This window comes from Acidobacteriota bacterium (genome assembly GCA_020853395.1).
GTDB lineage: Bacteria > Acidobacteriota > Vicinamibacteria > Vicinamibacterales > SCN-69-37 > JADYYY01.
Window position 1 is genome coordinate 114,931 of record JADYYY010000007.1, and the last position, 114,318, is coordinate 229,248.

Annotated in this window: 108 protein-coding genes and 1 tRNA gene (2 of these 109 cut by a window edge); 41 read left to right on the top strand and 68 right to left on the bottom strand. The window is 70.1% G+C overall.

The genetic code is table 11. The features are described 5' to 3' along the window. Together IT184_06260 and IT184_06265 are read right to left on the bottom strand one after the other, a co-directional pair. On the bottom strand, positions 1–176 hold the 5' end (the start) of the coding sequence (locus IT184_06260; protein ID MCC7008401.1) for a tetratricopeptide repeat protein. Its footprint begins 1,441 nt before the window's first position; the window shows 176 of its 1,617 coding nt (coding positions 1–176); it begins with the start codon at positions 174–176; its stop codon lies off the left edge, out of view. An 18-nt stretch (positions 177–194) separates the two neighbouring features. Beyond that, positions 195–797 (bottom strand): hypothetical protein, encoded by a 603-nt coding sequence (locus tag IT184_06265; protein ID MCC7008402.1) that lies wholly within the window; start codon positions 795–797, stop codon positions 195–197. A gap of 9 nt (positions 798–806) precedes the next feature. Here IT184_06265 and IT184_06270 point away from each other — a divergent pair, with 9 nt between their 5' ends. Genes IT184_06270 through IT184_06280 form a run of 3 tightly spaced genes read left to right on the top strand, consistent with a single transcriptional unit; the run spans position 807 to position 4,167 of the window. Further along, entirely contained in the window at positions 807–1,406 is a 600-nt protein-coding gene (locus tag IT184_06270; protein MCC7008403.1) for a molybdenum cofactor guanylyltransferase, read from the top strand. Continuing rightward, positions 1,403–3,403 carry an arginine--tRNA ligase gene (locus IT184_06275; GenBank protein ID MCC7008404.1) on the top strand — a complete coding sequence of 667 codons (2,001 nt, stop codon included), beginning with the start codon at positions 1,403–1,405 and terminating at the stop codon, positions 3,401–3,403. Before IT184_06270 ends, IT184_06275 begins: the two co-directional genes overlap by 4 nt. Further along, complete coding sequence (locus IT184_06280) at positions 3,400–4,167, top strand: gamma-glutamyl-gamma-aminobutyrate hydrolase family protein (protein ID MCC7008405.1); 768 nt, start codon at positions 3,400–3,402, stop codon at positions 4,165–4,167. The genes IT184_06275 and IT184_06280 overlap by 4 nt, the downstream gene beginning before the upstream one ends. Here IT184_06280 and IT184_06285 read toward each other — a convergent pair. The 3 genes from IT184_06285 to IT184_06295 are packed head-to-tail and all read right to left on the bottom strand — an operon-like array spanning position 4,091 to position 8,323. Then, on the bottom strand, positions 4,091–5,308 hold the full coding sequence (locus IT184_06285; protein ID MCC7008406.1) for a cation:dicarboxylase symporter family transporter: 1,218 nt from the start codon (positions 5,306–5,308) through the stop codon (positions 4,091–4,093). The two genes, IT184_06280 and IT184_06285, sit on opposite strands and share 77 nt — an antisense overlap. Then, positions 5,305–6,945, bottom strand: coding sequence for a gamma-glutamyltransferase (ggt, locus tag IT184_06290; GenBank protein MCC7008407.1), 1,641 nt, complete (start codon positions 6,943–6,945; stop codon positions 5,305–5,307). Before ggt ends, IT184_06285 begins: the two co-directional genes overlap by 4 nt. 49 nt (positions 6,946–6,994) lie before the next feature. Continuing rightward, positions 6,995–8,323: a dipeptidase gene (locus IT184_06295; GenBank protein ID MCC7008408.1), complete on the bottom strand. Its 1,329-nt coding sequence runs from the start codon at positions 8,321–8,323 to the stop codon at positions 6,995–6,997. Positions 8,324–8,615: 292 nt separating this feature from the next. Between IT184_06295 and IT184_06300 the strand changes: the two genes are divergently transcribed. Then, the gene (locus IT184_06300; protein ID MCC7008409.1) at positions 8,616–9,488 is read left to right on the top strand and encodes an SDR family oxidoreductase; all 873 of its coding nucleotides are present in this window, start codon (positions 8,616–8,618) and stop codon (positions 9,486–9,488) included. A 106-nt stretch (positions 9,489–9,594) separates the two neighbouring features. Here the strand turns inward: IT184_06300 and ysxC are convergent, their stop codons facing one another. Both ysxC and IT184_06310 read right to left on the bottom strand, forming a co-directional pair. Next, positions 9,595–10,230, bottom strand: coding sequence for a ribosome biogenesis GTP-binding protein YsxC (gene ysxC, locus IT184_06305; protein MCC7008410.1), 636 nt, complete (start codon positions 10,228–10,230; stop codon positions 9,595–9,597). Positions 10,231–10,253: 23 nt separating this feature from the next. Beyond that, entirely contained in the window at positions 10,254–12,299 is a 2,046-nt protein-coding gene (locus tag IT184_06310) for a M3 family metallopeptidase (protein ID MCC7008411.1), read from the bottom strand. 297 nt (positions 12,300–12,596) lie between these two features. Between IT184_06310 and IT184_06315 the strand changes: the two genes are divergently transcribed. Next, the gene (locus IT184_06315; protein ID MCC7008412.1) at positions 12,597–13,832 is read left to right on the top strand and encodes a class I SAM-dependent methyltransferase; all 1,236 of its coding nucleotides are present in this window, start codon (positions 12,597–12,599) and stop codon (positions 13,830–13,832) included. 24 nt (positions 13,833–13,856) lie between these two features. Here the strand turns inward: IT184_06315 and IT184_06320 are convergent, their stop codons facing one another. The 7 genes from IT184_06320 to IT184_06350 all read right to left on the bottom strand — a co-directional run bounded on the left by IT184_06320 (position 13,857) and on the right by IT184_06350 (position 23,050). Further along, positions 13,857–15,134 (bottom strand): class I SAM-dependent RNA methyltransferase, encoded by a 1,278-nt coding sequence (locus IT184_06320; GenBank protein ID MCC7008413.1) that lies wholly within the window; start codon positions 15,132–15,134, stop codon positions 13,857–13,859. Continuing rightward, the gene (locus tag IT184_06325) at positions 15,131–15,886 is read right to left on the bottom strand and encodes a hypothetical protein (protein ID MCC7008414.1); all 756 of its coding nucleotides are present in this window, start codon (positions 15,884–15,886) and stop codon (positions 15,131–15,133) included. The genes IT184_06320 and IT184_06325 overlap by 4 nt, the downstream gene beginning before the upstream one ends. Next, positions 15,879–16,706 (bottom strand): biotin--[acetyl-CoA-carboxylase] ligase, encoded by an 828-nt coding sequence (locus IT184_06330; GenBank protein ID MCC7008415.1) that lies wholly within the window; start codon positions 16,704–16,706, stop codon positions 15,879–15,881. The genes IT184_06325 and IT184_06330 overlap by 8 nt, the downstream gene beginning before the upstream one ends. A gap of 14 nt (positions 16,707–16,720) precedes the next feature. Beyond that, positions 16,721–19,267: a valine--tRNA ligase gene (gene valS / locus IT184_06335; protein ID MCC7008416.1), complete on the bottom strand. Its 2,547-nt coding sequence runs from the start codon at positions 19,265–19,267 to the stop codon at positions 16,721–16,723. 10 nt (positions 19,268–19,277) lie between these two features. Continuing rightward, entirely contained in the window at positions 19,278–20,168 is an 891-nt protein-coding gene (locus tag IT184_06340; protein MCC7008417.1) for a response regulator, read from the bottom strand. A 7-nt stretch (positions 20,169–20,175) separates the two neighbouring features. Continuing rightward, a complete protein-coding gene (locus tag IT184_06345; protein ID MCC7008418.1) occupies positions 20,176–20,613 on the bottom strand; it encodes a cobalamin B12-binding domain-containing protein in 438 nt (145 codons plus the stop codon). A gap of 397 nt (positions 20,614–21,010) precedes the next feature. Then, positions 21,011–23,050: a VWA domain-containing protein gene (locus IT184_06350; protein ID MCC7008419.1), complete on the bottom strand. Its 2,040-nt coding sequence runs from the start codon at positions 23,048–23,050 to the stop codon at positions 21,011–21,013. A 21-nt stretch (positions 23,051–23,071) separates the two neighbouring features. Between IT184_06350 and IT184_06355 the strand changes: the two genes are divergently transcribed. Continuing rightward, entirely contained in the window at positions 23,072–24,262 is a 1,191-nt protein-coding gene (locus IT184_06355) for an acyl-CoA dehydrogenase family protein (protein ID MCC7008420.1), read from the top strand. Between the two features lie 15 nt (positions 24,263–24,277). On the opposite strand, the gene IT184_06360 is transcribed toward IT184_06355, so the two are convergent. The 4 genes from IT184_06360 to IT184_06375 form a co-directional block, all read right to left on the bottom strand. Then, a complete protein-coding gene (locus tag IT184_06360) occupies positions 24,278–25,423 on the bottom strand; it encodes an acyl-CoA dehydrogenase family protein (GenBank protein MCC7008421.1) in 1,146 nt (381 codons plus the stop codon). Positions 25,424–25,465: 42 nt separating this feature from the next. Next, positions 25,466–25,957 carry an HIT domain-containing protein gene (locus tag IT184_06365; protein ID MCC7008422.1) on the bottom strand — a complete coding sequence of 164 codons (492 nt, stop codon included), beginning with the start codon at positions 25,955–25,957 and terminating at the stop codon, positions 25,466–25,468. 30 nt (positions 25,958–25,987) lie between these two features. Continuing rightward, positions 25,988–26,311 (bottom strand): integration host factor subunit beta, encoded by a 324-nt coding sequence (locus tag IT184_06370; protein MCC7008423.1) that lies wholly within the window; start codon positions 26,309–26,311, stop codon positions 25,988–25,990. 84 nt (positions 26,312–26,395) lie between these two features. Continuing rightward, positions 26,396–28,153 (bottom strand): 30S ribosomal protein S1, encoded by a 1,758-nt coding sequence (locus IT184_06375; protein ID MCC7008424.1) that lies wholly within the window; start codon positions 28,151–28,153, stop codon positions 26,396–26,398. A gap of 580 nt (positions 28,154–28,733) precedes the next feature. On the opposite strand from IT184_06375, the gene IT184_06380 reads away from it, so the two are divergent. Next, a complete protein-coding gene (locus IT184_06380; protein MCC7008425.1) occupies positions 28,734–29,087 on the top strand; it encodes a hypothetical protein in 354 nt (117 codons plus the stop codon). A 70-nt stretch (positions 29,088–29,157) separates the two neighbouring features. Here the strand turns inward: IT184_06380 and IT184_06385 are convergent, their stop codons facing one another. From IT184_06385 to IT184_06395, 3 genes are all read right to left on the bottom strand, one after another. Beyond that, a complete protein-coding gene (locus IT184_06385) occupies positions 29,158–29,481 on the bottom strand; it encodes a YtxH domain-containing protein (protein MCC7008426.1) in 324 nt (107 codons plus the stop codon). A gap of 47 nt (positions 29,482–29,528) precedes the next feature. Further along, complete coding sequence (locus IT184_06390) at positions 29,529–29,957, bottom strand: hypothetical protein (protein MCC7008427.1); 429 nt, start codon at positions 29,955–29,957, stop codon at positions 29,529–29,531. Positions 29,958–30,112: 155 nt separating this feature from the next. Next, on the bottom strand, positions 30,113–30,844 hold the full coding sequence (locus IT184_06395) for a (d)CMP kinase (GenBank protein ID MCC7008428.1): 732 nt from the start codon (positions 30,842–30,844) through the stop codon (positions 30,113–30,115). Between IT184_06395 and IT184_06400 the strand changes: the two genes are divergently transcribed. Beyond that, entirely contained in the window at positions 30,807–31,967 is a 1,161-nt protein-coding gene (locus IT184_06400; protein ID MCC7008429.1) for a hypothetical protein, read from the top strand. The genes IT184_06395 and IT184_06400 overlap by 38 nt on opposite strands. Positions 31,968–32,025: 58 nt before the next feature. Here IT184_06400 and IT184_06405 read toward each other — a convergent pair whose 3' ends face one another. The 8 genes from IT184_06405 to uvrC form a co-directional block, all read right to left on the bottom strand. Continuing rightward, positions 32,026–32,469 (bottom strand): hypothetical protein, encoded by a 444-nt coding sequence (locus IT184_06405; protein MCC7008430.1) that lies wholly within the window; start codon positions 32,467–32,469, stop codon positions 32,026–32,028. Positions 32,470–32,920: 451 nt separating this feature from the next. After that, a complete protein-coding gene (locus tag IT184_06410) occupies positions 32,921–33,646 on the bottom strand; it encodes an rRNA pseudouridine synthase (GenBank protein MCC7008431.1) in 726 nt (241 codons plus the stop codon). Then, the gene (gene scpB / locus IT184_06415) at positions 33,643–34,263 is read right to left on the bottom strand and encodes an SMC-Scp complex subunit ScpB (protein MCC7008432.1); all 621 of its coding nucleotides are present in this window, start codon (positions 34,261–34,263) and stop codon (positions 33,643–33,645) included. Before scpB ends, IT184_06410 begins: the two co-directional genes overlap by 4 nt. After that, positions 34,256–35,053 (bottom strand): segregation/condensation protein A, encoded by a 798-nt coding sequence (locus tag IT184_06420; protein MCC7008433.1) that lies wholly within the window; start codon positions 35,051–35,053, stop codon positions 34,256–34,258. The genes scpB and IT184_06420 overlap by 8 nt, the downstream gene beginning before the upstream one ends. A 1-nt stretch (position 35,054) precedes the next feature. Beyond that, on the bottom strand, positions 35,055–36,047 hold the full coding sequence (gene trpS, locus IT184_06425) for a tryptophan--tRNA ligase (protein MCC7008434.1): 993 nt from the start codon (positions 36,045–36,047) through the stop codon (positions 35,055–35,057). Further along, positions 36,044–36,664 carry a site-2 protease family protein gene (locus tag IT184_06430; GenBank protein ID MCC7008435.1) on the bottom strand — a complete coding sequence of 207 codons (621 nt, stop codon included), beginning with the start codon at positions 36,662–36,664 and terminating at the stop codon, positions 36,044–36,046. The genes trpS and IT184_06430 overlap by 4 nt, the downstream gene beginning before the upstream one ends. A 61-nt stretch (positions 36,665–36,725) precedes the next feature. Beyond that, on the bottom strand, positions 36,726–37,232 hold the full coding sequence (locus IT184_06435) for a hypothetical protein (GenBank protein ID MCC7008436.1): 507 nt from the start codon (positions 37,230–37,232) through the stop codon (positions 36,726–36,728). 102 nt (positions 37,233–37,334) lie between these two features. Then, a complete protein-coding gene (uvrC, locus tag IT184_06440; protein ID MCC7008437.1) occupies positions 37,335–39,182 on the bottom strand; it encodes an excinuclease ABC subunit UvrC in 1,848 nt (615 codons plus the stop codon). Between the two features lie 81 nt (positions 39,183–39,263). Here uvrC and IT184_06445 point away from each other — a divergent pair, with 81 nt between their 5' ends. Next, on the top strand, positions 39,264–40,037 hold the full coding sequence (locus IT184_06445; protein MCC7008438.1) for a CDP-alcohol phosphatidyltransferase family protein: 774 nt from the start codon (positions 39,264–39,266) through the stop codon (positions 40,035–40,037). 160 nt (positions 40,038–40,197) lie between these two features. Here IT184_06445 and efp read toward each other — a convergent pair whose 3' ends face one another. Continuing rightward, positions 40,198–40,761 carry an elongation factor P gene (gene efp / locus IT184_06450; GenBank protein ID MCC7008439.1) on the bottom strand — a complete coding sequence of 188 codons (564 nt, stop codon included), beginning with the start codon at positions 40,759–40,761 and terminating at the stop codon, positions 40,198–40,200. Between the two features lie 88 nt (positions 40,762–40,849). On the opposite strand from efp, the gene IT184_06455 reads away from it, so the two are divergent. After that, positions 40,850–41,242 carry an Hsp20/alpha crystallin family protein gene (locus tag IT184_06455; protein ID MCC7008440.1) on the top strand — a complete coding sequence of 131 codons (393 nt, stop codon included), beginning with the start codon at positions 40,850–40,852 and terminating at the stop codon, positions 41,240–41,242. A gap of 13 nt (positions 41,243–41,255) precedes the next feature. Next, the gene (locus IT184_06460) at positions 41,256–42,422 is read left to right on the top strand and encodes a trypsin-like peptidase domain-containing protein (GenBank protein ID MCC7008441.1); all 1,167 of its coding nucleotides are present in this window, start codon (positions 41,256–41,258) and stop codon (positions 42,420–42,422) included. A gap of 16 nt (positions 42,423–42,438) precedes the next feature. Here the strand turns inward: IT184_06460 and IT184_06465 are convergent, their stop codons facing one another. Genes IT184_06465 through uvrA form a run of 3 tightly spaced genes read right to left on the bottom strand, consistent with a single transcriptional unit; the run spans position 42,439 to position 47,236 of the window. Continuing rightward, positions 42,439–43,089 (bottom strand): DNA-3-methyladenine glycosylase, encoded by a 651-nt coding sequence (locus IT184_06465; protein ID MCC7008442.1) that lies wholly within the window; start codon positions 43,087–43,089, stop codon positions 42,439–42,441. Next, complete coding sequence (locus IT184_06470) at positions 43,086–44,300, bottom strand: HEAT repeat domain-containing protein (GenBank protein ID MCC7008443.1); 1,215 nt, start codon at positions 44,298–44,300, stop codon at positions 43,086–43,088. The genes IT184_06465 and IT184_06470 overlap by 4 nt, the downstream gene beginning before the upstream one ends. Further along, a complete protein-coding gene (gene uvrA, locus IT184_06475; protein ID MCC7008444.1) occupies positions 44,297–47,236 on the bottom strand; it encodes an excinuclease ABC subunit UvrA in 2,940 nt (979 codons plus the stop codon). Before uvrA ends, IT184_06470 begins: the two co-directional genes overlap by 4 nt. Before the next feature lie 157 nt (positions 47,237–47,393). On the opposite strand from uvrA, the gene IT184_06480 reads away from it, so the two are divergent. Continuing rightward, the gene (locus tag IT184_06480; protein ID MCC7008445.1) at positions 47,394–48,014 is read left to right on the top strand and encodes an RNA-binding protein; all 621 of its coding nucleotides are present in this window, start codon (positions 47,394–47,396) and stop codon (positions 48,012–48,014) included. A gap of 98 nt (positions 48,015–48,112) precedes the next feature. On the opposite strand, the gene IT184_06485 is transcribed toward IT184_06480, so the two are convergent. Both IT184_06485 and IT184_06490 read right to left on the bottom strand, forming a co-directional pair. After that, positions 48,113–48,988 carry a hypothetical protein gene (locus IT184_06485; GenBank protein MCC7008446.1) on the bottom strand — a complete coding sequence of 292 codons (876 nt, stop codon included), beginning with the start codon at positions 48,986–48,988 and terminating at the stop codon, positions 48,113–48,115. Positions 48,989–49,019: 31 nt separating this feature from the next. After that, complete coding sequence (locus tag IT184_06490) at positions 49,020–50,018, bottom strand: M28 family peptidase (protein MCC7008447.1); 999 nt, start codon at positions 50,016–50,018, stop codon at positions 49,020–49,022. 57 nt (positions 50,019–50,075) lie between these two features. Here IT184_06490 and bshB1 point away from each other — a divergent pair, with 57 nt between their 5' ends. From bshB1 to IT184_06520, 6 genes are read left to right on the top strand one after another with little or no spacing between them, the layout of a single operon-like run. Further along, complete coding sequence (bshB1, locus tag IT184_06495; GenBank protein MCC7008448.1) at positions 50,076–50,789, top strand: bacillithiol biosynthesis deacetylase BshB1; 714 nt, start codon at positions 50,076–50,078, stop codon at positions 50,787–50,789. Beyond that, the gene (gene bshA / locus IT184_06500; protein MCC7008449.1) at positions 50,786–51,922 is read left to right on the top strand and encodes an N-acetyl-alpha-D-glucosaminyl L-malate synthase BshA; all 1,137 of its coding nucleotides are present in this window, start codon (positions 50,786–50,788) and stop codon (positions 51,920–51,922) included. Before bshB1 ends, bshA begins: the two co-directional genes overlap by 4 nt. Then, the gene (gene crcB, locus IT184_06505) at positions 51,919–52,293 is read left to right on the top strand and encodes a fluoride efflux transporter CrcB (GenBank protein MCC7008450.1); all 375 of its coding nucleotides are present in this window, start codon (positions 51,919–51,921) and stop codon (positions 52,291–52,293) included. The genes bshA and crcB overlap by 4 nt, the downstream gene beginning before the upstream one ends. A gap of 53 nt (positions 52,294–52,346) precedes the next feature. After that, positions 52,347–53,768, top strand: coding sequence for a sigma-54-dependent Fis family transcriptional regulator (locus IT184_06510; protein ID MCC7008451.1), 1,422 nt, complete (start codon positions 52,347–52,349; stop codon positions 53,766–53,768). 1 nt (position 53,769) lies between these two features. Further along, positions 53,770–55,608, top strand: coding sequence for a PAS domain-containing protein (locus IT184_06515; GenBank protein MCC7008452.1), 1,839 nt, complete (start codon positions 53,770–53,772; stop codon positions 55,606–55,608). Between the two features lie 8 nt (positions 55,609–55,616). After that, the gene (locus IT184_06520) at positions 55,617–56,165 is read left to right on the top strand and encodes a hypothetical protein (protein MCC7008453.1); all 549 of its coding nucleotides are present in this window, start codon (positions 55,617–55,619) and stop codon (positions 56,163–56,165) included. Between the two features lie 7 nt (positions 56,166–56,172). On the opposite strand, the gene IT184_06525 is transcribed toward IT184_06520, so the two are convergent. Beyond that, the gene (locus tag IT184_06525; protein ID MCC7008454.1) at positions 56,173–56,997 is read right to left on the bottom strand and encodes a hypothetical protein; all 825 of its coding nucleotides are present in this window, start codon (positions 56,995–56,997) and stop codon (positions 56,173–56,175) included. Positions 56,998–57,124: 127 nt separating this feature from the next. Here IT184_06525 and IT184_06530 point away from each other — a divergent pair, with 127 nt between their 5' ends. The 5 genes from IT184_06530 (at position 57,125) to IT184_06550 (ending at position 62,265) form a co-directional block, all read left to right on the top strand. Beyond that, positions 57,125–58,069 (top strand): VWA domain-containing protein, encoded by a 945-nt coding sequence (locus IT184_06530; protein MCC7008455.1) that lies wholly within the window; start codon positions 57,125–57,127, stop codon positions 58,067–58,069. Between the two features lie 19 nt (positions 58,070–58,088). After that, on the top strand, positions 58,089–58,787 hold the full coding sequence (locus tag IT184_06535; GenBank protein MCC7008456.1) for an OmpA family protein: 699 nt from the start codon (positions 58,089–58,091) through the stop codon (positions 58,785–58,787). Between the two features lie 472 nt (positions 58,788–59,259). Further along, positions 59,260–60,696 (top strand): nitrite reductase, copper-containing, encoded by a 1,437-nt coding sequence (gene nirK, locus IT184_06540; protein ID MCC7008457.1) that lies wholly within the window; start codon positions 59,260–59,262, stop codon positions 60,694–60,696. A gap of 34 nt (positions 60,697–60,730) precedes the next feature. Then, positions 60,731–61,633 carry a formylglycine-generating enzyme family protein gene (locus IT184_06545; protein MCC7008458.1) on the top strand — a complete coding sequence of 301 codons (903 nt, stop codon included), beginning with the start codon at positions 60,731–60,733 and terminating at the stop codon, positions 61,631–61,633. After that, positions 61,630–62,265, top strand: a complete 636-nt coding sequence (locus tag IT184_06550) for an SCO family protein (protein MCC7008459.1) — start codon at positions 61,630–61,632, stop codon at positions 62,263–62,265. The genes IT184_06545 and IT184_06550 overlap by 4 nt, the downstream gene beginning before the upstream one ends. A gap of 91 nt (positions 62,266–62,356) precedes the next feature. Here IT184_06550 and IT184_06555 read toward each other — a convergent pair whose 3' ends face one another. Continuing rightward, positions 62,357–62,935 carry a hypothetical protein gene (locus tag IT184_06555; GenBank protein MCC7008460.1) on the bottom strand — a complete coding sequence of 193 codons (579 nt, stop codon included), beginning with the start codon at positions 62,933–62,935 and terminating at the stop codon, positions 62,357–62,359. After that, on the bottom strand, positions 62,932–64,488 hold the full coding sequence (locus IT184_06560; GenBank protein MCC7008461.1) for a hydrogenase iron-sulfur subunit: 1,557 nt from the start codon (positions 64,486–64,488) through the stop codon (positions 62,932–62,934). The genes IT184_06555 and IT184_06560 overlap by 4 nt, the downstream gene beginning before the upstream one ends. Positions 64,489–64,589: 101 nt before the next feature. Between IT184_06560 and IT184_06565 the strand changes: the two genes are divergently transcribed. The 4 genes from IT184_06565 to IT184_06580 are packed head-to-tail and all read left to right on the top strand — an operon-like array spanning position 64,590 to position 67,985. After that, complete coding sequence (locus IT184_06565) at positions 64,590–64,760, top strand: hypothetical protein (GenBank protein MCC7008462.1); 171 nt, start codon at positions 64,590–64,592, stop codon at positions 64,758–64,760. An 8-nt stretch (positions 64,761–64,768) separates the two neighbouring features. Beyond that, a complete protein-coding gene (locus tag IT184_06570; GenBank protein MCC7008463.1) occupies positions 64,769–65,347 on the top strand; it encodes a cytochrome c oxidase subunit II in 579 nt (192 codons plus the stop codon). Then, entirely contained in the window at positions 65,344–67,107 is a 1,764-nt protein-coding gene (locus IT184_06575; GenBank protein ID MCC7008464.1) for a cbb3-type cytochrome c oxidase subunit I, read from the top strand. The genes IT184_06570 and IT184_06575 overlap by 4 nt, the downstream gene beginning before the upstream one ends. Beyond that, on the top strand, positions 67,104–67,985 hold the full coding sequence (locus IT184_06580) for an SCO family protein (protein ID MCC7008465.1): 882 nt from the start codon (positions 67,104–67,106) through the stop codon (positions 67,983–67,985). Before IT184_06575 ends, IT184_06580 begins: the two co-directional genes overlap by 4 nt. An 84-nt stretch (positions 67,986–68,069) precedes the next feature. On the opposite strand, the gene IT184_06585 is transcribed toward IT184_06580, so the two are convergent. Continuing rightward, positions 68,070–68,552 (bottom strand): GNAT family N-acetyltransferase, encoded by a 483-nt coding sequence (locus IT184_06585; GenBank protein MCC7008466.1) that lies wholly within the window; start codon positions 68,550–68,552, stop codon positions 68,070–68,072. 3 nt (positions 68,553–68,555) lie between these two features. Next, positions 68,556–69,347: a 50S ribosomal protein L11 methyltransferase gene (locus IT184_06590; protein ID MCC7008467.1), complete on the bottom strand. Its 792-nt coding sequence runs from the start codon at positions 69,345–69,347 to the stop codon at positions 68,556–68,558. A gap of 124 nt (positions 69,348–69,471) precedes the next feature. On the opposite strand from IT184_06590, the gene IT184_06595 reads away from it, so the two are divergent. From IT184_06595 to IT184_06605, 3 genes are all read left to right on the top strand, one after another. Continuing rightward, positions 69,472–71,856 carry a PQQ-binding-like beta-propeller repeat protein gene (locus IT184_06595; protein MCC7008468.1) on the top strand — a complete coding sequence of 795 codons (2,385 nt, stop codon included), beginning with the start codon at positions 69,472–69,474 and terminating at the stop codon, positions 71,854–71,856. A gap of 260 nt (positions 71,857–72,116) precedes the next feature. Further along, a tRNA-Thr gene (locus tag IT184_06600) sits at positions 72,117–72,192 on the top strand. Between the two features lie 869 nt (positions 72,193–73,061). After that, complete coding sequence (locus tag IT184_06605; protein MCC7008469.1) at positions 73,062–73,388, top strand: TraR/DksA C4-type zinc finger protein; 327 nt, start codon at positions 73,062–73,064, stop codon at positions 73,386–73,388. Between the two features lie 15 nt (positions 73,389–73,403). Here the strand turns inward: IT184_06605 and IT184_06610 are convergent, their stop codons facing one another. The 12 genes from IT184_06610 to IT184_06665 form a co-directional block, all read right to left on the bottom strand. Continuing rightward, the gene (locus IT184_06610) at positions 73,404–73,673 is read right to left on the bottom strand and encodes a hypothetical protein (GenBank protein MCC7008470.1); all 270 of its coding nucleotides are present in this window, start codon (positions 73,671–73,673) and stop codon (positions 73,404–73,406) included. A gap of 164 nt (positions 73,674–73,837) precedes the next feature. Beyond that, complete coding sequence (locus IT184_06615; GenBank protein MCC7008471.1) at positions 73,838–74,974, bottom strand: alkaline phosphatase; 1,137 nt, start codon at positions 74,972–74,974, stop codon at positions 73,838–73,840. 151 nt (positions 74,975–75,125) lie between these two features. Beyond that, positions 75,126–75,584 carry a CBS domain-containing protein gene (locus tag IT184_06620; protein ID MCC7008472.1) on the bottom strand — a complete coding sequence of 153 codons (459 nt, stop codon included), beginning with the start codon at positions 75,582–75,584 and terminating at the stop codon, positions 75,126–75,128. A 286-nt stretch (positions 75,585–75,870) separates the two neighbouring features. Continuing rightward, positions 75,871–77,202 (bottom strand): MFS transporter, encoded by a 1,332-nt coding sequence (locus tag IT184_06625; GenBank protein ID MCC7008473.1) that lies wholly within the window; start codon positions 77,200–77,202, stop codon positions 75,871–75,873. Further along, positions 77,183–78,133 (bottom strand): aldo/keto reductase, encoded by a 951-nt coding sequence (locus tag IT184_06630; GenBank protein ID MCC7008474.1) that lies wholly within the window; start codon positions 78,131–78,133, stop codon positions 77,183–77,185. Before IT184_06630 ends, IT184_06625 begins: the two co-directional genes overlap by 20 nt. Before the next feature lie 35 nt (positions 78,134–78,168). After that, positions 78,169–79,554 carry an MFS transporter gene (locus IT184_06635; protein ID MCC7008475.1) on the bottom strand — a complete coding sequence of 462 codons (1,386 nt, stop codon included), beginning with the start codon at positions 79,552–79,554 and terminating at the stop codon, positions 78,169–78,171. Positions 79,555–79,685: 131 nt separating this feature from the next. Then, positions 79,686–80,243, bottom strand: coding sequence for a DUF2911 domain-containing protein (locus tag IT184_06640; protein ID MCC7008476.1), 558 nt, complete (start codon positions 80,241–80,243; stop codon positions 79,686–79,688). Between the two features lie 92 nt (positions 80,244–80,335). Continuing rightward, positions 80,336–80,785: a YbhB/YbcL family Raf kinase inhibitor-like protein gene (locus tag IT184_06645; protein ID MCC7008477.1), complete on the bottom strand. Its 450-nt coding sequence runs from the start codon at positions 80,783–80,785 to the stop codon at positions 80,336–80,338. Beyond that, positions 80,770–81,306 carry a nitroreductase family protein gene (locus IT184_06650; protein MCC7008478.1) on the bottom strand — a complete coding sequence of 179 codons (537 nt, stop codon included), beginning with the start codon at positions 81,304–81,306 and terminating at the stop codon, positions 80,770–80,772. Before IT184_06650 ends, IT184_06645 begins: the two co-directional genes overlap by 16 nt. Before the next feature lie 2 nt (positions 81,307–81,308). After that, positions 81,309–82,928 (bottom strand): chaperonin GroEL, encoded by a 1,620-nt coding sequence (gene groL / locus IT184_06655; protein ID MCC7008479.1) that lies wholly within the window; start codon positions 82,926–82,928, stop codon positions 81,309–81,311. An 8-nt stretch (positions 82,929–82,936) separates the two neighbouring features. Beyond that, positions 82,937–83,458, bottom strand: a complete 522-nt coding sequence (locus IT184_06660; GenBank protein MCC7008480.1) for a hypothetical protein — start codon at positions 83,456–83,458, stop codon at positions 82,937–82,939. 169 nt (positions 83,459–83,627) lie between these two features. Then, positions 83,628–84,281, bottom strand: coding sequence for a phosphoribosyltransferase (locus IT184_06665; GenBank protein MCC7008481.1), 654 nt, complete (start codon positions 84,279–84,281; stop codon positions 83,628–83,630). A 239-nt stretch (positions 84,282–84,520) separates the two neighbouring features. Here IT184_06665 and IT184_06670 point away from each other — a divergent pair, with 239 nt between their 5' ends. After that, positions 84,521–84,967 (top strand): CBS domain-containing protein, encoded by a 447-nt coding sequence (locus tag IT184_06670; GenBank protein ID MCC7008482.1) that lies wholly within the window; start codon positions 84,521–84,523, stop codon positions 84,965–84,967. Positions 84,968–85,009: 42 nt separating this feature from the next. Here IT184_06670 and IT184_06675 read toward each other — a convergent pair whose 3' ends face one another. The 3 genes from IT184_06675 to IT184_06685 are packed head-to-tail and all read right to left on the bottom strand — an operon-like array spanning position 85,010 to position 88,305. Further along, on the bottom strand, positions 85,010–86,611 hold the full coding sequence (locus IT184_06675; GenBank protein MCC7008483.1) for a beta-N-acetylhexosaminidase: 1,602 nt from the start codon (positions 86,609–86,611) through the stop codon (positions 85,010–85,012). Positions 86,612–86,637: 26 nt separating this feature from the next. Then, a complete protein-coding gene (locus tag IT184_06680) occupies positions 86,638–87,477 on the bottom strand; it encodes a hypothetical protein (GenBank protein ID MCC7008484.1) in 840 nt (279 codons plus the stop codon). A 21-nt stretch (positions 87,478–87,498) separates the two neighbouring features. Beyond that, the gene (locus IT184_06685; protein ID MCC7008485.1) at positions 87,499–88,305 is read right to left on the bottom strand and encodes a prolipoprotein diacylglyceryl transferase; all 807 of its coding nucleotides are present in this window, start codon (positions 88,303–88,305) and stop codon (positions 87,499–87,501) included. 505 nt (positions 88,306–88,810) lie between these two features. Between IT184_06685 and IT184_06690 the strand changes: the two genes are divergently transcribed. Next, a complete protein-coding gene (locus IT184_06690) occupies positions 88,811–89,470 on the top strand; it encodes a PEGA domain-containing protein (protein ID MCC7008486.1) in 660 nt (219 codons plus the stop codon). Between the two features lie 27 nt (positions 89,471–89,497). Here IT184_06690 and IT184_06695 read toward each other — a convergent pair whose 3' ends face one another. After that, entirely contained in the window at positions 89,498–89,683 is a 186-nt protein-coding gene (locus IT184_06695) for a hypothetical protein (protein ID MCC7008487.1), read from the bottom strand. 10 nt (positions 89,684–89,693) lie between these two features. After that, positions 89,694–90,332 (bottom strand): histidine phosphatase family protein, encoded by a 639-nt coding sequence (locus IT184_06700; GenBank protein ID MCC7008488.1) that lies wholly within the window; start codon positions 90,330–90,332, stop codon positions 89,694–89,696. A 78-nt stretch (positions 90,333–90,410) separates the two neighbouring features. On the opposite strand from IT184_06700, the gene IT184_06705 reads away from it, so the two are divergent. After that, positions 90,411–92,066 (top strand): alkaline phosphatase family protein, encoded by a 1,656-nt coding sequence (locus tag IT184_06705; GenBank protein ID MCC7008489.1) that lies wholly within the window; start codon positions 90,411–90,413, stop codon positions 92,064–92,066. A 24-nt stretch (positions 92,067–92,090) separates the two neighbouring features. On the opposite strand, the gene IT184_06710 is transcribed toward IT184_06705, so the two are convergent. Next, positions 92,091–94,520: a heavy metal translocating P-type ATPase gene (locus IT184_06710; protein ID MCC7008490.1), complete on the bottom strand. Its 2,430-nt coding sequence runs from the start codon at positions 94,518–94,520 to the stop codon at positions 92,091–92,093. Positions 94,521–94,545: 25 nt separating this feature from the next. Next, complete coding sequence (locus tag IT184_06715; protein ID MCC7008491.1) at positions 94,546–94,689, bottom strand: YHS domain-containing protein; 144 nt, start codon at positions 94,687–94,689, stop codon at positions 94,546–94,548. A gap of 293 nt (positions 94,690–94,982) precedes the next feature. Between IT184_06715 and IT184_06720 the strand changes: the two genes are divergently transcribed. The 6 genes from IT184_06720 (at position 94,983) to IT184_06745 (ending at position 101,509) form a co-directional block, all read left to right on the top strand. After that, positions 94,983–95,282, top strand: a complete 300-nt coding sequence (locus tag IT184_06720) for a hypothetical protein (protein MCC7008492.1) — start codon at positions 94,983–94,985, stop codon at positions 95,280–95,282. A gap of 26 nt (positions 95,283–95,308) precedes the next feature. Further along, entirely contained in the window at positions 95,309–97,636 is a 2,328-nt protein-coding gene (locus IT184_06725; GenBank protein ID MCC7008493.1) for an MFS transporter, read from the top strand. A 9-nt stretch (positions 97,637–97,645) separates the two neighbouring features. After that, positions 97,646–99,919 carry a molybdopterin oxidoreductase family protein gene (locus IT184_06730; protein MCC7008494.1) on the top strand — a complete coding sequence of 758 codons (2,274 nt, stop codon included), beginning with the start codon at positions 97,646–97,648 and terminating at the stop codon, positions 99,917–99,919. Between the two features lie 9 nt (positions 99,920–99,928). Then, positions 99,929–100,630: a 4Fe-4S binding protein gene (locus IT184_06735; protein ID MCC7008495.1), complete on the top strand. Its 702-nt coding sequence runs from the start codon at positions 99,929–99,931 to the stop codon at positions 100,628–100,630. 230 nt (positions 100,631–100,860) lie between these two features. Next, on the top strand, positions 100,861–101,268 hold the full coding sequence (locus tag IT184_06740) for a Rieske 2Fe-2S domain-containing protein (protein ID MCC7008496.1): 408 nt from the start codon (positions 100,861–100,863) through the stop codon (positions 101,266–101,268). A gap of 55 nt (positions 101,269–101,323) precedes the next feature. Continuing rightward, the gene (locus IT184_06745) at positions 101,324–101,509 is read left to right on the top strand and encodes a hypothetical protein (protein MCC7008497.1); all 186 of its coding nucleotides are present in this window, start codon (positions 101,324–101,326) and stop codon (positions 101,507–101,509) included. Here the strand turns inward: IT184_06745 and IT184_06750 are convergent. From IT184_06750 to IT184_06760, 3 genes are all read right to left on the bottom strand, one after another. Next, positions 101,487–103,049 carry a sugar ABC transporter ATP-binding protein gene (locus tag IT184_06750; GenBank protein MCC7008498.1) on the bottom strand — a complete coding sequence of 521 codons (1,563 nt, stop codon included), beginning with the start codon at positions 103,047–103,049 and terminating at the stop codon, positions 101,487–101,489. The genes IT184_06745 and IT184_06750 overlap by 23 nt on opposite strands. Positions 103,050–103,800: 751 nt before the next feature. Further along, positions 103,801–104,865: a substrate-binding domain-containing protein gene (locus IT184_06755; protein ID MCC7008499.1), complete on the bottom strand. Its 1,065-nt coding sequence runs from the start codon at positions 104,863–104,865 to the stop codon at positions 103,801–103,803. Between the two features lie 268 nt (positions 104,866–105,133). Beyond that, positions 105,134–105,487, bottom strand: a complete 354-nt coding sequence (locus IT184_06760; protein ID MCC7008500.1) for a hypothetical protein — start codon at positions 105,485–105,487, stop codon at positions 105,134–105,136. Positions 105,488–105,666: 179 nt separating this feature from the next. Here IT184_06760 and IT184_06765 point away from each other — a divergent pair, with 179 nt between their 5' ends. Further along, a complete protein-coding gene (locus IT184_06765) occupies positions 105,667–107,646 on the top strand; it encodes a VCBS repeat-containing protein (GenBank protein ID MCC7008501.1) in 1,980 nt (659 codons plus the stop codon). Between the two features lie 147 nt (positions 107,647–107,793). Here IT184_06765 and IT184_06770 read toward each other — a convergent pair whose 3' ends face one another. From IT184_06770 to IT184_06795, 6 genes are all read right to left on the bottom strand, one after another. Further along, on the bottom strand, positions 107,794–109,521 hold the full coding sequence (locus IT184_06770; protein ID MCC7008502.1) for a CDGSH iron-sulfur domain-containing protein: 1,728 nt from the start codon (positions 109,519–109,521) through the stop codon (positions 107,794–107,796). Positions 109,522–109,746: 225 nt separating this feature from the next. Next, positions 109,747–110,211, bottom strand: coding sequence for a DUF1801 domain-containing protein (locus tag IT184_06775; GenBank protein ID MCC7008503.1), 465 nt, complete (start codon positions 110,209–110,211; stop codon positions 109,747–109,749). A gap of 9 nt (positions 110,212–110,220) precedes the next feature. Beyond that, positions 110,221–110,676: a GNAT family N-acetyltransferase gene (locus tag IT184_06780; protein ID MCC7008504.1), complete on the bottom strand. Its 456-nt coding sequence runs from the start codon at positions 110,674–110,676 to the stop codon at positions 110,221–110,223. Between the two features lie 65 nt (positions 110,677–110,741). Then, positions 110,742–111,668 carry a PEP-CTERM sorting domain-containing protein gene (locus IT184_06785; protein ID MCC7008505.1) on the bottom strand — a complete coding sequence of 309 codons (927 nt, stop codon included), beginning with the start codon at positions 111,666–111,668 and terminating at the stop codon, positions 110,742–110,744. Between the two features lie 63 nt (positions 111,669–111,731). Then, entirely contained in the window at positions 111,732–112,187 is a 456-nt protein-coding gene (locus IT184_06790; protein ID MCC7008506.1) for a hypothetical protein, read from the bottom strand. A 40-nt stretch (positions 112,188–112,227) separates the two neighbouring features. Further along, positions 112,228–113,601 carry a PQQ-dependent sugar dehydrogenase gene (locus IT184_06795; GenBank protein ID MCC7008507.1) on the bottom strand — a complete coding sequence of 458 codons (1,374 nt, stop codon included), beginning with the start codon at positions 113,599–113,601 and terminating at the stop codon, positions 112,228–112,230. A gap of 49 nt (positions 113,602–113,650) precedes the next feature. Here IT184_06795 and IT184_06800 point away from each other — a divergent pair, with 49 nt between their 5' ends. Next, on the top strand, positions 113,651–114,318 hold the 5' portion of the coding sequence (locus IT184_06800; GenBank protein MCC7008508.1) for a PHP domain-containing protein. The gene runs 364 nt beyond the window's last position; the window shows 668 of its 1,032 coding nt (coding positions 1–668); the start codon lies at positions 113,651–113,653; its stop codon lies off the right edge, out of view.

Here is a 114,318-nt window from a genome sequence, read left to right on the forward strand (position 1 = left end):
AGCAGGAGCGCCGAGGCTTCGCCGAGCCAGAACGCCGTGCCGGCGCCGCCGGGCGCGTCGGGCGACACCTCCACGGCAAACGGCATGACGAGCACGCGCGAGCTCTGCGCGAGGGCGGCGCGCGGTGCGGCCAGGAGCACGATCGCGATCAGGAACGTCAGGACCCGTCGAGCCATCACCCGCACAGACGATCGTCAGGCCGCCGCGGCCGTCTCCGAGATGGCGGACCGGTCCAGGTCGAGCGACACGACGCAGGTGCTGCCCTGCACGGCGTGGCAGCGGTCGAGCCGCGCGCCGACGGGATCGAAGGCGAACTGCCGTAGGGTCTCGACGGCGAGCGACAGGTAGAACGCGCAGAGCGGCGCGGGCTGCACGCCGCGCACGTCGCAGAACATCGACGCCGTCACCTCCAGGCTCGCGCGCGTGCCGCTGACGGTCACCGATGCCCGGCTCGTCCGATCGAGCGTGTGGACGACGGACGCGGCGAGCCGCAGCGCCAGCCGGAGCCGCAACGGCCGCGGCAGCCAATCGATCGCGCGGCGGCGGAACGGCGCGAGCGAGCTCACGGTCCAGGCCGCCGCACACTCGCCGGCGCGCCGCATGACCTGGTCGTAGCCGGCGCCTTCGGTGCGCAGGAATCCGATGACGGCCAGCATCGGCGCGGCGCCGATCGTGCCGTCGCGCAGCCCCTCGGACGTCAGCCAGTGCTCGTAGAACTCGAGCCGGTCCGGGAGCCGTTCGGTGATCGCCTGATGAAGGCACGCGGCCAGAAGGCGACCGATTCGGACGTCTGTCATGATCGCCCCATGTCCGGTACCGGCACGACCTCTGCGGCCATCCTCGCGGGCGGGCACGCCCGCCGCTTCGACGGCCGCGACAAGAGCCGCCTCGTCGTCGAGGGGCACCCCATCATCGTTCGACAACTGCGCGTCCTGCAACCGCTGGCTGACGAAATCTTCGTCGTCGCGCCCGATCCGGCGCGCTTCGCCGATCTTGGTCTGAAGGTGTACGCGGACCGCCGGCCGGGCCTCGGCGCGATCGGCGGCATCGAGACGGCATTGGCCACAGCCGGCGGCGATCGCGTGCTCGTGCTGGCCTGCGATCTGCCGTTCGTCACGGAGGCGTTGCTCGCCGAGCTCGTGGCGCGCGCGGCCGACGGAGACGGCGCGTGGGTCCGCGGCGCTCGCGGGATCGAGCCGCTGATCGCGTGCTATCGCCGGAGCGCGCTCGCGGCCGTCGACGCCGCGATCGACGCTGGCCGGCTGGCGGCTCGCGGGCTCGCCGACGTCCTCCGCATGCGCGAGATCGGCCCGGCCGAGCTGGACGCCTTCGGCGGCGAGGTCCTGCTGCTCGCGAACGTCAACACGCCCGCCGACTACGCGCGAGTACAATACGGCGGCCGATGATTCTGCCCGTCCATGCGGCCGTCCGCGCCGCCCTGACCCAAGCTCTGCACCAGACGTTCTCGCTCGCGCCGGCCGACCTGCCGGCGATCGTCATCGAGACGCCGCCGCGTCGCGCCCTCGGCGATCTGGCCGTGCCGATCGCCTTCGAGCTGGCTCGCCGACTGCGAAAGGCGCCGCGCGCGATCGCGCAGGAGATCGCCGGCGCGCTCGGCCCGATTGCCGGCGTCGCGCGCGTCGAGGCCGCACCGAACGGCTATCTCAACTTCTACCTCGAGCGCGCGGGCACGATCGCGCGGTGGCTCGCGCCGGCCGATGCCGCGCCCGTCGCAACCGGCGGCAAGATCATCGTCGAGCACACGGCCATCAACCCGAACAAGGCCGCGCACATCGGCCACCTCCGCAACGCGGCGCTGGGCGACACGCTCGTCCGGCTGCTGCGGTTCCAGGGCCGGCCGGTCGAAGTGCAGAACTACATCGACGACACCGGCGTGCAGGTCGCCGACGTGGTGGTCGGCTTCTCGTCCCTCGAGGGACGGGACGTCGCGGGCGTCAGGGCGCTCATCGCCGATCCCGCCGTCCGCTTCGACTACTACTGCTGGGATCTGTACGCGCGCGTCACCGAGTGGTACGCGCAGGATCGTGCCCACCTCGAGGCGCGGAGCCATGCGCTCCACGCCATCGAGGCGGGCGGCAGTCCGCTCGCCGACATGGCGGCCCTCGTCGCCGATCGCATCGTGCGCGCCCACCTCGACACGATGGCGCGCATGAACGTCGCCTACGATCTGCTCACCTGGGAAGGCGACATCCTGCGGCTGCACTTCTGGACGACGGCGTTCGAACAGCTCAAGGCGACCGGCGCGGTGTACCTGCAGACCGACGGCCGGCTGAAAGGATGCTGGGTGATGCCGATCGAGGACGCCGGCGCGGCGTCGAGCGACGCCGACGAGGCGGACGCGGACGCCGACCAGCGCGAGAAGGTCATCGTGCGATCGAACGGCACCGTGACCTACGTCGGCAAGGACATCGCCAACCAGTTCTGGAAGTTCGGCCTGCTCGGCCAGGACTTCTACTACCGGCCGTTCGAGGAGCGCGACGGCCGCACCATCTGGGCGACGACCTCGACGCCGCGCGATCGCGCCGGCGTGCCGTCGTTCGGCCGCGCGTCGGCGGTCTACAACGTCATCGACACGCGCCAGTCGTACCTGCAGGAGCTGCTCAAGCAGGCGCTCGACACGATCGGCTTCACCGAACAGGCCGCGCGCTCGACCCACTTCTCGTACGAGATGGTCGCGCTCTCCCATGCCACGGCCCGGACGCTCGGCTACGAGGACACCGAGAGCAGCGGCAAGCCGTTCGTCGAGGTCTCGGGGCGCAAGGGCCTCGGCGTCAAGGCCGACGACCTGCTCGACCGGCTCACGGCGCGCGCGACCGAGGAGATCGCGTCCCGCAACCCCGATCTGCCGGCCGACGATCGCGCGCGCGCGGCCGAGGTGATCGCCACCGCGGCGGTCCGCTACTTCCTCGTCAAGTTCACCCGCAACAAGATCATCGCCTTCGACATCGACGAAGCCTTGAGCTTCGAGGGCGAGACCGGCCCGTACATCCAGTACGCGGTCGTCCGGGCGAACAACATCCTGGCCAAGCTCGCCGAGCGCGACGGCATCACCGACGCCGACGTCGTCCGCCGCCTGCCCGATCTCGATCGCGACGCCATCGCGGCGGGCGACGATGCGGACGAACTGTGGAACGTGGTGCTCGAAGCCGGCCGCCTCGACGACACGGTCGACGCCGCGATCCGTTCGCTCGAGCTGTCGCTCGTCGCCAAGTTCGCGTTCGGCGTGGCGCAGGCGTTCAACGCCTTCTACCACCGCCAGCAAATTCTTCGCGAGGAACGGGAGGCGGCACGGCTCTGGCGTGCGGCCGCGGTGCTGTACGTCAAGCGCCAGCTCACCGCCGCGCTCGACGTCATGGGCTGCGGCGTGCCGGTGCGCATGTGACCGGCCGCGCGACAGCCGCGGCCGTCCACGGCCCGCCGGCGCCGGTCATCGCCCTCGCCTGGCCGAAGCACGACTACGTCCGCGCGCTTCAACGCGCCGGGGCGGATCCGCGTCCGCTCGATCCCGCGGTCGATCTGCTGCCCGGCGCGCTCGACGGCTGCGACGGCGTGCTGCTCACCGGCGGCGCCGACGTCGATCCTGCATGCTACGGCGAGCGCGATCGCCATCCCACCGTGCAGGTGGACGAGGCGCGCGACGCGTACGAGATCGCGCTCACTCATGCCGCGCGCGATCGCGGCCTGCCGCTGCTGGCCATCTGCCGCGGTGTGCAGTTGCTCAACGTCGTCGCCGGCGGCACGCTCGTGCAGGACATCCCATCGTCCGGCCTCACGACGCTCGTGCACCGCCGGCCCAAGCCGCCGCGCGTGAAGGCGACGAACCAGCACGCCGTCCGCATCGCCGAGCACACCCGCCTGGCTTCCCTGCTCGGTGCGGCGGCCGACGAAGACGTGCCGGTGAACAGCCGGCACCACCAGTGCATCGCGACGGTCGCACCGGGCTTCGTGGTCTCCGCCGTCGCGCCCGACGGTATCGTCGAGGCGATCGAGACGCCGTCCGGACCGTTCTGTCTCGGCGTGCAGTGGCACCCGGAGAACTACTGGCGCACCGGCAGGTTCGCCGAGTTGTTCACGGGGCTGATCGAGGCGGCGGGTCGAGCGCGGCCGCCAGCGCCATCGCCCCGGTCAAGTTCGCCGTCGTCCTGAACATGTCCGGAATCGTGTCGAGCGCGAGCAGCAGGCCGATGCCTTCGATCGGCACGCCCGCCACGGTGAAGACCGGCGCGAGCGCGATGATGCTGCCGCCCGGAACGCTCGGGACGGCGTAGGTCGCGAGCACGACGGCCGCCACGACCGAGACCATCGCCCACGGCGCGATCGCCACATCGGACAGCCGCGCGACGAAGAGCACGGCGACCGTCTGTTGAATGGCCGCGCCGACGTGGAACACCGAGGCCAGCAGCGGCAGGAGGAACCGCGCGCCCGTCGGGCCCAAGCCGGCGCGCTCCGCGCTCTCGATCATGGCCGGCAGCGCGGCGAGCGACGACCGCGACGCGAAACCGATTGCCTGGCCCGGCGCGCAGTACGCGGCGAACCGCCGAACCGGCATCCGGCTGCCCAGAATGCCGGCCGGGTACAGCAGCACGGCGATTGCCACGATCGTCAGCGCCACCACGAGCCCGACGTAGACGAGGACCGCGCCGGCCGCCGACGCGCCGAGTCGCGCGGCGAGCGGCACCGCCAGCGCGAAGACGCCCGCCGGAGCGACTCGCATGATCCAGCCGACGATGGCCTGCATCGTCGCGGCGACGCCCTCGGCGACGGCGACGAGCGGCCGCCGCACCGGCTCGGCCAGCCGCGCGAGCGCGAGTCCGAACAGCACGGAGAAGACGATGATTGGCAGGACGGCGCCATCCGCCGCGGCCTTCACGACGTTCTGCGGCACGAGGTCCACGATCCATCGGGCGAAGCTCGCGCTCTCCGCCGTGGTTTCGGGCGTGCGGTCCATGGCGAGCAGCGCACGGTCGCCGGGCAAGCGGGAGAAGATCGGTGCGGCCACGAGCGCGCTGAACAGTGCGGCCACCGCCAGCAGCGCCGTCGCGGAGCCGAGCGCGCGGCCGGTCACGCGGCCGAGACGATCGGCCCCGGCGATCGCTCCCAGCGTGGCGATCAGCATCGAGGCGACGAGCGGGATCGCCGTCATCCGGATCAGATTGACGAACAGCGCGCCGATAGGCGTCAGCACTGCCAGAATGGGCGACGTCACGGCGTGCTCGCCGGCCGAGAGAACGCCGCCGAGCAGCAGGCCGAGCGCGAGCCCGACGAGCACGCGAGCCGCGAGCGTCACGGCATCCCCACGCCGCCGTCGGCCTGACGACGATCCAGCCCGCCTTCGAGCACGTCGGCGTTGCGATCGAACACGATCACTTCGGCGGCGCCTTGACGGCCGCCCTGCTCGACCCGATGTCCGCGCGCCTCGAGCAGCGCGACCGTGTCGGGTGACAACGCCCGTGGCTCGTACGTCAGCCGATCGGGAAGCCACTGATGATGGAGGCGTCCGGCGTCGACCGCGTCCTGCGCGTTCATCCCGAAGTCCACCGCGTTCAGGATGGTCAGCAGGACCGTGCTGATGATCGTGCGGCCGCCCGGACTGCCGGTCACCATGAAGAGCGTGCCGTCGCGCGCGAGGATGGTGGGCGTCATGCTGGAGAGCATGCGCTTGCCCGGCGCGGCGAGGTTCGGCGGCGTGCCGATGAGGCCGGCGTCGATGGTCAGGCCCGGCGCCGCGTTGAAGTCGCCCATCTCGTTGTTCAGCAGAAAGCCCGCGCCCGGCACGACGATCCGCGCCCCGTAGGACTGTTCGAGCGTGTAGGTGAGCGCAACGGCATTGCGGCGCGCGTCGACGACCGACAGATGCGTCGTCTCCGAACTGACGGCCGGCCACTCGAAGCTCGACGGCGACGACACGGAGGCACGCAGCGGATCGATGGTGCGCCGCAGGCCGCGCGCGTACTCCTTCGAGACGAGCCGGGCCATCGGCATGACGGGGTTGAACGCGGGGTCGCCGAGCTCGGCGGCGCGGTCGGCGAACGCCCGGCGCATGCTCTCGGCGATCAGATGGACGGCCTGCGCGGAGCCGGCGCCCATCCGCGCGAGGTCGTATCCCTCGAGCACGTTCAGCATCTCGATGATCGCCACGCCGCCGGAGCTCACGGGCGGCATCGTGAGCACGTCGTAGCCGCGGTAGGCGCCGCGAAGCACCGGGCGCACGAGGGCGCGGTACGCTCTCAGGTCGTCCTGCGTGATCAACCCGCCCTGTCGCTGCATTTCCCGCTCGATGAGGCGCGCCGTCTCTCCTTCGTAGAATCCCGCAGGTCCGCGGTCCGCGATGCGCTGCAGCGTCTTCGCGAGGTCGGGCTGAACGAGCACGTCGCCCGGCTCATACGGCACGCCGCGTTTCGAGAACTGCGGGACCGACGCTGGATAGGGCTGCATGTCGTCCAGCACGGCGCGCAGCGACCGGGCGAGATCGATCGAGACGACGAACCCGTCGCGCGCGAGCCGGACGGCGGGCATGACGAGGCGCCGCCAGGCCAGCGTGCCGTGCGCTCGCCAGGCCGCGTGCAGGCCCGCGACCGTGCCGGGCACGCCGACCGCGAGGTGGCTCCAGTGATGGCGGCGCTCGTCGTACACGCCGTCCCGCAGAAACATCGTCGGCGTCGCGCTCGACGGCGCGACCTCCCGGAAGTCGTAGGCCGCCGGTTCGCCCCGCGCCGGACGGAAGAGCAGGAACCCGCCGCCGCCGATGTTGCCGGCCGCCGGATGGACGACTGCCAGCGCGAACGCCGTCGCGACCGCGGCGTCCACGGCGTTGCCGCCGTCCCGAAGGACGCCGGCGCCGATGGCGGACGCTGCCGCGTTGGCCGAGATCACCATGCCGCGCGACGCGCGGAACGGCACCGACGCGCCGCGCGCCGGTGGCATCGCCAGCGCGACGAGCGCGATGACCCCGGGCGTCAAGAAACGTCGCACGTCACCGCTCCGACGACCGCCGGCCGATCGCGTCGACGTCCGCCATGACGCGAAGCACGTTGCCGCCGAGGATCTTGCGAATCGCCTCCGGCGCGTAGCCACGGCGCAGCAGCGCATCGGTGAGGCGCGGAAGCTTCGTCACGTCCTCCATGCCCAATGGGGTCGTCGCGCCGTCGAAATCCGATCCGATGCCGACGTGGTCGATGCCGGCGGTTTTGACGATGTGGTCGAGGTGATCGACGATGGCGGTCCAGGAGACCGGCGGCAAGGCGCCGGCCGCCATCAGCTCGTGGATCATCTGGTTGGCGCCGACGAGGCTGCAGGCCTCGTCGGCACCGCATCGCTGCGCGAGGTCGCGAACCCGGCTCGCCACGGCCGGCGGCATCGCGGCGAAGGCCTGCCGGTAGCGCTCGTCCAGGAACGTCACGACGAAGTCGACCATCACGACACCGCCATTCTTCGCCACGGCCCGCAGCATGTCGTCGGTCATGTTGCGCGCGTGGTTCACGAGGGCGCGGGCCGACGAATGCGAGGCGAGCACCGGCGCCTGCGTCGTCGCGATGACGTCGTAGAACGTCTCGTCCGAGACGTGCGAGACGTCGACCATCACGCCGAGCCGATTCAACTCCCGCACGACGTCGCGTCCGAACGGCGTCAAGCCGCGCGGCGCGGCGTCGCCCGACGAGCCGGCCCACGGCGTGCCGGCCGAGTGCGTGAGCGTCAGGTAGCGGACGCCCAGCGCGGCGAACGTGCGAAGCAGGCCGAGATCGCCGTCGATCATGTGCCCGCCCTCGAGCCCCAGCAGGACGGCGATCTTCCCGCGTCGCACGGCCTCGCGCACGCCGGCCGCCGACGTGGCGAGCTCGAGATCGCGGGCGTGCGTCCGGACGGTCTCGCGCGTCCGGTCGACGAGCGCCAGCGCGCGGCGCACCGCATCCGGCGCCGGCACGCTCGCCGGCACCCAGATCGAGAAGAACGCGGCGTCCAGCCCGCCGTCGCGCATCCGGGGAATGTCCAGATGGCCGTCGGCGTGGCGCACGCCGAGATCGAACGCCGCGTCGAACAGCAGACGTTGCGTCGTGTCGACGTGGGTATCGACGACGATCGCCTCCCTGTGGAGGCGCCACGCGTCGGCGCTGACGTCGAGCGCGGCTGCCGGCGACGGCCGGTCGGCACGCTCGGGCACCGCGACGGCCGCGGCCGCCGGCGCGCGCGAGGCGCACGCACCGATGGCGCCAAGCGTCAAAGCCGGCGCCAGCCAGGCGATCGGCCGCAACCACCACGTGGAGCGGCCGACGGGACGCGGACGAACCCGCGCGAACAGCGTCATGACGGCCGCGCGATTATAGGCCGGCCACGGCAGGGCGCCGCGTGCGGGTGGCCGACACGCGTCGCCTGCGACCAGAGTCGCGGAAGAGCAGCGGCACGAGCGCGGCCCCAGCCGCGGTCATCATGCGCGTACGCCGAGGCATCGAGATCAAACGTCCGCACGCCAACCGGTGCGTCGTCGCCGGTCGCCAACGCGTGGGTGCGCTCGAGCGACGATGCTGTCGACGACCGCCACGTTCAGCGTCAGACGTCCGCGCGCATGGCTGCAGCCGCGCGAATGCTATGCTCGCGCCGTGTCTGCCTCGCCGGCGGTGAACGAGCGCCCGAGCGCGCTCGTCACCGGTGCGAATACCGGGATCGGCCTCGCCACCGCGCGCCAACTCGCTGCCTCGGGATTCCGCGTGCTCATCACCGGCCGGCACGCCGAGTCGATCGAGCGCGCCGCTGCCGACGTGCGCCGCGCGACCCGCAACCCGGACGTCGACCCGCTCGTGCTCGATCTCGGCAACGCCGAGTCGATTCGAGCGTGCGCCACGGCCGTGGTCGCGCGAGCCTCCTCGCTGCACGTGCTGATCAACAACGCGGGCACCGTGCCACACCGCGGCGAGCGGACGGCGTCGGGTTTCGAGCAGGCATTCGGCGTGAACCACGTCGGCCATTTCCTGCTCACGGCGCTGCTCGTCGATTTCCTCCGTGCGTCCGCGCCCTCCCGCGTCGTCACCGTCGCGAGCCATGCGCACTACGGCGTGCGCGGCTTCGACTGGTCGGCCGTGCGGCTGCCCACACGCTCGCGGCTCGGATACCGCGAGTACGCCGCGTCGAAGCTCGCGAACGTGCTGTTCAGCGTCGAACTGGGCCGGCGGCTCGGCGGCACGGGCGTCACGACGTACGCCGTCCATCCCGGCGTGGTCGCGTCCGATCTGTGGCGCGGCGTCTACTGGCCGGTACGCAAGCTGATCACGTGGCCGATGATCAGCTCGGACCGCGGCGCCGACACCTCGGTGTACTGCGCCACGGCGCCGGCGCTCGCCAGGGAGACGGGCTTGTACTACGACAAGCGGGCGCCGAAGTCGCCGAGCCGTGCCGCCGCGGACCCATCGCTCGCGCGCGAGCTTTGGGCGCGGACCGAGGCATGGATTCAGAGCTCCAGCAACTCTGAGTTTTGAGTGCGGGCGTTGAGTGGCGAGCCTCGAGCAGCACCGTATCGAGATGGGCTCGGAATCACGACCCACAACTCAGAAATACGACAAGCACGTCGCCGTCGAGCGCCCGTCACGTCCGTGCGGCCGCTGCGATGAGCTTCCACAGTTCGTCGAGCCCCTCTCCCGTGACCGACGAGACAGGAACGGGCGCGAGGCCGATCGCGCGCTCGATCTGCTGCAAGTGCCGGGTGCGCTCCGCTCGCGACAGCTTGTCGACCTTCGTGGCCACCACCGCGACCGGGCCAGCGGCGCCGGCCAGCCAGCCATAGGCGTCGAGATCCGAACGCAGTCCTGGATGGCGCGCATCCACCAGGAGGAAGACGACGCCGGGACAACGCCGCGGATCGGTGTGCCTGACCCGCCAGCCACGAAAGAACGCGTCCGCGACGGCCGCCAGCTCACCGGCCGCATCGTCGCCGCCACGCGCGTAGCCGTAGCCAGGGAGATCGACGAGGTACGTCGACCAGCGTCCCGGACCTCCCGGACCGCCCTCGAGGACGAGATGGTACGTGTTGGCCGTACGAGTCTTGCCGGGCGCCGCGCTCGTCCGCGCGATCTTCCGTCGCGCGAGCGCGTTCAGCAGGCTGGACTTGCCGACGTTCGACCGCCCGACGAAGGCGATCTGTGCCGGCTCATCGCGAATGCCGCGTACTGTCGACCGATCGGCCCCCGCGGTGGCGACGAGCTCGGCGCTGAGGATCTTCACGCCCGCATCGTATCGCGGCCCGATCAAGGAATCGGGAAGCCGCGCTCCTCGAACAGGGCGGCGACGTCGGGATCCCGTCCAAGGAACGCGCGGTAGGCCTCGGCGCGATCGGTGGCGTTGCCGTTCGACAGCAGGTGCTCGCGCATCCGGCCGAGCAGCGCCTCGTCCCACGGACCACCGGGTGCGGTCTCGAACGCGCGCCACGTGTCGGCAGCCATCACGTCGGACCAAAGATAGCTGTAGTAGCCGGCCGAGTAGCTGTCGCTGCCGAACAGATGATCGAAGTGCGGCAGCCGGTGGCGCAGCGCGATCTCGCGCGGCATGCCGAGCCTAGCGAGCGCGTCTCGCTCGAAGCTCGGCGGATCGGCCACCCCGTCGGGCCGCGTGTGGAGGTCCATGTCGACGATGGCGGCGGCCAGGTACTCGATCGTGGCGTAGCCCTGGTTGAACTTGCCGGCGCGCGCGATCTTCTCGACGAGCGCGTCGGGCATCGGATCCCCCGTGCGGCAGTGCCGCGCGAAGCGGTCGAGCACGTCGCGCGTCAGCACCCAGTGCTCGTTGATCTGCGACGGGAACTCGACGAAATCACGCGGCGTCGTGCCGAGGCTGGGATAGCGCACGTCCTGCAGCAACGAGTGCAGCGCGTGCCCGAACTCGTGGAACAGCGTCCGGACGTCGTCGAGCGAGAGCAGCGTCGGCTCCCCGGCCGGCGCCTTGACGAAGTTGTTGTTGTTCGAGACGAGCGGCGCCACCGGACCGTCGAGCCGATGCTGCTCGCGGTACTCGGACGCCCAGGCGCCGGATCGCTTGCCCGGCCGGGCGAAGTTGTCGAGATAGAACACGCCACGATGCGCGCCGGTCTCCGCGTCGCGGACCTCCCACACGCGGACCTCCGGATGGAACACCGGCACCTGGCCCGTGATCTCGGCGAAGACGAGGCCGTACCGCCGCTCGGCGGACCACAATGCCGCCGCGACCATCTGATCCAGCTCGAAGTACGGCGTGATCGCCGCCTGGTCCAGGGCGTAGCGAGATTGCCGTACTTTCTCGGCGAAGTGGAGGTAGTCCCACGGCTCGAGCGGCAGCGGCGCGCCTTCGTCCTGCGCCACCGCCGTCATGTCGGCCAGCTCCTCGTGCACGCGCCGCACCGCCGCCGGCCAGACGCGCATCATCAGCGCGCGCGCGGCATCGGGCGTCCGGGCCATCGTATCGGCCATCCGCCAGTGCGCGTGCGACGCGAAGCCGAGCAGCCGGGCCCGGTGGGCGCGCAGGCGGACGATGCGGGCGATCGTCGCGTTCGTGTCGTACGCATTGCCGGTGTCGCCGCGCTGCTTGAACGCGCGCCAGACCTGCGCTCGCAGATCGCGTCGCGTCGAGGCGGTCAGAAACGGGTCGACGCTCGATCGCGTGTTGACGACCACCCACCGCCCGTCCAGCCCGCGGTCGGCGGCCGCGGCCGCCAGCGTCTCGACGAACGCCTCCGGCAGACCGGCCAGATCGTCGCGCGAGCCCAGCACGGTCCAACTGTTCTCGTCCGCCAGAACGTGCTGGCGGAAGGTCGAGAACAGGCTCGCAAGCTCCTGGTTGATCGCGGCGAGCTGCGCCTTCTCCGCCGAGCCGAGCCGCGCGCCGTGGCGTACGAACACGTCGTGCAGCCAGGCGGCCACTCGGCGCTGATCCTGCGCGAGGCCGGCCTCGTTCGCCGCGCGGTGCACGGCGTCGATGCGCGCGAAGAGCGCGGCGTTCAACAGAATCGCGTCGGCAGCGGCCGCGAGCTTCGGCTGCCACTCGCGCTCGATCGCCTGGATCGCCTCGTCGGTGACGCTCTCGCGCGCCACCGAGAACATGCGCTCGACGCGGTCGCGCGTGCGCCCGCTGCGCTCGAGCGCCGCGATCGTGTTGTCGAACGAGGCGGGCGCGGGGTTCGAGACGATCGCATCGATCTCCGCCCGCTCCTCGACCAGCGCCGCGCCGAGCGCCGCCGGAAAATCCTCGGCCTGCATGCGATCCCACGGCGGCACCCCGCCGTACGGGCCGGCCCACGGCGCGAGCAGCGGATTGGCGGTCACGAGCGGCTCCTGTCGTTACACACGGCGATCCTTTCGGCGCGTTAGTGGCGAGATCCGGCCGCACCGGCGGCCCCCACACATCCTAGCCGGACTGCAGCGGCCTTACGTGAGGACGGCGTCCGGTTACCCAGCAGGTAAGCGGCGCGCCGCGCCGGGCCGTTTCCGACGCGATCTCAGTGGCACGCCTGTTGCCGCATCTGCACGCGAATGCGCAGCCGGCACGACGGACGTCACCTCTTCGGCTCCGGCGCGCGAGGCTTCTTCGCGCGGCGCGCGCGCCTTCTTCTCATGACGACGATGACGGGCGTCGCCGGGGCGGCACTGCTCGGCCAGGCGTTCTGGCCGGCCTCGCCAGGCGACGCATCGAAGGCCATCACTCCCTTCGCCGAGGCTGAACCGGTCTTCCGCGCGCTGGGAACGCCGCTGCCATTCGCATTCGCAGGCGAGCCCGGTCCGGTAGCGGATGCGCGCTGGGCCACCTGGGTGGCCGCGCGCGACGCCGAGATTCGCGCACGTGGCGCGCGCCACGAGCCTGACGCGATCCTGAGCCTCGGCTTCTCCGGAACGTCGTTCGCCGCCGCGCGAACTGCGGCATCCTCACGTTCGACGGGCGCACCTCCAGCCGCCGCGACAGCCTTTCCGCCGCTCCTCTCGGCCTACGTGGTCGAGCGCGCGTTGAACGATCTCGTGATGCACCGCCTCGTCGATCGCCAGAGCATCCGCCGCGTCGCGGTCGTCGGGCCGGGCCTCGAGTTCCGGGATGACGGTCATGCGCGCGACTTCTATCCCGAGCAGACCCTCCAACCGTTCACGCTGGCGGATTCGCTGGTGCGTGTCGGCTTGGCACATCCAGATCGGCTGGAGTTGACGATCTACGACGTCGACCCGCGCGTGCTGGATCACGTGGCGGCGGTGCAGGCCGTCGTACAGCGGGGCGCCTCCTATCGGCTGCACCTCCCGCTTCCTCCGGACACACCGTCGCACGCCTGGCAACCCGGCCTCGTCGCCTATTGGCAACGCGCCGGCAACTGGATCGGCGCCGACGTGGCGCCCGGGCGTCCGCCGGACGGCATGGACGGCCTCCGTGCCCGTGCCGTTCGCGTCACCCCAGCCATCGTCCAGTCGCTTCGAGCCGCGGACCTGAACGTCGTGCTCGAACGTCCCTCGAGCGGCGCATCGGATGCATCATTCAATCTCGTCGTCGCCACGAACGCGTTCGCGTCCTTCGCGCCGATAGAACAAGCCTTGGCGCTCGCGAACATCCATTCGATGCTGCGCCCAGGCGGGCTGCTGCTCGCGGCCGCGTTGGCCCCTGGCGTTCCCATCGACCACTGGTCGCCAGCCTTCGCCGTCCATGTCGTCTTCGATCACCAGCAGAGTGGCGATACCGTGTGCTGGCTCACGGCACAGCCGGCGCGACACGCCATCGACCAGAGTGAGCACGAAGGCGTCAGATCGGACGACAACGGCGCTCGAGACTTTCCACCGCGTGGTTCGTCCCTACACGACCGCACCACGATCAGAGGAGGCTGAGGTCACCGCAGCGCGCTCGCGCTGTCAACGGGCTCTCGACGTCGCATCGAACACGACGACGGTCTCGACGTGAGCGGTGTTCGGAAAGAGATCGAACGCGCGCGCCGAACGCAGGACGTAGCCGGCGCTGACGAGCCTGGCCGTGTCGCGCGCGAGCGTTGGCGGATCGCAGGAGACGTATACGATCCGCGCGGCGCCGAGCCCGACGATGCCGGCGAGGGCTTCGCCGCCGGCTCCGGTGCGCGGCGGGTCGAGCACCACGGCGTCGGGCTTCCACACCTCGAGCCGGGCGATCGCACGCTCGACGGCGCCGTGCACCATGCGCAACGGGGGCCACGGCGCCGCATTCGTCTGCAGGTCGCCGGCCGCACTCGCTTCGCCTTCGACAGCGATGACCTCGCGGCCGGATGCGCCAAACGCCGTGGCGAAGAGGCCGACGCCGGCGTAGAGATCGGCGACGCGCGCGCCCGGCGTCGATGCCAGCACGTGCCCGACGAGCGCGCCGACGAGATAGCGGTTGGCCTGGAAGAAGGATGTGCTTCGGCGCGTCCAGCGCGTCGCGGCCGGCACCGGAGCGTCCGGCCCGAACAGGTCCGTCGCGGTGTCGGCCACCTCGGCGCGCCCGGCCAGGATCTGCAACCGGCCGCGCACGATTGTCGTCATGCCGGTCAGCCCCGCGATGGCGTCCGGGGGCGGCAACGACGCGAGGTCGCGGTCCGGCCGCGGCGTCAGGTGCAGGACGCGCTCGGTTGCCGCGATGTTCTCCGACACCACGATCTCCGAGACGTCGTCGGCGTGATCGCCGAGCCAGTCCATCGCGCGGAGGATGGCCGCCATCGTGTCGGCGCGCATCTGTCCGGTCGCGCCGGCATCACATAGCTCGTGGGTGCCCTCGCGAAAGAAGCCGGCGCGGCGGCCGCGAACGTGCAACCGCGCCCGCAGCCGATACCCCGTCTCGTGCGAGGCCGCGACGTCGACCGGCTCGTCGAGCTCGACGCGGCCGATCCGGCGCAGCGCGTCGGCGATGAGCTCCGCCTTGCAGCGACGCTGTTCCGCGTAGCCGATGTGCGCGTAGTCGAGCCCGCCACACGCGGGATCGCCGGCGGGCTCGCGGCGCGACGGCGCCGCCTCGATCACCTCGATGGTCCGGGCCCACACCATCGACCGCGTCGATCGCTCCACTTCCGCCCGGACGCGCTCGCCGGGAATCGCGCCGGCGACGAGGACGGCCATGCCGTCGTGGCGCGCGAGCATCCGTCCGCCCGCGACGGCCCGCTCGACGCGCAGCTCGAGGATCTTCACGGCTCGTGGATCGTCGGCAGATCGAGCTGGTCGCGCAGGAGCCGGCTCGTGCTGATCGCGACGCTCTGATCCCACGCCGCCGGCGTCAGGCGTCCCCGGAACGGCGCCAACTCGCCGGCGGCCAGCTCCCCGAGCGCGCGCACGCTCTCCTCCCCGACTTCCGCCCGCGCGGCGGCGAGCACCGCCTCGTCGATCGCCGGCAGGCGCGCCAGCAGTGCCGCACGCGCGGCGCCGCGGCTGCCCCGTACGGCCTCGCGCAACGTCGACAGATCCTGGCACACGCCGGTGACCGCCTCGCGAAAGGCTTCCGAGCGATCGAGCCGGCCCGCCACACGGGAGAGCCGATCCATCGCCCGATCGAGCTGACGGGTCACCGATCCGGATCGCCGTTCCGGCTCTGCGGCGTCGTCATCGGCGACCGGCTCGTTCGTCGATGGCAGCGACGACCGTCGCAGGCCGATGGCCCGCCGCCACCGCTCGTAGGTGGCGATCACGTCGGCTTCGCAGAACTCGAGCCGCAGCGCCCGCCGAGCCTGTCCGGCGTTGTGCCGTTCGGCCTTGCGATCGATCCCGTGGCAGACGATGCTCAGAGGAATCCCTTCGCGCGCCCACCCACGCGCCAGCTCGAACGCCGGCCCGACGATGCGGATGATCTGCCCGTCGTTGACGCGAGTCAGGTGCGCCTCGAGGGCGCGGCAGTACTCGCCGACATCGACGGCCGACCCCTGCTCGGGCGTGGATCGGTCAGTCACGAGACAGCCCGTCCCAGTGCACGTCGCCGCCAATCACGCGCTCCAGTGTGCCATGCGCCTCGACGAGCAGCGCGCCGTCTGCGTCGATGTCACGCGCGCGGCCGTGACGAAGCTCGCCGCGCTCGCGCCAGCGCACCGGCGCGCCCGACAGCCCGGCGCGCGCCAGCGCGCGCCAGGCGCGGCGGATGCTCTCGTGATCCTCGGCGTGCAGGCGGTCGATCTCCACACGCAGCGCCTCGAGCAGCGCGACGACGAGCGGCGCCCGTTCGACGGGCCGGCCCAGCTCCATCTCGATCGACGTCGCGCGGTCGGCGAGCTCCATTGGATAGCTGGCCTTCAGGAGATTGAGGCCGATGCCGATCACGACGGCGTCGACGCGATCGCCCGTGCCGCTCGCTTCCGTGAGGATGCCGCCGAGCTTGCGCCACGGACGTCCGATCACCACGTCGTTCGGCCACTTCAGCTCGGCCGGCAGCGCCGTCGTGTTCCGCACCGCGCTGGCGGCCGCCACCCCGGCGGCCAGCGTCACGAGCGGCGGAGCGCCACGGGAACCGCTCGGCCGGACGACGACCGAAAGGTACACGCCGGCGCCGGCCGGCGAGAACCACTCGTGGCCGCGGCGGCCGCGGCCGGCGCGCTGCTCGTCGGCCATCACGGCCGTCCCTTCCGGCGCGCCCTCGAGGGCGAGCGCGAGCGCCACGTCGTTGGTCGATGCCGTCTCAGCGAGGAAATGCAGGCGGGCGAATCGACCGAGGCGCTCGGCGTCGCGTGCGATCGCCGACGCGAGATCGCCAGGTAGCGGATCGAACGTACGCGTCACGGCGGCCGTGCGCGTCAGGCGTTGACGACGGGCACGAGCGTCATGGCGATCGACGGCACGCGTCCAAAGACGACGTCTGCCGATTCAACGTTGTTGCCGTCGAGCACGTCCCGCGAGAGGAGCGGCCAGTGCTGCTCCCACCGCCCGCTCTCCAACGCCAGCCCTTCGATTCTCACGCGCGTATTGAATCCCAGGCCCGCCGTCGACCGGTGATGGCGTATCGCGGCGGTCACGTGCCTGGCATCGGCATACAGGCGCCCGTCGTCGGAGCCTTCGACGCCGAGATCCTCGATCGCGGGCCACGCGGCACGGTGCACCGACCCTTCCTGCCACCAGGACCAGACCTCTTCGGTCACGAACGGCAGGAACGGCGCGAACAGCCGGAGCATGACCGAGAGCGCGCGCTGAGCCGCGGCACTCGCCGAGGCTGCCGCGCCATCGTCGCGCGCTCGCCGGCGCTTCGACAGCTCGATGTAGTCGTCGCAGAAGCTCCAGAAGAACGCCTCGATGTCCCTGAGCGCCGCCGCGTAGTCGTACGCCTCGAGCGACGAGGTGGCCGACTGCACCACGGCCGCGAGGGCGGCGAGCATCGAGCGATCCAGCGGGTCGTCGACCGGCCCGGACGGCTCGGTCTTGGACAGCACGAACTTGGCGGCGTTCAGCACCTTGATCGCGAGCCGGCGGCCGATCTTCATCTGCCCGGGCTCGAACGCCGTGTCGACACCGGGCCCGCCGCGCGCCGCCCAGTAGCGCACCGCGTCGGATCCGTGCTCGTCGAGCAGCGCCATCGGCGTCACGACGTTGCCCTTGGACTTCGACATCTTCTTGCGATCGGGATCGAGCACCCATCCCGAGATGGCGGCGGTTTTCCACGGCAGCGCGCCCGCCTCGAGCTCCGAGCGCAGCACGGTCGAGAAGAGCCAGGTGCGGATGATGTCGTGGGCCTGCGGGCGCAGGTCCATCGGGAACGTGCGGCGCCACAGGTCCTCGTCGCGGCCCCATCCGCACACGATGAAGGGCGTCAGCGACGAGGTCGCCCACGTGTCCATGACGTCCGGATCGCCGATGAATCCGCCCGGCGTGCCGCGTTGATCGGCGCGGTAGCCGTCGGGCACGTCCGTCGACGGATCGACGGGCAACTGCGCCTCGCGCGGGACGAGCCGCGCCTCGTAGTCCACCGTGCCGTCCTGGCGGACCTTGTACCAGACGGGGAACGGCACGCCGAAGAAGCGCTGGCGGCTCACGCACCAATCGCCGTTCAGGCCGTTGACCCAGTTCTCGTAGCGGGCCGCCATGTGCCGCGGCACCCACTGCAGCTCGCGCCCGCGCGAGAGGAGCGTCTCGCGAACGTCCATGCTCCGGATGAACCACTGGCGGCTCGTGATGATCTCGAGCGGACGGTCCCCCTTCTCGAAAAACTTGACGTGGTGGGTGATCGGCCGCGGCTCGCCCAGCAAATCGCCGCGCTCGCGCAGGAGCTCGACGATCCGCGTGCGAGCGCGCGTGACCGGCAGGCCGGCGAGCGCGTCGTAGTGTTGCTGCGCCTGCTCCGGCTCACGCGAGTCCCAGACGTCGAGCCCCCACTGGACCGGGCGCAGCCGCCCGTCGGCCTGCAGCACCGCGCGGACCGGCAGCGCCAGCTCGCGCCACCAGGTCACGTCGGTGACGTCGCCGAACGTGCAGATCATCGCGATGCCGGTGCCCTTCTCCGGATCCGCCAGCGGATGCGGGTGCACCGGTACCGGCACCTCGAACAGCGGGGTGAAGACGCGATGGCCGAACAGCGGGCGGTACCGCTCGTCGTCGGGATGGGCAACGAGCGCGACGCAGGCCGGCAGCAGCTCGGGGCGCGTCGTGTCGATCTCGACCGCGCCCTCGCCGTCCTCGCGGGCGAACCGGATGCGATGGTACGCGCCCGGCATCTCGCGGTCCTCCAGCTCGGCCTGTGCAACGGCGGTCCGGAAGTCCACGTCCCAGAGCGTGGGCGCCTCGAGCTGATAGGCCACGCCGCGGTCGAGCAGCCGCAGGAACGATCGCTGCGACACCCATCGGGCGTCGCGCCCGATCGTCGCGTACGTCAACGACCAGTCCACCGACAAGCCCAGGTGGCGCCACAGCGCCTCGAACGCTTTCTCATCCTCGCCCGTGAGCGCGACGCAGAGGTCGACGAAGTTCGGCCGCGAGATCGAGATCGGGTGCGCAGGCGGCTTGGCCGGCGGCGCAAACGCCGCATCGTACGGCAGCGACGGATCGCACCGCACGCCGTAGTAGTTCTGGACGCGCCGCTCGGTCGGCAGGCCGTTGTCGTCCCACCCCATCGGGTAGAACACGGCCTTGCCGCGCATGCGTTGAAACCGCGCGATCACGTCGGTGTGCGTGAACGAGAAGACGTGGCCGACGTGGAGCGACCCGCTGACGGTCGGCGGCGGCGTGTCGATCGAGTAGACGGCTGGGCGCGGCGCGTGGCGGTCGAACGCGTACGTGCCGTCGGCCTCCCATCGAGCCTGCCATCTGGCTTCGAGGCCTTCGAGCGCTGGTTTGTCTGGAACGCGGGGCGTCACAACGAGTGGCTTACTCCGGCCTGGCTTTGATGCGTTCGATTTCTTCGCGGACGAGGCGCTCGGCGGTCTCCGCGACGATCCGGCGCACCTGGTCCTCGGTCATGCTGGCGAGCACGCGGCGGACCGCCTCTTCGATCGCCGCGTCGGAGACGACGGGCGGCGCGGGCGCCGCGGGCGCGAAGACGGGCGGCGGCGCCGGGATCGGCGCCGGCTGCAGCGACTGCTCGGCGGCGAGCAGCGCGGAGAACGCGTTGGCCAGCGACACGCGCGGCGCGATCGGCCCGTCGCGGCGCTCGATCGGCAGGGTGGCGTGGCTCGTCTCCCACACGGGGCGCGACGGCGGCTCGAGCGGCTCGGGCACGCCGCTCGCGATGGGCAGCGGCGCCGCCGGCTCTGGCGGCGCCAGCGGGACCGGCGCGACGCCCCGGGCCGCGCCCGGGAACGGCGTGACGTTGGCTGACGCGGCGGGCGCCGGAATCGCCGCCGGCACCGCCGCAGCCGCGGCGGCCGCTCGAGCGGCGGCCGCGGCGTGGTCGTGCTCCTGGAGCAGCGTCTTCACGCGGCTGACCAGTTGCTGCGGCTCGAACGGCTTCACCAGCACGCCGGCACAGCCGAGCGCCTGGACGCGGTCGTGATCGATCGGCTCGAACGCGCCGGCGAGCAGCAGCACCGGCACGTCGCGCAGCCGCGCCGACTGGCGGACGAACGCCGCAATCGCGTAACCGTCGACCTCCGGCACCTCCACGTCGGCGAGCACGATGTCGGGCGCGTCGTGTTCCATCCACTGCAGCGCCCGCCGGCCATCGCCCATCGAGACGACCCGCACGTCCTCGTGCGCGAAGGTCAGCTCGATGACGCGCTGAATCGTCACGCTGTCATCGGCCAGCAGCAACGTCTTCATCGCGCGTTCAGAGAACCTCGGCTCGCTCGGGGACGGCGTGGTTGATGAAATCAATGATCTGCTGCATCGGCGTGCCGGGCGGAAAGATGCCTCGGACTCCGATCTCCTTCAAAGCCGGCACGTCGGCCTCCGGAATGATACCGCCGACGAGCACGGCGACGTCCTGCAACCCGCGCTCGCGCACGAGCGCCATGACCTGCGGGCAGATGTGCAGGTGCGCGCCGGAGAGCATCGACAACCCGATGACGTCGACGTCCTCCTGCAGCGCGGCCGCGACGATCTGTTCCGGGGTCTGCCGCAGGCCCGTGTAGATCACTTCCATGCCTGCGTCCCGCAGCGCCCGGGCGATTACCTTCGCGCCGCGGTCGTGTCCGTCGAGTCCGGGCTTCGCGATCAGCACCCTCGTGCGCCTGGTCCCGGCAGCCCGTGCGCCCGCCTCCGGCATCTCGGGCCTATTCTATCCATTTGCAAGGCGCATGCCCCGGCCCGCGCGACCGGAACGTTTCCGGCAGACCGCAGCCGCGCCCGCGCGGCGCGGCCGGTTTCAGAACCGCCGGGCCGCTTACCATCTTGACGGCCTCGTCCACCAATCGGCCGCCGCGGCGATGGCCGGCGCCAGCTCGTCGCACGCTCGCCGCGCGGGCGCCAGCCGCGCACATTCGAGCAGCGCAGATGACCCCTCCATCGCCTCGTGCCGGCGATCATTCTCATCGATTGACGCGGAGACGGACAGATGGCGCGAACGCCGATCCAGCGTCGGGCGATCACGACGTCACATGGAAAGGCGGGACAGGAGCGCTGCCCAGCGATCGGCTCGCCGACGTCGCGAGTGGGATCCCGGCCTAGCCGGTGACCCGGATGCCGAGCAGCCGCTTCGTGACGTCACCGTTCGCGTCGGCGGAGATCTCGATCACGTAGTCGCTGGGAGGGAACGCGCCGAGGCTGAACTCGGATTCGAAGACGTTGCCGTTCTTGACCGGCGGCGGCATGCTTGCGACGCTCTGGCCCGACTGGTTCAGGATGCGCATCGTCACGGCCGGCGTCGTGCCGCCGGGCCCGTAGGCTTCGAACCGCAGCAACAGGCGCTCGGCTTTCGAGAACGAGCGCCCGGTCGTCGGCAGCGGCGAGGCCGAGGCGCGCAGCGCCTGGAGGTCGCGCGCGGTGCGGCCACGGAACACGAAAGGCGTCGTGATCTGCGCGGTGGGCGTGCCGAAGTCCGGCACGTCGATGACCGCATCGGTCGACTCGATCCGCCGCCCGGCCGCGTTCTGGACCTCGACGCGGACGCGCACGGTACCGGCCGGCGCGTCGAACCGCGCAACGCCGGCCGGCGGCATCGTCGTCGTCGTGGCTTCGGGCCCGACGCGGCCGCTGAACAGCGGCGTGCCCGACACGGTCTCGGCGGTGACGTTCAGATGGTCGACGCGCTCCGCCGGGTCGCGGCCGCTCCCGGCCGATTCCCAGACGAGCGTGACCTGCGCCTTCTCGGCGGCCCCGCGCGCAGCGCCAAGCCAGAGAGTGACGGGCTGACGGCGGCCGGCATCCGCCACCGACACGAGCGTGGTCAACGCCTCCGACACATCGCCCCGAACCTCGGCCTTCGGCGCGGCGGCACGCTCCGCCTCGTCGGCCGAAATCGCCCAGTAGCCCTTGCGCGCGCGCACTTCCACGTCACGCCGCTTCACGCGCACCTGGATCTCGTGGAACTTGCCGTCGCGGAACTGGGACGACGACGTGTAGCCGAGCAGGTAATAGGAACTGCCGTCCTTGACCATCTGCTGCAGCGCCGGCAGCGGATCGTTGCGGTTGACGATCGCGCGGCCGTCGGTCTGGTCGGCGATCGTCCGCAGCATCTCCGTGGTCTGCCCGAGAATCAGCCGGTCGAACTGGATGCCCACCGTGTCGGCGGCCGAAAACTCGCCCGACGCCAGGCCCCGCGGATCGATCGTGTAGATCGCCGTATTGGTGCGCGCCGCGGCGCTGAACACGCGCTGCAGATCCGAGATGAGCTCCATCGAATCGAGCAACTGCTGCCCTTCCATCGCCGAGCCCGGCTGGGGCGACATCCCGCCGCTCTGGGGGATGGTGCCGAGCGGCGTGCCGCTCACGAGCGCGCCCTCGGGCAACGTGTTCGACATGCCCTCGCTCACGTAGAGCACGGTCTTGCGCCCCACGCGGAACGTCGCCATGAACTCCGCTAGCGCCCGCAGCGCGGCGATCGTCCACATGTTCCGCAGCCGCTCCTGCACCACCGGCGGCTCGCCCTCGTACCGGTACTCGATCGGGTACTTCGGCACGTAGTTGTACTTGCGGCCCAGGAAGCTCATGAGCTGCCCGGCCGTGGCGTCGTGATTGCGAGAGAACGTGAGGCCCGACGCCGGCAGCATCGGCATCGTGATGGCGACCAGATCGCGCGGCGAGAGCTGGCTCACGAAGCGCGCGAGCTGCTGGCGGATCACGAGGCTGTTGCCAACGCGCGTGTGGTAGTCGTCGAGAAAGATGACGAGCAGGCGATTGCGCTCCGACGCCACCTCGACGGCGTGCTCCGACGGGCTGAGGATGTCGCGCTGCGCCGACGCGTCGGCATAGCCGTCGTCCAGTTGGACGAGCCGGAAGGCTTCGATCGTCTGGGGTTTACCGGCCTCGCGGATCTCGAAGTCGTTGGCGGTCAGGTCCGTCACGGACCGCCCCTTGCCGTCGGTGACGATGACGTCGACGCTCACCGAGTCGATGCCGCTGCGGAAGACGGGCGGCTCGGCCTGCGCGCCTTGCTGTGCGGGTGGCGCCGCCGGCGCCGGCTGCTGCGCCGCCGGCTGCACGGCTGCTGTCGCAACCGCCGCGAAGATGGCTAACGCTGAACGGGCCAGTCGGGCAGCGGTCATACCGTGAGGTCGATGAACGCAATGATACCATCCGCCCCCATGTCGGACCCGCCCGCGCCGCCCGGTCCGCTCACGAGGCTCGCAGAGGACGAACACCTGTTCCGGCTGTCGGTCCGCGAGTTCGCCCGGGCGGCGGTGCGGCCGCTCGTCCGCGAGATGGATCAGCAGGGTGCGCTCTCGCCCGCGATCGTCGCGCGGCTCTTCGAGCTGGGCCTCATGGGCATCGAAGTGCCGGAATCGGCGGGCGGCGCCGGCGGCCGGTTCTTCCACGCGATCCTCGCCGTCGAGGAGCTCTCGCGGGTCGATCCGTCGGTGGGCCTGCTCGTCGACGTCCAGAACACGCTCGTCGTCAACGCCGTGCGACGGTGGGGCACGCCGGCGCTCGCCGCCGAGGTGCTGCCCAGGCTCGCCTCGTCCGTCGTCGGCGCGTACGCGCTCTCGGAGGCGGAAGCGGGCAGCGACGCGTTCGCGCTGCAGACGAGCGCGGTCTCCGAGGGCGGCGCGTTCGTCCTGAGCGGCCGCAAGCTCTGGATCACGAACGCGCACGAGGCCGGGCTGTTCATCGTCTTCGCGACGGTCGATCGCGGCGCCGGCCACCGCGGCATCACCGCGTTCGTCGTCGACCGCGACACGCCGGGGCTCTCCGTCGGACGAAAAGAAGACAAGCTCGGCATCAGAGCGTCGAGCACGTGCGAGGTCGTGCTCGATTGCTGCCGCGTGCCGGCCGCGCGCGTCCTCGGAACGGTGGGCCAGGGCTACAAGGTCGCGATCGAGACGCTGAACGATGGCCGCATCGGGATCGGCGCGCAGATGGTGGGCCTCGCCGCCGACGCGCTCGAGCGCGCGATCGCGCACGTCTCCGCGCGCCGGCAGTTCGGCCGTCCGATTGCCGAGTTCCAGGCCGTGCAGTTCCAACTGGCACGCGCGGCGGCCGACCTCGAAGCCGCGAGGCTGCTCGTCTACAACGCGGCGCGGCTCCGCGACGCGGGAGAACCGCTCGTCGCCGAATCCGCGATCGCCAAGCTCGTCGCATCCGAGACGGCCGAGCGCGTCGCGTCGCTCGCGGTCAACCTGCTCGGCGGCGCGGGGTTCGTCCGTGACGGCATGGTCGAGAAGCTGTACCGCGACGCGAAGATCGGACAGATCTACGAGGGGACGTCGAACCTGCAACTGCAGACGATCGCGAAGCACCTGCTGCGGCCGGCGCGGTGACGCGCCCGCGCGGTGTCAGTGGGCGGGCCCGCCGAGCAACGCCTTGGCGATGAGCAGCCGCTGGACCTCCGAGGTGCCCTGGTAGATCTCCGTCGCGCGCGCGTCGCGGAACAGACGCTCGAGCCGCGACCCGCGCCGGTAGCCCGACGAGGCGAGGATCTGCATCGCGCGATCGGCGGCGGCATGCGCGGCCTCCGACGCCTGGAGCTTGGCCATCGCCGCCTCCTTCACGACCGACGGCGAGCGATCGTAGAGATCGGCGGCCCGCCACGTCAGCAGCCGCGCGGCCTCGAGCTCGGTCGCCAGATCCGCGAGCTGGAACTGGATCGCCTGGAACTGGCCGATCGGCTGCCCGAACGCGTGCCGCGTGCGTGCGTACTCGAGCGCCTCGTCGAGCGCCGACTGCCCCACGCCGAGCGCCTGCGCCGCGATCGCGATCCGTCCGCCTTGCAACGCGCGCATGGCGATGGCGAAGCCGCCGCCCTCGGGGCCGAGGCGTGCGTCGGACGGCAGCGACACACGGTCGAAGATCAGATCGACGCAGCCGAGCCCGCGGACGCCGAGCGAATCACACGGGCGACGCGAGACGCCGGGCGCGTCGAGCGGAACGAGGAACGCGGAGATCTGCCGGCGGGGCCCATCGCCGGCGGTCGCCGCGAACACGATGGCGACATCGGCCTGCTCGGCGTTGGCCACCCACACCTTGGTGCCCGACAGCACATAGCCTTCGGGCACCGGCGTCGCGCGTGCCTGCTGATTCGCGGAGTCCGATCCGGCGTCTGCCTCGGACAGCGCGAAGGCGCCCAGCGCGGCGCCGGACGCGAGCCGGTGCAGCCAGGCGTCGCGCTGCGCCGCCGTGCCCGCGACGGCGATCGGCTCGACGACGAGCGCGTTCGTCACCGTGAGGATGACGGCCACCGTCGCGCTCGCGCCCGCGACGAGCTCGATGGCGAGCGCGCTCGTGAGGCACGCCTGCCCGCCGCCGGCGGGCGGCGGCAGCGTCATCGCGAGCAGGCCGACCTCCGCCGCGCGTGCGACCAGCTCGCGCGGATACCGCGCGGTCGCGTCGATCTCCGCCGCGCGCGGCGCCACCTCGTCGCGCGCGAACGCGCGGACGCGATCGAGAAACGCTTCCTGCGCCGGCGAGAGCGAGAAATCCATGGAACTACATTTCGCTGATTTGGCGGCGATGACGTCTTCCGCTCATCGCTCGAGCCGGGCGATCGCCTCGCGGAGCCGCGTCGCCGTGGTGCCGAGCTCTTCGGGGAGCACGCGCGTGTCGCCGAAGACCGTCATGAAGCTCGTGTCGCCGTTCCAGCGCGGGACGACGTGGAGGTGGAGGTGGTCGGCGATGCCTGCGCCCGCCGACGTGCCGACGTTCACGCCCATGTTGAACCCCTGCGGCCGGTACAGCTCCGTCAGCGCGCGTTCGACGAGCTGCGCGAGCGCCATCACCTCGGCGAGCTCCGCGCCGTCGAAGTCCGACAGCCGCGGCGCATGCCGGTTCGGCACGACCATCACGTGGCCGTTGTTGTAGGGGAACTTGTTGAGGATGACGAACGCGCGCTCGCCGCGGTGGACGAGGAGCGGCTGATCCGCCGAGCCGCCGGCCGCGGCGCAGAAGACGCATTCGCTTCGCGACGCCGCGCCCCCGGTCACGTAGGCCAGCCGCCAGGGCGTGTAGAGGCGATCCATCGGCCCGTCCGGCGGCCCACGCTGCCCGCGCTACTCCGGAAGGCCGGTCGGCTCGGAGTGTGGCGCCGGGCCGGCGTCGGCCTTGTTGATCAAATCCTTCAGCTCTTTGCCCGGCTTGAAGTAGGGCACGTGCTTGGGCGGCACGTCCACCTTGTCGCCCGTCTTCGGATTGCGGCCCTTGCGCGGCTCGCGCCGGCGCAGCCGGAAGCTCCCGAACCCGCGCAGCTCGATCTTGTCGCCGCGGCGCAGCGCCTCGACGATGGTCTGGAAGACGGTATCGACGATGACCTCGGAGTGCTTCTTGGTGAGGTCCGAGACGCGCGAGACTTCTTCGACCAGTTCTGCTTTTGTCATGGGAAGACGGGGCGCGGCCGACAGGCGGCAGGCGCGCGTCGAGGACGCACCGCCCGCCGCCGTCCAGCCTGGCTCATGACGGGATCACTTCAGGTGCTTGAAGTGATCGCCCAGCGTCACCTCGGGCCGGCCCGTCGACTCCGAGTACGCCTCCCAATCGGCGCGATACTCGTCGTCCTTGAGGGCCCGGATGCTGAGGCCGATCTTCCGCTCCTCGGGTACGAGGCGGATGATCTTCATCTGGTAGGTCTCGCCCGGACGCAGCTCCAGCTTCTCTCCGCCCTGCGTCGAGTCGAACTCCGAGACGTGGATCAGCCCTTCGATGCCGTCGGCCAGCTCCACGAACGCACCGAAGTTGGTGAGCCGCACGACCTTGCCGTCGACGACGTCCCCGACGCGGTGCTTGTCGAAGAACTCCTTCCAGATGCCCGTCTGCAACTGCTTGAGCCCGAGCGACAGCCGCTGGTTGTCGGCGTCGATGCTGAGCACCTGCGCCTCGACGGTATCGCCCTTCTTCAAGACCTCGGACGGGTGCTTGATCTTGCTCCACGACATGTCCGAGATGTGGATGAGGCCGTCGATGCCCTCCTCGACCTCGACGAACGCGCCGAACTCGGTGAGGTTCCGCACCTTGCCGGTGATCGTCGTGCCGACCGGGTACTTGCTCGCCAGCTCGTGCCACGGGTTGCTCTCGACCTGCTTCAGGCCGAGCGAGATCCGGCGGGCGCCGGGGTCGACGCCGAGCACCATGGCCTCCACCGAGTCGCCGACGTTCAGCATCTTCGACGGATGCTTCACGCGCTTGCTCCACGACATCTCCGACACGTGGATCAGCCCTTCGACGCCCGGTTCCAGCTCGACGAACGCGCCGTAGTCGGTGAGGCTCACGACCTTGCCGGCCACGCGGATGCCGACCGGGTAGCGCTCGATGACGTTGCCCCACGGATCCGGCACGAGCTGCTTGTGGCCGAGCGAGACGCGCTCGGTGCCCGGGTCGTACTTGAGGACGATGACGTCGATCTCGTCGCCGACGCGCACGACCTCCGACGGGTGCGTGACGCGCCCCCACGACATGTCGGTGATGTGCAGCAGGCCGTCGATGCCGCCGAGATCGATGAACGCGCCGTAATCGGTCAGGTTCTTGACCGTGCCGCGCAGCACCTTCCCCTCGGCGAGCGTGTCGAGCGTCGTCTTCTTCTTCTCGGCGTTCTCTTCCTCGAGCAGGACCTTGCGCGAGAGGACGATGTTGCCGCGCTTCTTGTTGACCTTGATGACGCGCATCCGGAGCTCTTGCCCCTTCAGCGCGTCGAGGTTGCGGACCGGCCGCACGTCGATCTGCGAGCCGGGCAGGAACGCCCGCACGCCGATGTCCACCGCGAGCCCGCCCTTGATCCGCTCGATGACGCGGCCGATGACGACCTTCTTGTCCTGGTAGGCCTTCTCGACCTCGTCCCAGATCTTCATCTTCTCGGCCTTCTCGCGCGACAGCACGACGTAGCCGTCGCGGTCCTCGGTGCGCTCGAGCAGCACGTCGACCGTATCGCCGGGCTGCGCGGCCACCTGGCCGTTCTCGTCGATGAACTCTTCGATCGGGATGATGCCTTCGGACTTGAAGCCGACGTCGACGACGACTTCGGTGGGGGTGACCTTGACGACGGTCCCCTTGACGACCTCACCTTCCGCGATGTTTCGGAAGCTGGTATCGTAAAACTCCAGGAGGCGCGCGTACTCCTGCGGGTCGATCTCGGCGCCATCCTGCGCTGAGGAGAATGTCGAGAAACCGGGCAGGGTCTTCACACCTCCTTGGGACGTTGTTTTCTTGGGCGCGTCTGCGTTACTCATTCGTTCCGGATCCTCCTCGAACTGATGCCGAATCACAGCTTCGGCTGGCTGAAGAGTGGGGTCGCGAGGAAATGCGATAAGCGTAGAATTATCCAGTACTTAACGCGGCGAAATCAACCCGGAGGAGGCCAAGAGCATGGCAGCGCGAAAACCAGCACGGCGATCCCGGCCCTCGGCGGCCACGTCCCGGCGGCCGAAGACCGGTAGCCGGCGCGGCAGCGCCAAGGCGTCTGCCAGCAGGAAGCCGGCCGCCAGAACGGCGGCTCCACGCCGCGCCCCCGCGACGGCCAAGGCCGCCGGCCGCGGCCGATCGCAGGCCCGAAAGCCTGCCGCCTCTGCTCGCCGCTCGGCTCCGGCGGCCAAGCGCGCGCGGAAGACGACGCCCAAGGCCGCCAAGCCCCAGGCTCCGGCGAAGCTCCAGGCCCCGGCGAAACCCCAGGGGACGAAGAAGCCGAAACAGCCCGCTTCCCCGCCGGCGCGCGCCGTGCGTTCCGGCAGCTCGCCGCGGGGCGCGTCGAAGCCCGCGTCCCCACGTCCCGCAATCGAACGCGAGCGGCGGCGGCTGGCGGAAGAGGAGCGGATGCCCTCGAGCGTGACGGAAGCCGAAGTGCGCGCGCAGTCGGCCGCACGCAGCGGGCACGACGAGCTGCGCTCCGAGCTCGAACGCCATACCGAAACGAGCCCGGTGCTCACCGCCGGAGATGTCGACGCCAAATGGGAGGACGCCTACGCCGTCGGCGACGAAGCGCCTGGGGGCGACAATCCGACGCCCGATCAGGATCGGGTGGACGACATCGGCCGCGCGCTGGGCGTGACGTACGAGGACAGCGAGGAACTGCGCGGCAGCGACAAGATCGCCGAGCGCGACGCGCATCGTTGGGAACTGGATCCGGCCTCGTCGGACGACTGGCCGCGCGATCGGAAACGGCGGTAGATCGCCCGCGAACAGACCGGGCGTTGGCGCGACGTGCGGGCCAACGGGCCCCGGTCTGGCGCGGCGGACGTCAGTGCTGCACGCCGATGTCGGCCTGGCGCTCGAAGTCGCTTCGCACTTCCTCGAACTTCTGACGTCCTTGATCGACGGCGTCGCGGCCTCGTTCCACCAGGTCGTTCACCGCGTCTGACGCCTTGCTGTAGCCGTCCGACGCGCGGCGGCGCAGCCGATCGGCTTGCTGCGACAACTGGCCCCGCAGCTCCGATCCGGCGCGGGGCGCGAACAGCAGGCCGACCGCCGCGCCGACGGCCGCTCCCCACAACATCCCCATCATGAAACGATTGCCGCCGCCACCGGCCTGGTCGATGTCCTCGTAGTACTCCGTGTCGCGCATTGTCGCTCCTCCTTCTGTGTCTGGGTGTGTCTGGGATCGGGCTTGGGTTACGGCATGCGAGGCCGAACGTCACGCGCGACCACCAGGCTCGCCGTGTTCGGCGCCGGGAGGCGCGACCGCCGCGGATGCTGGAAGGCCTGCGCGGCCGCGATGGCGCTCTGCCCGATGCCGACGACCGGCCAGAACGCGAACCGCGCGGTCGACATGAGGCGCGATGCCTTCTGGCCCGTCTGGGCCATGACGTCTCGGACCTTGTCGTCCACGGCGCGGATGCGGGCCGTGGCGTCCTCCACTTTCTCGAGCGTCGTGTGCGCGTGCGCCACGAGCGGCTCGACCGCCTCGTGCTGCACGCGCGTCATCACCCGTGTCAGCTCGCGGTACGCCATGAACGCGCCGGCGCCGATGCCGACCCAAATCAGCGACTGCACGGCGACGGCGATGGCCAGGACTGCGAGCCAGAACGTCGTGGTTTCCATGGTGTTGCTCGCTCTCCTCGGAGGGCGGTCGATTCAAGAGCGGTGCCAGGCGACCGGCCTGCGAACGCGATCGCCGATGCCGGCGGTGCGCCGCCGCCACGCCGCGGGTGAGTAGGCGGAGGACTCGATTCGGTAGGGCCGGTCCACCGGCCGCGTCAGGCGACCGTGGCCCCGAGCTTGGCGAGCGCGAGCTGCATCACGCGATCGACGACCTCCGCGATCGGCAGCCCGGTCGTGTCGATGTAGATCGCATCGGGCGCGACGGTCAGCGGCGACACCGCGCGCGTGCGATCGTTGCGGTCGCGCGCCTCGAGCGCATCGGCGACCTGCTGCGTGCCGGCGCGGCTCGCCGTGTGCGCGGGATCCAACGCGCGGCGCCTGGCGCGCTCCTCGGGCGACGCGTCGAGATAGACCTTCACGTCCGCGTCGGGGAACACGACCGATCCGATGTCGCGTCCTTCCATCACCAGCCCGCCGCGATCGCGCGCCTGCCGCTGCCGTTCGACGAGCACCGCCCGCACGTCGGAATGCCGCGCGACCACGGTCGCGGCCTGGTCCATGGCGGGGGTGCGGATCGCCGACGTCACGTCGTGCCCGTCGATGACGATCCGCCGATCGAGATCGAAGACGGCGCGCGCGGCGACCGCCGCCACGCTCGGACCGTCGGCGAGATCGACGCCGTCCTGCAGCGCCTTCCAGGCGACGGCGCGGTACATCGCGCCCGTGTCGACATGGCGATACCCGAGGCGCTCGGCGACCGTGCGCGAGACGGTGCCCTTGCCAGCCCCTGACGGGCCATCGATCGCGATCACGAGCGGTGCGTGCCTCACGTCCACTATTATTTCCCGGATGCCGGCGCGCCTGACACGGCGGGCGTGGCTCGCCATGAGCGCGCTCGCCGCGATGGCGTGGGCGGCGTGGCCGTACGTCCAGGCCGGCGCCTCGCTGCTCGATCTCGCCGGCCACACCGACGGCATCCGCCGCCTCCTGCCAGCCGGCCAGTTCGAGATCTCGATCGAAGACCTCACGATCCCGACACGCGCCGGCCGCATCACGGCGCGGCTGTACCGGCCGGCCCCCCCGACGGCCCGCACCCTCGTCGTCTTTCCCGGCGTGCACGGCGGCGGCGTCGACGAGCCGCGGCTGACGCGGTTCTCGCGGCGGCTGGCCGCGACCGGACTCAACGTCGTGAGCGTGCCGCTGCCCGAACTGCGGGCGTTCCGGATCACGAGCCGATCGACGGACGTGATCGAAGACGCGACGCTCTGGGTGGCGGGTCAACCGGGACTCGCGCCGCGCGCGCGCGTGGGCTTGGTAGGCGTGAGCTTCGCCGGAGGCCTGGCCCTCGTCGCGGCCGGCCGGCCCGACGTCGCGGCCAAGCTCGACCTCGTGCTGTCGCTCGGCGGGCACGGCGACATCGGTCGCGTGCTGCGGTATCTCTGCACCGGCGTGTTGCCAGACGGCCGACGGCTCGCACCGCACGACTACGGCGTCGCGGTGCTCACGCTCGCCGCGGCCCCACACCTCGTTCCGGCCGATCAGGCGCCGGTACTCGAGCGCGCGCTGCTCACCTACCTCGACGCGTCGCTCGACGAGGATCCCGAACAGCCGCGAGGCCGTCCTCTCTTCGAACAGGTGGCACGAAGCGCAGAGACGATGCCGGAGCCCTCACGAACGTTGGTACGGGCGCTCGTCGCGCACGACGTCGCGACACTCGGACGAGCGATCCTGCCCTTCGTGGACGCGCTGGCCGCGGATCCGGCCCTGTCGCCCGAGCGGTCGCCGGCCACGACCGTGCCGGTCTTCCTCATCCATGGCGATGAGGACAACCTCATCCCATCCTCCGAAACGGCGTCGCTTGCGCGCGACCTCGAGACGCGCGGCCACGTTCGCGTCGAGATGCTGCTGACCCCGGTGCTGTCGCATCTCGAACCGAACCACATGGCCCGGATCGGCGACGCCTGGAGGCTCGTGTCGATGTGGCGGGCGATGAGCCGAAGGATGGAGTGACCGCCGTGCCATGACACGACGCCGCTACTCACGTCATCCCGGCGCGGCAGCAGCGGGCTCAGGGCCCCTGGCATGGGTTGGCCCTCGCGCAGCCGATGAGCGCCCCGGTCGCCGCGCCCATTCCAGCCAGCAACGGCACGAGCACCACCGTGGCCGGTCGATAGCAGTTCTGGCGCTCGTGGCAATGGACGGCCACGAACGCCGTGCCGATGCTGGCGCCGATCCCGAGTCCCCAGAAGAGCGCAGGGTGAATCTGCCGACTCCCTGACGGGCTTCGAGCCTGGTCTCGTCTGGCCCAGTCCACGGCAAACCTCGATGCAACCACGTTCCGCCCTGGATCAAAGGAGATGCGCGAGCGTCCGGACCGGGCGACGGACTCTCGGAACTCGCCGGTCGTGACGGGATCGCCCGGCTGCGCGTGCGCAGTCCCGTCACGCAGGATGAGCAACAAGCACGAGACGACGAGGATCACGGGCGAGGCAAGGCCACGAGTGCGGGTCATCGCGGGACCGGCGACGAGGTATCGTCGCCTTCGCCTCCGCTGGGACTCGTTCGCCCCGACGACGGACGACGGCCGGGATGGAGGCGCGCTACGACCGCGCCCACGGCGGCACCGCTCCACGCCACCAGAGGCGCGACGAACAGCGTACCGACGCGATAACAGTCGTCGCGCTCGGCCCCCCGACGACGAGCCCGAGCCACCACGGACGCTCCCACGACAGCGCCAAGGCCGAGGCCCCAAAGTGCGGCACCGCACGTCGAGCGACGCCGGGCGGCGGCTTGATCCGCGGCGGCCTGCTGCGCGAGTTGTCCGACGAGGTACCGCTCCAGCGACGATGGCCCGCCGGGCCGGTGCGCGTCCCCGAGAACCAATCTCCCCAGCCCGACGTCCTTGAGCCTGCGAACAATCCCTCGCCTCGCGGGTAAGTCCTCGTTCCCGTCGAGACTCGGGGTCACCGCGTCAGGGCCTTCACCTCCGCGGGCGTGAGATCGCGGAGCTGTCCCGGCTTCAGGCGCCGATCCTCGATCGGGCCGATGCGGATCCGGCGCAGCCGGACGATCGGGTGCGCGATGGCGTCGCACATCCGTCGGACCTGGCGGTTCCGCCCCTCGCGGAGCGTGATGTGCAGCAACGTGCTCTGCCCGTGCCGCGTGTTCACCGTCCGCAGGTGGGTGACCGTTGCCGGCAGCGTCCGCCGGCCGTCGACGACGATGCCACGGCGCAAGCGTTCGAGGTCGCGATCGTCCGGCGCGCCCTCGACCTCGGCTTCGTAGGTCCGTTCGAGCTCATAGCGCGGGTGCGTCACGCGCTCGGCGAAATCGCCGTCGTTGGTCAGGAGCAAGAGGCCTTCGGAATCGAAGTCGAGGCGGCCCACCGGATAGAAGTAGCCGGTCACGCCCGCGCGCGCCAGCAGGTCGATGACGGTCGGACGCCGCTGCGGGTCGGTGCGCGTGCTGACCACGCCGCGCGGCTTGTTGAGCAGCAGGTAGCGCCGCTCGGGCGCCTCACGCCGGAGCCGGCGGCCGTCGACGCGAATGTCGTCGTGCGCCGGATCGGCCTGCGTGCCGAGCGCGGTGACGACGTGGCCGTTGACCTCGACGCGTCCCTGACGGATCAGGTCGTCCGCCGCGCGCCGCGACGCGACGCCGGCGACCGACAGGATCTTGTTCAGCCTCAATGCACCGACTCGGGGCCGTCGGATGTCGCCGGCTCCGCGGGCTCGAACGGCAGCGACGTCTGCGGCGCCGCCTCGCCGACGCCCGACGGCAGATCGAACCCGAGCAGTTCCGACATGTCCTCGACCTTCGGCAGATCCGCGAGGTCGTTCAGCCCGAAGCGATCGAGGAACTCGCGCGTCGTCCCGTACAGGAAGGGACGGCCGACTACCTGCTTGCGGCCGACGATCTTCACGAGCTTGCGCTCGATCAGCGTGGCGATGACGCCCGACGCGTTGACGCCGCGGATCTCGGCCACTTCCGGCGCGGTGATCGGCTGCTTGTAGGCGACGACCGCGAGCGTCTCGAGCGAGGCGACCGACAGCTTCTGCGTGGTGCGCTCGTGGAACAGCCGGCGCACCCACTCGTGCAGATCCGGGCGGGTGACGATCTGGTAGCCGCCGGCGACCTCGACGACCTTCAGGCCCCCCGGCCGCTCGTAGTCCTGCTTCAGCGCCTCGATCGCGGCCGTCACGTCCTCGGCCGTCTCGCCGTCGAGCAGCCGGACGAGCGTCTTGACCGTGAGCGGCTCGGGGGACGCGAAGATAAGCGCTTCGATGACGGCTTTGAGGTCAGACATGGCCGGGAGCTCCAAACACCGGCGCGCCCTCGACGCCGCTGCGCTTATAGACGCGGATGGGCCCGAACGTGCCCTGCTGGAACACGCGGACGACCTTCAAACGGATCATCTCGAGCAGCGCCAGAAACGTCACGATCATGCCGCCGCGCGAGCTCACGTCGGCGAACAGCTCCTCGAACCCGCAGGCGTCGCGGTCCGAGAGCCGCGCCATGAGCTGCTCGATGCGCTTCTCGATTGGCAGTTGCTCGGCCGGCAGCACCACGCGCGGCCGGTGTCGGACGCGCTCGAGCACCTGCCGGAACGCGGTCATGAGGCTGAACAGGTCGACCTCGATCTCCGGCTCGGGCGCTTCGCCCAGCACCTCGGCCACGCGCCCGTCGGGCCGGCCCCACTGCGCGCTCCGCTGAATCTCCTTCTCGTGGAGCAGCTCGGCGGCCGCCTTGAACCGCTGGTGCTCGACGAGCTGCCGCATCAGCGCCTCGCGCGGATCCTCCTGCGGATCTTCCTGCGCCGGGTCCGGGCGCGGCAGCAGCATGCGCGACTTGATGTGGATGAGCGTGGCGGCCATCACGAGGAACTCGCCGGCGACGTCGAGGTTGAGGTCCGTCATCAGGTCGAGGTACTCGAGGTACTGCTGCGTGACGAGGTGCACGGGGATGTCGTAGACGTTCACCTCGTGCTTCTTGATCAGGTGCAGCAGCAGGTCGAGTGGCCCCTCGAACACCGCGAGGCGCACCGGGTACCGGCCCAGGACCGAATCGAACTCGAGCGGCTCGGCGTGATCGGCCACGTCAGTACTTCAGCTTGACGGCGTCGCGCACGCGCGCCATGGTCTCGCGGGCGACGGCCCGCGCTTTCGCCGAGCCGTCGACGAGGAGATCGCGCAGCTCGCCCGGCCGGCGCAGCGCTGCCTCCCGGCGCTCGCGGATCGGCGCGAGCATCGCGTTGATCGCCGCGGCGAGCTTCGTCTTGACCTCCACGTCGCCCACCCGCCCTTCGCGATAGCGGCGCTCGAGGTCCTCGACCTCGTCGCGATCCGGGTTGAACGCGTGATGGTAGACGAACACCGGGTTGCCCTCGACTTCGCCCGGGATGTCGGCGCGCACGCGCTTCGGGTCGGTGTACATCTGCCGCACCTTGCGAACGACGGTGTCGGCCGAGTCGGAGAGGTCGATGGTGTTGCCGTAGCTCTTGCTCATCTTGCGGTTGTCGAGCCCCGGCAACCGCGGCACCGGCGTGAGCAACGGCTGCGGCTCGACGAACACCTCGCCGTAGAGATTGTGGAATCGACGAACGACCTCGCGCGACAGCTCGAGGTGCGGGACCTGGTCCTCGCCGACCGGCACGTACTGCGCGTCGTACATGATGACGTCGGCCGTCTGCAGCAACGGATAGCCGAGGAAGCCCAGGTTCGACAAGTCCCGCTCGGCGAGCTGTTCGATCTGCTCCTTGTAGGTGGGCACGCGTTCCAGCCACGGAATGGGCGTGATCATCTGCAGCAGCAGGTACAGCTCGGCGTGTTCGGGCACGAGCGACTGCACGAAGAGCGTGCTCCTCGCGGGGTCGATCCCGGCGCCGATCCAGTCGGCCACGTTGTCGATGGCGTGCGCGACGATCTCGGTCGTGGCCGCGTACTCGCTCGTGAGCGCGTGCCAGTCGGCGACGAAGTAGTACGCGTCGTACTCGCGCTGCAGCCGGTTCCAGTTCTGCAGCGCCCCGACGAGGTGGCCGAGATGGAGGCGCCCGGTCGGCCGCATGCCGGAGACGACACGAGGCCGGCTCATGGCAGCAGCCATCCCATGATCGCGCGGTGCACGGGCCAGGCAACGGTGTGGAACACGCCGGTGAACATCATCGCGTACAGGATGAGGATGCCGTACGGGCGCAGCCGATCGATGAGGCGCGCGGCCGCCTCGGGCACGAGGCCCGCGAGCACGTTGCCGCCGTCGAGCGGCGGCACCGGGAGCAGATTGAACACGGCGAGGAACACGTTCAGCGAGGCGACCTGCGCGAAGAGCGCGGCGGGCCGCGACGCGCCGCCCGCCGTCGCGTCGGCGGCCGCGTACAGCGCGGCGGCCCCGGCCGCGATCGCCAGATTGCTGGCCGGCCCGGCGAGCGCGACCGTCGCGAAGTCGCGCCGCGGCGCCTGGAGATGATGCCAGTTGACGGGCACCGGCTTGGCCCAGCCAATCAGCGGGAGGCTCGACATCATGGCGACGATCGGGAACAGCACCGTGCCGATCCAGTCGATGTGCGCGAGCGGATTCAGCGTGAGGCGGCCGAGCGTGCGCGCGGTGGGATCGCCGAGCCGATCGGCCGTCCAGGCGTGCGCCGCCTCGTGAACGGACAACGACAGGATCAGCACCAGGAAGAGCGGGAGGATCTCGGCGATCGGCGGCAAGCGGTAGGAGACTGTACCACGGCCGGCGGGCAGGGCGAGACGCTGCCCGCCGGCCGCGCGTTCAGAACGGGCGCGACGCGACGCGCGGAAGCTGCGACTCGCGCAGCTCGTGCGCGAGCCGCCGCTGCTGGTGCCGCCAGAAGCCGAAGCGGCGCGCCATCGTCCGCATCATGCGCGCGCGCGCCTGGTCGGTCAGCGCCTGCGCCGCGCGTTCGTAGAACGCGCTGCCGAGCGCCGCGTACCAGTGGACGTTGTGCCGGAGGCGCTGCTGATCCAGGAAGAAGCCGGTGAGCAGCAGGCACTGCGCGGCCGCGGCCTCCATCAGGTCGGCGTCGAATGCCCGCGAGCGATCCAGCACGAAGGTGTCGAACACGGCCCGCAGGCTCGTCGGGCAGCCGGGATAGTCGTCCGACGCCGCCGACGTGCTGGCGAAGTGCGCGAGGACACTCGCGTTGTAGAGCAGCTCGCGGAGCGGCGGGGCGTCCTCCTCGGTCACGTCCTTCAGATGCTCGAGGAAGAACTCGAAGGCGTCGGCATGACTGACCCCCAGCAGTTCTCGAGTCTCCATGCCCCGCTCCTGAGCAAACCGTGTGCCGGGCGCATGCGATTGGTCGAGGCCAACGCCCGCGCGGCAACGGCCGCCCGGGCCGTCGATCTCACGACAGCGGCGTCATCCATCTGTCCCTGAGAAGTGGCGGATCACCGCCTCGGCCGCCTTGGCGCCGACGACGGCCGAGAGCTCGGCGCGGCTGGCGCGCCGGACGCCGGCCACCGAGCCAAAGGCGGTGAGCAACTGCTTGCGCCGCCGCGCGCCAATCCCGGCCACCTCGTCGAGCGCCGATCGGAAGTCGCGCATCGACCGCGCGCGCCGATGAAACGTCACGGCGAACCGGTGGGCCTCGTCGCGGATCCGCTGGACGAGCCTGAGCGCCGGCGACGCGCCCGGCAGCGCCAGTCCTTCGGCGCGATCCCGCGTGAAGAGCAGCTCCTCCTGTTTGGCGAGCCCGACGGCGACCAGCCGCTCGAGGCCAATCGCCGCCAGCGCGTCATACGCGGCGCCGAGCTGCCCCTTGCCGCCGTCGATCAGGATGAGATCCGGAAAGGGCCCGCCCTGATCGATCACGCGGCGGTAGCGCCGGAACACCACGTCGCGCATCGAGGCGAAGTCGTCGAGCACGCGCCCGCCGTCGCCCGCGCCGGCCGGACCAAGGCCGCGCACCCGGAACTTCCGGTATTCACCGCGGCGCATCCGCCCGTCCACGCACACGACCATCGCGGCCACGGTCTCCTGCCCCTGGAAGGTCGAGATGTCGAAGCACTCGATGCGGCGCGGCAGCGCCGGAAGCTGCAGCGCGGCGCGCAGCGTCTCGAGCGCCTCGTACGAGCTGACGGCGCTGTCGCCGAAGTGCGCCTGATAGGCGATCACCGCGTTGCGCGCGGCCATCTCGAGCAGTCCGCGCTTCTCGCCGCGCTTCGGCACCAGCACCTTGACGCGCCGGCCGGCGTTCGCCGACAGCCACCCCTCGAGCGCCGTCACGTCGTCGGCCTCGAGCGTGTCCGGCACGTGCACGTCCGGCGGGGCGGCGCGGTCGGCGTAGAACTGCTGGAGCGCGGCCGCCAGGACTTCCGCCTCGTCGAGCGCGGCGTCGCCGCGCGATTCGGAGACGAGCTCGAGCCGATCGCAGACGCGACCGCGGCGGACCTGGAAGACCTGGACGACGGCGCCAGCGCGGCCGGTCTTCACGCCGAACGCGTCGCGGTCGCCGAGGTCCGGCGCCTCCACCTTGTTGTGCCGATCGCGCAGCGTCTCGATCGTGCGGATCGCGTCGCGCAGGTGCGCCGCGCGCTCGAAGCGCTCACGCGCGGCGGCCTCGATCATCTCGGCGCGGAGATTGTCGATGAGCTCGTCCTGGCGCCCTTCGATCAGCAGCCGGGCCTGCTCGACGGCTCGGCCGTACTCCTCGATCGAGCAGATCGTGTCGACGCAGGGAGCCAGGCAGCGGTGGATGTCGTACTCCAGGCACGGGCGGCCGCGGCGGCCGTCGATGATCTCGTTGCAGGAGCGGATCCCGAACAACCGATGCGCCAGCCCCATCGTCCGGCGCGCCACGGCGGCCGGCATGAAGGGGCCGGCGTAGACGTTCCCGTCGCGCTCCACCCGCCGCGCGACGAGCAGCCGCGGCGCGCGCTCGGTGACGGTCAACTGCAGGTACGGGTAGGTCTTGTCGTCGCGCAGCAGGATGTTGAAGCGCGGATTGCGCTGCTTGATCAGCCGGTTCTCGAGCGCGAGCGCCTCGACGACCGAGTCGGTGACGATGACCTCGAGCGTCGCGGCGTCGCGCAGCAGCACGTCGTGCCGCGGGCTCGTGCCGTGCGCCGCCAGGTAGCTGCGCACCCGATCGCGGAGCACGCGCGCCTTGCCGACGTACAGCGTCTCGCCCTCGGCGCCGAGGAACAGGTACACGCCGGGCTGCTCCGGCAGGCGGGCGATCTGGCTCTTGAGATCCTCGATGGCCATGGGCTACGATGCCGCGGGTCTTCCGACCCGCGGCAACACGAGACGAGTCCGCAGCGACATCCCGACATTCGACAGCCTCCTGTGACGTTCACTGGCGCCATCGGCCGAGCCTGCAACTACCCGCTGCGGCTCATCATCGATCTGTGCGTCCGCCTGCGGATCCACCCCAACATTCTGACGTTCACCGGCGTGCTCATCAACATCGCCGCCGGCTGGGAGCTGGCCAGCGGCCGGTTCCTCAGCGCCGGCGCGATCATGGTGGGCGCCAACGTCTTCGACTTCATCGACGGCAAGGTCGCGGTCGAGACCGGCGAGGTCACCAAGTTCGGCGGCTTCTGGGACTCGGTGATCGACCGCTTCTCCGACCTGGCGCTCTCGGTCGGGTTGATCTGCCTGTACTCGTCGCTCGGCCGCACCGACTACGTGCTCATCACCTCGATCGCGATGGTGTTCGCCACGATGACGAGCTACACGCGCGCGCGGGCGGAATCGCTGATTCCGAAGTGCAAGGTCGGGTTCATGGAGCGCCCCGAACGGATCGTGCTGTTCATGATCGGCGCCTTCACGAACCGCATGGCCGCGGTGATGTGGGTGATCGGCGTGCTCTCGATCGTCACGGTCGTCAACCGCATCCAGTACACGTATCTGGAGCTCAAAGGCCGGCCGCAGCCGCGAGGCTCCGGCCTCGGCGGCCTGTTCGTGCGCGCCTTCTACTGGACCGACGAGCGCGCCACGCTCGCCTACGATCTCTGGGTGATCGCGATCCTCGCCTTCGTCTGGCTCACGCCCCCCGACTGGCTCGCGGACCCGACCGCCGCCGGCGGCCAGGGGCTCGTGCAGTGGCTACGTCGCTGAAAGACATCGGGCATCGGGATATCGGAACATCGGAATATCGCATCGGAACATCCGGACACCGGGATATCGATCATCGGGATATCGGAGCATCCGGGATACCGAATCGGAGCATCTCGATCCGGAGTCGTGCACACAGGTCCGGCGATCGATATCCCGATGTCTAGCTTCTCCCCAAATACTCGCCCGTCTCGGTGTTGATGCGGACCAGGTCGCCGGCGTTGATGAACGACGGGACGTTCACGACGAGCCCCGTTTCGAGCGTGGCGGGTTTGATCTGCGCCGACGCGGTCGCGCCCTTGATGCCCGGCACCGTGTCGGCCACCTTCAGGTCGACGGTGAGCGGCAGCTCGATGCCGACCGGCTCGCTCTCGTAGAACTCCACCTTGATCGTGGCCTCGGGCAGCAGGTAGAGCGCGTTGTCGCCCAGCACCTCGCCCGAGAGGTGGACCTGCTCGTAGGTCTCGACGTTCATGAAATGAAAGAGATCGCCGTCGCGATAGAGGAACTGCATCTCGTGCTCGTCCAGCACGGCGCGTTCCACGTCGTCCTCGGCCCGGAACTTGTTGTCGATCAGCCGGCCCGAGCGGATGTCGCGCATCTTGCAGAGCACGTGGCCGCGCTTGTTGCCCGGCGTGATGTGGTGCAGCTCCAGGATCCGGCACAGGTCGTTGTTGAACTTGATCAGCATGCCCTTGCGCAGGCGCGTGGCTTGAAGTGAGCTCATAGGTCTCGGACGTCCGCCCTCCCGGAACTCGCGATTGTACCGCGAAAGACCCGGCGCGCCGGCCCGCGCTTTGGTTTACGATGGACCCATGCCCTGGGATCCGATGCGCGACCTGCTCACCATGCAGGAGCGACTCGAGAGCCTGTTCGGACACGCGGCGCCCGGCTGGGTGCCGCCTGTGGATTTGGCCGAGCTCGACGACCGCTACGTCCTCACCGTCGAGCTGCCCGGCATGGATCGCAGCGACATCGACATCCACTTCCACGACCAGCGACTGACGCTGCGCGGCGAGCGGCGCTGCACGGCGCCCGGCCCCGAGCGCTACCAGCAGCTCGAGCGCGGGCAGGGGCCGTTCTCGCGATCGTTCCAGTTCGGGACCGCAGTCGCGGGTGACCACATCACCGCCAGCCTCGCCGACGGCATCCTGACCGTCGTCGTGCCGAAGGCGCAGGACGTCCGCAGAATTTCGGTCGGCACCTAGACACTCGTTTCGCATGCGCAGAACCAGCCTGCTCTTCGGGATCGTCCTGCTATTGCTGACCGCCGGGTTCTTCGGCGGCCTGGTGGTGGCGAGCCGGCTCAATCCCCCGGAGTCCGAGCGCGCGGCGGCCTCGACCTCTCCGGCCCCCGCCGCCAGCCGCGAGGCATCGCCGGACGTGCAGGCCGCACGCCCGGCACCGCTGCCGGCGGGCGGCGCGCTGCCGGATCTGTCGCCAGTCGCCGAGGCGGCGCTGAAGGTGGCCGCCAACATCTCGTCCACGAACCTCGTCCAGCGACGCAGCCCGTGGCCGTTCTTCTTCGACGACACGCAGGTGATGCGATCGCAGAGCCTCGGCTCTGGCGTGATCGTCTCGCCGGACGGCCTGATCCTCACGAACACGCACGTCATCGGCGATCCGCGTGCCGACGTCCGCGTGACGCTGGCCGACGGCCGCGAACGCCCTGCCACCATCGTCGGCGTCGACTACCTGAGCGACCTCACGGTGCTGAAGGTGCAGGCCACCGCGTTGCCCACGCTGTCGTGGGGCGACTCGAGCAAGCTGCGCGTGGCCGAGTGGGTGCTCGCCATCGGCAACCCGTTCCAGATGAACGGCACGGTCACGCTGGGCATCGTGTCGGCCGTCAGCCGGACGCAGGGCGGCGCCTACACGGACTTCATCCAGACCGACGCGGCCATCAATCCGGGGAACTCGGGCGGCGCGCTGATCAACGCGCGCGGGGAGCTGGTCGGCATCAACACGCAGATCGTCTCGGAGACCGGCGGCTTCCAGGGCATCGGGCTGGCGATCCCGTCGAATCTGGCGCGACAGATCATGCAGGAGCTCGTCAAGAACGGTTCCGTGTCGTGGGGGTCGATCGGATACGTCCGGCTGGTCGATCCCGACACCGCCAGACAGTACGGCTGGGGCAACATCGGCGGGCTGCTCGTCTATCAGATCCAGAACACGTCGGCGGCGTACCGCGGCGGGCTGCGGCCGGAAGATGTCATCGTGAGCTTCAACGGCCAGAAGACACCAGACATCCAGACGCTCGATCGCCTCGTCGCCCAGGCGCGCCCCGGGGAGCGGGCCACGGTCGTGGTCGATCGGAACGGCCGTCAGATCACGCTCGAGATCCCTATCGAAAGCCGCCAGCAACAGCGGCTGCTGCGCCGCCAGTGAGCCGCGCCGTCCGCGATTACCGGCGGCTGTTGCTGCCGGACACGGCCAGGTGCCCCTTCCAGTGACATCGCCAGTGCACCGACGTGCCGACGCGGATGCCGATCCGCGGCGATCGTACGAGCGCACCCGGCACGATGCCCCGGTCTTCGATCGTGAGCGGCCGCGCGGCGAGGTCGTGGCCGTTGAGACGACGGCCGACGCCGAGCGCGATCGTCAGGTTGCCCGGCCCGCGGCCGAGCAGATGGTCGTCGAGGCGGCCCGACGATGCGTGTCCCCGTCGGACCAGGGTACGGCGCCGGCGGGCGCGCATGATCTCGACGCCCTCGAGCGGAGCGACCGCGCGCAGCAGCACCGCCGCCGGCCGTCCGGCCGGCTCGGTGACCGCGTTGAGCAGGTCGTGAACGCCGTAGTTCAAGTAGACGTACGCGCGGCCGGGCGGCCCGTAGAGCGGCGCGTTGCGCGCGGTCGGGCCGCACGCGGCGTGGCAGGCGGGATCGTCTTCCCCGACGTACGCCTCGGCCTCCACGATGATGCCGGACGTGCGCGTGCGGCCATCGTCGCGCACGAGCACCTTGCCGATGATGTCGTCGAGCACCTCGAGCGTCGGCCGCGCGTAGAAAGCGGCCGGCAGGACGACCGATGCGGGGTGTGCGGCGACCGGTGTCACCGCCCTCTCAATCGCAGTGTCGCGCTCGTGGCAGCGCGCACGAGGCGCTGGTCGCGATCGACCAGGAACTTCTCGATGAGCGGCACGTCGTCTCGCGTGCCGAGGTAGCCGAGCATCTGGATCAGATCGGCGCGGTACCGGCTGTCGACCGCGGAACTCAGCGCGGCGCGCACCCCCGGCGCGGCGTCTGGGCCGAGCTCGAACAGATAGGGCCATGCCTGCATCCGCAGCTCCTCGCTCGCCAGCATGGACGCGATCACGTGCGACTGCGTCTGTCCGAGGCGCTGCAGCGCGAAGGCCGCGGCGAGGCGGACCTCGTTGGACCGGTCCTCCTTGAACAGCCGTTCGATCGCGGGGAGCGACTCGGTGTCCGCCAGACGCCCCAGCCCCTCGGCCGCGGCGCGGCGCGCGAACGGCTGGCGGTCGCCGAGCTCTGCCCGCAGCAGCGCCAGGTCCTGCGGCGCGGCGATGCGCGCGACGGCGAGCAGCAGCGTCGCCCGGTCGCCGCGGCCACGCTCGAGCAGGTCGCGCAGCGTGAAGAGCGCCTTCTCCTCGCGCAGCAGGCCGACGGCTTCGACCGCGAACGCGCGCACCGTCGCATTCGAGTCGGCGAGGGCCTCGGTGAGCTTGCCGGCTGCGTCGCGCAGACGCAGGCGGCCGATGACGCGCGCGGCGGCCATGCGCATCACCGGATCGTAGTGATCCAGCCCATCGGCCACGCCGGCGACCTGCGCCGCGGCGAGCGGCGGCTCGGCGACGAAGCCGAGCACGTGGATGGCGTCGAAGCGCACGCGGGCGTTCTCGTCGCGCATGGCGGCGATGAGCGCGTCGACGAGCACGGGCGGCGCCGGCGTCGCCGTGCGCAGCAGCGGCCCGTGCTCGAAAGCCTGCTGCGCGCGGCTCCGGCCTCCGCCGAGGCTCAGCACGCGCGCTCCGCCGCCGCTCACGCGCTCGGTCAGGAAGAACGCCAGCTCCGCCTCGAGCGCCGCGGCCTGCACGCGATCGTCAGGATCGTTGACGAGCGGCGCGACCGGCTCGATCGCGCCGACGTAGCCGGCGTTGCCGAGCGTCTCGACGGCCTCGAGCCGCACCGCGGCTTTCGGATGACGAAGGTTGCGAATGACGTCCTGCCATTGCGCTTGGGCCGACGGCGCGCCGACGGCCGCGCACACGAGGATCGCCGGGAGGAGCAGCCGGGGACCAGGGCTCATGCGCGATCAGCGTACGCGTGCTCCCGCGCCGCCGCAAGGGCTCGTCGCAGGTAGCGGCCGGTGATCGACTCGGGATCGGCGGCCACGTGCTCCGGCGTGCCGGCCGCCACGACCTTGCCGCCCGCTTCACCGCCCTCGGGGCCGAGGTCGACGATCCAGTCGGCCGTCTTCAGCACGTCGAGGTTGTGCTCGATCACGACGAGGCTGTGGCCGGCGAGCAGCAGCTTCCGGAAGGCCGCGAGCAGCTTCACGATGTCGTCGAAGTGGAGGCCCGTGGTCGGCTCGTCGAGAACGTAGAGCACGCGATCGCCGCTCTGCGAGCCGAGGTGCGCCGCGATCTTGATCCGCTGCGCCTCGCCGCCCGACAGCGTGGTCGCCGGCTGGCCGAGCCGCAGATAGCCCAGGCCGATCTCGTCGAGCACGTGCAGCCGGCGAATCACCTTCGGCGCGCCCGCGAAGAACGCGAGCGCCTCGCGCACCGTGAGATCGAGCACCTGATCGATGTTCCGGCCCTTGTAGCGCACCTCGAGCACCTGGGGCCGGAACCGCTTGCCGTCGCACTGGTCGCACGGCACGAACACGTCGGCGAGAAACTGCATCTCGACGCGCACGGTGCCTTCGCCCTCGCACGCCTCGCACCGGCCGCCCGGCACGTTGAACGAGAAATGGCTGGCCGTGAGCCCGCGCGCGCGCGCGTCCTTGGTGGCCGCGAACAGCTCACGGATCGGATCGAAGGCCTTGAGGTACGTGACGGGGTTCGATCGCGGCGTCCGTCCGATGGGCTGCTGATCCACGAGAACCGCATCGGTCACGTACTCGGCACCCTCGAGCCGGCGATGCGAGCCCACCCGGCGGTCCCACTCGCCCTTCGCGCGCTTGACCGCCGCGTAGAGCACGTCGTGCACGAGCGTCGACTTCCCCGACCCGCTGACGCCGGTGATGCACGTCAGCACGCCCAGCGGGATCTCGACGTCCACGTTCTGGAGGTTGTGCTCGCTCGCGCCCAGGATCCTGAGCCGCTGCGCGCCGGGCCGGCGGCGCGTGGCCGGCACGGGGATCGCCAGCTCGTCACGGAGATAGCGGGCGGTCAGCGACCGCGCATCGTGCAGCAGCCCGTCCACCGGCCCCGCGAAGATGATGCGTCCGCCCTGCTCGCCGGCACCCAGGCCCAAATCCACGACGATGTCGGCCACGCGGATGAAGTCGGCGTCGTGCTCCACGACGACGACGGTGTTGCCCTGATCGCGAAGCTGCCGGAGGATGGCGATCAGCCGGTCGTTGTCGCGCGGGTGCAAACCGATCGACGGCTCGTCGAGCACGTAGAGCGTGTCCACGAGCGCCGACCCCAGCGACGTCGCGAGGTTGATGCGCTGCGACTCGCCGCCCGACAGCGTCGACGAGAGGCGATCCAGCGTGAGGTAGTCGAGGCCGACGTCGATGAGGAACCCGAGCCGCCGCTGGATCTCCCGGAGGATCTTCTCGGCGACGGCCGTCTCGTGCGCGGTGAGCGGCAGCGCCGCGAAGAACCGCACGGCGTCGCGCACGGTGAACCCGCACACTTCGTCGATCGTGCGTCCGCCCACGCGCACGTCCCGCGCTTCCCGGCGCAGCCGGGTGCCGCCGCAGCCGTGGCAGGTGAGGTAGCCGCGGTACCGGCTCAGGAACACGCGGACGTGCACCTTGTACTTCTTCCGCTCGAGCCGCCGGAAGAAGCCCTTGATGCCGTCGTAGTCCGCGTCCCCCTCGATGACGAACGTGCGCTCGGCCTCGGTCAGCTCCTGCCACGGCACGTCGAGGCGGACGGGCACGCGCTTCGCCGCGCGCCGCAACTCCGTGAGCGAGGCACGGTAGTGCGGCTTCGTCCACGGCTCGATGGCGCCCTGCGCGATCGACAGTGCGGGATCGGGCACGACGAGGCCGAGGTCCAGTTCGATGACGTTGCCGAACCCGTGGCACGTGGGACACGCGCCGAACGGGTTGTTGAACGAGAACAGCCGCGGCTGCGGCACCTCGTAGGCGATGCCGCACGTGCGACACTCGAAGCGCTCGCTGAACCGGTGTGTCGTCACCGGAACACCGGCGGCGTCGACTTCCACCGCGAAGGCCGCGCCGTCGCCGCCCTGGAACGACGTCTCGATCGAATCGGTGACCCGCGCCCGAATCCCCGGCTCGACGCGCACGCGATCGACGACGATGGCGAGCGAGGTGGAGCCCGCGAGAGCGCCGGCGAGGCCCGGCTCGTCGAGCGACAGCGCGCGCCCGTCGACGAGTACCCGGCCGAACCCGCGCCGGCGCAGCGCGTCGAGCGCGTCGGCGACCGGGTCCTCGAGGCCGCCGAGCGGCGGCGCCTCGGCCTCTGCCTCCGCCTCCTCGCTCCCCTCCGGCCTGCCTTCGTCGTCGGCCGGCAAGATGGAGGCGGCGGGCAGCGTCACGAGCGGATGATCGAAGCCGATGAGCAGCCGCGTGCCGGCGGGCAGCGCGAGCAGGCGATCGGCGATGCCTTCCGGCGACTCGCGTTCGACCTCCCGGCCACAACCGCGACAGATCGTCCGGCCGATGCGCGCCCAGAGCAGGCGCAGGTAGTCGTGGATCTCGGTGGTGGTGCCGACGGTCGACCGCGGGTTGCGAATCGCGTTCTTCTGACGGATGGCGATGGCCGGCGCGATGCCCTCGATGGCGTCGACGTCCGGCTTCTCCATGCGCTCGAGAAACTGCCGGGCGTACGCCGACAGCGACTCGACGTAGCGCCGCTGGCCTTCGGCATAGATCGTGTCGAAGGCGAGCGACGACTTGCCGGATCCGCTGACGCCGGTGAAGACCGCCAGCGCCCGGTGCGGCAGCGTCAGGTCTACGCCTTTCAGGTTGTGCGTGCGAGCGCCACGAACGACGAGCGTCGCGCCTGGCTGTTCGCCGGGCGCCGGCGTGGAATCGGACATCATCCTACTGAGCGGTCACCTGCGGTGGACGTAAACAGCCATCCTAGCACTTTGCAGTTTTGTTGTGCTATTCTGCGGCCGTTCCGTACGCCACCCACCGCTTGAGACCCTTGTCCGACATGAACGTGGTCTTCGATTCTCCCTGCGAGGTTAGTCCGTGCCCGTACGTCTGTTCGTAGGCAACATGCCCTACGGGGCGACCGAAGCCGACCTGCGCGCGCATTTCTCGACGGTCGGTTCGCCGTCTCAGGTCGTCATCCCCGTGGACCGCGAAACCGGTCGTCCCCGCGGGTTCGCCTTCGTCGAGTTCATCGACCGCGCCATCGCCGAACAGGCGATTCAGCGCTTCAACCAGCAACTGTTCATGGGCCGCAGTCTGTCGGTGAGCGAGGCGCGGCCTCGCGAGGAGCGGCCAGCCGGCGGCTATCGGCCGAGCGGCGGCGCGCCCGGTGGCGGAGGCGGTGGATTTGGAGGCCCCCGACCCTACGGCGGCGGTGGGGGCGGATTCGGTGGCCCTCGGCCGGGTGGTCCGGGCGGGTTCCGTCCGGGACCTGGCCCGTCAGCGCCGGCGGCCGGCCGCAATTTCGGGCCGCCGAAGAAGAAGAGCGCGTCGAGCGAGAAGCGCTGGGAAGCCAAGGAGCGCGGCCCGAAGGGGCCAATCAAGGAGCGGTACACCGGCCGCCTCGGCGGGCTCTACGACGATCCGGACGATCCGAACACCTCGCTCGAGGGCTTCGACGACGTCGCGTCCAGTGCCCCGGAAGACGACGAACAGTGAGAAGAGCGGCTTGGGGCTTGCGGCTTACGTACGCACCGTAAGCCGCGAGTCCTGGGCCATGAGCCAGGCCCAAGCCGGAGTAGGCCGTAAGCCACGTTTCAGCCAGCCCTGCTAATCGGCCTCGTCAGGCACGTCGGACCACCGCCCCCCTTCACGCTGATTTCAACGCCGGCATACGTCCGCACGACCGCGCCTCGCGCCTCCAGCCGGGCACGGGTCACCGGATTGCCCTCGAGCATCACGCAGTGCCGGGGCGCCACGGCAAGGACGTTGGCGCCCATCGACTCGAGCTCTCCATCCGGAACCTCGATCAGCTCGACGCCGAGCGACAGCAGCCGCTCGCGGAACGTCACGGGCATCAACGGCGAGTAGACGACCGCAAGATCACGGTCGACGGGGCTGAGGATCGACATCAGGTGGAACACGTCGCCGGGGCCGCGCCAATGCACGAGCGGCACGGTGATGACCTCATCCACGAGATCGCCCAAGAGCGCGGTGAGCTGGGCGATCCCGGCGTCGTTCGTCCGATAACCGCGGCCGACGGCGACGATGCGCGACGTGAGCCACACGACGTCGCCGCCCTCGAGTTGTCCGGGCGCCTGGACCTCGCCGAGCAGGGGAATGCCCCACGCCTCGAAGGCGGCCCGCTGCGCGGCGGGTTCCCCGCCGCGCAGCGCCTTGCCCATCCGGCAGAGCACCATGCCCTTCGGCGTCGCCACCGAGGCGTCGCGGACGTAGAGAGCATCGAGGCCGACGTCGTCACCCTCGGGAAGGAAGCGCACGCGAGCACCGGCGTCCGCGACGAGCGCGGCGAATCTCTCGTGCTCGTCGATCGCCCGCGCGAGATCGGGAGCGGCGCTGAAGTTGAGGGCCTGCCACTCGCGCGCGATCCGGCCGGCGTCACGGAACGCGTCGCGCGGGTGCTTCAGCACGACCTCGGCGAGGCGATCGACCTCGGTACAGACCGTCGGCAGTGGAAGGCGCGGCACGGCGGTGAGGAAGGGCCTAGCGCGTCGCGCCCGTGAAGCGGCGATCGAACTCCTCGACGAGCGCGATCAGCGTCTCGACCGCTCGAACGTAGAAGCCATGATCGATCGTCTCGAAGTCGTCCGCCGGCTGGTGATGGAACGGCTCGTCCTCGACGCCCACGTAGATCGCCGGGATGCCGGCCTCGAGGAAGGCGAACTGATCGGAGTCCTCCGTCCAGTCGTCGCTCGTCCGCCCCGTCGGGTCCTCGTGTCCCATGCGCAAGCGCACCGGCGCGGTCACGGCGACGCGCTCGATGTGCGGCCGCAGGAAGGGCTGGCGCGCCGCGCCCACGACGAACAGCTCGTCGTTCGGATCGCGGCCGAGCATGTCGGCGTTGATGTCGATCAGGATCGCCCCGCGATCGACCGGCGGCGCGCGGACGAACGCGCGAGAGCCGAGCAACCCGCTCTCTTCGCCGTCGAACGCCACCACGAGCAGCGCGTTGAGCGGCGGATGCGCGCGGAAGTACTCCGTGACGGCGATGAGGGCGGCGGCCCCGCTCGCGTTGTCGTCCGCCCCGTTGAAGACCTGGCCGCCGCGCACGCCGACGTGATCGTAGTGCGCGCTCACGACAACGTACCGCCGCGGCTGGCGCGTCCCGTCGATCATCCCGACGAGGTTGACGCCCTGAGCCGGCGGCCGGCCGGGTCCGCGCGCCGGGACGACGAACGGATGCTCGTACGTGCCGCCGATCGGCCGCAGGCCGGCGGCCTGCAACCGGCTCGCGAGGTAGGCCCTCGCCTTTGCATTGCCGGCGCTGCCCATCAGCCGGCCCTCCATGTCGTCCGAGGAGAGCACCTGCAGGTCGCGCAGCAGCCGCGCGGCGTCGAACCGCGTGCTCGACGCCGGCGGCAGGCTCACCTGTGTAGCGCCGATCGCGACAAGCACGGCGAGCGCGAGCGCGGTGAGCCGCCATCGATGGCTCACGATTCCTTCGCGAACGCGTGCGGCGACAACCGTGCGGCCCGAGACCATGCCGATCCACTATCCGGCCCACGGCCGCAGAGACGCAAGTGCTAAAGTCCTCGTGATATGGCCGTCGACTTGCTCGTGTTCGGGCCGCACCCGGACGATCTCGAGATCGGCCTCGCGGGCGCGATCGCCCGGCACGTCGCCGAAGGCGCGCGCGTCGGGCTCTGCGATCTCACGCGCGGCGAGCTGGGCTCGAACGGCACGCCCGACGATCGCGTCCAGGAAGCCGACGCGGCCGCCCGCGTGCTCGGCGCCGCCTGGCGCGTGAACCTCGGCTGGCCCGACGGCGGGATCGTGCCGAGCGTCGAGATCCTCCGCGCGGCCGTGGATCTCATCCGGACGCACCAGCCGCGGACGATCGCCCTGCCCTACTGGGACGATCGGCATCCCGATCACGGGGCGGCCAGCCGAGTGCTCGACCTGGCCGCCTTCCGCAGCGGCCTGCGCCGCTTCGTCACCGACCAGGCTCGCTGGCAGCCGGACTGGCTCTGCTACTACTTCATCAACAACTCGACGACGCCGTCGTTCGTGATCGACGTGTCGGCCCACTACGAGACGAAACGCGCGGCGCTCGCCTGCCACCGGACGCAGTTCGCGCCGCAGGATCCGTCCGCCGTCGCCACGCGCCTGACGGCGAGCGCCTTCCAGCAGTTGATCGAAAGCCGCGACGCGCAGTTCGGCGCGCAAATCGGCGTCGCGTTCGCCGAGGGCATCGTCGTTCGCGAGCCGATCGTCCGCGGCTCGCTCTTCAAGCTCGATCGGGCCGGCAGGTGAGGATCGGCATCGTCTGCTATGCCTCGGTCGGCGGGAGCGGCGTCGTCGCCACCGAACTGGCGCTCGCGCTGGCGGACCGCGGGCACGACATCCATCTGGTCAGCAGCGAGCTGCCGTTCCGCTGGCGGTGGGCGTCGCGCGGGCTCACGTTCGAGCGCGTCGAGGTACCGAGCTACCCGCTGTTCCGCGAGCCGCAGTACCTGCTCGCGCTCACGAACACGCTCGTGCGCGTGTCGCGCAAACACCGGCTGGACCTGATCCATGCGCACTACGCGGTGCCACACGCCACCGCGGCCTACCTCGCCCACCAGGTGCTCTCGGCCGATCGCACGCCGCCGCCCCGCACCGTGACGACGCTGCACGGCACGGACATCACGCTCGTCGGCAGCGACCGATCCTACGCTGACGTCGTCGCCTTCTCGATCCAGCAGTCGCACGGGATCACGGCCGTCTCCGAGAGCTTGAAGCGCGACACGACGTCGGCGCTCGCGATCGAGAAGGAGATCGCGGTCATCCCGAACTTCCTGGACATCGAGGTCTGGGCGCGCCATCCGGAGACGAACCTGCGCGCCCGGCTTTGCGAATCGCGCGAGGCCGTCATCGTGCACGTCTCCAACTTCCGGCCGGTGAAGCGCGTGCCGGTCGTGATCGAGATCTTCAGTCGCATCCGGAGCGCCGTCAGGGCGCGGCTCGTGATGATCGGCGACGGTCCGGACCGGGCCGCCGCCGAGCAGCAGGCGGCCGATGCCGGCATCGGCGAGTGGGTCCAGTTCGTCGGCGAGCAGCAGGACCTCGTGCCGTGGCTTTCGAGCGCGGACCTGTTTTTGCTGCCGTCCGCGCAGGAGAGTTTCGGCCTCGCGGCGGTCGAGGCGATGGCGTGCGGCGTACCGGTGGTCGCGTCGCGCGTGGGCGGCCTGCCGGAGGTGATTCACGATGGGCGGACCGGTGTGCTCTGCGAGCCGACCGACGTCGAGGGCATGGCGAGCGCGGCGATCGGGCTGCTCCAGGACGCCGCGCGGAGGTCCGTGATGGCAGCCGCGGCGGCCGCCGACGTCCGCGCGCGGTTCTCGGCCGGCGCCATCGTGCCGCGCTACGAGCAGTTCTACGACAGCGTGCTGGCGGGGCCCGCATGACCTGGCTGCTCATCGGCATCGGCGGCGGCCTCGGCGCGATGGCTCGTCACGCGCTCAACGGCGCGGTGCACCGGCTGGCGCCCGGCTCGATCTTCCCCACGGGGATCTTCGTGGTGAACGTGCTGGGATCCGCCGCGATCGGCCTTCTCGCGGGCCTGCTCGCCGGCGCGCGGATCGACCTGCGCCCGGACACGCGCACGTTTCTCATCGTCGGCGTGCTCGGCGGGTTCACGACGTTCTCGTCGTTCAGCCTGGACACGTTCACGCTGCTGCGCAGCGGCCATCTCGGCCTTGCCCTCTGGAACATCGCCGGCCAGGTCGGCCTCTCACTGGTCGCGCTGGCCGTCGGCTTCAGGATCGGCCACGGCTAGTCGCACGCAATCGCGCATGGCCGAACCATCCAAATGTAATTAAGGTAGTAGTGATGCATGCCAAGCCGGGAGTCGAATCGGACCGCGTCCTCGTCGTCGAAGACGACGCCGCGCAGCGGGTGGGGCTGCAGCAACTGATTCGGAGCTGGGGATTCGCGGTCGAAGCCGCGAGCGACGGCCGCGAGGCACTCGAGCGCATCGCGGCCGTCGAGCCGACGATCGTCTTGAGCGATCTCGTCATGCCGCGGATGGACGGCCTGGAACTGCTCGTGAACCTGCGGCAGGAGCATCCGGACATCACCGTCGTGCTGATGACTGCGCAGGGCACGGTGGAGACGGCGGTGTCGGCCATCAAGCAGGGCGCGTACGACTACTTGAGCAAGCCCATCGATCCGCAGCGGCTGAAGATCCTGCTCGACCAGATCGTCGAGCGGCACGGCACCCAGCGCGAGGTCCGGCTGCTGCGCCGGCAGCTCCAGGAGCGCGGGACGTTCGGCAAGATGATCGGGGCGAGCGCGGAGATCCGGAAGATCTATCAGCTCGTCGAGCAGGCGGCCCCCACCGTCGCGTCGGTGCTGATCAGCGGCGAATCCGGAACGGGCAAGGAGCTGGTCGCGCAGACGATCCACCAGCTCAGCCCGCGGGCGATGCAGCCGTTCGTGCCGCTCAACTGCGCCGCCATTCCCGACACGCTGCTCGAGTCCGAGCTGTTCGGCCACGAGAAAGGCGCGTTCACCGGCGCGTTCGCCCGGCGGCAAGGCGCGTTCGAGCTGGCGAACCGCGGCACGCTGTTCCTCGACGAGATCGCCGAGATGACGCCGGCCACGCAAGCGAAGCTGCTGCGCGTCCTGCAGGAGCGATCGTTCCGTCCGCTCGGCGGCCAGCGCGAGCAGACGGTGGACATCCGCGTCATCGCCGCGACGAACGTCGAGCCCGCGGAGGCGGTACGGCAGGGCAAGCTGCGCGAAGATCTCTACTACCGGCTCAACGTCTTCGCGATCCGCCTGCCGCCGCTCCGGGAGCGGCGCGGCGACATCCCGCTGCTCGTGCAGGCGTTCCTCCGCGAGTTCGGCGATCGGAACGGCAAGAAGCTCGCCGGCATCTCCGACGCCGCGATGCAGACGCTCGAACGGCACCACTGGCCGGGCAACGTGCGCGAGCTGCGGAACGTGATGGAGCGCGCGACGATCGTGGCGAAGGGCGACCTGATCGAGCCGGAGGACCTGCCGGTCTTCGCGCCGGCGGTGGGCGCCCCGGCGTCGCCGGCGGCCGGTGGCGGCCCGGGCACCGCGGCGTTCACCGGGCTGACGCCGGGCACGACGGTCGACGAGGCGGAGCGCCGGCTGATCGAGGTGACGCTGGAGCACACCGGCGGCAACAAGACGCGCGCGGCCGAGATGCTCGGCATCAGCCTCAAGACGCTGCACAACAAGCTGAACCGCATGAAGGAAGAGGGCGCGGCGCAGCGCGAGTGAGATGCCGAGCATCAAGACCAAGCAGGTGGCCGGCGTCACGCTCATCGTCGGCCTCGCGGTCGTGCTCCTGAGCGGCTGGTACATCTCGTCGCTGGCGAAGGTTTGGCTCGAGGAGACGCGCGCACGCGCCGAGCTGCTCGCCAACGCCATCACCCATCGCGCCTTCGACGTGCTGCTGACGGGCGGCGGCGATCCGCTCGAGCTGCTCGGGCGCGACGATGGCCTGAAGTCGATCCTGCAGGCGAGCGCGTACTCGGAGAACGTGCTGTATGCCGAGATCGTGGACACGCAGGAGCGCATCGTCGCGCACCCGGATCCGCTGATCATCGGATCGCGCGCGACGCCGGCCGACGACATCTCCGCGCTCCTGAACGAAGGCCCGGCCGCGCAGGCGAGCGCGATCTACGCGGAAGGCGGCCGCTCGTTCGAGTACCGCCGGCCGCTGCTCATCGGCGACACCGAGTTCGGGTCGGTCCGCGTCGGGATCTCCACGCTCCTGCTCCGGCGCGAGCTGAACCAGCAGCTCCGGACGCCGCTCGCCACGGCCGCGCTGGCCATCGTGCTCGCGTCGCTCGTCGCGATGCTGCTCGCCCAGGTCGCGCTCCGGCCCATTCACGTCGTCAGAAGCGGCCTGGCCCGGCTCGGCCGCGGGGAGATCGACGTCAACGTCGACCTGAAGGGCGATGCCGATCTCGCCGAGCTCGGCGACTCGTTCAAGGCGGTGAGCGCGCGGCTCGCGGCCGATCGAACCGAGCTCGCGAGCCAACGGGCCACGCTCGAATCCGTCGTCGAGAACCTGGAAGACGCCGTGGCGCTCTTCGATCAGCAGGGCTGCCTGCTCTTCGCCAATCCCGCGATGCGCACGGTGCTCGGCGACGCGAGCGGGCCGGTGGACCGGTTTCTGCCGCAGGGCCATCCGTTCCGGACGGCGGTGGCGTCGGTGCTCGAGGGCCATCAGTCGCTCGAGTCCACGACCGTCGACGTGCCCGGCGTCGGCAAGCGCCTCGTGCTCGCCCATCTCGTCGAGGACGCCGACGGGCGGGCGCTCGGCGCGATGCTCGTCGCCCGCAATCTCGCCTACCTGAACCAGGTGGAGTCGACGCTCAACTACTCGCGCAAGCTCGCGGCGCTCGGACGACTGTCGGCCGGCATCGCGCACGAGGTCAAGAACCCGCTGAACGCGACGATGATCCACCTCGAGCTGCTGAAGATGCAGGTCGCCGACATGCCGGCGGCGCTCGAGCACGTGACGGTGATCGGCGCGCAGGTGCGGCGGCTCGACGAGGTCGTGCAGGGCTTCCTGCGCTTCACGCGTCCGGAGGAGCTGCAGCTCCAGCCGGTGCAGCTCGCGCCGCTCTTCGATGGCATCATGCCGGTGATCGCCGCCGAGGCGAGCAAGTCGCACGTGGAGGTGCGGCTCGACGTCCCGGCGTCGCTGCCAGCCATCAGCGGTGATTCCGGCCTGCTCCAGCAAGCTTTCCTGAACCTCGCGCTCAACGCCTGTCAAGCCATGCCCACTGGCGGCCGGCTGCGGATCGGCGCGCGGATCGGCGCGCCGCACGACGTGGAGATCGCGTTCGAGGACACGGGCGTCGGCATCGCGCCCGACCATCTGGCGCGCATCTTCGATCTCTACTTCACGACGAAGGAGCACGGCAGCGGCATCGGCCTCTCGCTCGTGTACCGGACCGTACAACTGCACGACGGCCACATCGAGGTGCAGTCGGTGCCGGGTCACGGGACGACGTTCCGCCTGCGCTTCCGCGTGGCGCCGGTCGCCGCACCGCGCGCGCTGCCGCCGACCGGCACGCTCGGCCTGCGCACGGTCGAGTCCGTATAATGAGTGACATGACCATCGCCGCGCGGCTCGTGATGGTGGCGGCCGCGTGTGCAGCGATATCGGCGTGCGCCAAGACGCAGGCACGGACGATGCCGTCGATCGCGCTCATGACGCCGCAGGCGCCGGCGCGGGTCGCCGTGCCGGTGCCGCTCCCCGATCCCGATGTCGCGCCCGAGCCGCCGCCTCCGGCGCCCGAACCGCTCGCGCGCCCACGCGAGTCTCAACCCGCGAGAACGGCCGAGCGTCCGCCCGCATCGACACCTCCGCCTCCGGCCGCAGCGCCCGCCGCCCCCGCCGCCGAAACGCCGACGGTCCTGCAGACCACGATCGACTCGAGCGGCCTCGAACAACGAACGCGCACGCTGCTCGACGAGGCGCAGCGCAACCTCGATCGCGTGAAGTACAAAGAGCTCGCCGCGCCGGCCCGCGCGCAGTACGACAGCGTCGCCAGCTTCATCCGCAGTGCCCGGCAGGCGCTCCAGATTCGCAACTATCTGTACGCCGAATACCTCGCCGCCAAGGCGGCGGCCGTGGCCAGGGAGCTCGTCAAGGGCTAGCGAGCCCTTACTTCCAGCGTTCCTTCACCTGCTGCCATTGCGCCAGGAGCGACGTGAGCGCCTCGCGCGCGTCCGCGCCGGCGGCGAGCTGCATCGCGCGCTCGGGCAGGATCACCTGGGTGACGAGCCGATCCAAATCGTCGCGCAGCGACGCGCCGCGGTCGCCAAACGACGCGGCGCGCGCCCAGGCCGCCACCGCCGCCCCCCACGCGCGCGCGGCGTCGTCGACGCCGGCCGCGCCGGCCGCCAGCCAGTAGCTCGCCGCGAGCGAGGTCGGATGCCGTCCGATCTCCGCTTCCGCGCGCGCGACGATGCGCTCGTAGCCGGCGTGGCGGGTGTGCTCGGGACCGAACTGCGCCTGCCGATCGAGCGACAGCGCCCACCAGTCGAACAGCCGATCGCGGCTGTCCGCATCGAGCAGATCGGCGCGCGCCAGCGCGACCTCGAACTGCTCGGCCGCGGCGCTGTAGCGATCGTCGAACGTGTACTGATCGTCGAGGAACAGCAACTGACCGAGGCCGATCGTGTACTCGACCTGATCGCGCGGGTCGAGGCGCTCCACCGGCACGCGCCGCAGCGCGTCCTGCGCCTGCGTCAAGTCGCGCGGGTCCGACAATGCCCGATACCGTTCGATGCGCGCGCGCGCCATCACGACCAGGCCGGCGGGCGCCAGGTCGGGTACGCGCTGCGCGGCCTCGGCCTGCGCGATGGCCGCGTCGTAGCGCTGCTCGTTGTAGAGCTGGCGCGCCTGGATCAGCGGATCGGGCGCCTTGCCCTGGCCCATCGCGCCCATCAGCGCGACGGCCAGCACAACGACGCGTAGTGCGTTCATCGAGGCCCCCCCCGTAAACGATGGTAAGTTTTACATGCCCGCCGTGCGCCACCGTAGTCCCCTACAGCCTCAGGCCACTTCGACCGACGTTCCGATTGGCAAGGAACTTGAAAATCTGGGGAGCGTCATGCGTCGTCTTGCGAGCGTCCTCGTCGCTGTGATCGGCTGCACCGCCACGTGGGCGAGCGCGTCGCAGCCGCAGGACGCCCCGGTGTTTCGCGCCGGCGTCGACCGCGTGACCGTCGCGGCGACGGTGAAGACGCGGCGCGGCAGGCCGGTGCTGGGCCTGCAGCCCGAGGACTTCCAACTCTTCGACAACGGCGTACGGCGGCCGATCACCGACTTCCGCAGCGACGCGGGCCCGGTGAGCCTCGCGCTGCTCGTGGACTTCAGCGGCAGCATGGGCGTGGCCGCGCGGCGGCAGGCCACCCATGACGCAGCGTATCACCTGATCAGCACGCTCACGCCTGGCGTGGACCAGGCTGGCCTGTACGTGTTCGACTCCCGACTGCGCGAACTGCAATCGCTCGCGCCGGCGCCGGGCGACATCCTCTCGCAGCTCGATGCCGTGTCGCGTCCGTTCGGCGCGACCTCGCTCTTCGACGCCATCGCCGAAACCGGCCGTGTGCTCGCCACGGTGGGCAGCCCACGGCGCGCGGTGGTGGCCATCACCGATGGCGCGGACAACTGGAGCCGGCTGTCCGCGGAACAGGTGTCCGGCATCGCCAGCTCGATCGACGTGCCGGTCTACATCATGGTCGTGGTCTCGCCCTTCGATCGGTTCGGCCGGTCGACCGTGGACGATCCACGTCTGGTCGATGCCGCCATGAGCGGCCCGTTGGCCAATCTCGCTCACTGGACCGGGGGCGAGATTCATGTCGGTGTCGGTCCGCTGCAGACGGGCCAGGCCGCGAAGCAGATCGTCGCCGAGCTGCGCCAGCAGTATCTCATCGCGTTCGAACCAGGCCGCCAGACGGGGTGGCATCCGATCGAGCTGCGCATGCGGGACAAGGATCTCGTCGTGCGGGCACGCAGCGGATACGTCGTCCAGGGGCCGCGGGAAGGTCTGTAAGTCACACAGGGGGTCTCACATGCGGAAGTCATTGATTGTCCTGAGCGTGTTCGCATTCGCCACCGCGGGGTCGGCGGCGTGCGCCACGAAAGGGTTCGTCCGGAACCAGGTCGGCCAGGTGAGCAGCAAGGTCGACTCGCTCGGCCAGGCGCTCGAGCAGACGCAGGAGCGTCAGCGCGAGAGCGAAGCCAAGCTGGGGCAGCAGATCGGCGACGTCGACACGAGGGCCGGCGCGGCCCAGAGCGCGGCGGATCGCGCCGGCACGGCGGCGTCCACCGCCGACACGAAGGCCGTCGCGGCCAACGAGGCGGCGAGCCGCGCGATGACGAAGGTGGAGGAAGTCGACAAGGCCGCCAAGCGCATCGTCTACGAAGTGGTGCTGAGCGAGGACCAGGGCAACTTCAAGTTCGGCGGAGCGGACCTGCCGGACACGGCGAAGGCGAAGATCGACGAGGTGGTCAACCAGCTCATGTCGGATCCGAAGGGCGCCTACTTCGAGATCGAAGGCCACACCGACAACGTCGGCGACAAGGTGTACAACGAGCGGCTCGGCCTCGACCGCGCCGACGCGGTGAAGCGGTACCTCTACGAGCAGCACCACATCCCGCTGCACCGGATGAACGTGATCAGCTACGGCGAAGACAAACCGGCCGGCGACAACAAGACCCGCCAGGGCCGCGCCCAGAACCGCCGCGTCGTCATCCGCGTGCTCGCGTAGCCCCGCGTCGACGCTCACCACAACGCCTGTCCGGTCTCGGACAGGCGTTTTTTTCTTGTCTGGAGCGTCGTCAGGGCAAAGGGCAAAGGGCAGAGGGCAAAGGTAAAGGGGGAAGGGATAAGGGAAGGGCAAAGGGAAAAGGGGCCCCCAAAACTCCGCAGCAGCCCGCGTTTTCCCTCATCCGCCTGTCGCCGCTGGCTCCTCTGGGGCCGGCTGGGCCCTTGGCCCCTGTGACCTTTGCCGTCCTTTTCCCTTGCCCCCTTTGCCCTTCCTTTTCCCTCTTCCCTATACCCTTTACCTTTGCCCTTTGCCCTCTGCCCTTTGCCCTTGTATGACGTTGCTCATACCGCCGCATGGGGTGGAGATCGTATAAGGCTTGTAGCGAAGAGCGATCAGGCATGCGCCCTGCAGGAGGGCGTCGGCGGCAGGAGGAGCAATGACTCGGAATATGGCGGGACGAGGGGCGGGTTGGATGGCGGGGATGGCGACGATCGTCGTGTTGGGCGGGTGCGGGACGCCACCGCGGCAGGACGCCGCCACGCTGGAAGTGCAAGGCCAGGAAGTGGCGGTGATGACCGACGCGCCGAACGTGCCGCCGCCCATCACGCGGCGGACGCCCACGAGGGTCGTCGCGAACCTGGAAGTCACCGAAGTGGTCAAGCGGCTCGCCGACGGCGTGGACTACACGTTCTGGACGTTCGGCGGCGCGGTGCCGGGCAAGTTCATCCGCGTGCTCGAAGGCGACGAAGTCGAGTTCACGCTGAGCAATCACCCCTCGAGCCGCATGCCGCACAACATCGATCTGCACGCCGTCACCGGGCCGGGCGGCGGCGCGGCGGCGTCGATGACCGCGCCCGGGCATTCCTCCAAGTTCTCGTTCAAGGCGATCAATCCTGGGCTCTACGTCTACCACTGCGCCACCGCACCGGTCGGCATGCACGTGGCGAACGGCATGTACGGCCTGATCCTCGTCGAACCACGCGAGGGCCTGCCGAAGGTCGACCGTGAGTACTACGTGATGCAGAGCGAGTTCTACACGCAGGGCCGCTACGGCGCGCCCGGCCTGCAGCCGTTCAGCATGGAGAAGGCGCTCACCGAAACGCCCGACTACGTCGTGTTCAACGGAGCGGTTGGCGCGATCAGCGGCGACCAGGCGCTCAAGGCCAGCGTCGGCGAGCGGATCCGGCTCTTCATGGGCAACGGCGGCCCGAACATCGTCTCGTCGTTCCACGTCATCGGCGAGATCTTCGACAACGTCGTGCACGAAGGCGGGACGATGGTCAACCACAACGTGCAGTCGACGATGATCCCGGCCGGCGGCTCGACCATCGTCGAGTTCAAGGTCGAAGTGCCGGGCACGCTGATCCTCGTGGACCACTCGCTCTTCCGCGCGTTCAACAAGGGCGCGCTCGGGCAGATCAAGGTGGATGGGCCGGACAACGCGCGCGTGTACTCGGGCAAGCAGTCCGACGAGATCTATCAGCCCGAAGGCGGCGCGATTCAGTCCGTGCCGCAGGCGGGCATTCCGCGGCCGCCGGCCACGAACAAGGCGGAGCGGATCACGCGCGGCCAGGCGTCGTATGCCGGCACCTGCGCGGCCTGCCACCAGCCGGCCGGCCAGGGTCTGGCCGCCGCGTTCCCGCCGCTCGCCGCGTCCGACTACCTCAACGCCGACAAACGGCGTGCGATCTCGGCCATCGTCCACGGGTTGAGCGGCGAGGTCACGGTGAAGGGCCAGAAGTTCAACAGCGTGATGCCGGCGCTGACGATGTCGGATGAAGAGATCGCCAACGTGCTGACGTACGTGTACAACAACTGGGGCAACGCCGGGTTCGAGGTGACGCCAGCCGAAGTGGCGGCGGTCCGCGCGGCCGCGCCGGCCAAGGCCGGTGCGCCGGCGGCCGAGTGACGCTCGCGCACGCCATCAGCGACGGAACGTGTTCATGAAGGCACGACGACGGGATGAGACGACACGGGTGGCGGCCAGGGCCGCCATCCTCGTCGTCTGTCTCGCGAGCACCGCCGGCGTCGTGGCGCAGGAGCGCCGCGACGCCGCGGTCTCGAAGCCTCCGGCCGGGATGGTGACCGTGCCGGCCGGCTCGTACGTGCCGCTCTACCGTCCGCCCACGTCGCCGACCGCCGCGGGGCCGGGGCGCGCCGGCGCCGCGACGCCGGCGGTCCCGGTCTCCCGCCGCGTCGAGGCGTTCCAGATGGACGTCTTCCCCGTCACGAACGGCGAGTACTTGGAGTTCGTGCGCCAGCATCCCGAGTGGCGCAAGTGGCGTGTCAAGAAGCTCTTCGCCGAAGAATCGTATCTCTCGCACTGGAAGGACGAGCTCGATCCCGGTCCGCTGGCGCCCGCCGACAGCCCGGTCGTCAACGTGTCGTGGTTCGCCGCGCGCGCGTACTTGAAAGCGCAGGGCAAGGAGCTGCCGACCGTCGATCAGTGGGAGTACGCGGCGGCGGCGAGCGAAACGCGACGCGACGCGTCGCGCGACGCGGCCTTCATCGACCGTCTGCGCGTCTGGTACGGTCAGGCGGTGCCGGATCCGCTGCCATCCGTACGCACCGGCTTCCGGAACGTGTACGGCATCCGCGGCCTGCACGGACTCGTCTGGGAGTGGACGCTCGACTTCAACTCCGCGCTGGTGAGCGGCGAATCACGCGCCGACAGCGCGCTCGAGCGGTCGCTGTACTGCGGCAGCGGCGCGAGCGGCGCCGCCGACTTCGAGAACTATCCGGCATTCATGCGCTACGCGCTGCGGAGCAGCCTGCAGGCGCGGTACGCCGTCGGCAGCCTGGGCTTCCGCGGCGTCCGGAACCTGCCATCCGGAGGAACACGATGACCGCGTCGCCGATCGCACGCACCGCCGGCCTCGTGCTGGCGTTGACCGTCGCCGCCAGCAGCCTCGCCGGGTGCGGCGACCGCCAGCCATCGGCGGCGGCATCCGCGCCGGCCGCCTCCCGCGATCTGCCGCCTGACGGAACGCTCACGGGCGAGTCGATCTTCGATCTCGACCTTCCGCTCGTCGACCACGCGGGCCGCACGCTGAAGCTCGCGGACCTCGGCGGGCACGTGATGGTCGCCGCGATGGTGTACACGTCGTGCACGACCATCTGCATCATGATCACCGAGGAGATGAAGCAGATCGAACGGCAACTGGCCGGCGTCGATCGCGACGTGCGCTACGTGCTGTTCTCGCTCGACCCCGGGCGCGACACGCCGGCCGCGATGCAGCAGTTCGCGAAGGCGCACGAGCTCGACACGAGCCGCTGGACGCTGTACGCGGCATCCGAGGAAGGCGTGCGCGATCTGGCCGCCGTGCTGGGCGTGAAGTACCGCGAGGAGGAGAACGGCGAGATCGCGCACTCGGCGATGATCTTCGTCATCGACGGCCGCGGCGTCGTGCGGCACCGCCAGGTCGGCGTCCGGCAGGATCCGGCGCCGCTCGTCGCCGCCGTCCAGAAAGCCCGCTAGCCTCGCTCGCCCCGACGCGATCGGCTGCGGTCACTCGCCACCCGGCATTCCAATCTCACCACCCACCTTCACCGCTCAACTCGCGCCCTCGTCAGGGTCGAATCTCGAACAGCGCGCGCCGTTCGGGGTCGTAGCTGATGAGCCGTACCTGTCCTGGCGAGAAGTCCAGCCGCGCGTTGTACGTCAGGGCCGCCGGCACCGCCTCGATCAGCTCCTCGTGCCGACGCGACGCGTCGCGCCCGGCGGACGTGGCGTTCGCATCCGGCGCGCCCGCCGTGTCGCCGCCGATGCGCGTGAACCGGACGGTGATGTCGGCCGGACCAGCCGGCACATGAATCTCGTGGAAAACGTAGAGCGGCCGGTCGCGGCGGAGTCCGCCGGGGTGCACGGGCGCCGTGAGCAGCACCGTGGAGTCCCGGAGGACCTCCAACTGGTAGGACGCGTTCGCGCCCTCGCAGATGACCGGCTGCCGCATGTGCGGCGGCAGCGCCTTCAGCGCGTCGGGGCTTTGCTCATGGCACTCCTCGATGCGCTCGGGGCGCGCGCGCCACGTCAGACGCAGCACCGCCTCCTGGCCGCCTGACTGCGGCAGCGGGACCTGCGAGAGCACGGCGATTCCCGCGGCCGCGATCATGCCACCCGCCAACCCGATCACGCGAGCCATCGTCATCTCAGCACTTCCTCGGGGACGGTCTCGCACACGGCGGCGTCGCCGGCGTCGACCGGTTCCGGCGCGGCCGTGCCGAGCGCCGCGATGTCGGCCTTGAACGCGCGCACTGCCGCGAGCGCCAGCGCGGATTCATGGGCGCCAGCGTAGGTGATCCGCACGCGCGCTCTCGGTACTCTGGGCTGCAGCTCGGCCTCGCGCCCCTGGAACATCCGCTCGGCCAGCCACTTCGGCCCTTCGCGATTCCAGCAGTCGCGAGGCGGACACGCGATCACCAGCACGCCGCCGGCGCCGTCGCGAACGAGGCGCTCGATCACGGACGTGTGCAGGTTGCCGGCGCACGAGACCGGCCGGAAGGCGGCGCCAGCGGACTCGATCGCCGGCGCGAATCGCCCGGCGCCGCGCTCGCAGCCGAGAGCGACGACGCTGCCGTGCCGCACGGTGGTCATGACCTCACGGGCCGCCGCGAGCTGGTCCCGCCCCGTGCGGCCCGCCGGTCCGATGCCCATCGGCGCGCAGGACGCCGAGCAGATACCGCAGCTCACGCACAGATCCGGATTCACCTCGGCGACGAGCGTCGGACGCGCGTCCGTCCTCGGCACCATCTCGATGGCGCCGTAGGGACAGTCGGTGGCGCAGTGCGTGCAGCCCGTGCAGACGTCGGGATCGACCGTCGACGCCGGAGGTCTCGCCCCCCGAGGCCGGCGCGTGAACGCGGGCACGACCAACAACGCCGCGGCTGCGCCGGTCAGCAGCGCCAAGAGCGCGCCGCCGCCGATCCTCGAGCTGAGCGGCAGCCAGAACGCGACGAAGACGTCGGCCGGCACCACGGTGGGCAGCGCGAACGGATTGGCTTTCGGCACCATGACCAGGGGCCGCGCGATCGCGACCGCGGCCAGCAGGCCCACCACGGTCCACAGCAGCGGACGCGGCGGCAGCAGCATCGGCCGCTGCAGCCGCTTGACGTGCAGCCAGAACATGACGCCCATGCCGAGCGGCACGCCGATGTGCGCGAAGAGCGTGATGAAGAAGAACACGCTCGGCACCGGGCGCTCGCCCGTGAACGCGCGGCTCACCGGCTCCGACAGGACCGGCAGCCGGTCGGCCATCCGCGCGCCGGCGACCGCGAGCTGCTCGCCGAACGTGTCCCAGACCATCACGTAGCCGGTCCACGCACAGAGGTAGAGCAGCACCACCAGCAGCCCGCCGGTGACCCACGCCATCGTGCGTGCGCCCCAGCTTCGCGCCTGCGCGAACATCCGGACGGCGTGCACGGCGGTCGCGACGATCGCCGCGTCGGTCGCGTACCGATGCAGGCCCCGCACCCAGTTGCCGAGCCAGAGGTCGCCGGTCAGCCGGCTCACCGATTCCCATGGCGCGCCCACGCGATAGAACAGCAGCAGCCAGACCCCGGTGACGAGCAGCACCAGCCACATCGCCACCGCAATCGTGCCGCTCTGGTAGAGGGGATTGAACCGCCAGGTATAGAGCCGGTTCGCGATCGCATCGGCTCTCGTCACGAGCCCGAGCATCGCGCGCTCGATCGTCTTCAGCATCGGGCCCGCGCCTTCACGGTTTCATCGTAGGCGCCGCATCCTGCAAACCGTATGACGAGTGTCATACCCGGCCCTCCGGGTGCGGGGGTACCGTGCATGTCATGCGCACTCCTGCTGAGACTCCTCACTCCGACGACGCCGTGCCGCTCGGCCAGCGCCTCTTCGACAACGTGTTCCTGCTGCTCGGGGCCGGTCTGCTCGTCATGCTGCTCGTCTACACCGGCTGGGGTCTCGTGGAAGTGCTGACGCTTCCGCCCGCCCCGCTTCCCTGAGGTACGTCATGCTGACCGACACGCACACCGGGCTGGACTTCCCCCAGGGCACCTGGTGGAAACCGGCGCACAAATCCGAGAAGGTCTGGGTCGCCATCGCCTTCGTCTGGTGCATGGTGCTCTTCGCCATGATGCCGCTCTGGCACTGGAAAGGCGGCCAGAACCCGTCGGGCATCCGCCGGACGACGACGCCCGCCGACTTCATGGCGCGGGTGACGGAGTTCACGAACCAGTACAAGGTCGGCGAGGATCGCGGGCTGCCGATCGTGGCGCCGCCGCCCGGCGCCGACGTGTACCTCGTCGCCTACTCGTTCCAGTGGTCGCCGATTCTCAAGCTGCAGAAGAACGTCGAGTACACGCTCCATCTCTCGTCGCTCGACGTGAACCACGGCTTCTCGCTCTACCCGATCAACGTCAATTTCCAGGTCGTCCCCGGCTACGACTACGGGCTGCGCGTCACGCCCAACGCGGCGGGCGACTTCCGGATCATCTGCAATGAGTTCTGCGGCATCGGCCACCACATCATGGTCGGCCGCGTGATGGTGGACGACGCGCCGTCCGTGGCGTCCCTGGGAGGTGTGCGATGAGTGCGGCGACGGCTCCGCTCGCGCCGATCGAGACGGCGGTGTTCCGCACCTGTCCGGCGACCGGCCGGCGGATCGATCTCTCGGCCGAGCGGCTGGTCAAGGTCCACGCGGTCTCGTCGGTGGTCTCGCTCCTCGTGGGCGCGGTCGCGGCGGTGCTGCTCGTGCTCACGCGCTGGCAGGCCGTGCACCTGCTGCCGGCCGAGTGGTTCTACCGGATCCTCGGCGTGCACGGCATGAGCATGCTGATCTTCTTCATCATCTTCTTCGAGATGGCCGTGCTGATCTTCGCGAGCACGGCGCTGCTCAACGCGCGTCAGGTCGCGACGAAGACGGCGTGGGCCGCCTTCGCGCTGATGCTCGCCGGCGCGCTCGTCGTCGAGTGGATGATGTGGTCGGGCAACGCCGACGTGCTGTTCACGTCGTACGTGCCGCTGCGCGCCGACCCGAAGTTCTACCTCGGCGTGATCCTCTTCGCCGTCGGCGCGCTCGTCACCGTCGGGCTGTTCTTCGCGAACCTCGTCTACGCGAAGCGGGAGCAGCGGTACCAGGGCTCGCTCCCGCTCGTCGTCTACGGCGCCGTGACGGCGGCGATCATCGCGGTGATCACGCTCGTGCACGGCGCGGCGATCTACATCCCGACGTACCTCTGGTCGCTCGGCCTCATGGAGGTCGATCCGCAGATCTACCGGCTCATCTGGTGGGGGCTCGGACACTCGTCGCAGCAGATCAACGTCGCCGCGATGGTCGCGATCTGGTACATGCTCGGGGCGCTGACGGTCGGCTCCGTCGTGCTCAACGAGAAGATCAGCCGCTCGGCGTTCGTGCTCTACGTGCTGTTCATCTCGATGGCCTCGGCCCATCACCTGCTCGTCGATCCCGGCATGGGCCCGGCGTGGAAGATCGTCAACACCAGCTACTTCATGTACATGGCGGTGCTGGCGTCGATGATCCACGGCTTCACGGTCCCAGCCGGCATGGAGCTGGGCATGCGGCTGCGCGGGTTCACACAGGGTATGTTCGACTGGCTGCGGCGCGCCCCGTGGGGCGACCCGGGCTTCAGCGCGCTGATCTTCTCGGTGGTCGTCTTCGGCTTCGTCGGCGGCATCACCGGCGTGACGATCGGCACCGAGCAGATCAACATCATCGTGCACAACACGCTGCGCGTGCCGGGCCACTTCCACGCCACGGTCGTGAGCGGCACGGCGATGGCGTTCATGGGCGCGACGTACTATCTCATCCCGCTCATCTTCCGGAAGAAGGTCGCGTTCTGGCCGCTCGCGAAGATCCAGCCGTACCTGTTCGCCGGCGGCATGCTGATCTTCACGCTGTCGATGACGTTCGCCGGCAGCTTCGGCGTGCCGCGGCGTCACTGGGACATCAGCTTCAGCGGCGCGCCGTTCGACGTGCAGTTCAACCCGATCGTGGACGTCGTGCTGGCCGTCGTCGCGCTCGGCGGGCTGCTCGCCGCCACCGGCGCCTTCGCCTTCATCGCGATCGCCGTCGCGTCGGTGTTCTTCGGTGAGCCGCTCGGCACGATCCCCAAGGGCGTCGTCGTCGCCGGCATCCCGCAGGGGCTGACGCAGCCGCCCGTCCATGCCGCGGACGTGGACACGAGGAGCCGCGCGCTGCACGACGCCTCGCGCGGCCTCATGGGGCCGACGCCCGGCACGATCGCGCTCGTGTTCGTCTTCCTCGCCGCGTTCGTCCTCTACTTCTTCGTCAACTGGAAGGTGCTGTCCTTCCTCTGGAGGATCGGATGACCTCCGCGACTCGCGCCTCGTCGGCCCTGGCGGCTCTCCTCGCCATCCTCGGCATCACGGCGGCCTGGTGGGCGCTGGCGCTGTGGCCCGTCGACGCGTCGGCGCCCGAGTGGTTCCTGCGCACGCGCGAGGTCTGTTTCGGATCGGTCCGCAACGGCCTGCCGAACGCTGGCGGGTGGATCCTGCTCATCGGGCAGCCGCTCGGCATGCTGCTCGTGCTCGCCGTGGTGTGGACAGCGGACCTCCGCGCCGGGCTCGCACGACTGACCAGCCGGCTGCCCGGCCAGCTCGCCGCCGGCGCCCTTGCGGCCGCGATCGTCGCCGGCCTGGGGGGCGTGGTCGTTCGCGTCTCCGGCGCGACGGCCGACACGTTCTCCGCCGGGAGCGTCCGCGACAACGCCGCCGCCCTCACGCGGATCGACGATGCGCCGCCGGAGATGACGCTCGTCGATCAGCACGGCACTACGGTGACGCTTGACCAGTTCCGCGGCCGTCCCGTCCTCGTCACGTTCGCCTACGCGCACTGCGAGACGGTCTGTCCCGTCATCGTCGCCGACGTGACGACGGCGGCCGCGCGGCTCGTCGAAGAACGGCCGGCGGTGCTCGTCATCACGCTCGATCCGTGGCGCGACACGCCCGGCCGGCTTCCGGCGATGGCTGCCGCCTGGCACCTCGCCGGCGACGCACGCGTGCTGTCGGGCGAACCCACCGCGGTGGATCGGGTGCTCAACGCCTGGCGCATCCCGCGCGTGCGCAACGAGCGCACGGGCGATCTGTCACACCCGTCGCTCGTCTACGTGATCAACTCGAACGGACGCATCAACTACGTGCTCACGGGCGGCGCAGACCACATCGTTGCGGCGGTCAAACATCTGTAAGGGCAAAGGGCAAAGGGCAGAGGGCAAAGGGCAAAGGGAAAGGGAAAAAGAGGGGAAAGGGAGAAGGGTAAAGGGGGCGGAGAGTCAGCGTCTGTGCAGATCGAGTTCCAGGAAGACCGCGCCTTCGATGGGGTTGTAGCGATACGGCGGAATGTCGCGGAACCCGAGCCCGCGGTAGAGCGTCAGTGCCGCGTTCATGGTGGACAACGTGTCCAGCCTCATCGAGGCGTAGCCAGCGGCGCGGGCGAAGGCGATGGCGCGAACGGCCAGCAGCCTGCCGAGTTGCTGGCCGCGCGCGGCCGGCCGAACGTAGAGCCGTTTCATCTCGGCGATCTCGCGGCACAACGGTCGAACCGCGACGCAACCCACCGGGATACCGTGCCGGTTCGCCAGGATCAACGAACCGCCTGGTGGCGCATACGCCCCTGGCAGCGATGCAAGCTCGGTATCGAAGTCCTGGAAGCCGAGATCGATGCCCAGCGACGCCGCGTATTCGCCGAACAGCCGCCTGATCTGATCGAGCTCCGTCACCTCGCTCGCCTCTCGCAGATCGAACGTCGTCGTCATCTCCTACCATCCCGCCTGCAGCACGAGCGCCGCCCACCCGTGGCGATCCTCGCGCCGCACGGGCCGCATCCCAGCTCGACGGTACACCTGCTCGACCTCGCCGGCGACCGAACTCGCGATTCCGGACAACACGAGCGTGCCGTAATGCGCGAGCCGGCGGATCAGTGCCGGTGCCATGTCCATCAGCGGAGCGGCGAGGATGTTCGCGAACGCGAGCGGCCACGCGCCGGTCAGGCTCTCCGGTCCTCCCTCGACGAGCTGCAGGTGCGCCGCCAGGCCATTCAGCCGCGCGTTGACCGCCGCGGCGCGGATCGCGGTGTGGTCCACGTCGATCGCGGTGGCGCACAGCACGCCCAGGCGCAGCGCCGCAAGCGCGAGCACGCCCGATCCGGTGCCGACGTCGAGCACACACGCGGGCGGCGCATCGCCGACTTCGTCGTCGAGGATCTCGAGACAAAGAGCGGTCGTCGGATGAAGCCCTGTCCCGAACGCCTCGCCGTCGATCATTCGCAGGCCGTCCACGGGCCGCGGCCAGCCGGCCGGCACAATGACGGTGCGGCCGACCTGCACCGGTCGGGGGACGAGAATCCAGACCGACCCGGCATCGCGTCCACGCACGGCCGACACCCGCACGCCGGTCGCGCCGATCGCGTCGACGACGGTCTGAACACTCACCTCGTCCGGCAGGATCGCCGCGACGTGCCCGCGGACGAGGTCCACGTCGAGCGCCCCCAGATCCACGAGCCGATCGAGTGCGTCGGACGCCGGCGTTTCCAGATCGAGACGGTAGGGCATGGTCTTCTCTCTTCTTCCCTTTTCCCTTTCCCCTTCGCCCCTTCCTTTTCCCTTCGTCCCTTCACCTTTGCCCTCTGCCCTTTGCCCTTTGCCCTGTATGATTTCTCAACTCAAGGAGCTTCCCATGGCAGGTACTCGCCTTCTCGGACGTCCCTCCCGGCCGTCGTCTCCACGCGTACGACGTGCGCCGTTCGCGCTGATCGCCGCGTTGCTCGTGGTCGCGATCGGGACCGGAGCAGGTCTGGCACAGCGTAGCGGCAACACGAACCCGCGTGCCTTGCCCGGCGCCGACAGCTCGAACTTCGTGGACTTCGACCAGATCACGAAGACCAACGTGAAGAACCTGCAGGTCGCCTGGTACTACCCGCACGCGGCGGCGATCTTCAGCCCCGTCGCGGTCGACGGCGTGCTCTACGGTCTCGGCCGCAACAGCTCCGCGCTCGTCGCGCTCGACGCGACGACGGGCAAGGAGATCTGGGTGCACGATGGGCTGCAGGGCATCGTCAGCAAGGGCATCAACTTCTGGCAGAGCGAGGACGGCAAGGATCGGCGGCTGCTCTTCTCGGTCAACAGCTTCCTGCAGGCGATCGACGCGCGCACGGGCAAGTCGATCCTGAGCTTCGGCAAGAACGGCATCGTGGACATGCGCGCCGGGCTGCGGCGCGCGGAGGGCACCGGCGCGAGCGCGCAGCAGAACAGCCCGGGCCGGATCTGGCGCAACCTGCTCATCCTCGGCGGATCGTCCGGCGAGGCGTTCATCACGCCGCCGGGAGACATCCGCGCATACGACGTGGTCACCGGCGAGAGGGTCTGGCAGTTCCACACCGTGCCAGAGCCCGGCGAGTTCGGCTACGAAACGAACCCGAAGGAAGGCTACAAGTACATCGGCGGCGCCAACAACTGGGGCGAGATGTCGGTCGACGAGGAACGCGGAATCGTCTACATCCCGACCGGCTCGGCCACGTACGATTTCTACGGCGCCGACCGGCACGGCGCGAACCTCTTCGCCAACTGTCTGCTCGCGCTCGACGCGCGCACCGGCAAGCGGCTCTGGCACTTTCAGACGATCCACCACGACCTCTGGGATCTCGACAACGTCTCGGCACCACAGCTCGTCACGGTGCGGCAGAACGGCCAGACGATTCCGGCCGTCGCGCACGCCGGCAAGACCGGATTCCTCTACGTCTTCAACCGCGTCACGGGTCAGCCGCTCTGGCCGATCGAGGAACGGCCGGTGATGAAGACGGACGTCCCGGGCGAGTACTCGTCGCCGACGCAGCCGTTCCCCACCAAACCGCCCGCGTTCGTCCGACAGTCGTTCGGGGTCGACGATGTGAACCCGTGGCTGCTGTCGAAGGAGCAGTACGAGGACATGCGCGCCCGTGTGGCGAAGGCGAAGAACGGCACCGGCCCGCAGGGTGGCCTGTTCATTCCGCCGAGCCTCGGCATCGAGTCGATCTCGATGCCGGGCAATCAGGGCGGCGCCAATTGGGGCGTCACGGCCGGCGATCCCCAGAGGGGCATGGTCTTCGTCGTCGGCGTCAACCAGGTGGCGTTGCTCAAGCTGGAGGACGTGAAGACGCGACAGGGCGGGAGCGACAACCAGGCGTCCGGCACCGTGCTCTCGCGCGGCCAGGCCGCCTACGCCCAGCACTGCAGCACGTGCCATGGCGCGAACATGCAGGGCGCGCAGCCTGGTGTGCCGTCGATCGTCGGCGTGACGTCGCGGATGGACGCCGACGCGATCCGCGCGATCGTGCAGGAAGGGCGAGGGCTGATGCGCCCGCTGCTCGAGATCGGATCGCAGGATCTGAACGCCATCGTGGCGTACCTCACGGCGACCAACCCGTTCGGACGTGGCGGCGGTGCGAACGCGGCGGCGATGGGTGGTCCGTCGCTGCCGCCGGGGCCGACCGTCGCCACGGGCGGCGCTCCGCGGCCCGCGGTGCCGGCGCGCGGCCTTGGGCCTTACTACCCTGGCGCCGGCGGCAACGCCGGCAACATCCCCTGGCCCGACGAGCTGGAGGACAAGAGCTTCCTCCCGCCGACGCGCTTCATGAGCGGCTACAACGTGATGGCGACCTACACCAAGCCGCCGTACACGACGTTGACGGCGTACGATCTCAACAGCGGGACCATCAAGTGGCAGATCGCGCCGGGCGATCATCCGCCCACCGTCGCGCGCGGCGGTCCGCGCGGCACGGGCGGCGTCGGCGCGCGCAACGGCGTGCTCGTCACCCGATCCGGCATCGTCTTCCACGCCGCCGGCGACTACAAAGTGCGCGCCTACGATGAGGACACCGGCAAGGAACTGTGGTCGGGCGCCATTCCGGGATCGGCGCGTGGCATCCCCACCATGTACATGGCGAACGGCAAGCAGTACCTCGTGATCGCGGTGCCGGCCGGTCAGGTACAACCCGGCGCGGCGCCTGGCGCCGACGCCGAGACCGGCGCGCCCGTCGTCACAGAGACGACGCCGCGCGGGTACGTCGCGTTCGCGCTGCCGTAGGCGCAATCGACACAACCGCGGCGCTGCCGGGCCGCTCGGCTCGGCAGCGCTGCGAGCGCGGCCTCGGCGGGCCGCGATCACCGGCGCGGCACATCTCGCGGAGCCGCGTGGCGTCCCTGCCATGTGACTCCGCGAGGGGGCACTCGACGAATTCGCGCGTGGGTCGCCCTCAGCGCCCAGCGGAGCGAGCGGGACCAGCCGCATGCTAGACTGAGACGTTCTGCCGCGCCCCGGACCGTTGCCGGGCGTTTCCCGCCAGAGCCGGCGTAGCTCAGTTGGTAGAGCAGCTGATTCGTAATCAGCAGGTCATCGGTTCAAGTCCGATCGCCGGCTCCAGAAAACAGTCGGAACGAACAAGATCGATCGCGTGACGCTGCGCGCCCTGGGGGCTTCGGGCAACGCAGGCGTCACAAACCCATCCACCCTTCTCCCCGGGATTCTGGTGCCGATCACGCGAGGTTCCCGGACGACGAGTTGACGGTCATCGCCCTGGCGAGCCTCGACGACAACGCCATCGACGAGATCGTCGCTGGCGTTGCCAGGTCCCCATTTATCGCGGCAGACGCCGGCCGACGCGATCACACCGTTCTCGATTCGACTGTCTCGATGATTCAGGCCTCAGGGTGTCGCATGACAGCTCCTCCCGGTCCGAAGTCTCTCGAGGACGACTCGGCGTCCGCAAGGACGGCGAACTCGGAATCGATCATGACGAAGTTTGGATCGGCAACCGAACGGTGCACATGGCATCGGCGGACGCCACAGCCCTTCCGGTCGATCGGGTCGCCGTCGAACCCGCGCTTCCACGCCGCGGAGTTCGGAAGAGCGTGTTGAGCTCGCAAGATTGGCATGGCAGTCTCCTCATTCCGCGTGAGCGTTCAGTCCAGACGCCATGTGGCCTGACGCGACCTTACGCTCAGCGACGGTCGTGATCTCGGCGTGCCGAGGCAGGCAACGACGTCAATTCGAGTGGCGTCCCACGCACGTGCGCGCGCGGCGCGAATCGATGCCGCCGTGGGCAATGGCGGCGCTGCAATTCCCGGTCGGCCGCTGGTTGTCCAGAATTTGACGCTGCACCGGCCTCCGTGTCTTCTCATCGCGCGAGCACACCCGCACGGCCGTGGCGCCACGGGTCCGGACGTCTGGAAACACCAGGCGGCCAACTCACGCGGCAGGCAACTTGCAGTAGACACGGCAGGAAGGCCGACATGAGAGCATTTGGAATCGAGACGGATTGGCCGCCAACCGCGGAATGGGAAGACCAGCAACGAAAGCGCTGCGAATCGGAATTGCTCGATGACATCTGCGCCGCGCTCGTCCGGATCGGCGATGCCGCCACGCGGAACACGCTCGAAGCCCTGGCCCAACTCGATGCCGGCACCTATGGCTACTGCGTGGACTGCCATCGGCAAATTCCTGCCGATCGACTCGAGGCATTGAACTTCGCAGTGCGGTGCGCGTCGTGCGCGTTCAGGCACGACGCCGTTCCCAGCGAGGAGGAAACCGAACCGGTGTCGATCCCGGCGTGGCAGTGAGCGCGAGGCCTGTGCTCACTCGCCGCGAGTCGGCTCGTCGAGCCGGCCGATCGCGGTATCGAGGTCGGCCAGCGCCCGTTCGAGCTGGCCGCGCCGATGACGATTGCAGACCGTCTGCAGATCTTGCAGCACCCGCGCCCTCGAGACCGACAACAGCCGGCGCTTCGCGTCGCGCTCGCGCTCGTCATCGCTGACCGACCTGGCCGCCGTCGCCCGATCCTCGCGTCGTCTGTCCAGCGCGGCAATCTGATCCTCGACCGATTTACTCTCCCACCCCCGCGCCATAGTCCGATGCTACCGCCCCAAGACCGCACCAGCCACACATGACCGGCGGTCCGTTCGTTCCTCGGACCTGTCGTACCCGTCGTACCTGTCGTCCCCGTCAAAGATGACTGCGTCAGTTCGTTCCTTGGACCTGTCGTACCTCTCGTACCAGTCGTACCCGTTGTCTACCTGACATCCCAACCGAACGCGTTCATCATGATCCAGAACAGATCGGTGTTCGCGAGGTAGCCGCGCACGCGATCGGCGCCGGGTCCCGTGGCGGCGACCAGTACTTCCTCACCCGTATGGCTCTCGTTCATGCGAAGCGACGGCGTGCGGATGTCGCTGCGCTTCTCTTCCCGGGCCTTGTGCTCCGCTTCCTCCAGCCCCGCGAGCAGGTCGCCACCGCTACCCTCGCCGGCGACGCGCAAGTCGAACGAGTGGTCGGCCGTGAAGAGCACCAGTGTGTCTTCGCTGACGGTGCGCATCGTCCGCTCGATGACGCGATCGAGCGCCACCATGTGATCGAGCCCTTCGCGGACGTCGTCGGTGTGAGTGTCCCACTCGACCATCAGGAAGAAGCCACGGGGATTGCGCCCGAGGATCCCGAGAGTACGCGCGACGACGTCCCACGGGTCGAAGTCGCCGGTCTCCTGCACGACGAGCGCGCGCGAGTCGGTCGGGCCCATTTCGGCTGCCGACGCGAGCACGGGCCGCCCTTTCCGCCGTCCAAGCACGTCGAGATCCAGGCCGACGCCGGTGAGCGCTTTCACGATCTCAGGTCGGCCGGCGCCGATGACGACGTCCGGGCCGTCGCCGAATCCTGGCGCGAGCAACTGCTGGAAGATGGCCGCGGTCATGTCGCGATCGTTGACGTGCGCGTAGAGCGATGCCGGCGTGGCGCCCGTGACCGCGTCGTTCGTGATGATCCCGGTCGACAGCCCGTACTGTTCCGCGTACCCGAGAATCGTCTTCAGCGGCTGCCCGTCGCGCACCTTCCGCTGGGCCGCGGCCGACTGGGCGACGACGCCGTTGCGCGTCTTCTGCCCCGTGACGATCGCCGTCATGCCGGCCGACGAATCGGTCACGAATCCGCCGAACGGCGTCGTGTCCGACAGCGCGATCTGCGGCATGTGCTGGATGAACAACTGTCGCGGCGCGCCGTAGCCGTGGAGGCTGGCCGCGCTGATCGTCCCGATCCCGCCCGCGTCCGCGAGGAACAACACGACGTTGCGGGCGCGCGGCGCCTGCGCGCCCGACAACGGCAGGCCCGCGACCACTCCGGCCGCGACGAGAGCGACGATGACTCGCGTATGGCGCACGTGCACCTCCAGTGGCGTTGAGCCAGGGACTGTAGCACGCTGGCGGCGGCGCCGGGACGGGACGCCGCTGGAGCCGCCGTGGCCGCGTACCGCCTCGGCACGCGCAGGTGCGCCTCCGAGCCGAGACGCGTGTGCTCGACGGCGTTCGGCTCTATGCGCCGAGACGCGTACCGATCGTCCCGCGATCGAAGACGAATGCCTCGAGCAAGTCCGCGCGCGCCTTCTCGTCGAAGGCCATCGTCCTGAGCAGATCGCGGACAGAGACCATGCCCCGGTAGTCGCCCAACCGGTCGACGACGAGCAGGTGATAGATGCTGTGCTCCTCCATGAGACGCAGGCATTCGTCGACCGAAGCATCGGGCGTCACGACCACGAGGCGCGTGCTCATGATCTCGCTGACGTGCATCCACGCCGGACAGCGGTTCTCCGCCGCCACCTTGTCGGAGATGTCGCTCTGCGAGACGACGCCCGCGAGGTCGCCGCGCGCATCCACGACGGCGACCGAACGGATCTGATAGTCGCGCAGATACCGTGCAGCGTCGTGCACGGTCATCTCTGGCGGGATCGAGTACACCTCCGAACGTGAGCCGAGAACGTCGCGTACGGTCATGGCAGTCCTCCGAGGAAGACGCGGCCCTGCGAAAGCGGGAGGGAGTGAGGCCACCTTACCACGGGACGCCGCCGGCGACGCCGATTCCTCGCGATGATTGAAGGTCTGACGACGCGGCAAGGGCCGCCCTGATGCGATCGACGAGCACGGCGGTCCGTTCGGAGCGTCGCGCCATGACGCGTGAAGTCTTCGAGTCTCGATGATTCAGGGTGAACCGACTGCCGGATGCCAGCGACGCCACCACGTTCTGCGGATCTGCACGGCTTCGTGGTGAATCGTCCGCGCGTCAGGACGCCGGGTAGTGCCGAGGCGTGGGCACTGCCGGGGTCGCGGCGCTGGCGGCCGCGTCCCGCGCGGCTGCCTGCCATCGCCATCCCAGCCACCACGCGTTCACGATCGAGACGATCGACAGCCCCAGCGCAACGCTGGAGATGCCCGCGATGCCGAATCCGATCGCCGCGAGCGGCGCATACGCCCAGGCGCCGATCTGATCGCCGGCGCGATACACGACCGTGTCGATGAACGCTTTGGTCTTGTAGCGGTCCTCTGGCGCCGCCACCGTGAAGAGCACTTCGCGCGCCGGGCGGTTCACGGCGAAGTTGCCGGCGCGCCGCAGCACCTGGAAGAGCATCAGCACGCCGGTCGTCTGCGCGAGGCCGAGCACGCCGAAGCCGACCAGGCTCAGGACGGGGAGGAACAGGAGGGCAGCCGTCAGGCCGAACGCCCGGATGAACCAGCCGGTTGCGAAGGTCTGCGTGACGAGCGCGAGCAGGTTGACGAGCAGGTCGATGTTCGCGAAGAAGCGCGTGCGGGCGGCTCTGTCGGTGATGGCGGCGTCCACGAGCGTCGCCTGCTGGAAGTACAGGAACGTCGTCAGCACCGTGAAGAGCAGCATGTGCGTCGTGATGTTGAGGAAGTACGCCGACGTGAAGGTGCGCCGCATCCCCTCCCAGACGCTCCCGCCGACGCCGATCGCCTGGCTGCTCGCCGGCAGGCGCGCCGCGCCGTCGCGCGCACGGGCGGCGAAGCCGAACAACCGGCGGGCGGCGAGCGCCGCGGCCTCGAGCAGCACGGCCGAGAGCAGCAGCAGGTTCGCCGCGCCGAGCGGCTCGACGAGCAACGAGGTCAGCGCCGCCCCGGTCAGGCTGCCGATCGTGCCGGCGGCGCCGATCAGTCCAAAGAGCCGCTTGCCCTGATCGGCGGAGTACACGTCCGCCATCACCGACCAGAAGATCGAGACGACGAACATGTTGAAGATCGAGGTCCAGACGAAGAACGCGCGCGCGGCCCAGAGCTGCTGGTCGGTCGGCAGCAGGCGCAGCGTCAGGAAGAAGATCGCGAGGTTGAGCGCGAAGAAGCGATACGCGGCGGAGACGAAGACGCGGCGCGGCAGCCGCGCCGCGATCCAGGCGAACGGCGGGTTGGCCACGAGCATGCCGACGAGCGACCCGGTGAAGAGCCATGGCAGGTTCGCGACGCCGCTCTCGACGCCCATGTCGTCGCGAATCGGCCTGAGGACGTAGTACGAGGAGAGGACGCTGAAGAAGAACAGCCACGACCAGGCGACGGCCGTGGCTTCGTGATCCTGTATGCCGAGCCTACGCGTCAGGAAGCGCATCGATGAAGGCGGCCATGCGCCGGCGCATGGCCGCGTCGGGCAGCCGGCCGACGCCACCGCCGAGGTTGTCGAGCATGTTCTTGGGCTGGCTCGTCGCCGGCGTCACGGCCGTGATGGCCGGGTGCCCGAGCACCCACTTCAGGAAGAACTGCGCCCACGTCTTCGCGTCGAACTCGGCCGCCCAGTCCGGCAGCGGCCGATCGCCGACGCGGCGGAAGAGGCGCGTGCGCCCGAACGGCGCGTAGGCGAGCACGGCGATCTTCCGCTCTTGGGCGAGCGGCAGGATCGTCTGCTCCACTTCGCGGCCGTCCACGGCGTAGTCGACGCCGATGAAGTCCAGCGGTTCGCGCCGCATGATCTGAACGAGCTCGTCGTACTGCTGATCGAAGGTCGTCGTCACGCCCACGTACCGCACGCGCCCGGCCTGCTTGAACTCGCGCAGGATCGGCAGTTGCGTTGGGACGTCGCCGAGGTTGTGCACCTGGATGAGATCGATCTTCGCCTTGCCGACGCGCGTGAACGACGTCTCCACCTGCTGGCGCGCCGCGGCCGGATTCGCGCCGGCATTGCCGCGGCCCGCGACGTTGAGCTTGGTCGCCCAGAACACGCGATCGCCCCACGTGTTCTCGCGCACGACCCGGCCGGCGACCTCCTCCGATGCGCCGTAGCCCGGCGCGGTGTCGAACAACCGGCCGCCGTTGTCCAAGAGCGTCCTGAGCACCTCACGCACGGCGGTGACGTCCTCGCTGCGCGCGACTTGCGAGAAGGTGGCAGAGCTTCCGAGGCCGACGACCGGCAGCCGCTCGCCGGTGGACGGAATCGCGCGCGTGATCAGCGCGCCCTGGGCGAACAGCGCGGCGGGATTCCAGGCGAGCGCGGCGCCCGCGCCAGCGGTGAGGGCCAGCCAGTCTCGACGGGTGAGCGTAGACACGATACGACCTCCTGAGCAGGGGTGATGCGAACCAACTACGAGGACGCCGCGACCGGAGTTCCACGGTCGGCGGCCGGGCGGCCGGCAGCCGCGTCGGCCGTCTCGCGCGCCAGCCGTTCCTGCCGTCGCCCCAGCCACCACGCGTTCGCCACCCATGCGGCGGCCAGCGGCACGGCCGCCCAGGCGATCGCGCCCGCGCCCAGCGTGGCCATCGCGATCCCGGCCGATGCCCAGGCGCCCACCTGATCGCCGAGCCGGTACACGACGGTGTCGATGAAGCTCTTGGCCTTGTACTTGTCCTCGCGGCTGACGACGGTGAAGAGCACTTCACGCGTGGGCCGCGCGAACGAGAAGTTCCCCGCGCGGCGCAGGACGGTGAAGCCCACCACCACGGCCGCCGTCGGCACCATCCCGAGCCACAGGAATCCGACGACCGTGACGGCCGGCACGAACGTCAGCGTCAGCGGCACGCCGGCCGCCTTCATCACGCGGCCGGTCAGGAAGAACTGGCAGCCGAGCGTGAGCGCGTTGACGAGCAGGTCCACACGCGCGAAGAACGCCGTCCGCGCGCCGCGATCGGCGAAGCTGCGATCCACGATCTCGGCCTGCTGGAAGTACAGGAACGTGGAGAGCACGCTGTAGAGCAGCATGTAGATCGCGATGTTCAACAGGTACGGCGACGAGATCGCATGGGTCAGCCCAGCCATCACGCTGCCGCCGATCGGACGCTGGGCGCTGGCGGCCGCAGTTCCGCGTTCGATCGAGTCAGGCGCGGCCGCGGCCGCGCGGCGATCGAAGGCGCCGGACAGCGCGCCGAGACGCCGTGACGCGCGCACGCCAACCTCGAGCAGCGTGGCCGACACGAGCAGCAGCACCGGCACGCCGACCGTCTGCACGGTGCCGGCCGTGATGCTCGAGCCCGCGATGCCGCCGAGCGTCGCCGCCGCGGCGATGAAGCCGAACAGCCGCTTGCCCTGCTCGGTCGTGAACACGTCGACCATGAACGCCCAGAAGACCGACACGACGAACAGGTTGAAGACCGACGTCCAGATGAAGAACACGCGGCCGATCCAGACGTTCGCGCCGGCCGGCGCACTCTGGAACAGCACGAGGAACACGAGCAGGTTCGCGATGAAGAACCGGTACGTCAGCCCGATGAACCGGCTGCGCGGTAGCCGCTTCACCATGGCGGCGAAGGGCGCGTTGACCGCCATCATCGCGATGAGCGTGCCGCTGAACAGCCACGAGAGGTTGTTCACTCCGCCGGCGACGCCCGCCTCGTCGCGGATGGGCCGGATGACGTAGTACGCGCTGAAGACCGCGAACAGGTACAGAAACGCCCAGCCGACGTGCCGTACTTCGTCGGGCCGCACGGCGGCAAGGCGGCCCAGCAGCCGCGTGACAATGGCGTGTCGCTGCATCACGAACCCATACGGCGCGGAGCGCCCGGATGTTTACGATGACGGCCAGCAGGTTTCGGGCGGCCGCGGCGCGGTCATTCGCACGCCGCACGCGTCCGAGCCGGATGCCGCGCGGCGTTCGATCGCCCCATTCAATGCACGGTGGGCACGGTGGCGCGGACCGGCACCGCGTACTCACGGTCGTCCCACGCCAGCGTGAGGAATCCGCCGCCGCCGGCCTGCGGCACGACCGCGAACGTCAACTGCTCCACCGGCGCGGCGAGCATCCTCAACGACATCGGCGTCCGGCCGAGATCGCGGTTGGGGCTGTACTGCGTGTGGAACTGGCCGGTGCGCGTGTTGATCGTGAGCAGGAACGTCTGCGGATCCGGAACCGTGTAGATCGTGTGCGCGCCGGCCGGCACGGCGATCGTGCCGATCATCAACGCGCCGGAGGCCGTCATCGTGGTCGCCTCGTCCGCCCCGGGCATCCACCACTGGCCCCAGGGCCGCAGGCCGCCCCAGATCACCCGGCCGCGCTTCGACGGGCTCCCGTACTCGATCGTGATGCGCACGCCGTCGACCTCCCCGCTCGTCGTCACGCGCGGACTCACCCGCACCTGGCCGCGCGAGTTGCGCTCCTGCGCCCGGATCGCCGCGGTCGCACACGCGACGATCAGGACCACGGCGAGCACGTGGGCTCTGGGCATGACTGTGAAAGGCTCGACCCTACTCTACAGCAGCGCCGAGCCCCGCGTGAGTCTCGTCAGTAGCGCGTCGATCTCGGATACGTCTCGGCGGGTCATCTGTTCCGCTCGTAGTAGGCGGTCAACATCGCCGACGCGAGCAGCGCGTCGGCGAGCGCCGCGTCGAACTGCCGCCGCGAGAAGCCGCGTTTCAGGCGCAGCGGACGGCTGAGTGCGTGCACCTGAAAGCGGTATCGGTGACGGCCGTGGCCGCGCGGGGGGCAGGGCCCGCCCCACGCTGCCTTCCCGAAGTCGTTCGTACCCAGCACACCGAGCGGCTCGTCGCGCTCCACCGCGCGCGTCGCCTCCGGAATGTCAGCGAGCATCCAGTGCGTGAACACCCCGCCCGGTGCGTCCGGATCGTCCACGACGAGCGCGAAGGCGCGCGTCCCGCGCGGCGGATCCGCCCAGGCGAGCGGCGGCGACAGGTCCTCGCCGTCGCATGTGTGCACCTCGGGCACGAGCTGCCCGTCCGCAAGCGCGGCGCTCGTTACGCTGAACGCCACGACACCACCTCCGCAGGTTTGCGTCCGATCGGCGTCGGCGTCGTCGCCGGATGGCCCACGATGATCGCGGCCACGGCCGTCACACCGGCCGGCAGGGCCAGCTCGCGTCTCGTCTCGGCCGCGTTCAGCGCGCTGAGCGCGAGGCCGATGCAGCAGGTGCCCAGCCCGAACGCATGCGCCGCGAGCATGAGGTTTTCCGCCGCCAGCCAGCAATCCGCGGTGATGAACTGCCCTTCACCGCGGCTGGCGATCACCACGAGCGTGCTCGCGTTGTAGAAGATGTTGAAGCCGGACGGGAAACGCGAGAGGAGCGCCGGCGGCAGCATCTGCCGCGCCCGATCCGAGATGCGATGCAGCAAGGCCAGATCCTGAACGACGGCGAACACCCACGGCTCGGTGTGCATCGCGGTCGGTGCCTGCACGGCCGCGTCGAGCAGCGCCCGCACCGTGGATTCCTCGACGACCGCCGGCGTGTAGTCGCGCACCGAGCGGCGTCCGTAGATGGCCTCCATGACCGTCATGGTCACGCCTCCTCCGGCGCTGGCGGCCGCTCCGGCGTCTTCTCCCTGACCTCGGTCAGCGTCGCCTCCGCGAGCAGGAGCGTGCCCGCGACCGACACGGCGTTCTCGAGCGCGAGCCGCACGACCTTCAGCGGATCGACGATGCCGGCCTCCACCAGGTCGACGTACTGTCCGCGCGCTGCGTCGAACCCGAACTGCCCGCTCCCCGTCCGCATGCGATCGACCACGACGCCGCCATCGGCGTTCGAGTTGACGGCAATCTGGCGCGTCGGCGTCTCGAGCGCGCGGCGCAGCAGCAGCACGCCCGTGCGCTCGTCGCCCGTGCACGCCGCCGCCTCGCGCTCCACCGCGTCGATCGCGCGCAGCAGCGACAGGCCAGCGCCCGGCACGATCCCTTCGGCGATCGCGGCCTTCGTCGCCGACACCGCGTCGTCGAACGCCTCCTTCCGGCTCTTCAGCTCGGTCTCGGACGGCGCGCCGACGCGCACGACCGCGACGCCGCCGGAGAGCTTCGCGAGACGCTCCTCCAGCTTCTCCTTGTCGTAGTCGGAGCTCGCCTTTTCGATCTGGCGACGGAGCTCCTGGCATCGGCCTTCGATCGCCGCACGCGTCCCGCCGCCGCCGACGATGGTGGTGGTGTCCTTGTCGATGACGATCCGGTGCGCCTTGCCGAGGTCCTCCAACTGCACCTTGTCCAGACGCAGGCCGGCCTCCTCGGTGATCACGCGACCGCCCGTCAGGATCGCGATGTCCTCGAGCATCGCCTTGCGCCGATCGCCGAACCCCGGCGCCTTGACGGCGGCGCAAGCCAGCACGCCACGCAGCTTGTTGACCACGAGCGTCGCGAGCGCTTCGCCCTCGATCTCCTCGGCGACCACCAGCAGGCCGCGGCCCATCTTCACGACCTCCTGGAGCAGGGGCAACAGATCGGCGAGCGTCCCAATCTTCCGGTCGGAGAGCAGCACGAGCGCGTCCTCGAGCCCAACCTGCATCTTCTCGGAATCCGACACGAAATACGGCGACAGGTACCCGCGATCGAACTGCAGGCCTTCCACGACGTCGAGCGAGGTCTCGGTACCCTTCGCTTCTTCCACCGTGACGGCACCTTCGGGCCCGACCTTCGTCACGGCCTCGGCGACCATGTTGCCGATAGCAGCGTCGCCGTGCGCCGAGATGGTTGCCACCTGGGCCTTCGCGATCTCGGACGCGACCGGCCGGGCCTGCTGCCTGACGGCGTCGATCGCTGCGGTCAGCCCGCGCTGCAAACCGCGACGCAGGTCGATGCCGCTCGCACCCGCCGCGATGTTCTTCACACCCTCGGCGTAGATCTCGAAGGCGAGGAGCGTCGCCGTGGTCGTACCGTCGCCGACGCGATCGCCCGTGCGCTCCGCGGCCTGGCGCAACATCTGCGCGCCGAGGTTCTCGTCCGGATCCTTCAACTCGACTTCCTTGGCGATCGTGACCCCGTCGTCGGAGACGAGCGGCCGGCCCCACTTCCGCTCGAGCAGCACGCAGCGGGACTTCGGACCGAGCGTGATGCGCACGGCGTCGGCGAGGGTGGCCGCGCCGCGCAGCACCCGCTCTCTCGCGTCGGCCCGGAACCGAATCTGTTTGGCGGCCATGACGGCACCTACTCGTCGCGCATCCAGGTGACGTGCGCGAACTTGTTCTCGTGCGAGAAGCCGTAGTGCACGGTGCCGTGATAGGCCTTGTGCAACGCCTCGCCGAGGCGCTTGGCGAGGTGTTCGGTCGTGGTCCTGACGATCAGGCGATCGGGCGCCTCGAAGGTCATCGACAGGATCCTCGCCATCGGATTGTCTTCGGCGGCGCGCCCCGCTTCGCCCCGGATGAGATGTTCGATGTCGGCGTGGTGGGTCGCGAGAAACGCGCCGCCGGTCCGAACCTCGCCGGCGAACCGCCCGTCGGCCGCCATCCGGCACGCCGGGCACACGACCATCTTTGGCGCCGCGAGCGTCTTCACGCTCTCGACCTGCGGCACTCCGGCGGCCACCCAGCGGCGCTTGATGTACGCCGCGCCGCACCGCTCGCAGACCTGCGGTCCGGCGCCTGTCTGCACGGGCCGATGGCGGCCGGCCTCGTGGTCGACACGCCGCGTGAACGTCGTGTTCGTGTAGGGCTTGGAGGTACGCATGGTGTCACCTCGCCCGCGGTGACTGCAACGAACTTGCCGGTCGAACGTCACCGGCACGAACGAGAAAGCCGCGCGATTCGTGGCGGACGAGCCGGTGGCGTGCGGAATAGTCCGGCCACGCCTGCCGGACAGGCGGAGCATCGTGGTTTCGAAGATCGAGACGAACGTTTCAGTGAGGTTGGGCGAGCGTGCCGGCGGCGTGCTCTTTCAAATGACGCAGCACCTCGTCGTCGGTCACCTGAGAGAAATCCACGAAGAACTGTCCGACGGCGTCGAACTCTTCCGGCGTGTCGAGGCACACGACCGCATCCGCTTCCCGCTCGAGGAGTCGCACGGTCGTGGGTGGTGCCACGGCCGCCGCCACCACGACGACGGCGGCGCCTTCGGCCCGGACAGCTCTCGCGGCCGCGATCGCCGTCGCCCCGGTCGCCAGCCCGTCGTCGACGAGAATCACGACGCGGCCCTTGCGGCTGAGACGCGGCTGAACCGGCGCGTAGGTCTGGCGGCGCGCCGCCAGCGTGGCCATCTGCGCGCGCTTCTCCTCTTCGAGCGCTTCGCCGTCCAGGCCCATCGAGGCGGCGAACGGCCCCAGATAGACGTGCCCGGCGTCGTCCACGGATCCGAGCGCCAGTTCTGGCTGAAAGGGCGCGCTGAGCTTGTGCACGAGCACGACGTCGAGGTCGGCGCGCAGATGCTCGGCCACGATCCGGGCCATGGGGACGCCGCCACGCGGGATGCCGAGCACCAGCGGGTGCCGCTCACGATATTCGCCCAGGCGCTGGGCCAGGAGCCGCGCCGCTTCTTCTCGATTCTGGAACCGCATATCACGCCTCCCCGAGGGCCTCGGAGGTGACGGAGCATCTCTAGCAAGGCCGCTGCCACACGGCTCGCGTCATCGCCTTCTCCCGATGCCACGTCGTCACCGCGTTTTCCCGCTGTCGCCGCGCAGCATTCCGCATCGGCGCGCCGCGGCCGGCTGCAGCGTGCCGGGCACCGCAAGGCCCGGCGTCTCGAGTGCTGGCACCGGTCCTGCTGGCTCAACCGCGACGAGGAAGGTGCGCGATGACGGTCGGCGAGATCTGCACGAGTTTCGTGGTCACGGCGCGTCCGGACGAGATCGTCGCCGAGGCGGCACGCCGGATGCGGAACGAACACGTCGGCGATGTGGTCGTGGTCGATGGCGAAGGGCGCCCGATCGGCATGCTGACGGACCGGGATATCGTCGTCAGCGCCGTCGCACAGAGCTCAGACAAGCTCGACGTGCTGCTCATCGGCGACGTGATGAGCCAGCCGCCCGTCACGGCCCGGGCCACCGAGACGGTGGACGAAGCCCTCAAGAAGATGCGGGCACGCGGCATTCGACGGCTGCCTGTGGTCTCGGCGGATGGCCGGCTGGAAGGGCTCGTGTCGCTCGACGACGTCCTCCGATGGACGGCCGATCGGCTCCACGACGCCGTCGGCCTCGTGGCGCACCAACAACGGCGCGAGCGGCAGGTCCGAAAAGGCTGACGACGTCCGCGCGCGATCGGCAGCGCCGCGCGCCGGTCCGGTTCATCTGGACCAGGGAATCTCCGGCGCGCGGTAGAAGTTCACGCCGAGCGCCGCCCACCGCGGCGCCTGCGCGCCGAGGCGGCGGGCGAAGTCGTCCCAGCGGCGGCTGGCCTGCGGCGTCCACGCCACCTCCGCAATCGCCGCGAGGCGCGGAAACGCCATGAACTCGACGTCCGCGATCGTCGCCAGGGTCTCGGTCCAGATCGGTGCCTCGACGCCGATGATGGCAGCCGCAGGCACGCCGGCGGCCACCGTCGCCGGATCCCAATCGTACGCGTCGCGAACGGCGATGCGCGCCGCCCAGTCTTGACCGATGGCTGTCGCCTCGTCGTACTTCATGTCGAGGTACGCGCGGCTCGCCACCGAGATGATCACCTTGGCGCCCTTCTCGACCGCGGTCGTCGACGCGCCATCCGGCCGCCAGTGCTGCACCAGCGTCGTCGGAAGCAGCGCCGCCGGCGCGATCTCGTCCCAGCCGATCATCTGCTTGCCGTGCGCCTGCACGATCTTCTGGACGCGTTCGATGAACGCGATGTACTGCGGCGGCGTCAGCGTCTTCACCTCGTCGCCGCCGATGTGGAAGCACGGGCCCGGCGTCACCGCCGCGATCTCGCGGACGACATCGTCGATGAACTTGTAGGTGAGGTCTTTCTCGACGCAGAAGGCGCTGAACCCGACCTCGACGCCGGTGTACGGCGGCCGCGCCACGCCATCGCAGTTCAGCTCGCCGTACGAGGCCAGCGCGGCGTTCGTATGGCCCGGCATGTCGATCTCGGGCACGATCGTCACGAACCGATCGGCCGCATACGCAGCCAGTTCCGCGTACTGCGCCTGCGTGTAGTACCCGCCCGGGCCTCCGCCGACCTCCGTCATGCCGCCTTTCATCGCGAGGTTGGGCCACGATTTGATCTCGATCCGCCAGCCCTGGTCGTCGGAGAGGTGCAGGTGCAGGCGGTTGAACTTGTAGAGCGCAGCGAGATCGATGTAGCGCTCGACCTCGTCGACGCTGAAGAAGTGCCGGGCCACGTCGAGCATCGCGCCGCGTGACGCAAAGCGCGGGCGGTCGACGATCCGCGCCGCGGGAATGCGGATCGGCCGGTTCTCGTCGGCGCGCACGGCCTCGTGATCGATCCAGCCCGGCATCAGTTGACGCAGCGTCTGGACACCGTAGAAGAGGCCGGCGGGATCGCCCGCCGCGACGACGATGCGCTCGGACGAGACCGTCAGCTCGTAGGCCTCGCTGCCCGGCACGGCCGGGCTGGCCAGCCGCAGTTGGATGACGCCGGTCGACGCCGCGCTGCCGGCGTTCACCGCGGGCGGCGCGTCACCGGCCGCAAGACCGACGAGCTCCGAAAGGTACCGGCCGATCCATGCAGCGCGCTCGTTGCCTGACGGCACGCTGATCGTGGTCGCGCCGGTGAGCAGGAACCCGTCGCCCGCCGGCCATTCCACGGTCTCGGGCAGCGGGACGAGCGCGTGCGCGGCAGCAGCCGGCGCCGCCTCCTCACGGCCGCGCCCGCAGGACACGATGGCGACACAGCACAACGAGACGAGGAGCAAACGGATCACGTGGCCTCCGGACGTCGCATGCGGACGGCTCATTCTACGCGCGACCCGGCGGCCGGCCGCTACTGATAGACCACGACCGACGGCGTCGGTTGGAGGGCCAGCACCTCGGCCGGCGACATCAGATCGGTGTCCTGCTTGTAGAACAGCTTGAATCCCGTGTAGGCCAGCGGCTCGCGCATCACGAAGCGCCACGTCGAGCGCTTGAGCGACGGCGAGCCGAACCCGTCCATGTTGAGGACGACGTCGACGAGCGAGCTCCGGCGGATGGCGGGCTTGTCCGGAAGCATGTTGTGCGTGAACTGGTGCACGATCAGCATCTTGCGCGGTAACCGTCGGGTGCGGACGATCGATTCGAGCGCATCGATCGCCGCGTTGACGTCGGCAGCCCGCATCGTGCCGATCTTGCGGCCCGGCGGCGTCTCGTCCGGCATGGTGAACTCGGGATCGAGCGCGAGGTCCACCTCGGGCTCGCCGAGAAACGGCGCGAGCGCCTGGACCTCCTCGGCCACGGTGGAATGGCCGGGTTGGATGTCGAGCACGAGGCGGAAGCCGTTGGCTCGCGCCTCGTCGAGCATGGCCTGAATCGTCTCACGCGTCTCCCGCCGCCGATAGCGTCCATCGCGGCCGGGATCGGGCTGGGCGATCACCGCGATCAAGTGGTAGGCCATCACGATGCGCTTGGGCGTGAGCGCGGCGTATTCTTTCGCCTGCCGCCGCAGGCTCTCGGCGCGCTCCGGCCCGCTCGTCGCGCCGAGCACGCCCATGCGCGACGTCCGCGGATTGCCGTACCACGTCACGACGAGGTGATCGTCGAGGAACGCGCCGCTGCCCGGCGCCTGCGCCGCGGTCACGGGGCCCAGCAGCAGGCCGGCGAGGATGACGATGGCGGTGCACTTCACGTCGACCTCGACACGATCATCTCAGCGGGCGCGCGACGCCGCGGATCGCCCCGACGAGGAACGCGGCCGCCCGCGAGACGAGGTTCGCACGACGAGACACGTCACACCCGCCAGCGCGGTCACGAGCGCCGCGACGTGTGCGACGGTCAGCGGGCCGAGCACGCGCTCGTTGACCCGAATGAACTCGATGGCGAAGCGAAGGACGCCGACAGCGACGAGGTAGCGCCCGAGGACGATCCGATCCGACACGCCAGCCCGCCGCCAGCGCAGGAGCAGCAGCGCGAGCGGGACCAGCACGACCGCTTCGTACAACTGCGTCGGGTGGACGCGTTCAGTCGTCGGCGGCAGCCCCTCGGGAAACGCGACGCCCCACGGCAGGCTCGTCGGCCGGCCGTAATCGTCGCCCACGAGAAAACAGCCCACGCGTCCGAGGGCGTGGCCGATGGCCAGCGCGGGCGTGGCCGCGGAGAGCACCGGCAGCACCGGCACCCGGTGCAGGCGCATGTAGGCCAGGCCGGCGCCGAGCCCGCCGGCGAAGCCGCCGAACCAGCTCAAGCCGCCGCGGCTGAAGAGCAGCGAGGCGAGCGGCGCCTCGCCGACGTGCTCGGCCGTCCAGAGCAGCTTCGCGCCGGCGAAGCCGCCCACGAGTCCTGCGACGGCCGCGTCGAGCGCGGCCTCGGGCAATCCGCTGCGCCGGAGCTCACGCTGCAGCACCCAGAGCCCGGCCAGTGCGCCGAGCGCGACGAACAACCCGAAGGACGTGATCTCGAACGTGCCGATGCGGAAGACGACGGGATACACGGAGGTGCCGTCTGCATTATCCCGCACGTCCGGCCAATTCTCCGGAAGGTCGAGGCGGCCAGGCCGTCAATCGAGTGAATGGGCCGCGACGACGCGCGCTGAGTCGTGGAACGCCAGTTGCTCTTCGTCGAAGTGCCAGCGCCGGGAACACGACATGAGACGAACCATCCTGATTGGCATCACGCTTCTCACGGTCACGGCGGCTTCGCCCGGTTGGCCCGTCGCCAGCGCGGCGGGCCAGGCTCGGCCGCGCAGCCAGGACACGAGCCCGCCCGCGGCCCAGCCGCCGCCACGCTCGGCTGCGCCGCGATCCTCGGAACCGAAGGCGCCTGAACCGAAAGCCGAACCCGACCGCGCGCAACCTCGCTCAACGCCGCAGTCAACGGCGCAGCCTCGGAACGCCGAACCGCGGCCGGCTCCCGATCAGCGCGCGAAGCCACGGCCCACCGAGCCGCGTCACCGTCCGTCGCCGCCGCCGCGCGTCCCGCCGCCGACGTACTACGCGCCGCCACATCGCTACTACTTCCCACCGGTGAGCGTCCACCGGGGCTTCTACTACCACCCGTATTTCGGGTTCTACTACGGCCCGTACTACGGTCCGTTCTATCCGTACCCCGGCCCGTTCGCCGGCCAGGCGCGGTACGCGGTGAGCGCGTTGAGGACGCGCGTGAAGCCTGTCGACACGGAGGTGTACGTGAACGGCTACTACGCCGGCCTCGTCGACGACTTCGACGGCGTCTTCCAGCGGCTCTATCTCCCTGCGGGCGAGCACGAGGTCACGTTCCGCCTCGACGGCTACGAAACCTGGCGCGAGCGGCTCTACCTGCAGCCGGGCGACACGCGCGACGTCGTGCACGTCATGCGCCGGCTGAGAGCCGGCGAGGCCGCGGCACCGCTCGCGGCACCGCGAGCGGTGCCGGAGAGCTGGACGACGCCCTCAGCCGAATCGGGCGATCGCCCCGCATCACCGTTTGGGATCCTGACGCTGCGCGTGACGCCGGCCGACGCGCACGTGGTCATCGACGGCGAGGTCTGGCTGGACCTCGACGGCCGGTCCGAGCTCGTCGTGCACGTTCCGGCCGGTGCGCATCAACTCGAAGTCCGCCGCGAGGGCTACCAGGCGTTCAAGACGGGCATCGAGCTGTCCGAAGGCGCGGCCACGAAGCTCGACGTGACGCTGCAGGCCCGCTGACGCGATGAGTCGACGGCATCCGCGCCATCATCGCTCGCGTGGTGGCGATCGCCGCCGAACAAGGGCGGCGATCGCCACCACGATCAGCACCCAGTAGCCTCCGTCCCAGATCCAACGCGGCTCCGGCAGCGCGCCGGGATCCGAACGCCGGACGAACAAGAGCGCCGAGGCCGCGGCCAGACAGCCGAGCACGATCCAGTGGCGTGACTTCATCGCTGGCGCCTCATTTGGGGCCCGCGCCAGCGGTGGATGGTGCAACCTGCGCGTGCGGCGCCGGCGCGCAGGCGCCGGCGCCCGGCGGGTCGGGTGTGCCGTAGTGCGTGCGGATGAGGCGGGACGCCGCGCCCGGCTGGCTGGCCAGTTCCATCACGAACATCGTCGCGTACTCGTTGTCGCAAAGATCGGGCAGCCTGGGGCCTCCCAGCGCGTGCACGATCGCCGGCACCGTGTTGCTGTGTCCCACGACGAGCACGAGCCCGCCAGGCTGGCGGCGGACGGCGGCCGCCACATTCGCGACCTGAACGTCGAGACCCTCGGCGACGCCGACGATCTCCGGCGCCAGATGCCGCGCCTCCAGCAGCGGGCGCGCGGTATCGGTGGTCCGCCGGCGGGACGAGGTGATGACGGTCGTCACGTGCGCGTCGGCGAGCGCGGCCGCGAGCGCCCGCGCTCGCACCTCTCCGATGTCGCTGATCGGCGGATCGTCGGCGGGCAGCGCCGCGCGCTCCGCGTGGCGCACCAGCACGACGATCGTGGCGGCGGGCGCCTGAGCGCCCGCGGCCGACACCCCCGCCGCGATCGCGAGCGCCACGGCCGCTTGCGACCCAAGCGCGCGGACGACCTGCCGAAACGAACGGACCATCAGTCCTCCTCTTCCGTCTTCCCTCTTCCGTGGTTGACTTCGCGGAAGTCGAGCCGTAGAACAGTCGAGCGCTTCAGCATGGCACGTTCACCAGCCTCGGCCGCCGAGCCTCGTTCGTCGCGCACGGATGGACGCGCAGCACGCCGCTCGCCGATCCGGCGCGGCGTCGCGTTGCTCGTGCTGGCGGCGCTTGCCGGCTGGACCGCCCTGGGCGCCCAGTCGGACCGCGAGACGGCTCGCCGGCGCTTCGCGATCTTCGTCGTCGACGGGCTGCGGCCGGACGCCATCACGCCGGGCATCACGCCCACGCTCGCGAGGTTGCGCGACGAGGGCGTCGAGTACGCCAACAGCCACTCCGTGTTCCCCACCGTCACGCGGCTGAACGCGGCGACGCTGTCGACCGGCACGTACCCGTCTCGTCACGGGATCGTCGGCAACAGCATGTTCGTCGCGAGCGTCGACGTGCGCACGCCGTTCGACACCGGCGACTATCGCCGACTGCTGGCGCTCGATGCAACCGCCGGGCGCGTCGTCACGACCGAGACGCTCGGCGAACTTTTGCGGCGCCACGGCCGCACGCTCGTGACCGTCAGTTCCGGATCGACCGGCAACGGCTTCCTGCTCAATCCGGAGGCGCGGCACGGAGCCGGCGTGGTGATTCACGGGTTGTTCGAGCGCGGCACGACGGCCGCCTATCCGCCGGCCGTGAGCGACGCCGTCCTCACACGCTTCGGCGCGCCACCGCCCGATCCGGACGACCTCGGGCAGATGCGGTGGACCGACACGGTGCTGCGCGAGCTCGTGCTGCCGGATCTCCGTCCGGACGTCGTCATCGACTGGCTGGGGCCGCTCGACTCCGCGCAGCACGCCGACGGCGTCGGCTCGCCGGCGGCGATCTCGGCGCTCAGGGAGATCGACGCGAGCATCGGCCACACGCTGGCGGTGCTCGCGTCGCGCGGCGAGCTGGCCGTGACCAACGTGATCGTCACCTCGGACCACGGGTTCGCGCGTCATGCCGACGGCGTCGACGCCGTCGGCGCGCTCGTCGCTGCGGGCCTGAAAGCCGACCGCACGTCCACCGACGTCATCGTCGCCAGCCAGAGCGAGTCGCTGCTCGTTCACGTGGCCGGGCACGACCGCGCGCGGATCGCCGCGATCGTCGGCTGGCTGCAGCGCGCGCCGTGGGCCGACGTGATCTTCACGGCGGGCGGGCGCAATGGCGAGGGCGGCGTGCCGGGCACGTTTTCGTTCGACGTGCTGCAGATCGCGCACCCCACGCGCGCCCCGGACGTCATCGTCTCGCTGCCGTGGTCGGACGCGCCGAACGCCTTCGGCGTGCCGGGCAGCCACACGATCGCCAGCGCGGCGACCGGCCCGGTCGCCGGCGGCGCCAGCGGACACGGCGGCCTCTCGCCGTGGGTCGTCCGCAACACGTTCATCGCGGCAGGGCCGGACTTCAAACGGCGTGCGCGTATCGACGCGCCGGTCTCGCTCGCCGACGTCGCCCCGACCATCCTGCAGGTCTTCGGCCTCTCGACCGCCGTGCCGGGCCCGGCCGCCGGACGCGGACGCGTGCTGCGTGAGCTGCTGCACGATGGACCGATGCCGCGCGCGACCCGCCGGACGATCCGCACGGCGTCGGGCGCCTATCGAGCGGAACTGGATCTGTCGGCGATCGACGGCCACGAGTACGTCGATGCCGGACGGCGGCTACGGCCGGTTGACCGGCCGTGAGCCCACCGCCCGGTGCGCACCCGCTCAGAGGCTGACGCGCCGCAGGCGCAGAGCGTTCGTGATCACGCACACGGAGCTGAACGTCATCGCCACGCTCGCGATCATCGGGCTGAGGAGCAGGCCGACGACCGGATAGAGCACACCGGCCGCCACCGGCACGCCGATCACGTTGTAGACGAACGCGAAGAAGAGGTTCTGGCGGATGTTGCGCAGCGTCGCGCGGCTGAGGCGCCGCGCGCGAACGATCCCGCGGATGTCGCCGCGGACGAGCGTGACGGCGGCGCTCTCCATGGCGACGTCGGTGCCGGTGCCCATCGCGATGCCGACGTCGGCCTGCGCGAGCGCCGGCGCGTCATTGATGCCGTCGCCGGCCATCGCGACCTTCGCGCCCTGCTCCTGAAGCCGCCTCACGACGGCGGCTTTGCGCTCCGGCAGCACGTCGGCCTCGATCTCGTCGATGCCGAGCTGCCGCGCCACCGCCTCCGCCGTGGTCCTGTTGTCGCCCGTCAGCATCATGACGCGCACGCCCTCGCGGTGAAGCGCGTCGACGGCCTCGCGGGCCGTGGACTTGATCGGATCCGCCACGCCGACGAATCCGGCCGGCGTGCCGTCGATGGCGACGAACATCACCGTCTCGCCCTCGCGCCGGCGCGCTTCGCCCATCGGGACGAGCGCGGCCATCGACACGGATCGCTCCTCGAAGAGCGCGAGGTTGCCCGCCAGCACCTGCCGGCCGTCCACGATGCCGGCGACACCCCGTCCCGTGATCGACTCGAACTCGCGGACGTCGGCGAGCGCCAGGCCTCGCTCGCGCGCGGCGCGGACGATCGCGCCGGCCAGCGGATGCTCGCTCGCATGCTCGAGGCTCGCCACACGCTGCAGCAACTCGTCGTCGCGGCCCGTGACCGCGACGATCGTCGCGAGCGACGGCCGGCCCTCCGTGAGCGTGCCGGTCTTGTCGACGACGACGACCGTCACCTGCTCCATGACCTCGAGCGCTTCGGCGCGACGGACCAGCACGCCCGCTTCGGCGCCCCGCCCGGTGCCGACCATGATGGACATCGGCGTGGCGAGCCCCAGCGCGCACGGGCACGCGATGATGAGCACGGCAACGGCGTTGACGAGCGCGTGCGACAACTGCGGAGCGGGCCCCACGACGAGCCACACGACGAACGTCGCCGCCGACGCCGCGATGACCGCCGGCACGAACCACGCGGAGACCGTGTCGGCCAGGCGCTGGATCGGGGCGCGCGATCGCTGCGCTTCGGTGACCAGGCGCACGATCCGCGCGAGCAGCGTGTCGCGCCCCACGCGTTCGGCCATCATCACGACGCTGCCGGTGCCGTTGACGGTGCCGCCCGTGACCTTCGCGCCGGCGGGCTTCTCCACCGGCACCGGCTCGCCGGTCAACATCGATTCGTCGACCGTCGTCACGCCGTCGACGACGACGCCGTCCACCGGCACGCGCTCACCAGGCCGGACGCGCAACCGGTCGCCGACGCGCACGTCGGCCAGCGGGATCGGCGCCTCGTGTCCCGCAGCGTCGAGACGGTGCGCCACGGGCGGCGCGAGGCTGAGCAGGCCGCGGATTGCCGCGCTCGTGCGCGAGCGCGCGCGCAGCTCCAGGACCTGGCCGAGCAGCACGAGCACGACGATGACCGCCGCAGGCTCGAAGTACGTCGGCACCTCGCCCATGACGCGCACCGACGCCGGGAACGCGCCCGGCGCGACGGTCGCGACCACGCTGTCGCCGAACGCCGCGCCGACGCCGAGCGCGATCAACGTGAACATGTTGAGGCTGCGGTTCCGTACGGACGTCCAGGCGCGCTCGAAGAACGGCCGGCCGCCCCAGATCACGACCGGCGCGGCACACACGAGCTGGATCCAGTTGCGCGAGCCGTGCGGCAGCGCATGGACCACGGGTTGCCCCGGCAGCAGGTCGGCGATCATGAAGGCGAGGAGCGGCGCCGTGAACGCCAGCGACGTCCAGAACCGGCGCGTCATGTCGTCGAGCTCCGGATTGCGCTCGTCCACCGAGACGGTACGCGGCTCGAGCGCCATGCCGCAGACCGGGCAGGCACCAGGCGCGTCGCGGACGATGTCCGGGTGCATCGGGCACGTCCACTCCGTCCTCGTGAGCGGCGCCGCCTCGACCGGCTCGAGCGCCATGCCGCACTTCGGACAGGGGCCAGGCCCGAGCTGGCAGATCTCCGGATCCATCGGGCAGGTGTACTCGCGGGCCGCGTCCTCGGCGCTCACCGGCGCGGGCGGGCCGGGGTCGAGAAACGCGCGGGGGTCCTCGCCGAACCGCTCGAGGCAGCTCTCGGCGCAGAAGTAGTAGGTGCGGCCCTCGAACTCGAGATGGCCGACGGCGTCGGCCGGCGAGATCGTCATCCCGCACACGGGATCGACGACCTCGTCGGGCGGCGCGCTGGTCGACGAAGGGGTCGCCATCACGACGCGGACCGCCGGCCCCGCGTCACTTCACGTACTGCTGCGGGTTCGCGTCGAACTTCGTCTTGCACACCTTCGCGCAGAAGTAATAGGTCTTGCCGTTGTACACGCTGCTGCCGGCCGCCTTGGCCGGATCGACCATCATGCCGCACACCGGGTCTTTCTCCATCGAATACCTCCTTCGCTGCTTCGTCCATCGTACGACAGGTCTGCGGCGGGTACGACAGGCACGGGCGGGTACGACGGGTACGACAGGTACGAATGGTACGACAGGCGACATGAACGGACTCACGCTGGCCCACGTTCTTCTCTCTCCTTCTCTCCTTCTCCCCTTCTCCCCTTCTCTCCTTCTCCTTTCTCCCTTTCTCCTTTCCCCCTCCCTTTCCCCTTTCCCCTCTACCTTTGCCCTTTGCCCTCTGCCCTTTGCCCTTGTATGGTTCTCCTCTCCACAAAGGGGGGCTCATGTTTCTCGTGCGAGACATCATGTACTGCAAGCCTGGCAAGGCCCGTCAGATGGTCGACAAGTTCCTGGCGCTCTCGAAGCTCAGTGAGCAGATGGGCTTCGGGAAGATGCGGGTGATGACCGATGTGAGCGCGGAACGTTACTGGACGGTCGTCTCGGAAATGGAGGTCCGCAGTCTCGAGGAGTACACGAAGACGTCGCGCGAATCGGCGCAGATGAAGGAGTTCCAGGACGCGATGAAGGGGTATCACGATCTCATCGATCACGGACGCCGCGAGATCTACATGGTCGAGTCGTAGGCGCGTCGATACCCCGCGGCGCACCGATGCGCGCCGCGGGGTGTCTTGACAGCCTGTGGGCCGCAGATCAGACTGAAGGCTCCCCAGCGCAATCGTTCCGGCGCGTGTGTGACCCGCGCCGCCGCGAGGTCGTCATCGACGCACGACACGAACAGCAGGCGCTGTGGTTGGCGACAGCGTCGTTCGCGCTGTCATTCGCCGCGTGGGGGCTCATCAGCGGCCTGGCCCCCGAGTTCCAGGCGCTGTACGGCCTGAACGCCACAGAGACGGGGTTGCTCGTCGCCGTGCCGGTGCTGCTCGGATCCACGGCCAGGCTGCCGGTCGGCATCCTCGCGGATCGCGTCGGTGGCCGCGTCGTCTTCGTCGTCCTGCTCGTCGTCTCCGCTGCCAGCGCGTGGCTCGTGTCGATGACGACGAGCTACCACAGCCTGATCGCGGCGCTCTTCGTTCTCGGCCTCGCCGGATCGACGTTCTCGGTCGGCGTGGTCTTCGTCTCGCGGTGGACGCCGCCCGACCGGCAGGGCCTCGCGCTGGGGCTCTACGGCCTCGGCACGGCCGGCCAGTCGATGGCCGTCGCGTTCGGTCCGCTCGCCGCCGCCCGCATCGGATGGGCAGGCACGTTCCGCCTGACGGCGGCCGTGCTGATCGTCTGGGCGATCGCCTTCGCTGTCCTTGCGCGAAACGCGCCGGCTCGCCCCGCGCCCGCCCCGCCGCCGTCGCTCATCGCCCTCCTGCGCGGCGCGCCGTCGGCGTGGGTGCTCGGCGGTGCTTACTTCCTTACGTTCGGCGGCTTCGTCGCGCTCGCGCTGTACCTGCCGACGTTGCTCGCCACGCTCGGCGTCTCGGCCGAGGATGCCGGCCTCCGGACGGCCGGTTTCGTCGCGCTCGCGACGGCGGTGCGGCCACTCGGCGGCTGGCTGGCCGATCGGATCGGCGGCGCCGAAGTGCTGTCGTGGGCGCTCGGCGGCATCGCCGTCTTCGGATTGCTGCTGGCCTGGCCGTCGATGGTGCCGCTCACGGTGGGCGCGCTCGTTTGCGCCGCGTTCATGGGGCTCGGCAACGGCGCGGTGTTCCGGCTCGTGCCGGAGCACTTTCCCGCGGCGACCGGCGTCGTCACCGGCCTCGTCGGCGCGCTCGGCGGGCTCGGCGGCTTCTTCCCGCCGCTGCTGCTCGGCGGGTTCCGCGATGCGCTCGGCACGTACTGGCCGGGGTTCGTGCTGCTGTCGGCGACCGCGCTCGCGCTGCGCGCGGCCACGCGGCGCATGTTCCGGCCCACCGACGTGATCCGGCACCAGGCGCTGCCGATCGACCTGCGGCAGCGCGTCGAGCGTGTGCGCGCGGCGGCCTGGGGTGCGCTGCTCGCCCTCGCGCTCGCCGCCGCCGTCGTGATCGGCTCGCGCAACCTGCAGCACTTCGATGCGGCGCTCGTCGGCTACACGTTCGCCACACTCTTCGCAACGTTCGGGATCACGTACCGGTACGCGATGTGGCTGGACCGGCCGCCGACGCGCATGTACTGGCGGCGGGGCTGGGAAGCCTTCCTGGGGCGCCGGCGCGGCTGGCCGCAGGCGTGGAAGCTCGCCGGGCGGGCCGTCGCCGACGTGGCCGGCAATCGGTTCATCTTCCGCCGCGGCGCCCTGCGCGGCGCCGCGCACTGGCTGATCATGTGGGGCTGCGTGCTGGCCGCGGCGATCACGTTCCCGCTCGTCTGGGGCTGGATCCACTTCGAGACCGTCCCGGGCGATCTCGAGCGCTACCGCGCGTTCCTGTTCGGCGTGCCGGTGCAGGAATTCCCCGTCGAGTCGCCGATCGCGTTCCTGCTGTTCCACGGCCTCGTGTGGTCGTCGCTGCTCGTCATCGCCGGGGTCGTCATCGCGTTCCGCCGGCGCATGATCGATCACGGCGCCGTCGCGACGCAGCAGTTCGGCCAGGACATCCTGCCGCTGCTGCTGCTCTTCGCGATCAGCGTGACGGGGCTGATGCTGACCGCCAGCTACACGTGGATGCGGGGGTACGCGTACGACTTCCTCGCGATCCTGCACGCCAGCACCGTCATCCTGACGCTGCTCTGGCTGCCGTTCGGCAAGCTCTTCCACGTGTTCCAGCGCCCGGCGCAGCTCGGCGTCGGCGTCTACAAGGACGCGATCGCCAACGGCGAGGCGGCGCGGTGCCGGCGCTGCGGCGCCGCGTACGCGGCGGCGCCGCTCGTCGACGACCTCACCGTCGTGGAACGCGAGCTGGGTTTCCGCTACGAGATGCCGGACGGCAGCCACTACCAGCAGATCTGCCCGCGCTGCCGCCGCGCGCTGTTCGGCCTGGCGCAGGGCGCGCTCTGGGCCGGGATCAAGGACTGATCAGGAGAGATGGCGACCCTTCCGGCGGATCCTCAGCAAATCATCGAACGCTTCGGCCCGCACCTCTCGTCGATGAGCGGCGTTCGGCTCTCCACGAGCGTCGAGCCGGAGCGGCTGGTGAAGACGCACTGCTGCTTCTGCGGCCAGCAGTGCGGCATCCAGCTCAAGACGCGCGACAACGTCGTGATCGGGTTCGAGCCGTGGGAGGACTTCCCGTTCAACCGCGGCATGCTCTGTCCGAAGGGTGTCAAGCGCTACCTGCAGGGCGCGCATCCCGACCGGCTGCTCACCGCGCTCGAGCGATCGCCGTCGTCGCCCGGCGGCTTCCGATCCGTGCCATACGCGGACGCCATCGCCCGCGTCGCGCGCGAGATCGAGCGGCTGCAGACGGTGCATGGGCCTGACGCCGTGGGCGTGCTCGGCGGCGCCAGCCTCACGACCGAGAAGACCTACCTGCTCGGCAAGTTCGCCCGCATGTGCCTGCGCACGCGCTACATCGACTACAACGGCCGCCTGTGCATGGTGAGCGCCGGCGCCGCCAACAAGAAGGCGTTCGGCATCGATCGCACGACGAGCCCGTGGTCCGACATGGTCGGCACCGAGGTGATTTGGGTCGCCGGATCGAACGTCGCCGAGTGCTCGCCGATCACGACGAACTATCTCTGGCAGGCGCGCGAGCAGGGCGCGCGCATCATCATCCAGGATCCGCGAATCACCCCGGTCGCCCGGACGTGCGATCTGTACCTGCCGGTCAGACCCGGCCGCGACGCCGCGCTCTTCGCCGGCGTCCTTCGGATCATGATCGAACGCGACTGGATCGACCACGCGTTCATCGAGGCGTCGACGACCGGCTTCGACGAGGTCGCCGCGTACTGCCGGGAATGGCCGCTGGCCCGCACGGCGGACGTCACGGGCGTGCCGGCGCGGAGCATCCTGCAGGCCGCCGAATGGTGGGGCACCGCGACGTCGAGCTTCCTCTTCCACGCGCGCGGCATCGAACATCACTCCAACGGCGTTCAGAACGCCCTCGGCACGATCAACCTCGTGCTGGCCAGCGGCCGGATCGGCACGCCCAAGAGCGGCTACGGCACCATCGTCGGCCAGGCCAACGGGCAAGGCGGCCGCGAGCACGGCCAGAAGTGCGACCAGTTGCCCGGATGGCGCGACATCTCGGTCCCGGAGCATCGGCACTACATCGCGGGCGTCTGGGGCATGGACGAGCGCGACCTGCCGGGCCCTGGCGTGGACGCGTACGAGATGTTCCGCAAGATCGATGCGGGCGAGATCAAGGCGCTCGTCGCGATCTGCTTCAACCCGAAGATCTCGCTGCCCGACGCGTCGTTCGTCACGCGCGCGCTCGACAAGCTCGAGTTCTTCACCGCGATCGATTTCTTCCTCAGCGACACCGCACGGCACGCCGACGTCGTGCTGCCGGGCAGCCTGCAGGAGGAGGACGAAGGCACGGTGACGCAGGTCGAGGGCCGGATCATCAAGATCAACAAGGCCATTCCGTGCCCGGGCGAGGCGCGCGAGGACTGGCGGATCGTCCAGGACGTCGCACGCGCGCTCGGCCGCGAGCGCGGCTTCACGTTCGACTCGCCACGCGCCATCTTCGAGGAGCTGCGCGTTGCGAGCAAGGGCGGCGTCGCCGACTACTCCGGCGTGACCTACGAGAAGGTCGAGCGCGAGATGGGCGTCTTCTGGCCCTGCTACAGCGAAGACCCGCGCTCCGGTGCGCCGCTCGCCGATCATCCGGGCACGCCGCGCCTCTTCGAGCCGGGCAGCTACAACCCCGTCGCCAAGGGCGCCGGTCCCTTCTACTTCCCCGACGGCCGTGCGCGCTTCAACGTCGCCGAGTACCGCCCGCCGGTCGACGACGCGAGCGAGGAGTACCCGGTGCTGCTGACGACCGGCCGGGTCGTGAGCCAGTTCCTGTCCGGCACGCAGACGCGCCGCATCGGGCCGCTCGTGCGCCAGTACCCCGAGCCGCGCGTCGAGATGCACCCGCGCCTCGCCGGCACCCTCGGGATCGCCGACGGCGATTGGACGACGGTCGAGACACGGCGAGGGTCGATGACGGTGCGTGCCTCGGTCGTGACGACGATCCGCCCCGACACGGTGTTCGTTCCCTATCACTGGGCCGGACCGAAGAGCGTCAACCAGCTCACCGTCGCGGCCCAGGATCCGATCAGCCGCATCCCGCAATACAAGGTCTGCGGATGCCGCGTGCGCAAGGCGGACGGCCCGCCGCCGTACGCCGCCGCGCTCGAACCTCAGCAGTGATGGCACGCCATGGCCAAGCCCGACTCCCTCTTCTTCTTCATCGATCCGAGCCGCTGCATCGGTTGCCAGGCCTGTGTGCACGCCTGCACGGAGTGCGACACGCATCGCGGCGACTCGATGATCCACCTCGAGTACGTCGATCGATCGCGCAGCACGCAGACGGTACCGGTCGTCTGCATGCACTGCGAGCAGCCGACCTGCGCGGAGGTGTGCCCGGCCGATGCGATCAAACGCACGGCCGACGGCGTCGTGCAGTCGGCGCGCAAGCCGCGCTGCATCGCGTGCGGCAACTGCGTGCTGGCGTGCCCGTTCGGCGTCCCCGAGCTCTACGACGAGCGCAAGATCATGATGAAGTGTGACATGTGCTACGACCGGACCAGCGCCGGCAAGAAGCCCATGTGCGCCACCGTCTGCCCGAGCCAGGCGCTCTTCTTCGGCACGCGCGAGCAGATCGATCAGCTTCGGCCGCAATCGATCCCGACGAACCGCTTTCAGTTCGGCGGCCAGGCGATCACGACCGGCGTCTTCGTCATGGCGCCGCGCCGTCTGGCGGCGCCGGCGCCCCTCGTCGACGTGACCGCCGCCCTCGACGATCGACCGCCGGCCCGCGCCGTCCGCCTGACGCTCGTGCCGCCGCCAGCATCGGACCGCACCGGCGCCGCGCCGGCCGATGCGACCGATCCGTTTGCGGCCGTGGAGGTGCCCTCGTGAGCACGCGACCCGTGGATGCTGGGGCGATCGACGCCCGGCTCGATTCGGCCAGGCGGGAAGGCCTCGCCGGGACGACGCCGGCGAACGTGTACACGCCACCGGCCACCGAGCACATCAGCGTGGCGCCCGACTTCCAGCCGCCCGACGCCCAGCCGGCATGGCGCCAGGATTTTCCGATCGACTGGCCCGTCGACCAGCACGTCGAGCGGCGCGACTTCCTGAAGTTCCTCGTGCTGACGAGCGCGGCCATGACGGCCGGCCAGATCTGGATCGCGGTGCAGGCGTGGCTGCACCGGCGCGCCGACGTGCTGCCCGCGCGCCGCATCACGTCGCTGGACGATCTCGACGTCGGCGGCGTGCTCGCCTTCACCTACCCGACCGAGCACGACCCGTGTCTGCTGATTCGCGTCGGCGAGTCGGATCTGGTCGCCTACAGCCAGAAGTGCACGCACCTCTCGTGCGCGGTGGTGCCCCGTCCCGAGGAGGGCATCCTCCACTGCCCCTGTCACAACGGCGCGTTCGCGCTCGACGACGGGCGGCCGATCGCCGGACCACCGTCCCGGCCGCTGCCCGCGGTAGAGCTCGAGGTCCGAGGCCGCGACGTGTATGCGGTGGGCGTCACCGTGAGGACGGTGTGACGTGCCGCTCCGCCGCCCCTTCACCCGCGATCAGCGCACGACGATCGTCTACGGCATGCTCGGCTTCGTCGTCATCATCGTCATCCTGCAGCTCTGGCTGCTCACGGCCACGATGAACGCGTACCTCGGCGGCGACGACGCGGTCGTGTGGCCGGCGGCGCTGGCGAGCGCCGTGTGTCTCGGCCTGAACGCCGGCTTGCTGCGCTATCTCGGGCGGATCAACCGGACGCGGCCACGCTGACGGATTCGACGCCCGCCATCAGGCGCATGAGCCGATCCTGCGTCGCCTGAGCGCGCGAGAGCTCGCCGGCGATCCGGCCGTCGCGGAAGACCAGAATGCGGGTCGACAGATGCAGGATCTCTGGCATCTCGCTCGAGATCAACAGGATGGCGGTGCCGTTCGCCGCCAGCTCGTCGACGAGCGCGTGGATCTCCGCTTTGGCACCGACGTCGACGCCGCGCGTCGGCTCGTCGATGATGAGCAGCGAACAGCGGGCCGCCAGCCACTTCGTCAGCACGACCTTCTGCTGATTGCCGCCCGACAGCGCGGCGACCGGCGCGTCGAGCGTTTTCGCTCGCACGCCGAGACGCGAGAACCAGGGCGCCACGATTCGATCTTCGACCGTGCGGGTGACGATGCCCAGCCGGGCGTGGCGGCCGATGACCGACAGCGCGCCGTTCGCGCGCACGCTCATCGAGGGCACGAGCCCCTGGCGTTTGCGGTCCTCGGGGACGAGGCCGATGCCGAGCGCGATCGCGTCGGCGGCGGAGCCCGGGTCGATCGGCGTGCCGCGCAGGAACACGCGCCCCGCGGCGCGCGGATCGACGCCGAAGATGGCGCGCGCGACCTCCGACCGGCCGGCACCGACGAGCCCGGCGCAGCCGACCACCTCACCGGCGCGGACGACGAACGACACGTCGGCGAAGCCGGACGGCGCGCTCAGCCCGTCGACGCGCAGGATCTCGTCGCCCGGCGTGCCCTGCACGTGCGCGGGAAAGTACTCGTCGAGCCGGCGGCCGATCATCAGCTCGACGAGCGCCGCCCGATCGAGCGACGCGGCAGGCTGAGTCGCGACGTGCCGGCCGTCGCGCAGCACCGTGATCGTGTCGGCGAGCCGGAACACCTCCTCGAGCCGGTGGCTGACGTACAGGCACGTCACGCCGCGCGCGCGGAGCGCGGCGATCAGCTCGTACAGCCGGTCGGCCTCGTGCTGCGACAGGCTGCTCGTCGGCTCGTCGAAGATCACGACGCGGGCGCCCCGGCCCAGCGCGGCGGCGATCTGCACGAGCTGCTGCTGCGCGATCGTCAGCTCGCCGACCGGCCGATCCACGTCGAGCGAGGCACCGATCGCGGCCAGGTGCGCCTCGGCCCGGCGCCGCGTCGCTGCGCGATCGACGACGCCTCCGCGCCGCGGCATCCGACCGAGGCAAAGGTTCTCGGCGACCGACAGGTTCTCGCAGAACGACAGCTCCTGGTGCACCATCGCGATGCCCGCCGCGAGCGCGTCGGTCGGCCCACCGAACCGCACCGGCACGCCGTCGATCCGCAGCTCGCCCGCGTCCGGCTGGTGGATGCCGGCCAGCACTTTCGCGAGCGTGCTCTTGCCGGCGCCGTTCTCTCCGCAGAGCGCGTGACAACTTCCCCGCTCGACCGCCACGCTCACGTCGTCGAGCGCGAGCACGCCGGGAAAGCGCTTCGTGATGGAACGGAATTCGGAGACAACGGGGACGACAGGTACGAGGGGTACGACAGGTCCAAGGTGGGCGCTATCGCTGGTCATCTTCGTCTCGGAAAGGCGCTTGTCGTACGACGGGTACGACTGGTTCGACGGGTACGACAGGTTCAAGGGGGGCGCTGTCGCGGGTCATCTTCTTCCTCGGAACGGCGCGTGTCGTACGACGGGTACGACTGGTTCGACGGGTACGACTGGTTCAAGGGGGGCGCTGTCGCGGGTCATCTTCTTCCTCGGAAAGGCGCTTGTCGTACGACGGGTACGATTGGTTCGACGATGACTTCAACCTAGAACCTGTCGCACCTGTCGTCCCTGCTCGTACCTGACGAAGATGACAACCGGACGCGACAAGCGCCTCTTCGCGACAACGACGCCTACCTTGGACCTGTCGTACCCCTCGTACCCGTCGTACCTGGTCGTACCCGACGAAGATGACCACCGGACGCGGCAAGCGCCTGTCCACGGCAACGTATAGCTACCTCGAACCCGTCGTCCCTGTCGTACGACGAGCGCCTCACCGAGATGAAGATGACAGCGGACGCGACGAGCGCTTCTCCTCGACGACCAACACCTACCTGGGACCCGTCGTACCCGTCGCACCCGTCGTCCCTGTCGTACAACGACCGCCTCACCGAGAAGAAGATGACAGCGAACGCGACGAGCGCTTCTCCGCGACGACCGACACCTACCTTGGACCTGTCGTACCCGTCGCACCCGTCGTCCCTGTCGTACAACGACCGCCTCACCGAGAAGAAGATGACAGCGGACGCGACGAGCGCTTCTCCTCGACGACCAACACCTACCTGGAACCTGTCGTACCCGTCGTACCGGTCGTACCGGTCGTACCCGTCAGAAACCGCTCCGGCACGTCGGTGAATCCCCAGTCCTTGAGCTGCCGCGCCCATTGACCGAGGTTGTCCTTCGACACGCGGACGAGATCCATTGGGATGATCTCCGGGACGTCCTGCTTCAGCCGTACCTTGTCGAAGATGCGCTGCACCGAGACGTAGCCCCACAGGTAGGTCGGCTGCGCGAGCAGCACGGGGGCGAGGCCCTTCTCCACGTAGGCCAGCTCCGCCGGCAGCGCGTCGACGGCCACGATCTTCACCTTCGAAGGATCGAGATCCGAGAGCAGCGTCTGCGTGAACAGCGGCCAGCCGCCGATCATCGCCCAGCCCTGGATCTGCGGATACGCGTTCTGGACGCGGATCACCTCCGCCGCGGCGTCCTGTGGCGTCTCGATGTGGTAGAAGGTGTCGACGATGCGGATCTTCGGATACTTCTTCGCCGCGTCCTTGACGCCGTCCACGCGGCGCCGCAGGTTCGGGGCGTTCTGATTGCCGGCGAGGATCGCGATCGCGCCCTGCTCGTGCATCTGCGCCGCCAGCTCGTCCATCACGGCCTGGCCGGTCTTCAGATCGTCGACGCCGTAGAACGCGAAGCGCTTCGACCCGGCCGCGTCGCTGTCGAACGTCATGACCGGCACGCCGCGCGCCGCGGCGTCGTCGATGGCGCCGGTGACCTTGCCGGCATCCGAACATGAGATCAAGATCGCCTGCGCGCCTTCGTTCACGGCCTGCGCGATGCGCTGCGCCTGTACCTGACCGTCTTCAGTCGGCGGCGTCATCCAGACGATCTCGACCGGCACGCTGTGCTTCGCCGACAGCTCCTTGGCCGCCGCTTCCGCACCAGTGCGCGCCGACAGGAACACGGGGTTGGTGGAGCTCTTCGCGATCAGGGCGATCCGCAGGCCAGCCGGGGCCGCAGCACCGCCACCAGCGGGCGCAGGCGATCCGCACGCGGAGGCCACCAGCGCCGCCAGCGTGACGATCGTCCATAGCCGCCACGGCGCCTTCAGTCGCAAGCCTCGGCGCGATTCTCGACGGACGTCTGGGGTTACGGAGCTCGAGCAGGGAATCTCCTGGGACATGCCGTCGATTCTCTCTCAGAACTCAGGACTCACGACCGACAACTGACAATCCACGGCACAACGCGAGGCCAGGCCGGAGTGAGCCGCGGTATGGCCGGAATCGGCCAGGACGGCCGTGCGCGCGAGCGCCGCCGATCGGTGCTGCGGCAGTGGAGAGCGTCGATGGACGGCGAGAGGACGCCGGCCGAGAGCGGATTGGGGCTCAGCGCGCGAAGAACGCCGTGAGGATGGTGCCGATCATCGCCGCGAATATCGTGATCTGGACGCCGAGCATCCAGAGGAACTCGAGCGACATCTTCGCGTCGACCTCGCTGAAGCGCCGGTCCATTGTCGCGTCGAGCGTCGCCAACCGCTGGTCGACGGTGCTGAAGCGCTGGTCCATTCGGACCTCCAACGCGGCGACGCGCTGGTCGACGCCGGCAATCCCGTGCCGCAGACCGTCGACCGCAGACGAGAGCTCGCTCACGCGCCCCTCGACGAACGCCAGCCGTTCTGCCGCTTTCTGCACATCGTCCGCCGGATCGATCGTCGTCGCTGTTTGAAATGCAAGAGCCACCGGATCACCGTGTTAGCACGAGGGATGCCACGTCGCAACCCGGCGGGAAGCACGGCCGGATGCCGGCGTTCGCCACGCCTGCCGCCCGGCGATCTCCTCGGCGCTGGCCCCGCCTGCCCGACTTGCGCTATCGTGGCCGGCATCGCGTTCGATCTCGAACCGACCTGTGAGGTCCCCCTATGAGAACGTCTCCCACTGTCATCCGCGCGGCCGCGGCTGTGGCGCTGGCGCTCGGCGCCCTGGTGCCGGTCCTGCGCGCGGCCGATCCGCCGAACTTCAAACCCGACGGCACCTTCACCGGCTCGACCCTGGCCGGGTGGCACGTCGTCGGCGCCGCCGACTGGAAGGCTCAGAGCGGCGAGCTCATCGGCACGGCAAGGCCTGGCGGCGGCTGGCTCGTCATGGACAAGAGCTTCCAGGACATCGATTTCTTCACGAACTACAAGTGCGTGGGTTCCTGCACGGCCGGCATCCTGCTACGAGCCCAGAAGACGCCGGACGGTGGAATGCGCGGCATCTACCTGTCGCTGAGCGACGGGGATCTCGGCACGTACGCGGTGACGATCGACGCGCAGGGCAAGGAAACCGGCCGTGAACGGATCGCGCCGGCTGGTCGTGGCGGCGGCGGGGGTGGCGGCGGCCAGGGCGGCGGCGCAGCGCGTGCCGGCGGCGCGGCGGGCGCCGCGGCGCCCGCCGGTGGCGGTGGCGGCCAGGGCGGTGGTGCCGCGCGCGGCGGTGGGCAGGGCCAGGGTGGCGGCGCGGCGCCAGCAGCCGCCGGTGGCGGCGGAGGCGGCGGCCGGGGCGGCCAGCCCGCACTGAAAGCCAACGACTGGAACCCGATCGAGGTGATCGTGTCGAACACGACCCTGCGCGCGGTGCCGGGTGGTGGCGGCCCGATCGGCGAGGCCGACGCGGCCGGGTTCGGTCCCGTCGCGCTCTTCGTGGGCAGCGGTGAGGTGCACTTCAAGGACGTGGCGTGGAAGGATCTGATCGCGATCGCCGATCCGCGGCCGGTGACGTCCGCGCGCTACAACGCGATCGAAATCAACAGCTTCTACTACGGCTGGTCCGCCGCCGCGTCCGACATCAACCACGACGGCAACCTTGACGTCGTGGCGGGACCGTTCTGGTTCCCCGGCCCGAGCTTCACCGAACGGCGCATCTACCGCGATGACCGGATGTACAACCCCGCCGTCGAGTACGCGCCCGACATGGTCAACCTGACCGCTGACTTCACGGGCGACGGATGGCCCGACATCCTCGCGTCGGGCATGACCGGCGGGCGCCCGATGGATCTCTACGTCAACCCGAAGGGCGAATCGCGGCGCTGGACGAAGCATCGCGTGCTGCCGACCATCAACACCGAGATCGTGCTGCTCAAGGATCTCGACAAGGACGGCAAACCGGAGGTGCTCTTCGGCGGTGGCGGCGCCTACAACTGGGCGCATCCGGATCCAGCCAATCCGACGGGCGTCTGGACGTCTCATCCGATCTCCGTCGCGGGCCAGCAGACCGTCACCGTGCACGGGCTCGGCGTTGGCGACGTCAACAGCGATGGACGCCTCGACGTCGTCATGCCCCTCGGCTGGTTCGAGCAGCCGGCGGGCGGCATCGAGACGACGCCCTGGACGTTCCACAAGGCGTTCTGGCCGGCGAACGAATTCAGCAACGGCGGCGGCGAGATGGGCGTGTACGACGTCAACGGCGACGGGCTCACCGACGTCATCGGCGGATCGGCCCACGCATGGGGTCTCGTCTGGTTCGAGCAGAAGAAGGACGGATCGTTCGTCCAGCACCAGATCGCCGGTGATCTGTCCGCGAAGAATCCGGGCGGCGTGGCGTTCTCCGAGTCACACGCCGAACGCTTCGCCGACATGAACGGCGACAAGATCCCCGACATGATCGTCGGCAAGCGCTACTGGTCGCACCTCGAGAACTACGGCGGCCCGGATCCGTACGGCCCGGCGGTCCTCTACATCTACCGGACCGTCCGCAATCCGAAGGCGGAAGGCGGTGCGGAGTTCGTCCCCGAGCTGGTGCACAACAAGTCCGGCGTGGGCTCGAGCTTCGAGGTCGCCGACCTCAACAAGGACGGCGTGCCCGACATCGCGACGTCCGGTGCCTACGGCGTGTACGTGTTCCTGAGCAAGAGCAAGTAGCCGCGCGCGAACGCGCGCCGCTGGCGATTCACACCACGACGCCATGCCGGTCCTTCCTGGATCGGCATGGCGTCGTCATTTGGCCTCGGCTCACCGAACCTTCCTCACGTAGTAGCGGTAGCCGACCCACTCCGGCCCGCACCGGGCTCATCCGTCCTTGAACTCGTCGAGGACGTGGCTGCCGTCGCAGAGCGGCTTGGTCGACGATCGGCCGCAGCGGCACAGCTCGACGCGATTGCGCGTCTCGAGCATCCGTCCGTCCGACAGCGTCACCGGAATTCCGCCGGTCACCCAGTAAGGGCCATCCCTCGTGACGGCGATCGCCGCTGGCAGATCCGGCTCGATCGGGCCGTTCCCCAGCTCGTAGGCGAGGCGTCCCGACGGGCACCGCTCGACGCGCTGGATGATCTCGAACCGCGTGCGGCTGTCGCCGGCGCGCTCGAGCATCTTCCACACCTTCTCGACGCGGTTGCCGCAGAACCCTGCGTGCGTGCACAGCACCACGTCGTCCGTGACCGTGATGCGGTCCGCCTCGAGACGCTCGCGCCGCGTGTCGCTGGGCTCGATGGGCGCGGTCTCGGTGCCGTCGAAGCGAATGCCCGTATGGGTGCCGTCGCAGTACGGCTTCCGGGCGGACTGCCCGCACCGGCAGAGCCGGTAGCGCGCGCGGACCGGCAGCGAGGCATCCTTGCGCCACGACATCGGTTCATGGAACTCGGAGTAGACGATCGACTTGCGCGTCAGCGGCACGCCGCCTTCCACGACGTAGGGTCCGTTCGCTTCGACGCTGATCCGGAACGCGGGCGGCTCGCCCGCTGCTTCCCGAGCCTCGGCAGCCGGGACGTACTCGAAGGACGGCCCGGCGGTCGTGACGCCGTCACCGCTCGGCATCTGCATCAACGCTTGCGCGCGCGCCCTGAGGTCCGGCATGGCCGCGACGGCCGCGAACATCTGCGCCGGCTCGCCGTTGAACGCGCGCTGCAGGAGGCGCAGGACGTCCGAGTACCGCAGGTTGAACGCCTGCATCGCTTCGCGCACCGGGCTGCCGGCCGGATAGTCGTCCGTGCGCGGGTTGTCGCGCATGGGATGGACCGCGTCCCAATCCACCGTGAATCGCGGGCCGCGCGGCCCCGTGGCCGGCGTATCGCCGCGCTGGTAGAGCTGGCCGAGCCGCAGCTCCTGGAAGCGGAAGTAGTGGGCCACTTCCTCCAGCTCCGGGTGGAACATGTCGCGGTCACCGTCCCAGACCTCGCGCGGCGTGAGGCCCTCGCCCTGTTCCTCGATCTCGTCGATCGCCGCGAGCGCGGACGTGAGGTCGTAGACCGGGATGACCTTGCCGCTTCCCGTGTAGTCGAGAACGGCCGGCGTGATCTGGCGGGCCGGATCTCCGGTGAACACGGCGCCTTCGCCGAGCGTTGTGCACAACGCCCGCAGACCCTGCTCGATCGCAAGATAGAACTGCCCGATCGTGTGGTACCGGTCGGCCTCGGGCGTGGCATCGAGCGCCTCGGGGTTCTCGATCTTCATGAACGTCTCGACAGCCGTCTTCGAGAAGCGGCTGAGCGGGACGAGGAACGCGTCGGCGCTGTGCGGCAGGTACGCCGGATAGCGCGCGATGAAGCCGGGCGTGTCGAGCACGGGCGCACCGCCGATCGCGTTCAGCACATTGGCGGCGAGCGTCATGTGCAGCATCTCCTCGATGAACACCGACGTGAGCGCCTCGACCGCCTCGCGGTTGTGCCCGGGCTCGATCGAATACAGCGCGCAGAGATAGGGCGGCAGCGTCGCGTGTTCGAGCTCGATCGCCCACTGCAGGTGCGCGCGAAGATCGTCGAGCGTGCTGATCGTGGAAGGCACCGGAGTTCTCTGGCTCAACCGAAATGCGACCGACACACTAGCACATCGTGTTCGTCCTCGGCCCCACCCGAGCGCCGCTGGCGATCTGCCCTGCCCGATGGTCGCTCAGCGGCCCGCGGCGGCTCGAGCCGCGCTGACGGTCGTCAGGACGCCGGCGCGTTCGCACCGCGCAGAGTCCGTCGCGACACGCGCCGGCCTGCGAACGGACGATGCAGGCGGATGCGACACGCCTCGGATCAGGCGTCATCGCCGCGACGACCGAGCCGGTCGGCGCGGCTGCCGCACGATCCGCTCGCCACGGGCCGCAGGCCTCTTGCCGGCCGCGCTGCGTACGGGCCGTTTCGGCCCGGCCTTCGTGACCGTCTCGGCGGCCCTGAGCTTCGCGACGGCCGCGATGAGGCGCATCGGCACCGGCTCGTCGAGCGGGAAGCGGATGGTGCCTTTGCTGACCTCGTACGGCGCGAGCGCCTGCCGGAAGACTTCGGTCACCGATCCGGTGGCCGGGTAGATCGCGACATGCTCCTTCCACGCGGCGAAGTAGATCACGACGCGGCCGTCGACCCGGTAGGCCGGCATCGAGTAGCCGATGCCTTCCTCGGCGCGGGGCAGGGCCCGTTGGATCGTCTGGCGCATACGCTGGAGCACGTCGCGCACGCGCGGATCGAATCGCGCGATGTACTCGTCCACCGAGGCCGGCCGTTTCGTCATCGCGTGTCCTCACGCACGATCGCGCCGCTCGACGAACGTGTAGCGATAGACGTTCGTCTCCCGCGTGTGGAATCCCAGCCGGCGGTACAGCCGGTTCGCCGACTCGCGCGACGGTCGCGACGTGAGCTCGACGGTGCGCGCGCCTCTCGACTCGGCGATCTGCAGCGCCTCGCGGCACAGCGCTTCGCCGACGCCCCGTCCGCGCGCCTCGCCATCCACGACGACGTCTTCGATCCATGCGCGGATGCCGGTCGGCAGCCGAAACACCGCCAGCGTGAGGCTGCCGACGATGACGCCGCCCGCGGCGTCGTCGCGGGCCACGAGCAGCATCGTCGACGGGCTGCCGACGACCGCCGCGAGCCCGGCGGAGTCGGGCGGCGGCGCCGACGAGCCGAGCTGCGGGATGAGCCGCTGCATCGCGTCGATCAGCTCGGCGCTCACCATCGTGACCAACGAGATCCGGATGTCGCTCATCGCGCGCCTCCCACCCGACCGGCTCGACCGGCCCGCCCGACGCAGCCGTCCGGCGGCTATCGTGCGCCGCCGCAACGCACGCGCGCCGTCGAAGCCGGAACGGCGAGCGGCGACGCCGAGACCGTGCCGGCCGCCGCGAGCTCGTCGAAGGCCACCTGCTGCAGCGCCTTGACCTGCGGCTGCGTGAAGCCCAGCTCGTAGCCCGAGCACTCCTGCTCGCCGAGCGATCGCGGATCGTGGCCGGTGACGCTGCCGAAGACGACGAGCGCTTCGAGGTAGTAGCCGTACGCGCTCGCATGGTAGTGGTCGTGCGTCCAGAGGTCGATTTTGCCCGGCTCGAGGCCATCGTACGGGTTCGCATCGGCCACTCCCGCGGCCATCGCCCGATTCCACGCGTCGCCGACCGGAATCACGCGCGCGGCGCCGGACGCCGCGGCCGCCTTGTCGTACGCGGCCCGTACGTCGCGCGCCATCTGTGCGATCGGCTTGCCGGCCCAGGCGCCGTCGGACGGATACGTCTGGTCCGCCCGCGACCAGGTCGCCGTCAGGAAGAGCTGGACGCGCGGATTGCGGCCGCGAAGGAACTCGGCCATCTGCACCGCCGTGCGGATCAGCTTCGCCGGATCGCCGGGCGCGTCGAAATCGAGGGTGCTCTGGCCGTGCATCACGACCTGATCCCACGGCCGCCGGCCGATCACGCCGAGCTTGTCCTGCAAGTGGAACTCGAGACCGCTTCCGCCGCGCGTCTCGAGCGCGACGTCGTAGTCGAGGCCTGCCTGATCGGCGAACGACTTGACGAGCGCCGGCACGCCGCCGATCCCCTCGTGGTTGAGGTCCGTCACCGTTTCGGCGCGGTAGAACATGACGGGCGAACCCGCGCCGTACGTGAAGCTGTTGCCGATGAACAGCAGGCTCGTGCCGACCGCCGCCCGTACCGGAGCGAGGGCCACGACGACGGCCACGAGCGCGGAGACGAGCTTCATGATCGCGCCTTTCTCTCCTGCCTCAGCGCGGACTCGGCACTGACGCCGCGCGGCCGGTTCGCGTCAGCGCAGCGATCGGAGGTACGCGACGACCGCTTCGGCGTCTGCGCGCTCCATGCGGAACGGCGGCATCGGCGGCGAGGGCGGCCGCCGGCCGGTGGCCTTGCCGGTCATGAGCAGCGTGACGACCTGCTCGTCGGTGAAGCCCGGCAAGCCCGCGAGGCTGGGCGCCTGTGCGGCGAACTTCTTGGCCGGCCAGGGTGACTGCACCGGAATCGGGCCCCCGTGGAACTTCTCGCTGTCGATGAGATCGCCGTGCCGATCGCGGCCCGAGTGGCACTGCACGCACATGGCAACGCGCGTCGTGAGGTACTCACCACGGGCGATCGCACCCGAGGCACCGGCCGGGCGGGCGGCCTGCGGTGTCGCCGCCTGTGCCGCGGCCATGACCGGCCGATCGGCCAGGCTCGACAGCGAGATCACGACGAGCAGCAACCAGCACACACGAACGGACATCATCGGAACATTCATGGCTCGATAGCTTGCCACAGACCGGCGCCTACGGTCGCGGATCGTACGTGAAGGCGAGGATCGCCCCTGGATGAGCTCGCGAGCTGCTGTCGGTCGCCACGAAGATCGTCCGCCCGTCCGGATGCACGAGCACGTCGCGGTACCGGTTGTCGGTCTTGAAGTAGGCCAACGGCTCGCCCGCCGCGCTCTCGCCGCGGCCGTCGAGCTTCACGCGGTACACGACGCCGCGAATCAGGCTCGTCACGAGGATCGATCGGCGCCATCCTGGAATGCCGCGCTCGCTGTCGTAGACGTCGACGCCCGACGGCGCGATCGTCGCGTTGCCGGCTTCGTTGAACCGGTAGTCCGGGCCGACGGTGAAGAACGTCTGGAGCGGCGGCACGAAGGCCGGGTCGTTCCAGGCGCTCTCCTGCTGCTGCGGCACCGACGGCGGCGCGACGATCGCATCGAACTTCAGCGACGCGCAGGGCGCCGGTGCCGACTTCGACCAGTCGGCATACGCGTAGACGCGATCGTCCTTGTAGCCGGCGACGAACGGCCAGCCGTAGTTGCCGCCAGCGCGGATGCGATTGACCTCGTCGTCCATGCTGGGTCCGTGCTCGGATTCGTACAGCGCGCCATCGGCCGCCTGCGCGAGCCCTTGCGGATTGCGATGGCCGTAGCTGTAGATGTGGCTGCGCACGCCGTTGAACGACGGGTTGTCGGCCGGGATCGATCCGTCGAGATTCAGCCGCAGGATCTTGCCCTGATACTTCGGCGGCCAGTTGCGGGCCGCCACGTCCTCGGCCGTCGGGAGGTCCTGCGCGAGGATGGGCGAGCAGTACAGCGCGAGCTGGTTGTATCCCTGATCGCCCAATGAGAGGTACAGCGTGTCGTCGCGGCCGAAGACGAGCCGCGCGGCCACGTGGTCGGCGCCGGCCGGCAAGTTGTCGATGAGGTCCACCGGCTCGCCGAGCGTGCCGATCGCCGCGTCGTAAGTGTAGCGCCGCACCTTCAGCCGCCGCACCTCGCCCGCACCGGGATCGGCGTCGTACGTGAACGCGACGAACACGTGGTCTCGTCCGACGCGGCGCAGGAAGTCACGGTGAAACGCGAGGCCGAGCACACCGTCCTGCGCGTGCCGCTGGATGGCCTCCGGGATGGTCGTGACCACGGTGATCCGGCCATCGTCCGGATTCATCCGGACGATGCGGCGGGCGACGCGCTCGGTCACCCACAAGCTGCCGTCTGGCGCCCAGCGCATCTGCCACGGCGCGCCGAGCCCGGCCGCGACGAGCCGCATCCGAAACGGCTCCGGGCCAGTGGCGACGTTCTGCGCCGACAGGGCCACGACCGCCGCGGCGACGCTCAGCACCGCGCAGATCGGTCCCGTCCTCGACGTGCGTCCTCGACGGCGTGCCATTGGCAGGTTCATTGTAGCGAACCTGCCGGGCGCGCCATAGCATAGCGGCATGCATCGCTCCGATCGGGCTCGGCTCGGCGTGCTCGCCCTCCTCGTCTCGGCCGCGCTCGTCCCGCTCGGCCGCCGCGCCGGTGCGGTCCCTTCGCCGCACGCGATCCAGTCGCAGCCCGGCGCCCTGCGCTGGTTCAAAGGCAACACGCACACGCACACGATCAACAGCGACGGCGACAGCACGCCCGACGACGTCGTCCGCTGGTATCGCGAGCACGGCTACCAGTTCGTCGTGCTGACGGATCACAACTACCTGACCAGCACGGACGGGTTGAACGCGCTGCACGGCGCCGACGACAAGTTCCTCGTGGTGCGCGGCGAGGAGGTCACCGACGCCATCGGGGACAAGTCGCTCCACATCAACGGGCTGAACCTCGCCACGAAGGTCGAGCCGCAGCACGGCGCGTCGGTGCTGGACATCCTCCAGCGGAACGTGGACGCGATCCGTCGCGCCGCCGGCGTGCCGCACATCAACCACCCGAACTTCCGGTGGTCGGTCACGGCCGACGAGCTGCGACAGGTGAAGAACAACCGCCTGTTCGAGATCTACAATGGCCATCCCGAGGTCAACAACGGCGGGGGCGGCGGCGTTCCGGGCCTCGAGGAGGTCTGGGACGCGATCCTCTCGCGCGGCACGCTGCTCTACGGCATCGCGGTCGACGACGC

What these genes read in the sequence shown, in the direction of transcription:
- IT184_06520 (MCC7008453.1), top strand. Translation starts at nt 55,617, where the DNA reads ATGACCATCGCCGCGCGGCTCGTGATGGTGGCGGCCGCGTGTGCAGCG.
- uvrA (MCC7008444.1), bottom strand. Translation starts at nt 47,236, where the DNA reads ATGTCCGATTCCACGCCGGCGCCCGGCGAACAGCCAGGCGCGACGCTC.
- IT184_06585 (MCC7008466.1), bottom strand. Translation starts at nt 68,552, where the DNA reads ATGACGACGACGTTCGATCTGCGAGAGGCGAGCGAGGTGACGGAGCTC.
- IT184_06650 (MCC7008478.1), bottom strand. Translation starts at nt 81,306, where the DNA reads ATGACGGTCATGGAGGCCATCTACGGACGCCGCTCGGTGCGCGACTAC.
- IT184_06395 (MCC7008428.1), bottom strand. Translation starts at nt 30,844, where the DNA reads ATGGCGAGCCACGCCCGCCGTGTCAGGCGCGCCGGCATCCGGGAAATA.
- IT184_06460 (MCC7008441.1), top strand. Translation starts at nt 41,256, where the DNA reads ATGCGCAGAACCAGCCTGCTCTTCGGGATCGTCCTGCTATTGCTGACC.
- IT184_06455 (MCC7008440.1), top strand. Translation starts at nt 40,850, where the DNA reads ATGCCCTGGGATCCGATGCGCGACCTGCTCACCATGCAGGAGCGACTC.
- IT184_06570 (MCC7008463.1), top strand. Translation starts at nt 64,769, where the DNA reads ATGCTGACCGACACGCACACCGGGCTGGACTTCCCCCAGGGCACCTGG.
- IT184_06695 (MCC7008487.1), bottom strand. Translation starts at nt 89,683, where the DNA reads ATGAAGTCACGCCACTGGATCGTGCTCGGCTGTCTGGCCGCGGCCTCG.
- IT184_06510 (MCC7008451.1), top strand. Translation starts at nt 52,347, where the DNA reads ATGCATGCCAAGCCGGGAGTCGAATCGGACCGCGTCCTCGTCGTCGAA.
- bshB1 (MCC7008448.1), top strand. Translation starts at nt 50,076, where the DNA reads ATGGCCGTCGACTTGCTCGTGTTCGGGCCGCACCCGGACGATCTCGAG.
- IT184_06580 (MCC7008465.1), top strand. Translation starts at nt 67,104, where the DNA reads ATGACCTCCGCGACTCGCGCCTCGTCGGCCCTGGCGGCTCTCCTCGCC.
- IT184_06360 (MCC7008421.1), bottom strand. Translation starts at nt 25,423, where the DNA reads ATGGATTTCTCGCTCTCGCCGGCGCAGGAAGCGTTTCTCGATCGCGTC.
- IT184_06545 (MCC7008458.1), top strand. Translation starts at nt 60,731, where the DNA reads ATGAAGGCACGACGACGGGATGAGACGACACGGGTGGCGGCCAGGGCC.
- IT184_06550 (MCC7008459.1), top strand. Translation starts at nt 61,630, where the DNA reads ATGACCGCGTCGCCGATCGCACGCACCGCCGGCCTCGTGCTGGCGTTG.
- IT184_06670 (MCC7008482.1), top strand. Translation starts at nt 84,521, where the DNA reads ATGACGGTCGGCGAGATCTGCACGAGTTTCGTGGTCACGGCGCGTCCG.
- uvrC (MCC7008437.1), bottom strand. Translation starts at nt 39,182, where the DNA reads ATGGCCATCGAGGATCTCAAGAGCCAGATCGCCCGCCTGCCGGAGCAG.
- IT184_06720 (MCC7008492.1), top strand. Translation starts at nt 94,983, where the DNA reads ATGTTTCTCGTGCGAGACATCATGTACTGCAAGCCTGGCAAGGCCCGT.
- IT184_06535 (MCC7008456.1), top strand. Translation starts at nt 58,089, where the DNA reads ATGCGGAAGTCATTGATTGTCCTGAGCGTGTTCGCATTCGCCACCGCG.
- IT184_06745 (MCC7008497.1), top strand. Translation starts at nt 101,324, where the DNA reads ATGCTCGGCTTCGTCGTCATCATCGTCATCCTGCAGCTCTGGCTGCTC.
- IT184_06625 (MCC7008473.1), bottom strand. Translation starts at nt 77,202, where the DNA reads ATGCGCTTCCTGACGCGTAGGCTCGGCATACAGGATCACGAAGCCACG.
- IT184_06355 (MCC7008420.1), top strand. Translation starts at nt 23,072, where the DNA reads ATGATACCATCCGCCCCCATGTCGGACCCGCCCGCGCCGCCCGGTCCG.
- nirK (MCC7008457.1), top strand. Translation starts at nt 59,260, where the DNA reads ATGGCGGGGATGGCGACGATCGTCGTGTTGGGCGGGTGCGGGACGCCA.
- scpB (MCC7008432.1), bottom strand. Translation starts at nt 34,263, where the DNA reads ATGTCTGACCTCAAAGCCGTCATCGAAGCGCTTATCTTCGCGTCCCCC.
- IT184_06435 (MCC7008436.1), bottom strand. Translation starts at nt 37,232, where the DNA reads ATGGAGACTCGAGAACTGCTGGGGGTCAGTCATGCCGACGCCTTCGAG.
- crcB (MCC7008450.1), top strand. Translation starts at nt 51,919, where the DNA reads ATGACCTGGCTGCTCATCGGCATCGGCGGCGGCCTCGGCGCGATGGCT.
- IT184_06765 (MCC7008501.1), top strand. Translation starts at nt 105,667, where the DNA reads ATGAGAACGTCTCCCACTGTCATCCGCGCGGCCGCGGCTGTGGCGCTG.
- IT184_06380 (MCC7008425.1), top strand. Translation starts at nt 28,734, where the DNA reads ATGCCCTCGAGCGTGACGGAAGCCGAAGTGCGCGCGCAGTCGGCCGCA.
- IT184_06565 (MCC7008462.1), top strand. Translation starts at nt 64,590, where the DNA reads ATGCGCACTCCTGCTGAGACTCCTCACTCCGACGACGCCGTGCCGCTC.
- IT184_06530 (MCC7008455.1), top strand. Translation starts at nt 57,125, where the DNA reads ATGCGTCGTCTTGCGAGCGTCCTCGTCGCTGTGATCGGCTGCACCGCC.
- IT184_06340 (MCC7008417.1), bottom strand. Translation starts at nt 20,168, where the DNA reads ATGAAGACGTTGCTGCTGGCCGATGACAGCGTGACGATTCAGCGCGTC.
- IT184_06365 (MCC7008422.1), bottom strand. Translation starts at nt 25,957, where the DNA reads ATGGATCGCCTCTACACGCCCTGGCGGCTGGCCTACGTGACCGGGGGC.
- IT184_06595 (MCC7008468.1), top strand. Translation starts at nt 69,472, where the DNA reads ATGGCAGGTACTCGCCTTCTCGGACGTCCCTCCCGGCCGTCGTCTCCA.
- IT184_06610 (MCC7008470.1), bottom strand. Translation starts at nt 73,673, where the DNA reads ATGGCGCGGGGGTGGGAGAGTAAATCGGTCGAGGATCAGATTGCCGCG.
- IT184_06790 (MCC7008506.1), bottom strand. Translation starts at nt 112,187, where the DNA reads ATGATGTCCGTTCGTGTGTGCTGGTTGCTGCTCGTCGTGATCTCGCTG.
- IT184_06660 (MCC7008480.1), bottom strand. Translation starts at nt 83,458, where the DNA reads ATGCGTACCTCCAAGCCCTACACGAACACGACGTTCACGCGGCGTGTC.
- IT184_06620 (MCC7008472.1), bottom strand. Translation starts at nt 75,584, where the DNA reads ATGACCGTACGCGACGTTCTCGGCTCACGTTCGGAGGTGTACTCGATC.
- IT184_06735 (MCC7008495.1), top strand. Translation starts at nt 99,929, where the DNA reads ATGGCCAAGCCCGACTCCCTCTTCTTCTTCATCGATCCGAGCCGCTGC.
- IT184_06385 (MCC7008426.1), bottom strand. Translation starts at nt 29,481, where the DNA reads ATGCGCGACACGGAGTACTACGAGGACATCGACCAGGCCGGTGGCGGC.
- IT184_06265 (MCC7008402.1), bottom strand. Translation starts at nt 797, where the DNA reads ATGACAGACGTCCGAATCGGTCGCCTTCTGGCCGCGTGCCTTCATCAG.
- IT184_06665 (MCC7008481.1), bottom strand. Translation starts at nt 84,281, where the DNA reads ATGCGGTTCCAGAATCGAGAAGAAGCGGCGCGGCTCCTGGCCCAGCGC.
- IT184_06675 (MCC7008483.1), bottom strand. Translation starts at nt 86,611, where the DNA reads ATGAGCCGTCCGCATGCGACGTCCGGAGGCCACGTGATCCGTTTGCTC.
- IT184_06750 (MCC7008498.1), bottom strand. Translation starts at nt 103,049, where the DNA reads ATGACCAGCGATAGCGCCCACCTTGGACCTGTCGTACCCCTCGTACCT.
- IT184_06270 (MCC7008403.1), top strand. Translation starts at nt 807, where the DNA reads ATGTCCGGTACCGGCACGACCTCTGCGGCCATCCTCGCGGGCGGGCAC.
- IT184_06275 (MCC7008404.1), top strand. Translation starts at nt 1,403, where the DNA reads ATGATTCTGCCCGTCCATGCGGCCGTCCGCGCCGCCCTGACCCAAGCT.
- IT184_06775 (MCC7008503.1), bottom strand. Translation starts at nt 110,211, where the DNA reads ATGACGAAACGGCCGGCCTCGGTGGACGAGTACATCGCGCGATTCGAT.
- efp (MCC7008439.1), bottom strand. Translation starts at nt 40,761, where the DNA reads ATGAGCTCACTTCAAGCCACGCGCCTGCGCAAGGGCATGCTGATCAAG.
- trpS (MCC7008434.1), bottom strand. Translation starts at nt 36,047, where the DNA reads ATGAGCCGGCCTCGTGTCGTCTCCGGCATGCGGCCGACCGGGCGCCTC.
- IT184_06555 (MCC7008460.1), bottom strand. Translation starts at nt 62,935, where the DNA reads ATGACGATGGCTCGCGTGATCGGGTTGGCGGGTGGCATGATCGCGGCC.
- IT184_06635 (MCC7008475.1), bottom strand. Translation starts at nt 79,554, where the DNA reads ATGCAGCGACACGCCATTGTCACGCGGCTGCTGGGCCGCCTTGCCGCC.
- IT184_06605 (MCC7008469.1), top strand. Translation starts at nt 73,062, where the DNA reads ATGAGAGCATTTGGAATCGAGACGGATTGGCCGCCAACCGCGGAATGG.
- IT184_06710 (MCC7008490.1), bottom strand. Translation starts at nt 94,520, where the DNA reads ATGGCGACCCCTTCGTCGACCAGCGCGCCGCCCGACGAGGTCGTCGAT.
- IT184_06375 (MCC7008424.1), bottom strand. Translation starts at nt 28,153, where the DNA reads ATGAGTAACGCAGACGCGCCCAAGAAAACAACGTCCCAAGGAGGTGTG.
- groL (MCC7008479.1), bottom strand. Translation starts at nt 82,928, where the DNA reads ATGGCCGCCAAACAGATTCGGTTCCGGGCCGACGCGAGAGAGCGGGTG.
- IT184_06785 (MCC7008505.1), bottom strand. Translation starts at nt 111,668, where the DNA reads ATGAAGCTCGTCTCCGCGCTCGTGGCCGTCGTCGTGGCCCTCGCTCCG.
- IT184_06575 (MCC7008464.1), top strand. Translation starts at nt 65,344, where the DNA reads ATGAGTGCGGCGACGGCTCCGCTCGCGCCGATCGAGACGGCGGTGTTC.
- IT184_06405 (MCC7008430.1), bottom strand. Translation starts at nt 32,469, where the DNA reads ATGACCCGCACTCGTGGCCTTGCCTCGCCCGTGATCCTCGTCGTCTCG.
- IT184_06700 (MCC7008488.1), bottom strand. Translation starts at nt 90,332, where the DNA reads ATGGTCCGTTCGTTTCGGCAGGTCGTCCGCGCGCTTGGGTCGCAAGCG.
- IT184_06315 (MCC7008412.1), top strand. Translation starts at nt 12,597, where the DNA reads ATGACGGGCGTCGCCGGGGCGGCACTGCTCGGCCAGGCGTTCTGGCCG.
- IT184_06345 (MCC7008418.1), bottom strand. Translation starts at nt 20,613, where the DNA reads ATGCCGGAGGCGGGCGCACGGGCTGCCGGGACCAGGCGCACGAGGGTG.
- IT184_06715 (MCC7008491.1), bottom strand. Translation starts at nt 94,689, where the DNA reads ATGGAGAAAGACCCGGTGTGCGGCATGATGGTCGATCCGGCCAAGGCG.
- IT184_06350 (MCC7008419.1), bottom strand. Translation starts at nt 23,050, where the DNA reads ATGACCGCTGCCCGACTGGCCCGTTCAGCGTTAGCCATCTTCGCGGCG.
- IT184_06515 (MCC7008452.1), top strand. Translation starts at nt 53,770, where the DNA reads ATGCCGAGCATCAAGACCAAGCAGGTGGCCGGCGTCACGCTCATCGTC.
- IT184_06470 (MCC7008443.1), bottom strand. Translation starts at nt 44,300, where the DNA reads ATGAGCCCTGGTCCCCGGCTGCTCCTCCCGGCGATCCTCGTGTGCGCG.
- ggt (MCC7008407.1), bottom strand. Translation starts at nt 6,945, where the DNA reads ATGCCACCGGCGCGCGGCGCGTCGGTGCCGTTCCGCGCGTCGCGCGGC.
- IT184_06705 (MCC7008489.1), top strand. Translation starts at nt 90,411, where the DNA reads ATGGCACGTTCACCAGCCTCGGCCGCCGAGCCTCGTTCGTCGCGCACG.
- IT184_06640 (MCC7008476.1), bottom strand. Translation starts at nt 80,243, where the DNA reads ATGCCCAGAGCCCACGTGCTCGCCGTGGTCCTGATCGTCGCGTGTGCG.
- IT184_06390 (MCC7008427.1), bottom strand. Translation starts at nt 29,957, where the DNA reads ATGGAAACCACGACGTTCTGGCTCGCAGTCCTGGCCATCGCCGTCGCC.
- IT184_06295 (MCC7008408.1), bottom strand. Translation starts at nt 8,323, where the DNA reads ATGACGCTGTTCGCGCGGGTTCGTCCGCGTCCCGTCGGCCGCTCCACG.
- IT184_06795 (MCC7008507.1), bottom strand. Translation starts at nt 113,601, where the DNA reads ATGGCACGCCGTCGAGGACGCACGTCGAGGACGGGACCGATCTGCGCG.
- IT184_06725 (MCC7008493.1), top strand. Translation starts at nt 95,309, where the DNA reads ATGCGCGCCGCGGGGTGTCTTGACAGCCTGTGGGCCGCAGATCAGACT.
- IT184_06370 (MCC7008423.1), bottom strand. Translation starts at nt 26,311, where the DNA reads ATGACAAAAGCAGAACTGGTCGAAGAAGTCTCGCGCGTCTCGGACCTC.
- IT184_06730 (MCC7008494.1), top strand. Translation starts at nt 97,646, where the DNA reads ATGGCGACCCTTCCGGCGGATCCTCAGCAAATCATCGAACGCTTCGGC.
- IT184_06525 (MCC7008454.1), bottom strand. Translation starts at nt 56,997, where the DNA reads ATGAACGCACTACGCGTCGTTGTGCTGGCCGTCGCGCTGATGGGCGCG.
- IT184_06490 (MCC7008447.1), bottom strand. Translation starts at nt 50,018, where the DNA reads ATGGTCTCGGGCCGCACGGTTGTCGCCGCACGCGTTCGCGAAGGAATC.
- IT184_06400 (MCC7008429.1), top strand. Translation starts at nt 30,807, where the DNA reads ATGCCGGCGCGCCTGACACGGCGGGCGTGGCTCGCCATGAGCGCGCTC.
- IT184_06590 (MCC7008467.1), bottom strand. Translation starts at nt 69,347, where the DNA reads ATGCCCTACCGTCTCGATCTGGAAACGCCGGCGTCCGACGCACTCGAT.
- IT184_06560 (MCC7008461.1), bottom strand. Translation starts at nt 64,488, where the DNA reads ATGCTGAAGACGATCGAGCGCGCGATGCTCGGGCTCGTGACGAGAGCC.